The organism is Rhizobium sp. Root1204 (assembly GCF_001424965.1).
Taxonomy (GTDB): Bacteria; Pseudomonadota; Alphaproteobacteria; order Rhizobiales; family Rhizobiaceae; genus Pararhizobium.
Genome location: NZ_LMCZ01000008.1, coordinates 113,212 through 216,141, shown reverse-complemented (window position 1 = coordinate 216,141; position 102,930 = coordinate 113,212). Strand labels below are relative to the sequence as shown.

Annotated in this window: 88 protein-coding genes (1 of these 88 only partly in view); 45 read left to right on the top strand and 43 right to left on the bottom strand. The window is 59.7% G+C overall.

Annotated elements, in window-relative coordinates:
- Positions 1 to 148: 148 nt before the first annotated feature.
- Complete coding sequence (locus tag ASC96_RS11425) at positions 149 to 787, bottom strand: TetR/AcrR family transcriptional regulator (protein ID WP_060503155.1); 639 nt, start codon at positions 785 to 787, stop codon at positions 149 to 151.
- A gap of 286 nt (positions 788 to 1,073) precedes the next feature.
- Here ASC96_RS11425 and ASC96_RS11420 point away from each other — a divergent pair, with 286 nt between their 5' ends.
- From ASC96_RS11420 to ASC96_RS11400, 5 genes are all read left to right on the top strand, one after another.
- Positions 1,074 to 1,634 (top strand): TRAP transporter small permease, encoded by a 561-nt coding sequence (locus tag ASC96_RS11420; RefSeq protein ID WP_060503177.1) that lies wholly within the window; start codon positions 1,074 to 1,076, stop codon positions 1,632 to 1,634.
- A gap of 10 nt (positions 1,635 to 1,644) precedes the next feature.
- Positions 1,645 to 2,925 (top strand): TRAP transporter large permease subunit, encoded by a 1,281-nt coding sequence (locus ASC96_RS11415; RefSeq protein ID WP_060503154.1) that lies wholly within the window; start codon positions 1,645 to 1,647, stop codon positions 2,923 to 2,925.
- 67 nt (positions 2,926 to 2,992) lie between these two features.
- Positions 2,993 to 4,006 (top strand): TRAP transporter substrate-binding protein, encoded by a 1,014-nt coding sequence (locus tag ASC96_RS11410; protein ID WP_060503153.1) that lies wholly within the window; start codon positions 2,993 to 2,995, stop codon positions 4,004 to 4,006.
- A gap of 66 nt (positions 4,007 to 4,072) precedes the next feature.
- Positions 4,073 to 4,960 carry a shikimate dehydrogenase gene (locus ASC96_RS11405; protein WP_060503152.1) on the top strand — a complete coding sequence of 296 codons (888 nt, stop codon included), beginning with the start codon at positions 4,073 to 4,075 and terminating at the stop codon, positions 4,958 to 4,960.
- A complete protein-coding gene (locus ASC96_RS11400) occupies positions 4,957 to 6,867 on the top strand; it encodes a sugar phosphate isomerase/epimerase and 4-hydroxyphenylpyruvate domain-containing protein (protein WP_060503151.1) in 1,911 nt (636 codons plus the stop codon). The genes ASC96_RS11405 and ASC96_RS11400 overlap by 4 nt, the downstream gene beginning before the upstream one ends.
- Positions 6,868 to 7,057: 190 nt before the next feature.
- Here the strand turns inward: ASC96_RS11400 and ASC96_RS11395 are convergent, their stop codons facing one another.
- Positions 7,058 to 7,459, bottom strand: coding sequence for a hypothetical protein (locus tag ASC96_RS11395; protein ID WP_060503150.1), 402 nt, complete (start codon positions 7,457 to 7,459; stop codon positions 7,058 to 7,060).
- Between the two features lie 428 nt (positions 7,460 to 7,887).
- On the opposite strand from ASC96_RS11395, the gene ASC96_RS11390 reads away from it, so the two are divergent.
- The 10 genes from ASC96_RS11390 to ASC96_RS11345 all read left to right on the top strand — a co-directional run bounded on the left by ASC96_RS11390 (position 7,888) and on the right by ASC96_RS11345 (position 18,122).
- On the top strand, positions 7,888 to 9,237 hold the full coding sequence (locus ASC96_RS11390; RefSeq protein WP_060503149.1) for an MATE family efflux transporter: 1,350 nt from the start codon (positions 7,888 to 7,890) through the stop codon (positions 9,235 to 9,237).
- A 393-nt stretch (positions 9,238 to 9,630) separates the two neighbouring features.
- The gene (locus tag ASC96_RS11385; protein WP_060503148.1) at positions 9,631 to 10,251 is read left to right on the top strand and encodes a cupin domain-containing protein; all 621 of its coding nucleotides are present in this window, start codon (positions 9,631 to 9,633) and stop codon (positions 10,249 to 10,251) included.
- Positions 10,252 to 10,378: 127 nt separating this feature from the next.
- Complete coding sequence (locus tag ASC96_RS11380; RefSeq protein ID WP_060503147.1) at positions 10,379 to 11,320, top strand: substrate-binding domain-containing protein; 942 nt, start codon at positions 10,379 to 10,381, stop codon at positions 11,318 to 11,320.
- 79 nt (positions 11,321 to 11,399) lie between these two features.
- A complete protein-coding gene (locus tag ASC96_RS11375) occupies positions 11,400 to 12,197 on the top strand; it encodes an ATP-binding cassette domain-containing protein (protein WP_060503146.1) in 798 nt (265 codons plus the stop codon).
- The gene (locus ASC96_RS11370) at positions 12,194 to 13,219 is read left to right on the top strand and encodes an ABC transporter permease (RefSeq protein WP_060503145.1); all 1,026 of its coding nucleotides are present in this window, start codon (positions 12,194 to 12,196) and stop codon (positions 13,217 to 13,219) included. Before ASC96_RS11375 ends, ASC96_RS11370 begins: the two co-directional genes overlap by 4 nt.
- 1 nt (position 13,220) lies before the next feature.
- The gene (locus tag ASC96_RS11365; protein WP_060503144.1) at positions 13,221 to 14,309 is read left to right on the top strand and encodes a phosphotriesterase; all 1,089 of its coding nucleotides are present in this window, start codon (positions 13,221 to 13,223) and stop codon (positions 14,307 to 14,309) included.
- A gap of 29 nt (positions 14,310 to 14,338) precedes the next feature.
- Complete coding sequence (locus ASC96_RS11360; protein WP_060503143.1) at positions 14,339 to 15,109, top strand: glutamine amidotransferase; 771 nt, start codon at positions 14,339 to 14,341, stop codon at positions 15,107 to 15,109.
- A 3-nt stretch (positions 15,110 to 15,112) separates the two neighbouring features.
- The gene (locus tag ASC96_RS11355; RefSeq protein WP_060503142.1) at positions 15,113 to 16,027 is read left to right on the top strand and encodes a ribokinase; all 915 of its coding nucleotides are present in this window, start codon (positions 15,113 to 15,115) and stop codon (positions 16,025 to 16,027) included.
- Positions 16,024 to 16,866: a BtpA/SgcQ family protein gene (locus ASC96_RS11350; RefSeq protein WP_060503141.1), complete on the top strand. Its 843-nt coding sequence runs from the start codon at positions 16,024 to 16,026 to the stop codon at positions 16,864 to 16,866. Before ASC96_RS11355 ends, ASC96_RS11350 begins: the two co-directional genes overlap by 4 nt.
- Positions 16,863 to 18,122: a Zn-dependent hydrolase gene (locus ASC96_RS11345; RefSeq protein ID WP_060503140.1), complete on the top strand. Its 1,260-nt coding sequence runs from the start codon at positions 16,863 to 16,865 to the stop codon at positions 18,120 to 18,122. The genes ASC96_RS11350 and ASC96_RS11345 overlap by 4 nt, the downstream gene beginning before the upstream one ends.
- Positions 18,123 to 18,266: 144 nt before the next feature.
- Here the strand turns inward: ASC96_RS11345 and ASC96_RS11340 are convergent, their stop codons facing one another.
- The 4 genes from ASC96_RS11340 to ASC96_RS11325 form a co-directional block, all read right to left on the bottom strand.
- Entirely contained in the window at positions 18,267 to 19,802 is a 1,536-nt protein-coding gene (locus ASC96_RS11340; RefSeq protein ID WP_060503139.1) for a SpoVR family protein, read from the bottom strand.
- 12 nt (positions 19,803 to 19,814) lie between these two features.
- The gene (locus ASC96_RS11335; RefSeq protein ID WP_060503138.1) at positions 19,815 to 21,128 is read right to left on the bottom strand and encodes a YeaH/YhbH family protein; all 1,314 of its coding nucleotides are present in this window, start codon (positions 21,126 to 21,128) and stop codon (positions 19,815 to 19,817) included.
- Between the two features lie 26 nt (positions 21,129 to 21,154).
- Positions 21,155 to 23,104: a PrkA family serine protein kinase gene (locus ASC96_RS11330; RefSeq protein ID WP_060503137.1), complete on the bottom strand. Its 1,950-nt coding sequence runs from the start codon at positions 23,102 to 23,104 to the stop codon at positions 21,155 to 21,157.
- Positions 23,105 to 23,487: 383 nt separating this feature from the next.
- Positions 23,488 to 24,165 (bottom strand): phosphoribosyltransferase, encoded by a 678-nt coding sequence (locus ASC96_RS11325; RefSeq protein ID WP_060503136.1) that lies wholly within the window; start codon positions 24,163 to 24,165, stop codon positions 23,488 to 23,490.
- Positions 24,166 to 24,303: 138 nt separating this feature from the next.
- On the opposite strand from ASC96_RS11325, the gene ASC96_RS11320 reads away from it, so the two are divergent.
- The 6 genes from ASC96_RS11320 to ASC96_RS11295 all read left to right on the top strand — a co-directional run bounded on the left by ASC96_RS11320 (position 24,304) and on the right by ASC96_RS11295 (position 32,967).
- Positions 24,304 to 25,476 (top strand): M20 aminoacylase family protein, encoded by a 1,173-nt coding sequence (locus ASC96_RS11320; RefSeq protein ID WP_060503135.1) that lies wholly within the window; start codon positions 24,304 to 24,306, stop codon positions 25,474 to 25,476.
- 508 nt (positions 25,477 to 25,984) lie between these two features.
- Positions 25,985 to 27,811: an ABC transporter ATP-binding protein gene (locus tag ASC96_RS11315; RefSeq protein WP_162246343.1), complete on the top strand. Its 1,827-nt coding sequence runs from the start codon at positions 25,985 to 25,987 to the stop codon at positions 27,809 to 27,811.
- 42 nt (positions 27,812 to 27,853) lie between these two features.
- Positions 27,854 to 29,389: an ABC transporter substrate-binding protein gene (locus ASC96_RS11310; RefSeq protein ID WP_060503134.1), complete on the top strand. Its 1,536-nt coding sequence runs from the start codon at positions 27,854 to 27,856 to the stop codon at positions 29,387 to 29,389.
- A gap of 67 nt (positions 29,390 to 29,456) precedes the next feature.
- Positions 29,457 to 30,380: an ABC transporter permease gene (locus tag ASC96_RS11305; protein ID WP_060503133.1), complete on the top strand. Its 924-nt coding sequence runs from the start codon at positions 29,457 to 29,459 to the stop codon at positions 30,378 to 30,380.
- A 6-nt stretch (positions 30,381 to 30,386) separates the two neighbouring features.
- The gene (locus tag ASC96_RS11300; protein WP_060503132.1) at positions 30,387 to 31,235 is read left to right on the top strand and encodes an ABC transporter permease; all 849 of its coding nucleotides are present in this window, start codon (positions 30,387 to 30,389) and stop codon (positions 31,233 to 31,235) included.
- Positions 31,236 to 31,239: 4 nt separating this feature from the next.
- Complete coding sequence (locus ASC96_RS11295; RefSeq protein ID WP_060503131.1) at positions 31,240 to 32,967, top strand: M14 family metallopeptidase; 1,728 nt, start codon at positions 31,240 to 31,242, stop codon at positions 32,965 to 32,967.
- 93 nt (positions 32,968 to 33,060) lie between these two features.
- Here the strand turns inward: ASC96_RS11295 and ASC96_RS11290 are convergent, their stop codons facing one another.
- The 8 genes from ASC96_RS11290 to rsgA form a co-directional block, all read right to left on the bottom strand.
- On the bottom strand, positions 33,061 to 34,848 hold the full coding sequence (locus ASC96_RS11290; RefSeq protein ID WP_060503130.1) for an adenine deaminase C-terminal domain-containing protein: 1,788 nt from the start codon (positions 34,846 to 34,848) through the stop codon (positions 33,061 to 33,063).
- Positions 34,845 to 35,768, bottom strand: coding sequence for a nucleoside hydrolase (locus ASC96_RS11285; RefSeq protein WP_060503129.1), 924 nt, complete (start codon positions 35,766 to 35,768; stop codon positions 34,845 to 34,847). The genes ASC96_RS11290 and ASC96_RS11285 overlap by 4 nt, the downstream gene beginning before the upstream one ends.
- A gap of 6 nt (positions 35,769 to 35,774) precedes the next feature.
- Positions 35,775 to 36,800, bottom strand: coding sequence for an ABC transporter ATP-binding protein (locus ASC96_RS11280; RefSeq protein ID WP_060503128.1), 1,026 nt, complete (start codon positions 36,798 to 36,800; stop codon positions 35,775 to 35,777).
- The gene (locus ASC96_RS11275; RefSeq protein WP_060503127.1) at positions 36,793 to 37,572 is read right to left on the bottom strand and encodes an ABC transporter permease; all 780 of its coding nucleotides are present in this window, start codon (positions 37,570 to 37,572) and stop codon (positions 36,793 to 36,795) included. The genes ASC96_RS11280 and ASC96_RS11275 overlap by 8 nt, the downstream gene beginning before the upstream one ends.
- Entirely contained in the window at positions 37,569 to 38,396 is an 828-nt protein-coding gene (locus ASC96_RS11270; RefSeq protein ID WP_060503126.1) for an ABC transporter permease, read from the bottom strand. Before ASC96_RS11270 ends, ASC96_RS11275 begins: the two co-directional genes overlap by 4 nt.
- Before the next feature lie 294 nt (positions 38,397 to 38,690).
- Positions 38,691 to 39,713, bottom strand: a complete 1,023-nt coding sequence (locus ASC96_RS11265) for an ABC transporter substrate-binding protein (protein ID WP_060503125.1) — start codon at positions 39,711 to 39,713, stop codon at positions 38,691 to 38,693.
- A gap of 59 nt (positions 39,714 to 39,772) precedes the next feature.
- Positions 39,773 to 40,819 carry a LacI family DNA-binding transcriptional regulator gene (locus ASC96_RS11260; protein ID WP_060503124.1) on the bottom strand — a complete coding sequence of 349 codons (1,047 nt, stop codon included), beginning with the start codon at positions 40,817 to 40,819 and terminating at the stop codon, positions 39,773 to 39,775.
- A gap of 152 nt (positions 40,820 to 40,971) precedes the next feature.
- Positions 40,972 to 41,994: a ribosome small subunit-dependent GTPase A gene (gene rsgA, locus ASC96_RS11255; protein ID WP_060503175.1), complete on the bottom strand. Its 1,023-nt coding sequence runs from the start codon at positions 41,992 to 41,994 to the stop codon at positions 40,972 to 40,974.
- A 276-nt stretch (positions 41,995 to 42,270) separates the two neighbouring features.
- Between rsgA and ASC96_RS11250 the strand changes: the two genes are divergently transcribed.
- Positions 42,271 to 42,564, top strand: coding sequence for a hypothetical protein (locus ASC96_RS11250; protein ID WP_060503123.1), 294 nt, complete (start codon positions 42,271 to 42,273; stop codon positions 42,562 to 42,564).
- A 168-nt stretch (positions 42,565 to 42,732) separates the two neighbouring features.
- Here ASC96_RS11250 and ASC96_RS11245 read toward each other — a convergent pair whose 3' ends face one another.
- Both ASC96_RS11245 and pepT read right to left on the bottom strand, forming a co-directional pair.
- Positions 42,733 to 42,987 carry a hypothetical protein gene (locus ASC96_RS11245; protein ID WP_060503174.1) on the bottom strand — a complete coding sequence of 85 codons (255 nt, stop codon included), beginning with the start codon at positions 42,985 to 42,987 and terminating at the stop codon, positions 42,733 to 42,735.
- 78 nt (positions 42,988 to 43,065) lie between these two features.
- Positions 43,066 to 44,298, bottom strand: coding sequence for a peptidase T (gene pepT / locus ASC96_RS11240; RefSeq protein WP_060503122.1), 1,233 nt, complete (start codon positions 44,296 to 44,298; stop codon positions 43,066 to 43,068).
- A 180-nt stretch (positions 44,299 to 44,478) separates the two neighbouring features.
- Here pepT and ASC96_RS11235 point away from each other — a divergent pair, with 180 nt between their 5' ends.
- Positions 44,479 to 46,101 (top strand): ABC-F family ATP-binding cassette domain-containing protein, encoded by a 1,623-nt coding sequence (locus ASC96_RS11235; RefSeq protein WP_060503121.1) that lies wholly within the window; start codon positions 44,479 to 44,481, stop codon positions 46,099 to 46,101.
- Between the two features lie 36 nt (positions 46,102 to 46,137).
- Here ASC96_RS11235 and ASC96_RS11230 read toward each other — a convergent pair whose 3' ends face one another.
- From ASC96_RS11230 to ASC96_RS11190, 9 genes are all read right to left on the bottom strand, one after another.
- Complete coding sequence (locus tag ASC96_RS11230; RefSeq protein ID WP_060503120.1) at positions 46,138 to 48,300, bottom strand: hypothetical protein; 2,163 nt, start codon at positions 48,298 to 48,300, stop codon at positions 46,138 to 46,140.
- Positions 48,297 to 49,295 (bottom strand): glycosyltransferase, encoded by a 999-nt coding sequence (locus ASC96_RS11225; protein ID WP_060503173.1) that lies wholly within the window; start codon positions 49,293 to 49,295, stop codon positions 48,297 to 48,299. Before ASC96_RS11225 ends, ASC96_RS11230 begins: the two co-directional genes overlap by 4 nt.
- Before the next feature lie 117 nt (positions 49,296 to 49,412).
- Positions 49,413 to 50,519: a glycosyltransferase family 4 protein gene (locus ASC96_RS11220; protein WP_244481992.1), complete on the bottom strand. Its 1,107-nt coding sequence runs from the start codon at positions 50,517 to 50,519 to the stop codon at positions 49,413 to 49,415.
- A gap of 373 nt (positions 50,520 to 50,892) precedes the next feature.
- Positions 50,893 to 52,179, bottom strand: a complete 1,287-nt coding sequence (locus tag ASC96_RS11215; RefSeq protein ID WP_244481987.1) for a glycosyltransferase family 4 protein — start codon at positions 52,177 to 52,179, stop codon at positions 50,893 to 50,895.
- A complete protein-coding gene (locus ASC96_RS11210; protein WP_060503119.1) occupies positions 52,176 to 52,952 on the bottom strand; it encodes a polysaccharide deacetylase family protein in 777 nt (258 codons plus the stop codon). Before ASC96_RS11210 ends, ASC96_RS11215 begins: the two co-directional genes overlap by 4 nt.
- Entirely contained in the window at positions 52,945 to 54,204 is a 1,260-nt protein-coding gene (locus ASC96_RS11205; RefSeq protein ID WP_244481991.1) for an O-antigen ligase, read from the bottom strand. Before ASC96_RS11205 ends, ASC96_RS11210 begins: the two co-directional genes overlap by 8 nt.
- An 88-nt stretch (positions 54,205 to 54,292) precedes the next feature.
- Positions 54,293 to 55,921, bottom strand: coding sequence for a GumC family protein (locus ASC96_RS11200; RefSeq protein ID WP_082512014.1), 1,629 nt, complete (start codon positions 55,919 to 55,921; stop codon positions 54,293 to 54,295).
- A gap of 135 nt (positions 55,922 to 56,056) precedes the next feature.
- Positions 56,057 to 57,229 carry a hypothetical protein gene (locus ASC96_RS11195; RefSeq protein ID WP_060503118.1) on the bottom strand — a complete coding sequence of 391 codons (1,173 nt, stop codon included), beginning with the start codon at positions 57,227 to 57,229 and terminating at the stop codon, positions 56,057 to 56,059.
- Positions 57,230 to 57,311: 82 nt separating this feature from the next.
- The gene (locus ASC96_RS11190; RefSeq protein ID WP_060503168.1) at positions 57,312 to 58,577 is read right to left on the bottom strand and encodes a lipopolysaccharide biosynthesis protein; all 1,266 of its coding nucleotides are present in this window, start codon (positions 58,575 to 58,577) and stop codon (positions 57,312 to 57,314) included.
- A 340-nt stretch (positions 58,578 to 58,917) separates the two neighbouring features.
- Here ASC96_RS11190 and ASC96_RS11185 point away from each other — a divergent pair, with 340 nt between their 5' ends.
- Together ASC96_RS11185 and ASC96_RS11180 are read left to right on the top strand one after the other, a co-directional pair.
- Entirely contained in the window at positions 58,918 to 59,604 is a 687-nt protein-coding gene (locus tag ASC96_RS11185; protein WP_060503167.1) for a HemK/PrmC family methyltransferase, read from the top strand.
- A gap of 53 nt (positions 59,605 to 59,657) precedes the next feature.
- Positions 59,658 to 60,773 (top strand): hypothetical protein, encoded by a 1,116-nt coding sequence (locus tag ASC96_RS11180; RefSeq protein ID WP_060503117.1) that lies wholly within the window; start codon positions 59,658 to 59,660, stop codon positions 60,771 to 60,773.
- A 30-nt stretch (positions 60,774 to 60,803) separates the two neighbouring features.
- Here the strand turns inward: ASC96_RS11180 and nadE are convergent, their stop codons facing one another.
- From nadE to ASC96_RS11155, 5 genes are all read right to left on the bottom strand, one after another.
- The gene (gene nadE, locus ASC96_RS11175; RefSeq protein ID WP_060503116.1) at positions 60,804 to 61,817 is read right to left on the bottom strand and encodes an NAD(+) synthase; all 1,014 of its coding nucleotides are present in this window, start codon (positions 61,815 to 61,817) and stop codon (positions 60,804 to 60,806) included.
- Positions 61,814 to 63,358: an AMP-binding protein gene (locus ASC96_RS11170; protein WP_060503115.1), complete on the bottom strand. Its 1,545-nt coding sequence runs from the start codon at positions 63,356 to 63,358 to the stop codon at positions 61,814 to 61,816. Before ASC96_RS11170 ends, nadE begins: the two co-directional genes overlap by 4 nt.
- Positions 63,359 to 63,384: 26 nt before the next feature.
- Complete coding sequence (locus ASC96_RS11165; protein ID WP_060503114.1) at positions 63,385 to 63,663, bottom strand: acyl carrier protein; 279 nt, start codon at positions 63,661 to 63,663, stop codon at positions 63,385 to 63,387.
- A 21-nt stretch (positions 63,664 to 63,684) separates the two neighbouring features.
- A complete protein-coding gene (asnB, locus tag ASC96_RS11160) occupies positions 63,685 to 65,631 on the bottom strand; it encodes an asparagine synthase (glutamine-hydrolyzing) (RefSeq protein ID WP_060503113.1) in 1,947 nt (648 codons plus the stop codon).
- A gap of 372 nt (positions 65,632 to 66,003) precedes the next feature.
- Positions 66,004 to 66,264, bottom strand: a complete 261-nt coding sequence (locus tag ASC96_RS11155) for a hypothetical protein (RefSeq protein ID WP_060503112.1) — start codon at positions 66,262 to 66,264, stop codon at positions 66,004 to 66,006.
- A gap of 504 nt (positions 66,265 to 66,768) precedes the next feature.
- Between ASC96_RS11155 and ASC96_RS11150 the strand changes: the two genes are divergently transcribed.
- The 3 genes from ASC96_RS11150 to ASC96_RS11140 all read left to right on the top strand — a co-directional run bounded on the left by ASC96_RS11150 (position 66,769) and on the right by ASC96_RS11140 (position 71,663).
- Positions 66,769 to 67,245 (top strand): hypothetical protein, encoded by a 477-nt coding sequence (locus tag ASC96_RS11150; RefSeq protein WP_060503111.1) that lies wholly within the window; start codon positions 66,769 to 66,771, stop codon positions 67,243 to 67,245.
- 19 nt (positions 67,246 to 67,264) lie between these two features.
- Positions 67,265 to 69,289, top strand: coding sequence for a beta-N-acetylhexosaminidase (locus ASC96_RS11145; protein WP_060503110.1), 2,025 nt, complete (start codon positions 67,265 to 67,267; stop codon positions 69,287 to 69,289).
- Between the two features lie 586 nt (positions 69,290 to 69,875).
- Positions 69,876 to 71,663 carry a PAS domain-containing methyl-accepting chemotaxis protein gene (locus tag ASC96_RS11140; protein WP_060503109.1) on the top strand — a complete coding sequence of 596 codons (1,788 nt, stop codon included), beginning with the start codon at positions 69,876 to 69,878 and terminating at the stop codon, positions 71,661 to 71,663.
- A gap of 74 nt (positions 71,664 to 71,737) precedes the next feature.
- Here the strand turns inward: ASC96_RS11140 and ASC96_RS11135 are convergent, their stop codons facing one another.
- Positions 71,738 to 74,965, bottom strand: a complete 3,228-nt coding sequence (locus tag ASC96_RS11135; protein ID WP_060503108.1) for an efflux RND transporter permease subunit — start codon at positions 74,963 to 74,965, stop codon at positions 71,738 to 71,740.
- A gap of 38 nt (positions 74,966 to 75,003) precedes the next feature.
- Positions 75,004 to 76,224 carry an efflux RND transporter periplasmic adaptor subunit gene (locus ASC96_RS11130; RefSeq protein ID WP_060503107.1) on the bottom strand — a complete coding sequence of 407 codons (1,221 nt, stop codon included), beginning with the start codon at positions 76,222 to 76,224 and terminating at the stop codon, positions 75,004 to 75,006.
- 186 nt (positions 76,225 to 76,410) lie between these two features.
- On the opposite strand from ASC96_RS11130, the gene ASC96_RS11125 reads away from it, so the two are divergent.
- Complete coding sequence (locus tag ASC96_RS11125) at positions 76,411 to 77,010, top strand: TetR/AcrR family transcriptional regulator (RefSeq protein ID WP_060503106.1); 600 nt, start codon at positions 76,411 to 76,413, stop codon at positions 77,008 to 77,010.
- 55 nt (positions 77,011 to 77,065) lie between these two features.
- Here the strand turns inward: ASC96_RS11125 and hutC (ASC96_RS11120) are convergent, their stop codons facing one another.
- Positions 77,066 to 77,833: a histidine utilization repressor gene (gene hutC / locus ASC96_RS11120; RefSeq protein ID WP_060503105.1), complete on the bottom strand. Its 768-nt coding sequence runs from the start codon at positions 77,831 to 77,833 to the stop codon at positions 77,066 to 77,068.
- 195 nt (positions 77,834 to 78,028) lie between these two features.
- Between hutC (ASC96_RS11120) and ASC96_RS11115 the strand changes: the two genes are divergently transcribed.
- The 7 genes from ASC96_RS11115 (at position 78,029) to ASC96_RS11085 (ending at position 84,875) form a co-directional block, all read left to right on the top strand.
- The gene (locus ASC96_RS11115; protein WP_060503104.1) at positions 78,029 to 78,868 is read left to right on the top strand and encodes a transporter substrate-binding domain-containing protein; all 840 of its coding nucleotides are present in this window, start codon (positions 78,029 to 78,031) and stop codon (positions 78,866 to 78,868) included.
- A 145-nt stretch (positions 78,869 to 79,013) separates the two neighbouring features.
- Entirely contained in the window at positions 79,014 to 79,736 is a 723-nt protein-coding gene (locus ASC96_RS11110; RefSeq protein WP_060503103.1) for an ABC transporter permease subunit, read from the top strand.
- A gap of 15 nt (positions 79,737 to 79,751) precedes the next feature.
- The gene (locus tag ASC96_RS11105; protein WP_060503102.1) at positions 79,752 to 80,462 is read left to right on the top strand and encodes an ABC transporter permease subunit; all 711 of its coding nucleotides are present in this window, start codon (positions 79,752 to 79,754) and stop codon (positions 80,460 to 80,462) included.
- A 32-nt stretch (positions 80,463 to 80,494) separates the two neighbouring features.
- Entirely contained in the window at positions 80,495 to 81,265 is a 771-nt protein-coding gene (locus ASC96_RS11100; protein WP_060503101.1) for an ATP-binding cassette domain-containing protein, read from the top strand.
- Positions 81,266 to 81,267: 2 nt separating this feature from the next.
- Positions 81,268 to 82,761 carry a histidine ammonia-lyase gene (gene hutH, locus ASC96_RS11095; protein WP_060503100.1) on the top strand — a complete coding sequence of 498 codons (1,494 nt, stop codon included), beginning with the start codon at positions 81,268 to 81,270 and terminating at the stop codon, positions 82,759 to 82,761.
- Positions 82,762 to 82,782: 21 nt separating this feature from the next.
- Entirely contained in the window at positions 82,783 to 83,940 is a 1,158-nt protein-coding gene (solA, locus tag ASC96_RS11090; protein WP_060503099.1) for an N-methyl-L-tryptophan oxidase, read from the top strand.
- A gap of 2 nt (positions 83,941 to 83,942) precedes the next feature.
- Positions 83,943 to 84,875, top strand: a complete 933-nt coding sequence (locus ASC96_RS11085) for an arginase family protein (protein ID WP_162246342.1) — start codon at positions 83,943 to 83,945, stop codon at positions 84,873 to 84,875.
- Here ASC96_RS11085 and ASC96_RS11080 read toward each other — a convergent pair.
- Positions 84,872 to 85,471 (bottom strand): HutD family protein, encoded by a 600-nt coding sequence (locus ASC96_RS11080; RefSeq protein ID WP_244481985.1) that lies wholly within the window; start codon positions 85,469 to 85,471, stop codon positions 84,872 to 84,874. The genes ASC96_RS11085 and ASC96_RS11080 overlap by 4 nt on opposite strands.
- Before the next feature lie 57 nt (positions 85,472 to 85,528).
- Between ASC96_RS11080 and ASC96_RS11075 the strand changes: the two genes are divergently transcribed.
- On the top strand, positions 85,529 to 85,792 hold the full coding sequence (locus tag ASC96_RS11075) for a type II toxin-antitoxin system prevent-host-death family antitoxin (RefSeq protein WP_060503097.1): 264 nt from the start codon (positions 85,529 to 85,531) through the stop codon (positions 85,790 to 85,792).
- Positions 85,789 to 86,181, top strand: coding sequence for a type II toxin-antitoxin system VapC family toxin (locus ASC96_RS11070; protein WP_060503096.1), 393 nt, complete (start codon positions 85,789 to 85,791; stop codon positions 86,179 to 86,181). The genes ASC96_RS11075 and ASC96_RS11070 overlap by 4 nt, the downstream gene beginning before the upstream one ends.
- A 4-nt stretch (positions 86,182 to 86,185) precedes the next feature.
- Here ASC96_RS11070 and hutU read toward each other — a convergent pair whose 3' ends face one another.
- Genes hutU through hutI form a run of 4 tightly spaced genes read right to left on the bottom strand, consistent with a single transcriptional unit; the run spans position 86,186 to position 91,509 of the window.
- A complete protein-coding gene (hutU, locus tag ASC96_RS11065; protein ID WP_060503095.1) occupies positions 86,186 to 87,859 on the bottom strand; it encodes a urocanate hydratase in 1,674 nt (557 codons plus the stop codon).
- Entirely contained in the window at positions 87,856 to 88,674 is an 819-nt protein-coding gene (gene hutG / locus ASC96_RS11060; RefSeq protein ID WP_060503094.1) for an N-formylglutamate deformylase, read from the bottom strand. The genes hutU and hutG overlap by 4 nt, the downstream gene beginning before the upstream one ends.
- Before the next feature lies 1 nt (position 88,675).
- Positions 88,676 to 90,211, bottom strand: a complete 1,536-nt coding sequence (gene hutH / locus ASC96_RS11055) for a histidine ammonia-lyase (RefSeq protein ID WP_060503093.1) — start codon at positions 90,209 to 90,211, stop codon at positions 88,676 to 88,678.
- 47 nt (positions 90,212 to 90,258) lie between these two features.
- A complete protein-coding gene (gene hutI, locus ASC96_RS11050; RefSeq protein ID WP_060503092.1) occupies positions 90,259 to 91,509 on the bottom strand; it encodes an imidazolonepropionase in 1,251 nt (416 codons plus the stop codon).
- Positions 91,510 to 91,609: 100 nt separating this feature from the next.
- On the opposite strand from hutI, the gene ASC96_RS11045 reads away from it, so the two are divergent.
- Positions 91,610 to 92,950 (top strand): formimidoylglutamate deiminase, encoded by a 1,341-nt coding sequence (locus ASC96_RS11045; RefSeq protein ID WP_060503091.1) that lies wholly within the window; start codon positions 91,610 to 91,612, stop codon positions 92,948 to 92,950.
- Between the two features lie 97 nt (positions 92,951 to 93,047).
- The gene (gene hutC, locus ASC96_RS11040) at positions 93,048 to 93,809 is read left to right on the top strand and encodes a histidine utilization repressor (protein WP_244481989.1); all 762 of its coding nucleotides are present in this window, start codon (positions 93,048 to 93,050) and stop codon (positions 93,807 to 93,809) included.
- Positions 93,810 to 93,854: 45 nt separating this feature from the next.
- On the opposite strand, the gene ASC96_RS33310 is transcribed toward hutC (ASC96_RS11040), so the two are convergent.
- The 5 genes from ASC96_RS33310 to ASC96_RS11020 all read right to left on the bottom strand — a co-directional run bounded on the left by ASC96_RS33310 (position 93,855) and on the right by ASC96_RS11020 (position 99,197).
- Positions 93,855 to 93,995 carry a hypothetical protein gene (locus ASC96_RS33310; protein WP_164491962.1) on the bottom strand — a complete coding sequence of 47 codons (141 nt, stop codon included), beginning with the start codon at positions 93,993 to 93,995 and terminating at the stop codon, positions 93,855 to 93,857.
- 153 nt (positions 93,996 to 94,148) lie between these two features.
- A complete protein-coding gene (locus tag ASC96_RS11035) occupies positions 94,149 to 94,721 on the bottom strand; it encodes a sarcosine oxidase subunit gamma family protein (RefSeq protein WP_060503090.1) in 573 nt (190 codons plus the stop codon).
- The gene (locus tag ASC96_RS11030) at positions 94,714 to 97,668 is read right to left on the bottom strand and encodes a sarcosine oxidase subunit alpha family protein (RefSeq protein ID WP_060503089.1); all 2,955 of its coding nucleotides are present in this window, start codon (positions 97,666 to 97,668) and stop codon (positions 94,714 to 94,716) included. The genes ASC96_RS11035 and ASC96_RS11030 overlap by 8 nt, the downstream gene beginning before the upstream one ends.
- Positions 97,665 to 97,937: a sarcosine oxidase subunit delta gene (locus ASC96_RS11025; protein WP_060503088.1), complete on the bottom strand. Its 273-nt coding sequence runs from the start codon at positions 97,935 to 97,937 to the stop codon at positions 97,665 to 97,667. The genes ASC96_RS11030 and ASC96_RS11025 overlap by 4 nt, the downstream gene beginning before the upstream one ends.
- A gap of 9 nt (positions 97,938 to 97,946) precedes the next feature.
- Positions 97,947 to 99,197, bottom strand: coding sequence for a sarcosine oxidase subunit beta family protein (locus ASC96_RS11020; RefSeq protein WP_060503164.1), 1,251 nt, complete (start codon positions 99,195 to 99,197; stop codon positions 97,947 to 97,949).
- 90 nt (positions 99,198 to 99,287) lie between these two features.
- On the opposite strand from ASC96_RS11020, the gene ASC96_RS11015 reads away from it, so the two are divergent.
- From ASC96_RS11015 to ASC96_RS10995, 5 genes are all read left to right on the top strand, one after another.
- On the top strand, positions 99,288 to 100,265 hold the full coding sequence (locus tag ASC96_RS11015) for a GlxA family transcriptional regulator (protein ID WP_060503087.1): 978 nt from the start codon (positions 99,288 to 99,290) through the stop codon (positions 100,263 to 100,265).
- Between the two features lie 75 nt (positions 100,266 to 100,340).
- Positions 100,341 to 101,036 (top strand): XRE family transcriptional regulator, encoded by a 696-nt coding sequence (locus tag ASC96_RS11010; protein WP_060503086.1) that lies wholly within the window; start codon positions 100,341 to 100,343, stop codon positions 101,034 to 101,036.
- 112 nt (positions 101,037 to 101,148) lie between these two features.
- Positions 101,149 to 102,054 carry a glutamine amidotransferase family protein gene (locus tag ASC96_RS11005; protein ID WP_060503085.1) on the top strand — a complete coding sequence of 302 codons (906 nt, stop codon included), beginning with the start codon at positions 101,149 to 101,151 and terminating at the stop codon, positions 102,052 to 102,054.
- Between the two features lie 38 nt (positions 102,055 to 102,092).
- On the top strand, positions 102,093 to 102,779 hold the full coding sequence (locus ASC96_RS11000; RefSeq protein WP_060503163.1) for a GXGXG domain-containing protein: 687 nt from the start codon (positions 102,093 to 102,095) through the stop codon (positions 102,777 to 102,779).
- A 15-nt stretch (positions 102,780 to 102,794) separates the two neighbouring features.
- Positions 102,795 to 102,930: the 5' portion of an FMN-binding glutamate synthase family protein gene (locus ASC96_RS10995; RefSeq protein WP_060503084.1), read on the top strand. 1,193 nt of this gene lie beyond the right edge of the window; the window shows 136 of its 1,329 coding nt (coding positions 1–136); the start codon lies at positions 102,795 to 102,797; the stop codon falls past the right edge of the window.

Below are 102,930 nucleotides of genomic sequence, written 5' to 3'. Positions count from 1 at the left end.
ACCAAACAAAAAACAAAAGCCCGTGATCAGAAATGACACGGGCTTTTGTGCGTTAATGGCCACAAAACACAAGCGGCAATGATAACGCCACAAGCCAAAGCCCGGCAAGCGGCAGCCATGAGACACGCAGATATCAGCAAGGCTGGGTTCAACCTTTCAGGTAACCGATGACGGCATCGGCGATCATCGCCCGGTGACGGTCGATCGTGCCGGGTTCGGAGAGGTCGCGCCGGAAGATCGAGCCGAACGTATAGCGGTTGGAAACGCGGAAAAAGCAGAACGCGCTGATCATCATGTGGATGTCGATCGGATCGGCCTGGCGGGTGAAAACGCGCTGGTTGACGCCGCGCTCCAGAACGCCGGCGATCGTCTCGATGACAGAGACATTCAGGTCGCGGATTGCCTCCGAGCGCCGCATATGGGCGGCGTGGTGGATGTTTTCGATGCTGACCAGCCGGACGAAATCCGGATGCGCTTCATCATGGTCGAAGGTGGTCGAGATCAGCACCCGCAGGGCTTCCTCCGGCTCCAGATTGGAGAGCTGGAGGTCCGCTTCCAGCGTGCGGATCTTGCGGTAGGAACGCTCCAGAACGGCAAGGTAGAGTCCCTCCTTGCTGCCAAAATAATAATAAATCATGCGCTTGGACGTGCGGGTCCGCTCGGCGATGGCGTCGACGCGGCCGCCGGCGAGACCATGTGTGGAAAATTCCTCCGTCGCCACCTCGAGGATATTTTCCTGGGTGCGTTGCGGATCGTTTTTCCTGCCGTTTTCAGCCTTGCTTGCCATGCTTCGCCGCTCCCTCCCGGCGCCTCGTTCGCCCAGTCCGCGTGTCTCCAACACGGGAATCTGCATCCGGCTACCCGGTATGCCCATCAACTCATAGTCAGCTTGCAGGCCGCTTTCAATAGATGCCTATTGACATACGTACCAGTTCGTACATTTTGTAATTACGCCGAATGTCCCTGAGGAGGAGGCACCGGCACGGATATCCCGTTACGATAATGTGCAGCCGTTGCTGATGCAGCGCACGCCAAACATCGCCATCGGCGGAATCCATCTCGGGAGGACAGGCATGACACGCATTATCGAATTCTACTTTTTTGTGCTGAAGGTGATCATCGCCCTTCTGCTCGCCGCCATGGTCATTCTGGTGTTCGGTAATGTCGTGCTGCGCTATGCCTTCAACCAGGGTATCACCTCGTCCGAAGAGCTTTCCCGGGTCTTCTTCATCTGGCTGACATTCCTCGGCGCCGTCGTCGCCATGCGCGAACACGGCCATCTCGGCGTCGATTCGCTGATCAAACGCCTGCCGCTCACCGGCGCAAAGCTGGCCGTTCTGGCAGGGCAAGGGCTGATGCTTTTGGCAACCGCGCTGATGATCAGCGGCAGCTGGACCCAAATGCTGATCAACCTGCCGGCGACGATGCCGGCAACCGGCCTGTCCATGGGGTTTTTTTACGGCGCGGGCCTCGCCTTCGGAATCCCCACCTTCCTGATCATCCTCTGGGACATGTTTTGTGTCGCGACCGGCCGCATCGATGTGACCACCGCCGAACTCGTCCGTGACAGCGAAGAGCAGATGCCTCTTGAGGATCACCCAGCACCACAAGCCGTCACCGGCGCGAAGATCTGAGGAGAGCGCCATGACCCTGACAATTTTCCTCGGCGCTCTTCTCGGCCCCATGGCGCTCGGTGTGCCGATCGCATTCGCCTTGATCATCAGCGGCGTGGCGCTGATGATGTACATGGGCATTTTCGATGCCCAGATCGTCGCGCAGAACGTCATGAATGGTGCAGACAGCTTTCCGTTGATGGCCGTGCCCTTTTTTCTCCTGGCGGGCGAGGTGATGAATACTGGCGGCCTGTCGCGCCGCATCGTCAACCTTGCCATGGCGTTGGTCGGCCATGTGCGCGGCGGGCTGGGTTTCGTGGCAATTTTTGCTGCCTGCATCCTGTCCAGCCTTTCAGGTTCCGCGGTGGCGGATGCTGCAGCCCTCGGCGCACTGCTCTACCCGATGATGTTGAAATCCGGCCATGATCCGGCCCGCACTGGCGGTCTCCTGGCGTCCGCTTCAGTCATCGGTCCGATCATCCCGCCCTCGATCGGTTTCATTCTCTACGGGGTTATCGGCGGCGTATCGATCACCAAGCTCTTCCTGGCCGGGATCGTTCCGGGGTTGCTGATTGCGCTGGCGCTCTGCGTCACCTGGCTGCTGGTGGCGCGCAAGGAGCAGTTCGCGCTGCCGCCCCGGCAGAGTGGCGCAGTCCGCATGAAAGCCTTCGTCGATGCCATCTGGGCGCTGATGCTGCCGGTGATTATCGTCTTCGGCCTGAAATTCGGCGTCTTTACACCGACGGAAGCTGGCGTTGTTGCCGCCGTCTATTCGCTGTTCGTCGCCATGGTCGTCTACCGCGAACTGCCACCGTCGCGTGTGTTTCACGTCTTCGTGGCGGCAGCAAAGATCACCTCCATCGTTATGTTCCTGGTTGCCTGTGCTGCCGTCTCCGCCTGGCTGATCACGGTTGCGGATGTGCCCGGCGATCTGGTCGCGCTGCTGGAGCCGCTGATGGACAACCAGACGCTGCTTCTGATCGCCATCATGGTGCTGATCGTGCTGGTCGGCACTGCCATGGACATGACCCCGACGATCCTAATCATGACGCCCGTGCTGATGCCAGTGATCAAGCAGGCGGGCATCGACCCGGTCTATTTCGGTGTCCTGTTCATCATCAACAATTCCATCGGCTTGATCACGCCGCCTGTCGGCACGGTGCTCAATGTCATCTGCGGCGTGTCCAAGCTGTCGATGGAGGATTTGATGAAGGGTGTCATGCCCTTCCTGATCGCCGAGCTGATCGTACTTTTCCTCCTCGTTCTGTTCCCGCAGCTGGTGACCGCGCCGGTCGCATGGTTCGGGCATTGAGGCGGAGGAGCGCTTTGAAAACCATTCAACCGGCCGGGAACCACCGGCCAAAATCTGGGAGGAAAGCATGTTGAACAAGATGATGAAACTGGCATTGGGGCTCGCTCTGCCCGCCATGCTGCTGGCGGGGACTGCATCGGCTGAAATCCGCGAAACCACGCTGAAATTTGCGAGCGCCAACAACAAAGGCCATCCGCAGGTTACCGGCATGGAAAAATTTGCCGAGATCGTCAAGGAAAAGAGCGGCGGCAAGATCGACGTCAAACTGTTCCCGGGCGGTGTGCTCGGTGGCGACGTGCAGACGGTCTCGTCGCTTCAGGGCGGCGTCGTCGAGATGCTGGTGCTCAACGCCGGTATTCTCGCCAGCAACGTCAAGGCATTTGGCGCTGTCGACCTGCCATTCCTGTTCAACAGCGGCGAAGAGGCCGACAAGATCATGGACGGGCCATTCGGCAAGAGCCTGTCAGACAAGCTGCCCGACACCGGCCTCGTTGGCCTTGCCTATTGGGAATTGGGGTTCCGCAATCTCACCAACAACCGTCATCCGGTCACCAAGCTGGAAGACATCAAGGGCCTGAAGATCCGCACATTGCAATCGCCAATCCCGATCGAGCTGTTCAATGGCCTCGGCGCCAATGCCGTGCCGCTGCCTTACACTGAACTCTACACGGCGCTGGAAACCGGCACTGTGGACGGCCAGGAAAACCCGGCGGCCAACATTCTCAACGCCAAGTTTTTCGAAGTGCAGAAGTACATGACGGTGACGCGTCACCAGTATAATCCGCAGATCGTGCTGATCAGCAAGGTCTTCTGGGACAAGCTGAACGACGAGGAAAAGGCTGTCATCCAGTCGGCGGCGATCGAAGCCCGCGACTATCAGCGCACGGTCTCGCGCGAAGTGGACGCCAAAGCCATGGCCGAAATCAAGGCCACCGGCATGGAAGTTTCCGAACTCAGCCCGGAAGAGACGCAGAAGCTGCGCGATGCCGTCAAGCCGCTGGTTGACAAGTTCAGCGGCGAAATCGGCCCCGACACTGTGTCGCTGCTCTTCAAGGAGCTTGCGGCTGCCCGCGGCCAGTAATGCCTTCGCCGGCCCGCCTTGAGGTGGGCCGGCCCATCTTTTCTGACAATTACGGAACCTGCTGCAATGGTCGAAACACGTCTGAAACCCTTAAAGGCCGGCTTGATCGGTTCGGGCATCCAGGCTTCGCTGACACCGGCGATGCATATGCAGGAAGGCGCGGCGCAGGGGTTTGCCTACGATTACGCACTGATCGATCTCACCCAGCGCGGCCTGACACCGGACAGTCTGCCCGCACTTTTAAGTCAGGCCGAACAGCAAGGTTTGAGCGGTCTCAATATCACCCATCCCTGCAAGCAGCTGGTCATTCCTCATCTCGATGAACTCTCAGACGAAGCACGCGCGTTGGGCGCCGTGAACACCGTCGTCCTGAAGGGAGGCCGGCGATACGGCCACAACACCGACTGGTGGGGTTTCGCCGAAAGTTTTCGGCGCGGCTTGCCCGATGCCGATCTCAAGTCGGCAGTTCAGATCGGAGCAGGCGGCGCTGGCGTTGCCACCGCCTATGCTATTCTGTCGCTAGGCTTGAAGAACCTGACCGTGTTTGATCTGGATCCGGAAAGGGCAACTCATCTGGCGCAGTCCCTGTCGGTGCTGTTTCCCAAAGCTACGATTGAGGCATCCGGTGACCTCGCGGTGGCGATGCAATCGGCATCCGGTCTGATCCATGCGACCCCGACCGGCATGGCGAAATATCCGGGTATGCCGCTTGCGCCGGAATTGCTTTCAGCTCGCCATTGGGTGGCCGAGATCGTCTATTTTCCTTTGGAAACCGAGCTGCTGAAGACGGCAAAGCTTCGGGGATCCCGGGTGCTGAACGGCGGCGGCATGGCCGTCTTCCAGGCCGTCGGCGCGTTCAGCCTCTTCACGGGCCGCGAGCCGGATGCCTACCGGATGATGCGGCATTTCGACAATCTGACATCCGGCAGCCGGCCGAGCAAGGATCTGCAATGAAGACCTCCATCGCGACTGTATCGATCAGCGGCGAGTTGCCGGAGAAGCTGGCTGCGATTGCAAAGGCAGGCTTTGACGGTGTTGAAATCTTCGAGAATGATTTCTTGGCCTTTGATGGCAGCCCGGCGGATGTCGGGCGGATGGTACGTGATCATGGGTTGGAGATCACGCTTTTTCAGCCCTTCCGCGATTTCGAGGGCATGCCGGAACCGCATCGTACGCGCACCTTCGATCGTGCCGAGCGCAAGTTTGATATCATGCAGCAGCTCGGTACCGACCTTGTACTGGTCTGCTCTAACGTGTCGCCGGTGTCGCTCGGCGGCATCGACCGGGCCGCGGCGGACTTTCATGAACTCGGCGAGCGGGCTGCCAAGCGCGGTTTGAAGGTTGGTTACGAAGCACTTGCCTGGGGAAAACATATCTTCGACCATCGGGATGCCTGGGAAATCGTCCGGCGCGCCGACCACCCGAACATCGGCCTGATCCTCGACAGCTTCCATACCTTGTCGCGCAAGATCGATATCAATTCGATCCGCTCCATCCCCAAGGAGAAAATCTTCATCGTCCAGCTGGCAGACGCGCCGCTGATTGACATGGACCTGCTCTACTGGAGCCGCCACTTTCGCAACATGCCGGGCGAAGGCGATCTGGCGGTCACGGCCTTTACCAGCGCGATCGCTGAGACGGGCTATGATGGTTACTTCTCGCTGGAAATCTTCAATGACCAGTTCCGTGGTGGGTCTGCAAAGGCGATTGCGGCCGATGGTTACCGCTCGCTGATTACGCTTGGTGACCGCGTCCGGCGCAATCCAAATGCTTCGGGGCTTACTGTTGCCGACATGCCGGGGCGTGCGCCGGTGAAGGCCATCGGCTTCGTGGAATTCTCTGTCGATGAAACCGCTGCGACGGACCTTATCGCGCTTCTTCGCACGCTTGGCTTCCGCAACACTGCGCGGCACAGGACCAAGCAGGTGACGGTCTATAGCCAGGGCGATATCCGGTTGCTGGTCAATACCGAGCGTGCAGGCTTTGCCAATGCGTCCTATGCGGTACACGGGCCATCGGCCTATGCAGTGGCACTCATTGTGGATGATGCGCAAGAGGCTATGGCCCGGGCGGTGGCGCTTGGGGCTGAATCCTTCAGCCAGCCGGTTGGCGCTGGAGAATTGGAAGTCCCGGCCATTCGTGGGGTCGGCGGCGGGTTGATCTATCTGCTCGATGAAAAGACTGATCTTGGCCGCATTTGGGACATCGATTTCGTAGCTGTCGCGAATGAGGATGACAGCCAGCCGGCGCATCTGCGTGCCATCGATCATATCGCCCAGACTGTCGCCTATGAAGAAATGCTGACCTGGCTGTTGTTCTACACCTCGATTTTCGAGACGCAAAAGACACCGATGGTGGATATCATCGATCCGGCAGGCGTCGTGCGCAGCCAGGTCATCGAGAATGCGGCAGGTAGCTTGCGCATCACGCTCAATGGGGCGGAAAACCGGCGCACGCTTGCCGGCCACTTCATCGCCGAAACGTTCGGTTCGGGCATCCAGCATCTGGCTTTCAACACGGATGATATCTTTGCAACGGCTGCAGCGCTGAAACGGAATGGTTTCCGGCCGCTGCACATTTCGCCCAACTATTACGACGATGTCGAAGCCCGCTTCGGCCTCGAACCCGAGTTGAGCGAGCGGCTAAAGGCGGAAAACATTCTCTACGATCGCGACGAGCACGGCGAGTTCTTCCAGCTCTACAGTGGCACCTACGGCGAGGGCTTTTTCTTCGAGATCGTCGAACGGCGCGGCTATCGCGGCTATGGTGCTGCCAACGCGATCTTCCGCATCGCTGCGCTGAAGAAGCAGATCCGGCCCGATGGCATGCCGGTCATTGCAAGGGAGTGGCAAAAACACTGACCCGGATCAGGAAGCCGTCTAAGGGGCAGGAAGGACGACGTAGCCCGCGGGGTACGAGAGACCGGTCTGAAACTCGATTGAGCCGTCAGGATGTTCGCCCGATGTGGGAAAGGGCTTCGAAAAGAAGAGTGTCCGGCCGAATGCCGCACCGGTTCAAAAAACGGTCGCGGGATACTCTGTGTCAACGGCCTTACTCGGCCGCGGCCAGATACAATTTGTTCTGCGATGACGAGGCCAATGCGTGAACCCTGGCATCGGCCTTGGCGATCAGCTGGTAGAATTCATCCTGTGCTTCCACATCCAGCTGGATTACGGCATTCACCTCATCCGCTGTGTCGCAAACGCAAGCAACCGCTGAAATCGGGCAGACCCCGCCGGGATATCTCTTTCCGTTACCGCTATAGGCGCGGCGCGCCCAGCGCTCGGAATAAACCGTCTCTTCGCGCTCTAGATGCAGGATTGTCCCTTTGCAGGCGGTCACGATAGCGGCCTTGCCGTAGGCGAACCAGTGGTAGTTCAGCCTGCGCAGAATATATTTTCCAGTAATGTCTTCGCCGGAAAGTTCAGCCGGGTCTTGTATCATTCTAATCATGATCGCTTCCTTGACGTGGGAGCAATATCCTTCATGCGCATGCGCGCGGCAAGTCAAAAACAGCTGATTTCGGAAGCACTTAGTCACAAAGTGTTTCCGTTTCTTACATTGGTGCCGGAGTATATTGCTGCTCGCCAAGGCGCAAAAGCGCGCGAAAATCGGTCTTGTCTCAGCTTTTGCCTGATCGGATATGTCCTGTGAGGACGTAGTTGCCATGGACATTCGCAGACGCGAACGGTGAGAAACGCTGGCGCTTACGCTGGTCGTTGCTCACGGGAACATGCGGCCGGTTGGGTTCTTTATGAGGCAGTGAAAACAGCTGAAATCTGATAGTGAAGTGGCCGCGCGCGATGCGTTGCAGATTCGCTCGGATATCGTTCGCCGAAGAGGATCGCGGAAGCACTACTAACCGAGGATAGAAGAGGCTCATGGCCCCGTCTGACAAGAAACTGCATTTTGGCCGTATCATCTCCGAGTTGCCTTCGCTGATAAAGCTGTCTGTCCCGCTGGTCCTCGGACTATCGGCAAGCTCGCTGATTGGCATCACTGACACGATCATGCTGTCGCCGCTTGGAACCGAGGTTCTGGCCATCGTCTCGCTCGTCATGGCGGTTCATATGCTGCTGACGGCGATGCTTTACGGGGTGATTTCGGTTGTCGGCATATCGATGGCCAGCGGCTTTGGGGCGAAAGATGCCCGGATGGTCAGCTCGGCTGTCCGTCATGGCATGATGACGGCGCTGATATGCGGCGCTCTGGCGGCCACGATCATGTTGGCGCTGATGCCGATTGTGCGGGTAATGGGCCTGCCGGAGACGCAGGCGTGGCTTTATTGGGTGCCGATGGCGCTGTTCATGCTGCCCTTTTCGGTCTTTCTGGTGCTGAAGTCCCTGCTTGACGCCACGGACCGGCCTTGGCTGGCGGTCGGGTTTGCATTCTTCGGCGTCGCGATCAATGTGCCGCTGAACTATCTGCTGATTTACGGTCTCGGCCCCATACCGGCTCTTGGCATTCTCGGCTCGGGTATCGCCAGTGTTCTGGCTGAGACGATCGCCCTTGCCGCTGCCTATCTCTATTGGCGCCGGGCATTGGCGATGCGCCGTTTCCGCTTGCGGGCGGTGGTCACGGGCAAAGGTGTCTGGCAGCAATTCTTACAGGGGTTGCCGCTGGGGATCAGTTATCTCGCCGAGGCCGGGGCCGTCGCAATGGCAACCTTCATGCTCGGCTGGTTTGGCGCAGGCGCGCTCGCCGCCAACCAGATCGTCAACTCGATTGGCGCGACCCTTTACATGCTGCCGCTCGGAATGGCGACTGCCGTTGCTATCCGCATCGCACAGGCCGATGGCTCGGGGCAGCCGGAACGGCTCCGGCCTATCGGCATGGCAACCTTTGGCTTTGTGGCGCTGTGGATGCTGGCCACCACGGTTGCGCTGATCTTTGCGGGCCGCTCCATTGCCGAATTGCTGAGCAAGGACCCGCCTGTTGTCGCACTGGCGTCCAGCATGTTTATCGTGGTCGCGCTAATGCAGGTGGTGGATGGATTGCAGTCCACCGGGCTGGGGGCTCTGCGTGGGCTGAACGACACCAAGTGGCCGTCTGCTGTGTCCATCGTTTCCTATTGGCTGCTGGCCCTGCCCCTGGGTTATTTCCTGGCCTTTCACACGTCCGTAGGCCCCCTGGGCGTGTGGATTGGATTTGCCGCTGGTCTTTCCATGAGTGCCATCATTCTGCCAGCACGGTTTTTCCGGCTTGTGCGGATACGAGAAGACAACGCGTAGGCGACAGGCGGCATCCTCACCCATTCAAAGGCTTCCTGCCCGTCGCATCGCCGTGACTTCCAGGCCGGCAAGGCCGATGTTTGAAGGGATGGACGGATCCCATGAAGCGATTGTGCAAGCGGCTCAGTCCCCGGCGCTGACCACTATCTGTAGCTCAATTCGCATTTGCACCTTGAGCGCCGCGACATGTTTGCCGGTACGGCGCTCTGCTCCAGAGAAGAACCACCTTGAAGCCGAGCCGAAGATTCATCCATATTGAATATTCAAGTGACTTGATTGCGATGAAAGGGAAGTGGTATTCGTGAGCTTGGTCACGACGGGCAAGCCGGTAGATGGTTCCCTCGTGAAAATATCCGAGTGTTCCCGCTCCTAGCAATAGAAGACAAAAATCGCATGAAAAAAGGGCTTGATTTGACGGCGGCAAATCACATCGATGACGATGCTCAAACCGCCAATCCAGTCCGTCTGGGCATCCGCCTACGGCTTGCACGGCAAACCAGGGGTATGACGCTGAAGGCACTTTCCGACGCAGCCAATTGCTCGGAAAGCCTGTTGTCAAAGATTGAAAACGGCAAGGCATCGCCGTCTCTGCCGATGCTGCACCGTCTGGTTGGCGCACTGGATACCAATATTGGCTGGATGTTCGAGGAGTCCGATGGAGAGGAAGGAATCATCTTCCGCGCCGGTACGCGGCCGCTGATCGCGCTTGACCCTTTGCGTCGCGGCGAGGGGATTTCGCTGGAGCGGATCATTCCCTATTCGGCCGGGCATCTGCTTCAGTGCAATATCCATCACATCGAGGAGAAGGGTGAAAGCGCCGGTCCCATCCAGCATGCCGGAGAAGAGGTCGGGTATCTGCTTGCCGGTGAAATAGAACTGATTGTCGACGGCAAGAGCTTCATGCTTGCGACCGGCGATGCCTTCGTCTTCAATTCCGAACTGCCGCACCACTATCGCAATACCGGCCGTGAGCGCGCCAGCATCTTCTGGGTCAATACACCAGCCACATTCTGAGTAAGTTCCCCTCGAAAAGTTAAATTCAAGAGACTTGACAAAAATTCAAGTCTCTTGAATTATATCCTGGCGCTCAAGCGCTTGATGAGCCCGGCTACGGGCCTTTCCGAAAACAAGGGGAACCCGAATGCGCCTATCCAAACTTTTGATCCGCAGCACTGCCGCCGTCGTCATGACGTTGGCTGTCGGTGTCGCTTCCGCCAGCGCAGATACATTTGCGCTCGTCACCATCAATCAGCAGGCCCTGTTCTTCAACCAGATCAATGACGGTGCGCAGAAAGCTGCGGATGCTGCCGGTGCCAAGCTGGTGATCTTCAACGCCAACAACGTGCCTGCCGCACAGAACGACGCGATCGAAAACTACATCACCCAGAAGGTCGATGGCATCATTCTCGTCGCCATCGACGTCAATGGCGTGAAACCTGCCATTACAGCGGCCAAGACTGCCAGCATTCCGGTCATCGCCATCGATGCACAAATCCCGGAAGGCGATAACATTTCCTTTATCGGCGTCGACAATGCCAAAGCTGGCGAAGACATTGGCAAGTACTTTTCCGAATACGTAAAGACGGAGATGTCCGGCACGGCCAAGACCGGTATTATCGGTGCGCTCAATTCCTTCATTCAGAACCAGCGGCTTGACGGCTTCAAGAAGGCTGTGACCGATAGCGGTCAGGCTGTTACCTTCCTCGACACCGTTGACGGCCAGAACCAGCAGGACATTGCGCTGGGTGCTGCCGAGAACCTGATGACCGCCAACCCCGACATGACAACGATCTACGCAACCGGCGAGCCGCAGTTGATCGGTGCCGTTTCGGCTGTCGAAAGCCAGGGCCGCCAGAAGGACGTCAAGATCTTCGGCTGGGACCTGACCGCGCAAGCCGTCAAGGGCATCGAAGAAGGCTGGGTTACCGCCGTCGTTCAGCAGGACCCTGCCGGCGAAGGCAAGGCTGCCGTCGAAGCGCTGGTCAAGCTGAAGAAAGGCGAAACCATCGAGCCGATCATCAATGTTCCGGTGACGATCGTGACCAAGGAGAACGTTGCCCAGTTCAAGGACATGTTCAAGTAAGGGTTTTTCCCGCATCATCCCGCATGGCCGGTTTGAGGAAGCTGGCCATGCCCGTTCAGGCAATCGGGGAGAACCCATCATGACCGACGGCACACCTTACCGCGTCCGGATGACCGGTATTTCGAAACGTTATAATCCTATTCAGACGCTGGACAATGTCTCGCTGACGCTGAAGCCCGGCGAGGTCCTTGGACTGGTCGGAGACAATGGCGCCGGCAAGTCGACGCTGAGCAAGGTGCTCTCAGGCGCCGTCATTCCAGACAGCGGCACCATCGAGATCGACGGCAAGGCCGTTTCCTTTTCATCGCCAGCCGATGCACGCGCCGCTCATGTCGAGATGGTCTATCAGGACCTGTCTCTCTGCGACACGGTGGATGTGGCCGGCAATCTGTTCCTTGGCCGCGAACCGCGCCGCCGCATTCTCGGCGTACCGTTTCTCGATAACAAGAAGATGCACGGGCTTACCCGCGAGATGCTCGATCGTCTCGGCATCGTCATTGCCGATACCCGGTTGAAGGTCGAAAACCTGTCGGGCGGCCAACGTCAATCAATCGCCATCGGCCGCGCGGCTTCGTTCGAACCCAAGGTTCTCATCATGGACGAGCCGACGGCAGCGCTTGCCGTGGCGGAAGTCGAAGCCGTGCTGGAGTTGATCCGAACGGTTAGCGCCCGCGGTGTCAGCGTCATTCTGATTACCCACCGCCTGCAGGACCTGTTCCTGGTCTGCGATCGCATCCAGGTCATGTACGAAGGCCGCAATGTCGCCGAACGGCTGATCAGTGAGACCAGCATCGAGGAAGTCGTCAACCTGATCGTCGGGCGCAAATTTTCAGCCCGTTCCGCCCGGCACGGCAACGAAACCGGAGTTTCCGCATGAGCATGCCTTCAACCCAAACCGGGCATGCCGGTTCTCACGTCTCACCGTCCCGCCTGCGCAAGGCAACACTTTGGGACAAGCTGCTGGCCAACGGCAGCGTCGTGTCGATCGCCCTGTTCTTTCTCGTCGTCTGCGTTGTCTTTTCGGTCATCACCGATGCCTTCCTGACCGCGCCGAACTTGCTGAACATCATCCGCCAGTCGGCGCCGCTCTTGATCGTCGCTGCCGCCATGACCTTCGTCATCACCACCGGCGGCATCGACTTGTCGGTCGGCTCGGTGCTGGCGCTGGTTGCCACGCTGTCGGCAACGGCATTGCAGGCGGGGCTCGCATGGCCACTGGTCATTCTCCTGATGCTGTTGCTTGGGGTCATCATTGGCGCCATCCACGGCTTCTTCATTGCTTATGAGCGTATTCCGGCCTTCATCGTCACGCTGGCGGGGCTTTCGGTCATCCGTGGTCTGGCGCTGCTGATTACCGGCGGCTATTCTATCCCGGTCGATCCGGCGAGCTTTTTCACCGTCATCGGCAGGTCCTGGTTCCTCGGCGTTCCCGTGCCGGCGCTGATCGCCCTTGTGGTCCTGCTGATCGCCTATATCGTCTTCAACGAAACTCCATTTGGCCGCTATGTCACCGGCATTGGTGCCAATGCCGAAGCGGTGCGCCGTGCAGGCATCGACACACGATTTACCACGATGTTCGTCTATATCCTCTCCAGCACAGCCGCGGCACTGGCCGGGATCATCGTCACCGCCCGCCTCGGTTCGGGATCGTCCAACGCAGGGCAGGGTTTCGAGCTTGAAGTCATCGCGGCCGTGGTGCTTGGCGGCACCAGCCTCTTCGGCGGGCGGGGGACTGTTGTCGGTACGGTTCTTGGCGCTCTGACCGTTGCGGTCATCGCCAATGGTTTGATCCTTGCCCATATGTCGCCGTTCCTGACGCCGATCGTTACGGGCACGATCATCCTGATTGCGGTCTGGCTCAACTTCCGTCTCTTCCGCGGCGCTGTCCGGGGCAAGTAAGATGGATCATCTGTTTGAGACAACGCCCAGAGAGCGGGCGGAGATTGGTGTCAGAACGGGAACGGTGATGACGGTTCTCGGGCCGGTGCCGGTTACCGGGATGGGCATTACCCTGATGCACGAGCACATCCTGCTCGATGGCGCCAAGTCCTGGCGCTGCCCCTGCCATCCGGAGGCTCAAGCCGTCGGCGAGCAGAAGGTTAGCATGGAGATCATCGGCGAATTGCGGATGAACCCCTACATGAACCGAGACAACGTTTCGCTTGATGACAGCGATCTGGCATTGTCGGAGTTGAAGCGGTTTCAGGCATTGGGCGGCCACACGGTCGTCGATACCACCAATATCGGTATTGGCCGCGAGCCTGCCAAGCTTGCCCGCATCGCGAAAATGTCCGGTCTCAAGATCGTCATGGGTACCGGCTTCTACCTCGAATTCAGCCATCCGGACTGGTTCAAAGCCATGGATGTCGACGAGGTCACCGAGTTCATCGTCAATGATGTCGGTGGCGGTGTAAGCCAGCCGGAGGTTATGGCGGGTGTCATCGGCGAAATCGGCGTCAGCAAGGATTTTACCTCCGAAGAGCGCAAATCCTTGCGCGCAGCGGCCCGCGCTTCCAGACTGACCGGCGTGCCGCTCTCCATCCATCTGCCCGGCTGGGAGCGGCTGGCGCATGAGGTTCTTGATATCGTCGAGGAGGAGGGGGCTGACCTGCGCCATACAGTTCTCTGCCACATGAACCCCAGCCATGACGATCTGCCCTATCAGAAGGCGCTGGCCGAGCGCGGGGCCTTTCTGGAATACGATATGATCGGCATGGACTTCTATTATGCCGATCAGGACGCCCAGTCGCCGTCCGACGAGCAGAACGCCCGCGCGATCCGTTCGCTGATCGATATGGGTTACGGCGACCGCGTTCTGCTCTCGCAGGACGTGTTCTTGAAAATCATGCTCACCCGTTACGGCGGCTTCGGCTACGGCTTCATCCTGAAGCATTTCCTGCCGCGCCTGAAGCGTCACGGGGTTGATCAGGCTGCCATCGACCGAATGCTGATCGACAATCCGAAATCCGTTTTCTCCAGTGTTCTCTGAGCGCTGACAATAAAGTCCAAGGAGTTTTCATGTCCAAGTCCAAAGTCCTTCTCGCCGGCGAGTCCTGGGTTTCCACCGCCACCCACATCAAGGGGTTCGACCAGTTCCCGACGGTCACCTATCACACGGGCGCCGACGAGCTGCTCGCCGCGCTGAAGGACAGCCCGTTTGATGTTCAGTTCATGCCCGCCCACGAGGCCCAGCGTGATTTCCCGCAATCGCTGGAAGCGCTGTCCGCCTATGATGCAATCATCCTGTCGGATATCGGGGCCAACACGCTGCTGTTGCATCCCGACACCTGGATCCACTCGAAGACCACACCGAACCGTCTTCGCCTGCTGCGCGAATATGTGCGCAACGGTGGCGCCCTTCTGATGTTCGGCGGCTACTACAGCTTCCAAGGCATCAACGGTGGCGCTCGCTACCACCGGACGCCGGTCGAAGAAGTACTTCCCGTTTCCTGCCTTTCCGTCGATGACCGTATCGAGGTTCCGGAAGGCTTTGCGCCTGTTGTCACCGGCAAGGAAAGCCATCCGATCCTCAAGGGGCTTGGCACGGACTGGCCGGTCCTGCTCGGTTATAATGAAGTGACGGTCAAGGACGGCGCCGAGGTTCTGGCAACAGTCTCGACGGAGTACGGTTCGCAGCCGCTGCTGGTAACCGGCACCTACGGCAAGGGCCGCACCGTGGCCTGGACCTCCGACGTCGGCCCGCATTGGCTGCCGTCGAGCTTCATCGCCTGGCCGGGTTACAAGACGTTGTTCGAACAGATGCTTGCCTGGGCAACGGCGAAAGCCTGAGCCATGCGCGTCCATGTCGTCGGCAATACCTGCATCGACACGACTTTCCGTCTCGACCGCCTTCCGCAAGCGGGCGAGACGTTAAATGCGGTGAGCCATGCCGACGGCCTCGGCGGCAAGGGCGCCAATCAGGCTGTAGCCGCAGCACGCACCGGCGCACCTGTCACGCTCTGGGCCGCAATCGGCACGGATGCCAATGGCGCCTGGATCCGCGAGACGCTGGCAGGCGAGATTGCTATCGCCTGCCTGACGGAATTCGATCTGCCGACCGACCGCTCGACCGTTGCCGTCGATGCTGTCGGTGAAAATATCATCCTGAGCGGTGTCTCCTGTGCTCTGGCATTTGATCCTCTCGCGCAGACCAAACTGCTCGATACGATCGCGCCGGGCGACGTGCTGGTCGTGCAGGGCAATCTTGCGGGTGCAGTGACCGGCGCCTGCCTGCAGGCTGTACGGGCCAAAGGTCTCACGACAATCTTGAATGCCAGCCCGCTGGCGGCGGGTGAGCAGCCCGAGTTCACAAACGTGGATTTCGTCATTGTCAACGAAGGGGAAGCTCAAGCCATCTCCGGCTCTCGCGAACCGGCTCGTGCTGCCGCTAAAATCATCGAATCCGGTGCGCGCCGGGTGATCGTCACCCTGGGCTCCAGAGGCTGCCTTCTTCTGACCGGCATCAACGCGGCTGCGGTCTATATCGAAGCTCCGAAGGTTTCGGCGGTCGATACCAGCGGCGCCGGCGATGTGCTGTGCGGCATCTTTGCAGGATGCTTGGCAAAGGGAATTGATCCACTGCGTGCCATCCGCATCGCAGTTGAATCATCCGCGCTGGCGGTAACACGGGCTGGAACGCTTTCCTCCTGTCCAACGGCCAAAGAACTATCAGCTCTCATCAAAACATTAGAAACGGAACACCCATGACACAGTCCTCAAAGCCAGTCGGTCCTGCCACCGGCAATGCGATTACGTCCCTCTTCGGCCGTAGCAAAGCTGTCATCGGCGTCGTGCACCTCGCACCTCTACCGGGTGCCCCGCGTTACAATGGTGAAGCCATCGAGGACATCTACAGCCAAGGCCTGGAGGATGCCCGCGCCTACCTCGAAGGTGGCTGCGATGGTGTCATCGTCGAAAACCACGGCGACATTCCCTTTTCCAAACCGGATGATATCGGCCCCGAAACCGCCGCCTATATGTCGGTAATATCAGATCGTATCCGCCGCGAACTCGGCCGCCCGATCGGCATCAACGTCCTGGCCAACGCAGCCATTCCGGCGCTTGCCATCGCCGGTGCCAGCGGTGCCGGCTTCGTGCGTGTCAACCAGTGGGCTAATGCCTATGTCGCCAATGAAGGATTTATCGAAGGCGAAGCGGCCCGCGCCATGCGCTACCGTGCAAAGCTTCGCGCCAACGGCATAAGGATCTTTGCCGATGCCCATGTGAAGCATGGAGCACACGCGATCGTCGCCGACCGGCCGGTGGAAGAACAGGTCAAGGATCTCGTATTCTTCGATGCCGATGCGGTGATTGCCACTGGCCAGCGGACCGGCCATGCGGCCGATCTCAATTATATCCGGCTGATCAAGGAAGCGGCTGGCCTGCCGACGCTGGTCGGCAGTGGTGTCACGCCGGACAATGCCCGCGATATCCTCGATATTGTCGATGGCGTGATTGTCGCAAGCTCGCTGAAATATGACGGCGTCTGGTGGAACAAGGTTGAGAAAGCGCGGGTTACTGCCTTCATTGCCGGGCTGAAGAAATGAAACCTTCGGTGGAGATCAACGGTGCGCGTCTGCTGAAGAGGCTTGATGACTTCGCAGCAATCGGCGCCACGCCCGCAGGCGGCGTCAACCGGCAGGCGCTTGGTCCGCAAGACCAAGCCGCTCGTGCGCTTTTGGCGGACCTTGCCCTGGCACGGGGGTTTCGTGTCTTTCAGGACCCGTTGGCTAATCTGTTTGTTCGCCGGGCCGGCAAGAATGACCAGCTGCCGCCCTTTCTGATCGGCAGCCATCTCGACAGCCAGCCGACCGGCGGCCGTTATGACGGCGCACTCGGAACGCTTGCTGCCTTTGAAGTTTTGGAGGCGCTGGACGATGCTGGCATAGAAACGCACGTGCCGATCGAAGTCGTTGCTTGGACCAATGAAGAAGGCAGCCGTTTTGCACCGGGCGCCATGGGCTCGATGGCATTTTCATTGGGCCACATTCCAGGAGATTGGGATGACATCAAGGGGACCGATGGGGTGCTGTGGCGTGACGCACTGGCCGCGACCCTGGCGAACCTGCCTGCAGCGGAAACGCGGCCGCTTGGATTTCCTATTGCCGGCTACCTCGAACTTCATATCGAACAGGGTCCGTCCCTGGAAAAGGAAGATATCCCGATCGGGATCGTCACAGGTGTTCAGGGAACGCGTTGGTTCGAGATTACGATTTCGGGGCAGGCAGCGCACGCTGGCACAACACAATTGTCGTTCCGCCGCGATCCCATGGTGGCCGCCAACGCGGCCCTGCACAGCCTCTATGCGACCATCATGCCCGAGGATGAAAACGCCCGCTTCACTGTGGGCAGGATCGCTGCCTATCCTGGCTCCGTCAATGCCATTGCAGGTTCTGTCAGCCTCAGCGTCGATCTGCGCCATCCTAGTTCCGGTAACCTCGACGCGATCGAGGCGCGCATTGTGAGGGCCTTTCAGGCTTCAGCTTTGGCGAACGGCTGCACGGTCGATATTCGCAAGACATTCGATATGAGCCCAGCTCAGTTCTCCGAGCTTTTGATCAACAGCGTAGAACACGCTGCCCGCCATCTCGGACTAGCGGCCAAGCACATGGTTTCGGGCGCCTTTCATGACGCGCTTTATATCGCGCGCATTGCCCCGGCCACCATGATTTTCGTGCCTTGCAGAGATGGTTTGAGCCACAATGAGGCGGAGTATGTCGAGCCGGAACATTGCATTGCGGGCGCTCAGATGCTGCTTCAATCCACGCTGGAAGTGACAGGTACGGTCGTCATCGATCGATAATGCTGGCTATCTTCCTCGATTTGAAAACAGCGGGCGACCTTGCCTGCGGTTATGTCTCTGCGGTCAGTTCGCAAATGCCCTTTGGACTTTTGGGGTTGAGGAGAAGAGATCGCAGGGACAGGGCAGGGGCGGCGGTAAGGCAAGCTAGGCGGTCGAGCATTCATAACGCACAGCCCCCGTTTGTCCGTCCACGCCCGCAAGGCTGACACCGTAGCCCCACAAATGCCGTACATGCCGAAGCGTGGCGTCGCGGCTGGTTTCTTCCAGCAGGACGCCATTCTTTATCCCGTGCTGCAGCCGCAACTGCCGGTCGCCGAGCAGGTCGACATCAACCACCTGAATGTCCTGCTGGTTGGCGGCGACGTCGTAGTTGCTGGCCAGTGCTTTGCGAATTTCGGCGTAGCCACGTTCGTTGTGGATGGACGCGACCTCGCAATATTTGTTGTCCGCTTCATCGGTTAGCTGGAACAGCCTGAATTTGCGGATCAGCGCCGGGCTCAGATATTGCAGGATGAAGGATTCGTCGCGGTGGTTTGCCCAGGCATCAAGCAGGGTCTCCCGCCACTGGCCGCTGCCGGCAATGCTCGGGAACCAGTCACGATCCTCGGATGTCGGCTGATTGCAGATGCGCTCGATGTCCTGCATCATTGCAAATCCAAGTGCATAAGGGTTCATTCCGGAATAGCGCGGATCGTCGAAATGCGGCTGGAAGACCACGCTGGAATGGCTGTGAAGCATTTCCAGCAGCGAGCCTTCGCTGAGCTTGCCCTGGTCGAACAGCCTGTTCATGATGGTGTAATGTACGAAGGTGGCGCATCCCTCATTCATCACCTTGGTCTGGCGCTGCGGATAGAAATACTGGGCGATGACTCGGACGATACGCAGCAATTCCCGTTGCCATGGCTCCAGGATCAGGCTGTTCTTCTCCAGGAAATAGAGAAGATTTTCCTCCGGCAGATTGAGAACCTTCTTCCGCTCAAGAGCGTCGAGTTCGGCTTCTTCCTGATCCGGGCGTTCCGTGGCGCGCGGCAACGTGCGCCACAGATCGCTGTAGGTCTGTTCCTCGTATTCCAGCCGTTCGCGCGCCCGCTCCTGCTCCTTCTTCGAGGATAGGCGCGGTGGGCGGCGATAGCGGAACACGCCTTGATCCATCAGCGCATGGGCGGAATCGAGAATGGCCTCGACGGCGGATGTCCCGTGCCTTTCCTCGCATTTGGCGATGTATTTCTTCGAAAACTCCATATAACCGAGGATGGCGCCGGCATCGGTCCATTGTTTGAACAGGTAATTGTTTTTGAAAAAGTGATTGTGGCCGAAGGCCGCATGAGCGGTCACCAGGGTCTGCATGGCCATGGTGTTTTCCTCCATCAGATAGGTGATGCAGGGATTGGAATTGATCACCAGTTCGTAGGCAAGGCCGTGGTGCCCCTTGCGATAGCCGTTTTCCTCATAGACGAAGCGCTTGCCGAACGACCAGTGTTGGTACATCAGCGGCATGCCGACGGATGAATAGGCATCAAGCATCTGCTCTGACGAGATGATCTCAAGCTGGTTGGGGTAGACGTCGAGCCCGAGCTCATCGATCGCGATCGTCTCGATCGCGTCATAGGCGCGCGACAACGTCTTGAAATTCCAGTCGGAGCTGTGAAACAGTAGTTTTGCGCCTGCATTCTTTGCCATGCGGGGCTCCGTTCAGCTACGAAATTGCAAGGTTGGCTGCCTGGCGAAAAGTTTTCGGAAGACAGGGTAGATATCGGACGGCCGGGCGATCCGCGTCATCTGGAAATTCGGCCACTCGCCATCGACGGTGCGATAGGCGCGCCAGAGCGAGGTGCCGTTGTCGGTCGAGCCGAAGATTTCGCTCTCGCGCTCATCGATGATTTCGACATAGGCGTAATATTGGCAAAGCCGCATCAGCTCGGACGTGAGGATCGAGGCGCAACGTTCCGAATCGCGGGAAACATTGTCGCCATCGGATGCCTGGGCGGCATAAATGTTCCATTCCTTTGCCGGATAACGCTGCTGAATGATGTGCTGCATCTCCTCAAGTGCGGTGGAGACCACAGTGCCGCCGCTCTGGGTGCTGTAGAAGAATGTCTCCTCATCGACTTCTCCCGCTTCGTCGGTATGGCGGATGAAGACGATGTCGATCCGGTCATAGCGGCGTTTCAGGAACAGATGCAGGAGCACGAAGAAGCGCTTGGCGAGATCCTTTTCCCGCTCGCCCATCGAACTGGAGACATCCATCAGGCAGAACATCACCGCATTGGCGTTGGGCAGTGGCTGCCGTTCGAACCGGTTGAAACGGATATCGACGGGATCGACATAGGGGATGCGCCGCCGCCGCCGTTCGAGCATGTCGAGCTGCGCCCGCAAGGCGGCCAGATGCTGACGCTGGACGATATCGGGATCCGTTTGCGCCGCGAGCTCTTCGATTTCCAGCGCCAATGCTTCCAGCGTGTTTCGCTTGGGGCGATGCAGGGCGATGCGGCGTCCGTAGCTGTTGCGCATGGTGCGGCTGACATTGATATTGGTCGGCGAGCCGCTTGTCGCAAAGCCCGCGCGGCGGGGTTTGAAGGCGACGGCCTCCTTCAGGCTGAGCTTGACCATATCGGGAAGTTCAAGGTCCTCGAAAAACAGTTCGAGCACCTCCTCGCGTGACAGCAGGAACTGGAAATCGTCCTCGTCCTGCCCCCTTCCGGCGGCCGAGCCCGAGCCGCCGCCGCCTTGTGGTTTGTCGATACGATCCCCCGGCATGTAATCGCGGTTGCCGGGCAGGACATATTGCCGGTCGCCACTACCCCGGGCGGGTTGGAAGGTCGGCTCGCTGGCGCCGCGTGCCGGCATGGGGACGGCGTGGCCTGAATCCACGTCGGCGATCCGGTCGGTCTTGACGCGATCCTTGATGAAGCGTTTCAGCTCCTCGCGGGCGCGTTTCAGGAAACGCTGGCGATTCCCGAGGCTCTTGTCCTTCGGGTTGAGACGGCGGTCGATGAAATTCGGCATTGGCTACCCCCAGACATCGGTATGTCTCACCCCGCCTTGTTGACGCGCATGTACCATTCCACCAGCCTGCGCACCTGCCGCTCGGTATATCCGCGCTCGATCATGCGATGGACGAATTCGGCATGCTGCTTTTCGCTGGCGCTGTCCTTCTTGGAGCCGAAGCTGATCACCGGCAGCAAGTCCTCCACCTGACCGAACATCCGCTTTTCGATCACTTCACGCAGCTTTTCGTAGCTCATCCAGGACGGATTGCGGCCATTGTTCTTGGCCCGCGCCCGCAGGGTGAACTTGACAACTTCGTTGCGGAAATCCTTCGGATTGGCGATGCCGGCCGGTTTTTCGATCTGCGACAATTCATTGTCGAGGATTGTCCGGTTGAGAATCTGCCCCGTGTCAGGATCCTTGAAATCCTGATCTTCAAGCCAGGCGTCGGCATAGGCGATATAGCGGTCGAACAGGTTCTGGCCGTATTCGCTGTAGGATTCGAGATATGCCTTCTGGATTTCATGGCCAATGAACTCGGCATAACGCGTGGCGAGTTCCGACTTGATGAAATCGAGATAGGCAGCCTCGGTTTCCTTGGGGAACTGCTCGCGCTTGATCGCCTGTTCGATGACATACATCAGATGCACCGGATCGGCGGCGATCTCCTTGCTGTCGTAGTTGAAAGTCTCCGACAGCACCTTGAAGGCGAAGCGGGTGCTGACGCCGTTCATGCCTTCATCGACACCGGCAGCGTCGCGATACTCCTGAACAGATTTCGCCTTGGGATCGACGTCTTTCAGGTTCTCGCCATCATAGACCCGCATCTTGGTGTAGAGCGGCGAGTTTTCATGCGGGGCGAGCCGCGTCGAAACGGTGAAACGGCTGAGGCTTTCCAGAACCTCGGGCGCGCAGGGATTTTTGGCCAGTTCGCTTTCGCGCAGCAGCTTGTCGTAGATTTGCCGCTCTTCGGTAACGCGCAGGCAATAGGGCACCTTGACCACCAAAATGCGGTCGAGGAAGGCTTCGTTGTTGCGGTTGTTTTTGAACTGCAGCCATTCGGACTCGTTCGAATGGGCAACGACGATGCCCTGATAGGGAAAGGCGCCGAAATTCTCGGTGCCGTTATAGTTGCCTTCCTGGGTTGCGGTCAGCAGCGGATGCAGAACCTTGATCGGCGCCTTGAACATTTCCACGAATTCGAGCAGGCCCTGTGTCGTTCGGTTCAGGCCACCGCTGTAGGAATAAGCGTCGGGATCGGCCTGGCTGAAATTTTCGAGCTGGCGGATATCGACCTTGCCAACCAGCGAGGAAACGTCCTGGTTGTTTTCATCGCCGGGTTCTGTCTTGGCGATGCCGATCTGGCGCAGGCGCGACGGCATCAGCTTGACGACGCTGAATTTCGAAATGTCACCGCCGACTTCGTCAAGGCGCTTGGTGGCCCAAGGCGAGATCATGCCGGTCAGTCGGCGTCTGGCAATGCCGTATTTGTCTTCAAGAAGATCGGCCATTTTTTCGGGATGGAAGAGGCCGAGAGGCGATTCGAATACCGGGCTGATCTGGCCGCCGACCATCAATGTGTAGATCGGCCGCATTTCCATCAGTTTCTTCAGGCGTTCGGCCAGCGAGGACTTGCCACCGCCGACGGGACCGAGCAGATAAAGGATCTGCTTGCGCTCTTCCAGGCCCTGTGCCGCATAGCGGAAATAACCGACGATCCGCTCGATCGTGTCTTCCATTCCGTAGAAATCGGCAAATGCCGGGTAGACCTTGATGGTTCGATTGGAGAAAATGCGGCCAAGGCGCTCGTCGGCGCTGGTTTCGACGAAGTTGGGCTCCCCAATAGCGGCGACCATGCGCTCCTGTGCAGTGGCGTACATGCTTTTGTCGTCGCGGCACGCGAACAGATACTCCTGGAGACTGATCTCCTCCTGCGCGGTGCTGGTATAAATCTCCGAAAAGAGATCAAAGACATCGGACTGGGTGTTCTGCATCATGCTCTCCCGCGGCCGGTTCGTTGAGACGGGATCGCTGCCTATCGGCTCGCTCAACGAGATTAACGTTTCCTTGCTTCGATAGTTCCTTCAAATAATTGTTACTGCTGAGAATCTGACAACGAAGATGGCCGCACCCTTTGGGCGGGACCGACGGATCCTGGATCCTTGCCGAAGGGCGCACGGGTGATCACGCACCTCGCTCAGATCCGAATCACCGCCTTTGATGATCGTTCCGAATTCTTCCCGCCCAGCGTAACACAATAGTGCCGACAACCATCATACGTTCCGTGATGTTCACAACTTTCGGGGAAGTAAATTTTGTTTCACACCCTGGTAGGTGTTGCGAAATCCGATCACGCCCTGCTGGCCACAGGGGTATCTTAAGCGCTCCAGCTTCCCTCGCTCGCTTTCGACAGCAACGGTGTTTCGAAAACGCCGGTGGTCTTCTCCGGCCAACGGCTGTCCAAGGCCGCCAATCGGTCGACCCAGCGGCGTGATTGGAGCATGGCGGCACCGATGGCCACCGGTTCGATGCCGGCAATGGCAAGAAGGGAAAGACCGGCAACGATGGATGTGCCGCTGGAAATGACGTCGTCGATAAGAACAACGCGGCCGTTTTCCAGAAGTGGGAGCATGCGGGGATCGATATAGAGCCGTTTTGTCTGGTCTGGCGTGGTGATCGAAGACATCGGCACCGACAGACCGGCCTGGTACCAGAATTTCGGAGAGGTTCCGAGCGGAACATAGCGGCTGTGGCCCAGCGCCCGCGCGACGGCGCTGGCAAGCGTCAGGCCGAGCGTCGGTAGCCCGGCGATGACGTCAGGCCGGAACGGTTTCAACTTTTCGGCAAGCTGGGCCGCCAGCACATCCTGCACCGGAAAGCTCGCCTGATTGACGATCAGCGACGCCAGAGCATGGGTTCCATCGGACAACGGGCGGATTGGCAGACGGAGTTGACGCCCATCCATCAGGGTGGCCGGATAAAAATCCTTGTGGGTCTTGTCTGGATCGAACGTGTTTGCGGGATGGATTTCCTGCCAGAAGTCATGCGGCTGCACGGCGTCTTCCTTTGAGCCAAACTGTGAGGGAGGTGTTCGGTTTCTTGTGGTTTTGCTCTATACCGGAAGAACGTCCAGGGGAAGTCTGTGGAGCCCCGGTAAACAACGGACCCTCACGCCTCAAGGAATTGCCTGCCAATGCGCCTGCCCGAAATGCTGACTGCCGACCTGCCTTTTCTCACTGCGTTGCGCCGCGATCTGCATGCGCATCCCGAGCTTGGCTTCGAGGAAGAGCGAACCTGCGCCATCGTTGCGGATCTTCTGGAAAAGGCCGGGATCACCGTGACGCGCGGACTGGGCGGCACCGGCGTGGTTGGAACGCTGCAGATCGGCAATGGCACCCGCAGCATCGGGCTTCGCGCCGACATGGATGCGCTGGCAATGCCGGAAACGGCGGAGCGTCCGTATAAGTCCACGGTCGATGGCAAGATGCACGCCTGCGGCCATGATGGTCACACGGCCTTGCTGCTGGGGGCTGCGCGCTATCTGGCGGAAACCCGCAATTTCTCCGGTACGGTGCATTTCATTTTCCAGCCGGCGGAAGAGGGCCGGGGCGGTGCCCGGCGCATGGTCGAGGATGGTCTTTTCGAGCGATTTCCCTGCGATGCCGTTTACGGCCTGCACAATATGCCGGGCCTCGATACTGATGAAATGGCCGTGGTTGCCGGGCCGCAGCTTGCCTCCTCCGACAGCTGGCGCGTGACATTCCGCGGTACCGGGACGCATGGTGCCAAGCCGCATCTGGGCAAGGACCCGATCACGGCTGCCGCAACCTTTCTTGCCTCTCTGCAGACGATCATCGGCCGGGTTATCGATCCGCTACAGCCGGCGGTGGTCAGCGCCTGCTCGCTGCAGGCGGGCAATCCGCAGGCGCTCAATGTCATTCCCGATATTGTCGCGATCGGCGGGACTGCGCGGGCCTATTCGCCTGAGGTGCGCGATCAGCTGGAAACCGAAATCGGCCGTCTGGCGAGCGGAACCGCAGCGATGTACGGCATTGCCGCTGATTGTGGCTTCGAGCGCCGTATCCCGCCCGTTGTCAACGATGCGGACGCGACAGCGCGTGCCTTAAAGGCGGCCGGCACAGTCTTTGGCGACAAACTCAGAACCGCCTTTCCGCCATCTACGGCGGGTGATGATTTCGCCTATTTCGCCGGCGAAGCTCCGGGCTGTTATGTCTGGCTCGGCAATGGTCCGGCGGTCGATGGCGCCCTGCATCACAACACTGCCTATGATTTCAATGATGAGGCGATCGGACCCGGCGTTGCTTTCTGGGCGACGCTGGTCGAGCAGGAACTGACGCCCGCCTGAGCTTTTGTTTCCGGCTGATCCTTCAGGATCGATAACGCGGCGACGCGCAGTCTTCCGGCGTGAGGCCTGCTGTGTGCCTTCGCCGGCCTGGCCCCGTTCAATCGGGGCATCCAGCTTGCCGGAGGCGAGCGGGCAGTCTCCATCTCTCCTGTAGGGCTGTCGGCGATTTACGATTTCATGGACATTTGCTGGCGTCACTCATGACAGCCGCCTCGCTGTCGCCCGCGCAGCCCTTCGTGCTGGCCATTCTTCCGGCCAGAACCGGGCGCACCAAACGAAAATTTTGATTAATCAACATTCTCGTCATGAATGTAGGGCGATATGTATTTATTGCTCAACACTCTGGACATGATTGTTCACATTCAGTAGCGTCCACCGACGTTTTGGGGGAGGGTATTTTGGAGTGTTGGTTCTTTCCAGCCTGCCGGTGCCGTCATCATGCGCGTTTCACCACGGCAGCCTGCCGCTTCATTCACCCCATGGCGCAAGAGCAGCCGGAGGCCCTGACATGACGATGCCGATGACTGATCGCAAAGTGTTGATTTCGGTCGAAGACCTGACGGTCAATTTTGGCGTGAACCGCGTGGTCGAAAACCTGTCCTTCTCCGTCGCGCCCGGCAAGACCGTGGCCGTCGTCGGTGAATCCGGTTCAGGTAAATCTGTTACGTCGCTGGCAGTCATGCGTCTTGCTGACATGATGGGTGCAACATTCTCGACAGGCCGAATCCTGTTTGGAGAAAAAGATCTGCTTCAAACTTCCCAGAAGGCGATGCGGCGCATTCGCGGCAAGGAGATTGCCATGATCTTCCAGGAGCCGATGACGTCACTGAACCCGGTCTTCACGATCGGCGAGCAGATCTGCGAAGTTCTTCTGCTGCACGAAGCCATGAACAAGCCTACGGCGATGGCCGAGGCAAAGCGGCTTCTCGATATGGTTCGCCTGCCGGATTCCGAGCAGCTTCTGAAGCGCTACCCGCACCAGCTTTCCGGAGGCATGCGCCAGCGCGTGATGATTGCCATGGCGCTGGCCTGCCGGCCGAAGCTGTTGATTGCGGACGAGCCGACAACTGCGCTCGACGTGACGATCCAGGCGCAGATCCTCCATATCATGCGGGACCTGCAGCAAGAACTCGGCATGGGCATGATCTTCATCACGCACGACATGGGTGTCGTCGCCGAGATGGCAGATGATGTCGTCGTCATGTGGAAGGGTCAGAAGGTCGAGGAAGGCCCGGTTCGCGAGATATTCGCCAATCCGCAGCATCCCTATACCCGCACGCTTCTGGCGGCGGTACCGCGCCTTGGCAGCATGGCTGGGGAAGCGTTCCCCAAACGCATGCCGGTGACGGTGCTGCGCGATGGAGCGCCGGTGATTGTCGGTGAGGAGCGCGTGCAGGACACCGCGCGCTATGACGAAAAGCCACTGCTTTCGGTCAGGGACCTGTCTGTCAGCTTCGATATCCGCAAGTCCCTGTTCGGCAAGGTAACCCACCGTCTCAGCGCGGTATCCAAAGTCGGCTTTGATATCTATCCGGGCGAGACGCTGGCGCTTGTGGGCGAATCCGGTTCCGGAAAGTCGACCATTGGCCGGACGATCCAGCAGCTGCAGGCTGCTAAGGCAGGCGATATCGCGTTTAACGGCAAGCCGTTTTCATCGATGTCGCAGGCCGAACGTTTTCGTCTGCGCCAGGATGTCCAGTATATCTTCCAGGACCCCTTTGCCTCGCTCGATCCGCGCAAGACGGTTGGTTTCTCGATCGCCGAGCCGATCAACACACATGGCCTGATCCTGGGTACAAAGGCCGTGCGCCGGCGTGTTGACGAACTGCTTGAGCGCGTCGGCCTGACGTCGGCCCATGCGGATCGTTATCCGCACGAGTTTTCCGGCGGGCAGCGTCAGCGCGTCTGCATCGCGCGTGCGCTCGCCTCCGAGCCCAAGCTGATCATCGCCGACGAGGCGCTGTCGGCGCTCGACGTGTCGATCCAGGCGCAGATCATCAATCTGTTCATGGATCTGCAGGCCGAGCGCGGTCTCGCCTATCTCTTCATCAGTCACGACATGGCGGTGGTCGAGGAAATCAGCCATCGCGTTGCGGTGCTGTATCTCGGCCAGATCATGGAAATGGGCAGCCGCCAGCAAGTATTCGAGACACCGCGGCACGATTATACCCGCCGTCTTCTTTCGGCCGTTCCTGTCGCCGATCCCAACAGGGAGCGCAAAAGCACCCTGATCACCGGCGACATACCCAATCCGGTTCACCGCGTCGGCGATGAGCCAGCTATTCTCGTTCACGAGGAAATCGATCCGGGCCACTTCGTCGCAAAGGTGGCCTGATACCTGCGAAAAAACTGCAAGCAACTGAAGAGGAACAGCGATATGCAAACAATCAAACGGGGACTGACAACGACCTTTATGGCATTGGCCCTGTCGGCTACAGCCATTTATGCCGGCCCGGCTCTGGCTGCCGGTAAGATGACGATTTCGAGCCCGCAGGACCCCGGCAGCTGGGATCCGATCGACACCTTCCTGGTACAGTGGGCTGCCGTCTCGACCAATATCTTCGACGGCCTGACCTATCGTGGTCCCGATCTCAAGCTCGTGCCCGGTCTTGCTGAATCCTGGGAAGAGCTGGACGAAGGCAAGCGCATCCGCTTCAAGCTGCGCCAGAACGTCAAGTTCCATGATGGCGAAGCTTTCAATGCCCAGGCAGTGAAGTTCACCTTCGAACGCCTGCTCGGCGAAGAGGGTGCCAAGGGACCGCAGCGCTCAAACTATACCAGCATCGAAAGCGTTGACGTGATCGATGATTACACCGTCGACATGAAGCTGAAGACGCCCGATCCGGTGCTGCTGACCAAGCTTGCCGGTTATGGTGCGATGATTGTTCCGCCGAAATACATTCAGGAAAAGGGCGAGGACAATTTCAACCTTAATCCTGTCGGCACAGGCGCGTTCAAGTTCGTCTCCTATACACCCAAGGTCGATATCAAGCTTGCAGCCAACCCGGATTACTGGGGTGGCGCGCCGAAGCTTTCCGAACTGGAATACCGCTTCATCACCGAACCCGCGACGGCCGTTGCAGAGCTTCAGGCAGGCCGCGTCGATCTGGTGATCCCGCCGACCATTCCGATCGGCATGATTCCGGTGATCGAAGGCGATGCGAACCTTGCTGTCGTCAGCGTTCCGGGGCCGACGGTCGATGCGCTGCGCTTCAACACGCGCGATGGCATTACCGCCGACCCGAAGGTGCGTAAAGCGATCATCATGGCCATCGACCGCACAACCATCGTCCAGTCCATCCTGGCCGGTCAGGCTTCCGAGATCGTCAGCTTCCAGAGCGCCCTTTCTTTCGGCTACGACGCGGACCTGAAGGCTGTTGCCTATGATCCGGAAGGCGCCAAGGCGCTTCTCGCAGAAGCCGGAGTCAAGCCGGGTGCCGCCCTGCAGATCGATATCCGCGGCAATGACTCGACGATGAACGAGGTTGCCCAGGTTATCGCCAGCTATCTGCAGATGGTCGGCATCACCGCGACGATCAAGCCTTACGAAACCAACGTTCTGCTCAACGATATCATTCCGCAGGGCAAGACGGGCGCCATGTTCCAGCAGAAATGGGGCGGCTGGACGTTCGACTACGACAACACCGCCTATGCGATGTATCACTCCGGCGAAAAGTGGAATCCTTACGACAAGGACGAGACGATGGACAAGCTGCTGGAATCGCAGCGTCCGCTGACGGATCGCGCGGAGCGGGAAAAGATCCTCAAGGAAGTTGGCCGCTATGCCGCCGATCGCGCTCTGGAGCTGCCGCTCTATAACAGCAACGCCATCTACGGCATCAGCAAGCGGGTGAAGGGCTTTGTTGCTCCTTCGGACAACCGCTTGAAGCTGACCGACGTCACCGTCGAATAATCTGAAGACCTCTGTGCCGCCCGGTTAGCGGGCGGCACGTTTTCCCCTACCTTCAAGGATCACGAACGTGGCCGGTTTCCTTATCAAACGATTGCTGCAGGCGATCTTCGTCGTCTTCGCCATCACGCTGGTGGTCTCTTTTGCCATCCGCCTGACCGGCGATCCTGCTCTGATGATGTTTCAGGGCGGTGGCAGCATGACGGAAGAGGACCTGATGCGCATCCGTGCGTCGCTGGGCACCGATCAGCCGTTCATCATGCAATATCTGAATTTCCTCAAGGGAATGGTGACGCTCGATTTCGGGCGCAGCTTTACCGGAGGAACCCCTGTCTCGCTCCTGATCGGCAATGCGCTTCCGGCCACGCTGCTGCTTGCGTTCATCTCGATGTTCGTTTCGATCGCGCTGTCCATACCGCTCGGCATCAAGGCTGCGACGGCCAAGGGCAAGGCCGCTGATCAGGCGATCCGCATCCTCTCACTGGTTGGCCTTTCCTTCCCGAACTTCTGGCTTGCCACAATGCTGGTGCTGCTCTTTGCGGTGACACTTGGCTGGTTGCCGGCAAGCGGCATGTCGGGGTGGGCGAGTTACGTCATGCCGGCATTGACCATGGGCATCATCTTGACGGCAACCAATGTCCGGCTGGTGCGCACCTCGATGCTGGAAACCCTAAAATCGCAATATGTCATGGTGGCGCGCGCCAAGGGGCTCAGCGAAACGACGGTGCTCTACAAGCATGCACTGCGCAACTGTGCCATTCCGCTCATCACCTATTTCGGCCTGCAGTTTGGCGGCCTTCTCGGCGGCATCGTCGTCGTTGAGCGTGTCTTCAACTGGCCGGGCATGGGCACGCTTGCCTTCGACGCGGTTTCGGGCCGCGACTATCCTGTCCTGCAGGCCGTCATCACCGTTCTGTCGCTGATGATCGTCGGCGTCAATCTCCTGGTCGACATTGCCTACGGGCTCGTTGATCCGCGCATTCGTACGGAGTAATCGCCGATGGCCACCAAATCCTCCCGCCTGTCGCAGTTCTACAGTCTCGAATTCATCCTCGGTGCGTCGCTGACGCTGATCATCTGCCTCGCGGTGCTGCTATCCGACGTGCTGTTTCCCGGCGGCGCTGAAAAGATCAACCTGATCGCGCGCCTCACCAAGCCCTTCACCACGGCCGCCTATCCGCTGGGCACTGATCCGCTCGGCCGGGATGTGCTGGCGCGCGTGGTCGCTGGCGGCAAGATTTCGTTGCTGGTCGGCTTCACCTCGGTAATCGGCGCGGTGATCTTCGGCGTGCTGATGGGCCTGATTGCCGGCTATTATCGCGGCTTCTGGGATATGCTGGTGATGCGCTTTGCCGACCTGCAGCTCGCCATGCCGTTCATCCTGCTGGCGATCACCTTCATCGCCATCGTTGGCGGCAGCCTGACCAACACGATCATCCTGCTGATCGTTTCGCAATGGGTACAATATGCGCGCGTGGTCCGCGGTTCGGTGCTGACGCTGCGCGAGCGGGAATTTATTCTCTCTGCGCGGGCGATCGGCGTCAAAGACTGGCGCATCATCTTTCAGCACCTGCTGCCGAACCTGATCGGGCCGGTCATCGTGCTCATGACCCTCAACGTCGCCAACAACATTCTTCTGGAAAGCAGCCTGACCTTCCTCGGGCTTGGCGTCGACCCAACCATCCCGAGCTGGGGCGGCATGCTGGCCGATGGCCGCACGTATCTCCAGACCGCCTGGTGGGTCAGCGTCTTCCCGGGCCTTGCGATCCTCCTGACCGTGCTTGGCCTGAACATTCTCGGCGACTGGCTGCGCGACAGCCTTGACCCGACCGGCAGAACTTCGAGGTAATCCGATGACCGTGATCTTGCAGAAATCCTTTGAGCGCACACTCGATCAGTTGGCGGCGCGCGCCGTCCCGGGCGACAGTTTTGAGGCCTGGACCTTCGACGACCGTGAAAGCCGCGCCGCGGCTGAACGCGCGTTATCGGAAAGAGGCATCACGGCCCGCATCCGCAGCGCCTACAAGCCGTTGCTGTCCTTCTTTCTCGAAGAGGTTGATCTCAAAGGCGTCGAGGCCATTGAAATCCGCTATCCGGTCCACCCAGCGGCATCTGACAACCGCTTCCGGCTGGAGACCTATCCGCTGGGCGCGCTGGTCGGCGAGGCAAAGATTGCATTTGTTCCACGCGCAGACGGCGGGTTCTTCTATGAGGTGGTGCTGACGGGTGCCGACATCGAGCAATCCGTTACTGTTCTTGCGCCGAACCGGGTGCATCAGGATCGCACCGGGCAGACCAATCTCTCGCCAACCGGCTGGTTGCGCCGCGCTGGTGAAACGATCGGCGAACGGCTGGAAACGGACTATGAGGTGGTATTCGAAACTGCAATATCCGCGATCGCTGATTATGACTGGGGCCAGGACGAACCCTATTTCGAAGAGCTGAACATCCGCATTGGTCATCCGTCCAGCGACGAGCCGCTGGCGATTGGCGATGAGGTGGTCAGCCTGCGCGAAGCGCTTCATGAGGACCTGTATTTTTCGCTTCTCGAATTTTTCCAGATGAAGTCCGGCCGGCCGTTGGGCGATCGGGGGTTGAGGCCCGGCATGATCGTGCCGGAAGTCGTGCAGGTCGAAGGTGCCATCACGCTCAGCATAACCACCCGCGCCTTGTCGACCGGTTTCCTCGACGGTGCCGCGCAGGCGATCGATACCGCCAGCGAGCCGCTGGCCGCTGGCCAAGTGGCGGTCCAGCTGGAGGCGATCGGCGGGGAGGGGTTTGATGCCCGCACCCGGTCCGGCCGCACGGTTTTCGCGCGCTATGTCGCCGGCAGCGATGCCGCGGTGATGATCAGCGGCGGTCAGCACCCAAATGAGACCACCGGCATCGTCGGCGCTTTGCGTGCCGCGGCCAAGCTTGCAGAGCGCAAGGGCGCGCATTTCACCATTTCGCCACTTGAGAATCCGGATGGTTATGCGGTGCACCAGCGCTTGCGCCGCGACAACCCGCGCCACATGCATCACGCCGCCCGGTACACCGCGCTCGGTGACGACCTCGAGTACCGCACATATGAAAATGCGGCCGGGCATGTGAACGAAAAGGAAATCCGCTTCAAGGCACAGGATTTGAGCGGCGCGCAGTTGCATGTGAATCTGCACGGCTATCCCTCGCATGAGTGGACCCGGCCGCTATCGGGTTATGTGCCGCGTGGTTTTGCCGCCTGGACCCTGCCGAAAGGCTTTTTTCTGATCGTTCGCCATCATCCTGACTGGGAAAGCCAGTCGGAGGCGTTGCTCGACCGGGTGACGCGGCATCTCGGAGAGGTGCCCGGGCTACTGGCGTATAACGACAGGCAGATCGCACTCTATGAGATTCATGCCGGTGAGACGGGCTTCCGGATTATCAACGGTTTCCCCTGCCTCATTTCAGTCGATCATCGCCACACTGTGCCGATGACCCTGATCACCGAATATCCGGACGAGACCATCTACGGCGAAGAGTTCATTGCAGGTCATACGGCTCAGATGGAACTGGTCCTGTCTGCGTATATGGCCTGGCAGGATATCGTCTCGGTCAGCTGATCCCGTCTGACGGCGAAGCATGGTCGGACATGAGGCTGCTCATGCCCGGCCGAAATGCCGCCAAGAGTTGGTGGAAGCGGTCGCGGCGGGCGACTATGCCTTGGTCAGGATCGGGCTTTCCATAAGCATACCGGTTTCGACATCGGCAATGCCCCTGTCTGTCTGGTGCGGTCCGGCATTGCAGGCAAGTGTCGCCCCAAAACAGGCCTTGAAGACGAGATAGGGCGGCTGCCAGTCGACGATATCGTCCATCGCAGCGCGAACATCCGCGAAATCCCGGGCCACATCATTGAGCGGCGCATCCGAGACCAGGCCCGAAAGCGGCAGCGGCAGGATGGCCTTGACCACTCCGCTGGATGCGACGGCCATGCCGCCACCCGCGGCGATCACCGCATTGGCGGCAAGCGCCATGTCGTCCGGATCGCTGCCGAACACGGTGAGGTTGTGGCTGTCATGGGAAACGGTATTGGCAAATGCGCCGCGCCATTCGCCCCAGCCGCGCAGGAAGCCGACGCGCGGCCGGCCGTCGCTGCGGCCGTGGCGATGCGCCACAGCAATCAGGGTCGTGCCCTCAGGCGGTACGACAAAACCATCCCGTACCTCTGCTTCCGCTTCGCCCCAACGGGTAAAGCGCGGTTGGTCGATTGTGGCGATCCGGACTTTGGTCTCGCTGGAAGCAACACGAAAATCATCGGCTGTCAGCGGCGATATCTTCATGGAATGCTCAAGCACCGATGGGTCGGACGCTGCGATATCTGCAAGCATCTCACCATCCCTGGCAACAACAATGCCATTGGCGATGACGATGCGAGCGTTGAAGTCGCTGAGATTGTCGAACACGGCGATATCGGCGCGGCGTCCTGCCGCGATCAGCCCAAGATCGGAACGCCCCAGCCGTTGTGCGGCATTAAGCGTGGCAGCCCGCAGCGCCCATTCCGGTTTCAGGCCGTAGCGAACGAGGCGCCGCACAACGTCGTCAAGGCCTCCGCCGTCTGCCAGGTCGTCGGGAAAGACGTCGTCGGTGCAGAGGGTGAGTGTCTGCGGCAAATGGCCAAGCCGGTTCAGGGCTTCAACGAACTCCGGCAGCAGATGATCGTGGGAACCGCGCAACTCGATCGCCATGCCGGCGCGCAGCTTTTCCATCAGGTCGGCTGAAGATGTCAGCTCGTGGTCCGAGCTGACGCCTGCCGCCATGAAGGCGGCAAGATCACCACCGTTCAGTCCGCGCGCGTGGCCGCAGATCAGTTTTTCCGAGGCAAGGCCTGCCTGGACGATGGCGCTCATCCGCGGATCGCGGTTGATTACGCCGCGCATGTTCATGACCTCGGCGATGCCGCCGATTTCCGGCCAGGACAGCAGATCGGCAATCACGCCGGCATCAAAATCGGCGCCATTCAGCTCCAATCCCGGCGCTGAGGGCACGCAGGAGGGCGCAAGCAGGATCATGCGCAGCGGCGATGCGTTGGCGGCATCGGCGGCGAAACGCACTCCGGCAATGCCGTGGACATTGCCGAACTCGTGCGGATCCCAGACAATCGTTGTCACGCCGTGGGCCAGAACAGCAGCGGCATACGTCGCGGGCGTCACCATCGAGCTTTCGATATGCATATGCGTGTCGATCAGGCCGGGCGAAATAAAACCGCCGGAGATATCGATGATCTCCGCCGCGTCGGTCCTCGCTCCTGTCGGGTGGACACTGGCGATCAGCGGTCCGACGAGGCCGATATTCGCCGCCCGCAACTCGCCGGTCACCATATCGACCAGAGTGCCATTGATGATCAGGGTGTCGAACGGGGCATTGCCGCGCGCAGCTGCGACCGCACGGGCGCGCAGGCCGGCCTCGTTGAGGTCGGCGGGTTGAGGTGCTGCAGGTTTTGTCATTTACCGGCCTCCCAGCGCAGCGCGTCCAGCACGATCGCCTTGATTGCCTCCGCATCGCAATCGACGGCGAATTCGGCATTGAAGACACCATGGCTGGCGCGGGTTTCCACCACGGTGCGGCCGCGGGTGAGTGAGCCGGCAAGCTCCATGTCGATCCGGGCGGATTGAAAGGTCACGAGGTCGGGGCGGACAAAGGCAGCAGCAGCGGAGGGATCGTAGATTGCCATCGCCGGCCGGCCGCGGCTGACGCCGATATCGATGTAACCGGCGAGCATATCGGCCAGCAGCGCGGCGTTGGCGCCGCCCGTCTGCCGTACCGGCTCAATATCGGCGGGTGCGGCCAGAACCTTGCGGCAAAAGTCGAGATCGACCATGCGCAAAGGCAGGCCATGCGACAGCACGATGGCGACGGCTTCCGGGTCGGCCAGCGCGTTGAACTCTGCCGATGCCGTGTGGTTGCCGCGTGAAAGCCCGCCGCCCATCCAGGTGAGTTCATCGATGCGGGTGGCGAGATCGGGCCGTGCCAGGGCAAGGGCGGCGATGTTGGTCAGCGGCCCAAGTGCCAGGATGCGGCGTGGCGAGGGCTTGTTTTCCAGCCAGCGGCAAAGTGCAGAGAAAGCATCGTTGTCCGCTACATCACCGGCATCCGGAAGCGTTCGTCCGGCAGTGGGAATACCAGTTTCGCCGAGAATCGCCTGCGCGGTTTCGAGCACGCCCAGAACGGGCTGGCTGCGTCCGGCATGAATCGGGACCGTCCAGCCGAAAGCCTTGGCAGCACCCGCCGTATTGCGGCGGACTTGATCCATTGGCGTATTGCCGAACACCAGCGATATGCCGTCGATGGCAATGCCCGCACGCATCACCACCAGAATGGCGGCGATGTCGTCAAAGCCCATATCCGTATCGATCCAGACACCCATGATGACTTATCCGAAACGCTTGAGGAGGGCAGCACCTTCAACCGGCAGGTCGAACGCAACGGTGGCGCCAAGCGCATGGGCGGGCAAGGTCGCATCCACTTCCGTCTTGATGATGCCGAGAGGTGTTTCCAGCACATATTCGCGCGTTCCACCGGCGAAGGAAACGCCGCGGACCCTACCTGTCAATGGGCCGGAACCGAGAGAGACTGCGCGTGGCCGCCAGGCGAGACCCGCCACATCCGGCAGTTCCCTGGCGAGGGAGACAGCGCCATTTTCGGTGGTCAGCTTGCCACCTTCGACGGCGAAGATGTTTTCGAAGCCGACGAAATCGGCGACGAAGCTGGAGACCGGGTGATTGTAGATTTCTTCCGGCGTGCCGATCTGTTCGATCGCGCCATTCTTCATCACGACGATCCGGTCGGCGAGCGCCAGGGCCTCGACCTGATCGTGGGTGACGAAGATCATCGTCACGCCGCTTTCCTTCTGGACGCGCTGCAGTTCGGTGCGCATTTCCAGCCGCAGGCGCGCATCAAGATTGGAGAGCGGTTCGTCGAGCAGGAGCACTTTCGGTTCCATGACCATGGAGCGGGCAAGTGCCACGCGCTGTTGCTGGCCACCGGAAAGCTCCGGGGTCTTGCGGCTGGCGAAGGCCGAGAGGCCAACGGATTTGAGGCCGGCTGCCACTTTCGCCTCGAGTTCTTTCCCAGTCATGCCTTTCAGCTTCAAGCCGAACGCGACATTTTCGAACACCGTCAGATGTGGGAACAGCGCATAGGACTGGAACACCAGCCCGACGGCGCGCTTGTTGGCGGCAACCCGGGTGATGTCGGTGCCATCGAGACTGATGCGGCCGCCAACCGGCGTCATCAGGCCGGCAATCGAGCGCATGGTCGTGGTCTTGCCGCAGCCGGATGGGCCGAGCAGCGCCAGCAATTCGCCCTTGCGGATCTCGAGATCGAGATCCTTCACGGCAATCGATTTGCCATAGGCGAGGGAAAGTTTGTCGAGGGTGAGGAAGGATGTGTCAGACATAGCGGGAGAACCCCAGAAAACGTTCGGCGAGGAAGACGATGCCGATGGAGAGGAAAGCGAGCAGCGAAGACAGGGCGGCGATCGATGGATCGAAGACGATCTCCATGTAGCCGAGCATGTCGATCGGCAGGGTGCGTACACCCGGCCCGGACAGGAACAGCGAAACCGGAACCTGATTGAAGCTGGTGACGAAGCCGAGAATGAAGGCCGACAGGATGCCGCCGCGAATGTTCGGCAGTACAACCCGGAAGAAAGCGCCAAGCCGGGACGAACCGAGCAGAACGGCGGCTTCCTCGATATCCGAGCGCAGATTGTTGAGGCTGGCCGAGACGACACGCACTGCATAGGGCAGGATCAGCGCCGTATGGGCAAGGAACAGCGCCAGCGTGATCGATACACCGATGGGTACGACGAAATAGCGCAGGAGCGCCAGGCCGACGATGATGCCCGGCACGATGATCGGTGCCGACACGACGGTGCGCACGGTCTCGGACATCGGCAGCTTGTAGCGCGACATCGCATAGGCGGCGGGAATGCCGAGCAGAAGCGCTGCAAACGTACCGCCGATCGCCAGGAACATCGACATCACGAAGCTGTCGCGAAAACTCTCGACGGTGAAGACCTTGAGGATCCACTTGAACGAGAAACCCTGCGGCGGGAAGGCCAGCGTATCACCGGCCGAGAACGAGGCGGCAACGATGATCAGGAACGGGCCGATCAGGAAGATCAGCACCAGAAGCAGCGTAATCGGGGCAAACAGTCTCGGGGTCATCGCTTGTTCCTCGCCGTTGCGATCCGCTTCAGGAGAATATTGGCGGCAAAACTCATGACAATCAGGATGAAGGCGATAACGCTTGCCGAGACGAAATTGTTGGCAACGGTGACCTGCTGGTAGAGCAGCGTCTCCAGCATCAGCACCTTCGAGCCGCCCAGAATGGCAGGCGTGATATAGGCGGTCATCGAACCGGTGAAGACCAGCGTTCCGCCGACAACCAGGCCTTCGCGGGTCAGCGGCAGGATGACTTTCCAGAACACCTGGAACCAGTTGGCGCCAAGAACGCGGGCGGCGGGCACGACATCTTTCGGCAGGTTTTCCAGTGCGCTGATCAGCGAGATCACCATCAAGGGCAGGAACAGCTGCAACAGGCCGATGAAGACGGCGGTTTCGCTGAAGAGGATACGGATCGGTTCGTCGCTGAGGCCGACAGCCATCAGCGCCTGGTTGACGATGCCGGTGCGGCCAAGGATGACGATCCAGGCATAGGTGCGGGCGACCGGCGAAATCATCAGCGGCAGAACGACAAGCCCGATCATCCGGCCCTTGGCGCCGGGCGGGAGGCTTACGATGGCAAAGGCAGTCGCATAACCGATGACGGCGGCTGCCACGGTGACGAGTGCGCCGAGCTTCAGCGTCCGTAGAAAGACCGTCCGGTTCAACGGCTGCGAGAAGAAATCCGCATAGGCCGACAGGCTCCAGCTATCCGCCGATCGAAAACCTTCCGACAGCAAGAGGATAACCGGCACGAGGAAGACCAGCCCCGCGAAAATCGCGGCCGGCAGGGCGAGCGCCAATGCTTCTGCCCGGTTCTGGAACATGGTTTGTCGTCTCCAGCAAGTTCAAATGGAATCCCCGGTGCGGGTGATTACCAAAAACGCATATTCGGTGGCTGCCCCTCATCCGGCCTGTTGGCCACCTTCTCCCCTTAGAACGGGGAGAAGGACAAGCGGCAAACTCCGTCATACCCTCTCCCCGCAAGCGGGGAGAGGGTTAGGGTGAGGGGCTGTGGCAGCAGCACCCCACCATGGGCAACAAGTTCAGTCGGGACGCAGCCCGCGAACCGGAGTCCGCCCGCTGCGCCCCTTGCCTTGGGAGGCATTCGTGTTGACCGGTTACTGGCCGACCTTGGCGTTCCACTCGGACAGCCACGCATCGCGGTTGTCGAGTGCCACGGCGGACGGGATCAGTTTCAGGCTGTTGGCCGTTTCTTCGCCATAGGTCAGGTTGCCCGCAACTTCGTCGGAAACCTTGGCTTCCTTGTTGGCCGGGCTATCGACCAGCTTTTCGGCAAGCTTCGTCTGGATGTCCGTGGAGAGCCAGAAATCCATGAATTCGAGTGCCAGATCCTGGTTCTTCGAGCCCTTGGTGAGAACCATGACGTTCATGCCGCCGGTCTGGCCTTCCTTCGGGGTCGCCCAGCCGAGTGGCAGGTCGAGCTTGGTGAAGGGAGCCCAGGAGAAGCGGCCGATCGGTGCCGCCCAGATTTCTTCCTGCTGCATCAACTGCACCAGCTGCGAGGATTTGACGTAGAAGGTGACGATATCGTCCTTCTTGGCGCCAACGGCCTCAATTGAACCCTTCAGATCCGGCGTGTCGGTGCCAAGCGCCTTGCCGAGCATGTAGAGGGACGGCGGGCCTTGATTGGTGGTGATGTTCGGGAAGGCGACATGACCGGCATATTCCGGCTTCAAGAGGTCAGCCCAGGACTCGATCTTCATCTTGTCGGTGCGGTAGACGATCGAGGTTGCATAGAACGTATAGCCGACACTCATGCCGTCGCCGTTCGGATCCTTGGCGATGTCGTAGAGCTTGCCGAAATTGCTGAGCTTAGTGTTGTCGATCTTCTCGATCAGGCCGTTGCGATCGGCAGATAGCGCGTCAGCCATGGAAACCACGGCCATGTCGATGACCGGATTGGCCTTGTTGGCTTCGATCTTGGCGAGGCGCTCGACGCTGTTGCCGGTTTCGACCACCAGCTTGCAGCCGCATTTGGCTTCGAAGGGATCGTAGACGATCTCCTTGAACTCGTCCTGCGCGAAGGCATAGACGGAAATTGTCAGGGTCTTTTCCTGGGCATGGGCAGCGCCCATGGTGAGCATCAGCGCGGCGGCTGATGAAAAGAGCATTTTGTTCATCGGCGTTCTCCTTCTGGTGTTTTCTTGGCTCATATTATCTGGGCTTGCGGTGGTACCGGTCATGCACTGTGGATATTCGGCGGTGGCGCCGATGTCTGCCGGACCACCAGCTGCATCGGTACGCTCGCCCGCTCGGCTGCGACCGTGCCCGTCACGGTGCGTGCGATGCCGGAGCCTGATACCGGATCGGCCTCGATGACACGGACGAGTGCTGCAATGGCGATGTCGGCGATCCCGGCCATATCCATACGTACTGTTGTCAGGCCGGGCGTGACCACCGAGGACCAGACGAGATCATCAAACCCGGTAACGCTGACATGTTCGGGCACGCCGATTCCGGCGCGCTGCAATTCCGTCAGGGCCCGGAGCGCCGGCAGATCGGAAACGGCGGCAAAGGCGGTGAAACCTTTCTCCACCTGTTCTGTTAGACCAAGAAGGCTTCCCTTGCCGTGCACCTGCTCGTGTTTTTCGATCCAGAAGACCTCGGCATGAGCGTCTGCAGGAAGGCGGGATTTCATGCCGCCGATACGATCGTTCTGCACATTCGAGGCCGGATTGTTGCCGATCAGCAGAAACTTGCGATGTCCCAGCGAAGCGAGGTGTTCGATGACCGTCTGACCACCCTGCCAGTGATCGGCCGAAACCGTGTTGCCGGGGGTGGAAGGGCTGTCGATGACCGCCACCGGACAGCCGATGTCGGCGATGCGGGTGCCGAGCCGGGGGACGATAACGATGCCGTCGACGTCGCGCTCGATCAGCCGGTTGATGGCGTCGGTCTGCAAGGCGACGTCGCTGCGGGAGTCGGCGATCAAGACGCCGTAGCCAGCCGTGCTTGCCGCATGCTCGATCGCCTGGGCAATCTGCGGAAACAGCGGATTGGCGATATTCGGCAGAACCAGGCCGAGAACGCCGGTGCGGCCGGTGCGCAGCGCCCGGCCGGTCAGGCTCGGGATGTAGCCCAGTTGGGTAGCGGTGGCGCGGATCTTTTCAGCAAGTTCGGCCGAGACACGTCCCTTGCCCGACAGCGCATTCGACACCGTTGCGGCGGACACGCCGAGTGTCGCGGCAATCTGGCTTAGGTTCGATCCTGTGCGCGGGTTGGCCATATGATCCAACGGGTGATTAATCGATTAATCAATTCTGTTACAGCAATGTTCCCGTGTTGTCGATACGGTTTTGTGGCTTGATACAGGCTGAAAAGCATCTCTTACGGGAAACGCGCTAACCAACCGGTTTTGAAGACGGAGGCTTTCGTCTTTCAGTATTTCTTCTTCTGGATGACTTTGTTGCCGCGCGGCCCTGTCTGCACCGGGGTGTTGCTGACATTTTCCTCCAGCAGCTTGCGCCACCGGGCCAGCCGCTCCGCAGGCAGCGTGCCTGCCTTGATCGCTGCCTGGACGGCACAGCCCGGCTCGTGATCATGTGTGCAGTCGCGAAACTTGCAGGATGGGGCAAGGTCGGTGATTTCGGAGAACAGCGTGTCGATACCATCGGACACGTCGCTGAGATGCAGGGTGCGCATTCCGGGCGTGTCGATCACCCAGCCGCCGCCGGCAATGGCGTGCAACGACCGGGCCGTCGTGGTGTGGCGTCCCTTGGCATCGCTTTCGCGGATATCGCCGGTCTCCTGCGCTGCTTCGTGCCTGAGGCCCGCCAAGGTGTTGACCAGGGTCGATTTGCCGACGCCGGACGACCCGACCAGTGCGACAGTCTGACCGGCGCCGCACCACGGAGCGAGCACAGCTGCGGCATCGGCGGAGCGGCCGTTGACAACGATGACGTCCAGATCGCGCTGCAGGCCTCTCGCCTCCTCTTCGAAGGTGCTTGCATCATCGACCGTATCGGCCTTGGTCAGCACGATGACCGGGTTGGTTCCCGCCTGATTGGCCAGAGCCAGATAGCGCTCCAGCCGTGCCGGACTGAAATCGGCATTGCAGGAGGTGACGATGAACAGGGTATCGACATTGGCGGCGCCAAGCTGGTGACCGTGCCTGCCTTCGGTCCGGCGCTGCAGCAATGTCCGGCGTTCCAGCCTGCGGACAAGCAGATGGGTGCGGGGATCAGCCAGTATCCAGTCGCCGACGGCAAAGTCACCGGTATTGGTCTTGTGCGCCAGAGTGAGCCTGACCGGTCCCGCTGCAGACAGCGCGCTCAGTCGGGCACGGTGGACCTCGGCGATGCGCATCGGAATGAGGCTGGCCTCGGACCGTTCGATCTGGGAGGCAAAAAAATCGGACCAGCCATGGGACGCCAGAAAGGCCGCGTCTGTCCGCTCCGTCACGCAGCCGCTCCCGGGCACAGTGTCATGTTCATGGATGACGTCTCTCAAAACAAGTTCAGACGCTGATACCAGAAGCATCCGGATGGTGCCAATCGTTTCGCAGCCGCATTCTTTTCAATTTTGTCTGGGAAATGCCGCAAAGTTCCGCTAGGGACAGCGCATCCGGGCCGGTCTGGCCCTTTTCATTACGCATCGGCGACTATCGCAAGCGGGCGTTCCCATCCAATCCGAGGGCGCATATCGCTGACGTTTCGCCATTTCTACCAAGGACAGAACATGATTTCGCACGAATTGACACCGGTCCAGATCCGGGGGCTGAAACTCGCGAAGGAAGGAAACCTCTTCCCGCAGCCGGCCAAAAAATGGACGCATGAGAACGCAGCGGTCACCTACGCAAAGACCGACCGGTTCAAGGAGCGTCCGCAGAAGATCCGCTTCATGACGACGACGACCCTCAACGAACTCGAGGAACTTGGTTTTCTCGAGCGCAGCCATCTCGACCATGACGTCGCCGTCGATCCGCGCGGCATCACGATGGCCGGCAAGATGTGGCTGATGGCCAACAAGTAAACGTCGCCTGCTCCTGCCGCGACTATTTCAAGCCCCGTTCTGCAAACCTGCAGAATGGGGCTTTTCCGTTTCATGCCCGGCCACGCTCAACAGTTCATTTTGGCGCGCGCAACATCACACTGACGGAGGCAATACGGTTGGGCGGCAGGGACCAGTTCTTGACGAAGCTTAATGCCGTGGCTCTCCGCCGGGCGCATAAGCGGTGGTCTGCTCAAACTTGAATTTGTAGCCGCAGCGGCAGCGGATCATGTGGCGGCGCGGATTGCTCGAGGCAAATTCGGTTTCGAAGCCTACGGGCAGGGCGTCAATTTCAAATCCGCGCGTCCTGCGGTTCGGCATATCGTCTTCCGAAACCTCCGCAAAACCCGCGTTCCCGCATTGGGAACATTCCAATTTCCGTGAGTAGCGATCTCGCGCAGCCATCTTCATTCCTTTGACAAGAGGCGGGTCATACCAAAACAGCGGCCGGATGGAAGCGCTGATTGTGGCCTTCAGACGCAATCAGCTGCGCTCTTCCCAGACCTTTGCAAGCTCGACGATTGTCTTGACCGCCTTTTCCATGTCCTGCCTGCTCACCCATTCGAGCGGAGAATGGAAAGCGTGGCCACCCGCAAAGATGTTGGGGCAGGGCAGGCCCATGAACGACAGGCGCGACCCATCCGTGCCGCCACGGATGCTGCCGCGCACCGGCTGCATGCCCGCCCGCCGGATCGCCTCGACGGCGTTGTCGACGATTTCCGGGTGGCGATCGAGGATCGCCTTCATGTTGCGGTACTGGTGCTTGACCTCGAATGTGTAGGACGAACCGGGATAGTCCGGCATGACATCCTTGACGATCGCCTCGATCATGGCTTCCTTTTCAGCGAGGCCTTCGTCGGTAAAGTCGCGAACGATCAGGCTGATCCTGGCTTTTTCCATCGCACCCGTAACGCTCACGGGATGAACGAAACCATCCCGGCCCTCGGTTGTTTCAGGCGCCAGATGCTTCGGCAGGCGGTCGATGATGGCGCCGGCGATCTTGATGGCATTTTCCATTCTCCCCTTGGCAAAGCCCGGATGAATGGCAACACCCTGGATGGTGATTTCGGCGCCATCGGCGGAGAAGGTTTCATCCTCGATATGGCCAGCCGTTTCGCCGTCCATCGTATAGGCGAATTGTGCGCCAAGCTTCTTCAGGTCGACCTTGTCGACTCCGCGGCCGATTTCCTCGTCTACCGTGAAGAGGATTTTGATGGCGCCGTGCTTGATATCCGGATTATCGACAAGGAACTGCGCCGCCGTCATAATTTCGGCAATGCCGGCCTTGTCGTCGGCGCCAAGCAATGTTGTGCCATCGGTGGTGATGATGTCATTGCCGATCTGGTTGCGCAGGGCCGGATGATCGGCAACGCGGATGATCTGCTGCGGGTCGCCCGGAAGCTGGATATCGCCACCGGCATAGCCGCGGATCAACTGCGGCTTGACATCGGTACCGGTAAAATCCGGGGCAGTATCCATGTGCGAGCAGAAGCAGATGACCGGCACCGGCTTGTCGGTGTTCGATGGGATGGTCGCGTAGATATAGCCGTGCTCGTCGAGATGCGCGTCAGAAATCCCGATCGCGAGCAGTTCCTCGACCAGCAGGCGGCCGAGGTTCTTCTGCTTTTCGGTGGAGGGCTGCGCTGCCGAATTGGCATCCGACTGTGTGTCGATCACGACATAACGAAGGAAACGATCGGTAACGGTGTCGGTCATGGTTCACTCCACTTCATCTGCGTCAGGTGCTCTTCTGTAGCCTTCGCCATTTGCGCCGTGAAGGTATTTCTAGGAAAAACACCATTCAAAAAGCCGTGTTTCAGGGAATGTCGAAAACCTGCGACATTCCCTGAAACACGTGGCATAAGGGCGCCGCAACATTTCTTGGGCACCGCACAAATGATCCGTATCGAAAATATCAGCAAGCAGCTGAGCCACCGCATTCTCTTCATCGAGGCTTCCGCCGCGCTTAACAAGGGCGAGAAGATCGGCCTCGTTGGTCCAAATGGCGCCGGCAAGACGACCGTCTTCCGGATGATCACCGGCGAAGAGCAGCCCGACGAGGGGCAGGTGGCCGTCGAGAAGGGCGTCACCATCGGTTATTTCAACCAGGATGTCGGCGAGATGGAAGGCCGTAGCGCCGTTGCCGAAGTGATGGACGGTGCCGGTCCGGTCAGCATTGTTGCCGCCGAACTGCGCGAGCTCGAAGCTGCGATGGTCGATCCTGACCGGCTTGACGAGATGGACGCGATCATCGAGCGCTACGGCGAGGTGCAGGCGCGCTATGAGGAACTGGACGGCTACGCGCTGGACGGCCGGGCGCGCGAAGTCCTCTCGGGCCTGAGTTTCACGCAGGAAATGATGGATGGTGATGTCGGCAAGCTATCCGGCGGCTGGAAGATGCGCGTGGCGCTTGCCCGCATTTTGCTCATGCGCCCCGATGTCATGCTGCTCGACGAACCGAGCAACCATCTGGATCTGGAAAGCCTGATCTGGCTGGAGGAATTCCTGAAGAATTATGATGGCGCGCTGTTGATGACCTCGCATGACCGGGAGTTCATGAACCGGATCGTCACCAAGCTGATCGAGATCGACGGCGGCGGGTTGACGACCTACTCCGGCGATTACGAATTCTACGAGCAGCAGCGGGCGCTGAATGAAAAACACCAGCTCGCCCAGTTCGAGCGGCAGCAGGCGATGCTTGCCAAGGAAATCAAGTTCATCGAGCGCTTCAAGGCGCGTGCCTCGCATGCGGCCCAGGTGCAGAGCCGGGTGAAGAAGCTCGACAAGATCGAACGGGTGGAGCCGCCGAAGCGCCGCCAGGTTGTCGCCTTCGAATTCCAACCGGCGCCGCGCTCCGGCGAAGATGTCATCAACCTGAAAAACGTCCACAAGAGCTATGGCAGCCGCAGCATTTATGACGGGCTGGACTTCATGGTTCGCCGCAAGGAGCGCTGGTGCATCATGGGCATCAACGGTGCCGGAAAGTCGACACTCCTCAAGCTGGTGACGGGATCGACGGAGCCGGACAAGGGAACTGTGGCGCTGGGTGCCAGCGTCAAGATGGGTTATTTCGCCCAGCATGCCATGGATCTGCTTGATGGCGAACGCACCGTGTTCGAAACACTGGAGCACGAATTTCCGCGCGCCGGGCAAGGCCCGCTCAGGGCGCTGGCTGGCTGTTTCGGGTTTTCCGGCGACGATGTCGAAAAGCGTTGCCGCGTTCTGTCGGGTGGCGAAAAGGCGCGGCTGGTCATGGCGATCATGCTGTTCGACCCGCCCAATCTTCTGGTGCTCGACGAACCGACCAACCATCTGGACCTCGACACCAAGGAAATGCTGATTCAGGCACTGTCCGAATATGAGGGCACCATGCTGTTCGTTTCCCACGACCGGCATTTCCTCGGTGCATTGTCTAACCGGGTTCTGGAACTGACCCCGGACGGCATCCACGAATATGGCGGCGGCTACACGGAATATGTGGCGCGCACCGGCCACGAGGCGCCGGGTCTGCGAGGCTGATCCACGAGACATCCGCTGGCCGGCTTGGGGGCCGCCTCAGCTTCTTTCGAGCAGAAAGAACGTTGTCGGACCTGACGCCGCGTCATTGGAAAGCCGGAATCCGGTCGGGGATACCTCCTGGCCGGCGGCAGTTGAGGCGACGCCGTTCAGCGTGATCGGTGTCAACCGCCATTGCCCCTCGGCCAGCTTGAGCGACAGGTCGACATAACCCCTGCGGATCAGCACGGGAAGGCGGCCGAAATCGGCGATGACTTTTTCCTCGTCGTCGCGGAACTGCATATCCGTATTGTGCGCATCCGTGGCGTAGATGACGAGAAGTTTGCGGCTCTGCGCAATGCTCTCGACATCATCCAGCACCGAGACTGCCAGCAGGCCATCACCGTCTGAAGCCTCGACGCGGACGCTGCCCAGATTGACAGGTTCCCGAAGGGTCGAAAATGCTACCGCTTCGGTTTTTGGTGTCATCACCCGCAATTGGCCCCGCAGGCGATCCAGCAGCAGTTCGCCGGTATCGCTTTCATAGACGCCGGTCTTCAGGTCGGTCTGGTTGTCCTTGGATAACAGCCCGGCAGTCTTGGCGGCGTCGAGGATCGCTTGTGGATCGACGGTAGATCGTGGCTGGCCGACACCCAAGTTTCCTTTCGCTGCTTTTGCCATGCCGATCGCCCCGACAAGGCCAAGCTCGGTGAGCCGCTCCGGTTCGCGCGCCTGCATATCGTCGGTGAGATCCTCGGTACCGCGCACAAGAAAGGGAAAGGTCAGTTCCGAGGTGGCCACATCTCCGCGCCGGAACAAAAGTGCTGCCAGCGTTTCACCTGCGCGTGCGACCGGGTCAAGCGCGATGGCATAGGGCAGCATCGCCTTCTTATGGGGAAAGGGCTCGTTATATTTCAGGATGATCGGTCCATGCGCATGGCGGCAGAGCACGTCCCAGCCCTGCTGCGAGGCGTAGGCCGGCATGACCAGTCCGGCCTCGTAGCGATACCGGTTCCAGAAGAGATGGTCGTATTCACTGACGACGAACGGTTTGCCGAGCCAGCGGGCGGCGGCGATCAGGCGCATGTAATTGAAACTATCGTCAATCGAGCTTTTCTGCGTCATGGTCGCGCCGGGCGAATAGCTGCCGACCCAATCCTGATAGGTGTTCATCGTGACAACCGGCAGATCCTCTCGGCTCAGCGTCGTCTGGATCGTCGGCCAGTTGTTATAGTTGCTGATCTCGCCCCTGTAGCCAAGCCCACGCAGCGCTTCGCTCATGCGGGCGGTGACAGTCTTTTCGACAGAAACGAAAAAGGCCTGCAGGTCCTTCAGGCGAGGGGAGTCTTCGTAACGCGACCCTGGAAGTTCGATTGAGGCGTCTTCCAGCCGTTCGCCGGACTTTAGGTCGGGCCACGCTTGCGAAAGGGCTTCGGTCGAACCGTAGCGCTGCTTCAGCCAAGCATTGAAGGGCAGCTTCAATCGCTCGTCGTAGTGCGGTTTGCCGTCGCGCTCCCGCACGATGCTGTCGAATTCGATATTGTTCTCGTTGACAAGGATGATCAACGCCAGCGCATTGTCATGGACCGGCGCACTGCCGGTATAGGGGTTGACGGATGTCAGGAAGCGGCGCTGGAATTCCAGCCAGTGGTCAAAGGCTTTGTCATCGAAGTAGAGCGCAAGCTTCAGATCGCTTGACGGATCCCAGCGATCGTCATAGCCGCCATAGGCGCCGCGCCAGGAGGAAAGGCCGTCCATGATCCAGTAGATGCCGTTACGCTTGAGTGCCGCCAGCAGGTAATGGACGCGGTCGAGAGTTTCAGGATCGAAATCGAAATCACGGGTACGGCCGAACATCAGGCTGGCATCGACAAAATGGAGCCTTGCGATGTTGTAGCCGTGTTTGGCCAGCTGTGCCGCGTAGAGATCGGCATCGGCGTGGCTTGGAAAGCCGCCGGAAGCCGGGCTCCAGGCCAGCGATGCGCAAAGCAGTCTTACGGGTTTATCCGGCTCGTTGGCGCGGACAAACCGGCCCTGATTTCCTGTCAGAAGCTGGCTGCCCTCTTCGATGGGCGGATTGGACAGGATGGAGGAGAAGTCGAGAGGGCTTTGATTGCTGAGCACCATCGAGGTTTCGCGGACGGGCAGCCATTCATCGGCCGCCATGACCGGCGATGAAACGGCCAGAATTAATGCGGCAACCCAATAGGCCCAAAGCCTCATCGGGCAGCTCCGATTGTCCGGCTTTCGATCCATGATTGTGGCGGCAGGCGGCGCCGGAAGAAGCCGGCCGGTATGGCGGCGGCGTGAAAGCACCAGGCGACGACCGTGTAAAGGCCCATGGCAAAGCCGCCCTTCTTGACGCTGAGCAGGAGAACGATGGCGGCGGCCAGCGCGATCACAATTGCCAGGCCTGATACCAATCCCGGCGCCATGAACAGGATGGCGAGCGATACAGCCCACCAGCAATAAACGGCGGCCCAGAGCTTCAACTCCGGCAATTCAGCGATCAGCCGGCCGAAATAGGGTTTGCCGACCGATGCGCGCAACAGTTCGCCGGTGCCGTAGAGATACTTGCTGTTCCAGCGCCGGACCAGCAGCCGGTAGGAGTTCGATGTGTGTCCGAAATGGCTGACGAAACGCCGGTCAAGACGATGAAGCCGCCAGCCTTGACTGCGCAGCCGGACGCCGAGATCGAACTCTTCATATCCGTGCAGGTTGCGATCGGAAATGTAACCGGCCTTCTCGATGGCGCTGCGCCGGTAAAGCCCGCCGCCATTCATCCTGTCGATATCGCCAACGCGGTTTTCCGGCGCATTGCGCTGTACGCGGCGAGCATATTCGAGGTTGGCCGTTTGCATTTCCTCCACGTGCCCTGTGACGCCGGCGACATCGGGATTATCGGCGAGAAAGCGCAGCGCGTCGGTCAGGAAGTCCGGATCGAGGATCATATCCCCGTCGAGCAGGCAGACGTGGCCGAAGGTCGAATACTGGAAGCCGAGTTGCGGGCCTATTCCGCAGCTGGCTTGCGCTGGCGGCGCGATCTGCACAACGGTGACCGGGTAGCGCGATGCTATTTCAACGGTGCGATCCCTGGATCCGCTGTCTGCAACGATGACTTCGCCGATGCCGCCAGGCAGTCCTGCAAGCGCGCTTTCGATGGTCGCGGCGATGCGTTTTTCTTCATTCAAGGTCTTGATAATGATGGATACACCCAAAATGACCTCCCCGTTTGCATGAAGCACCGCCGGCGCGTTGTTGGACAGGACTGTGACGTCGCTCATAATATTGCCGATGATTTGAAATTTGGTTGATGGCCGGATGGATCGGTCAGGTCAGCGTGGCCGCCTGCGAATGACGGATCGATACACCGCAGCCGTTCGTTCGCTGATCTTCTTCCAGCTGTAATCCGTCTGGATCTGGACAGTCAGCTCATCCGTCCCGTCCTCATCGAATGGGCTGGACAATTTGCGCCCGAGAGCTGCCGCCAAAGCATCGACATCGCCCATCGGAAAGTAATCGGCCGGGGCGAGCTTGAGTTCGCGATTGGCAGGGATATCGCTGGCGAGGACCGGCAGGCCGTAGCTGAGCGCTTCCAGCAAGGCGATCGGCATTCCTTCGTGACTTGACGGCAGCACGAACAAGGCCGCGTTGCTGTAGAGCTCTGCAAGTGCGGCGCCTGTCTGAAATCCCGTCATGACGACTGAAGGCGTCTTTGCAGCCAGGGCCTTCACGTGGGCCGAATACTCGGTTTCATGGTCGGCGCCGCCGACGATCACCAGTTTCTCGGGCCTGTTTGCCTTGGCGAAGGCAAGGATCAGGTCGTGCTGGCGCTTTTCGGGAACCAGGCGGGCCATCATGACGATGTATCGGCGCGGCGTCAGCCCGAAAGTTTTCAGGATTTCGGTGGTGCTGATCTTCGGTTGCACAGAGACGCCGTTCGGGACAAAATCGACGGCAACACCGTATTCTTTCCGCATGGCACGAACGATTTCCTGCGAAATCGCAATGCGCCCGTTAGAGGCATACATTCCGAATGCCTCGCCCGTCTTCAGCATGCGCTTGGCAAACCGACCCCATTTCTGGCGTTCGTAGTCATAGCCATGGTGAGTAATGATGACCTTCAGCCCGAAGAGGCGGGCAAGCGGCGCTACCAGCGCAGGGCCCACAGCATGGATATGCAGGACATCGGGTCTTTGGCGCGCGGCATAGAACACCCCGGCGATGCTATGCCCGATGGCCTCAAGGACCATTCTCTTGGGCGCCCACAGCGGAATGACCCGAATACCCTTCCAGACGCTTTCCGATGGGCTGGCCAGGTATTGCCGCCGACCGATAACGTCAACGTCCCAGCCCATCTGGACAAGCTCGGTACCGATCATCTCGATGTGCTTTTCAACGCCGCCCTGGACATTGGGGATGCCTCGGCTGCCGAGCATCATGACGCGGGGACGCGCCACCGCCTTTCCGAACGTCTCAGCGGGCTCAAAAAGAGAGGTCTCACTCAACGGAGGAACGGGCGCAATCGTGATGCGTTCCGCTGGCGGCGCGCTCGCGGTTTCCGCTGGCATTTCGACCGGTGTATCCGCAGCGGCGTCTTGTACGCCTTCCCTGATCGTGTTCAGGATGCTCCCGATGCCTGACTGTTCAGACTGCCGGTCTGCTGTCCCGAAAACTCGCGGTTCGTTGCTCATAGTCCCACATCCCCGGTTCCTTGGGATATGGTTTAGCTGCGAACGGCTGAAATCACGGAAATATAACCGTTAAAATTGTAGATATCGGCTGAAATTATGAGTTGTATTGCCGAGAAGTGTATCAATTTGATTGCGTGATGTGGCGCGTGGGCACCGGCAGGGATGCGCCAAGGCTATTATAGAGTTCCGTCGTCCGCCTCAGATAGGCGGCCGAGGAGAACTCGACGGCGATCCATTGCCGTGCTTTCCGGCCCATCTCGCGCCGTTCTTCGGGTGAGCGCGAATCCATTGCTGTCAGTGCCGCCGCCAGATCCTGCGCATCTCCAGGCATGGCCATCAAACCGGTTTCGCCTTCCAGGATCATCTCGGGAATACCGCCAATCCTGGCACCGATGACCGGCGTTTCGAGTGCATAGGCTTCGAGCACGCTGATGGGGGCGTTCTCGTACCACTCGGACGGCAGTACCAAAGCCTTGGCTTCGCCGATCAACCGATGCAGCGCGTCTCCGGACAGATAGCCGGCGAATACGACATCAGCCTCGAGCGTCTCGGCCAGCGCTTTCAATGCGGCTTCCTCCGGCCCGGTTCCCGCGATCACCAGCTTCTGCTTCGACAGCGCGGCGGCGCGGATCAGCGTGTCGATCCCTTTTTCCGGTGCGAGGCGCCCGGCGAAGGCGAAATAGTCGCTCTCCACCCATTCCGTTTCGAAGGCATCGACATCGACGAAATTGGGAATGTAGACCATTTTTTCCCGCGGCCAGCCCCACTCGACCAGCTTTTCAATGTAAAACCGGCTGGGGACGACGAGGCGGTCGAGATTACTGCGGTACAGTCCAAGGCTTCGATGCAGCGCGGTCTCGGCCAGCACGACGGTGCTCAGCACCGTCGATCCCTTGATGCAGCGATGCACAAGGACATTATGGATGCGGCCGCCCTTGCAGTCTTCGCAGACCTTGGCATCCCGCAGCATCTTGTAGGAGGGACAGGCGAGCTTGAGGTCGTGAACCGTCATGACCGTCGGGATGCCAGCCGATTTCAATGTCGAGAAGATCGCCGGCGAAAGGTGATGGTAGACGTTGTGCGCGTGGGCGATCGCCGGATTGACCCGCTCGATCAGCCGCTTGACATTGCGCTGCGCCTCGAAGGAATAGATGATATTCGCGACCTGCTTGATCTTGTTCAGCGTGCCGGTTTCATGGCCGTATTCAATCTCTGAAACGAAATAGTCGGACCACGGGCTTGGCGGGTTCAATTCATGTTGCATGGCGAAGGGAATGACGTTCCAGCCGGCCTTTTCAAACATGGCGATATGATCGAGGAACACGGCTTCAGCGCCGCCTCTCCGGTAGAAGTAGTTGTTGATCTTCAGCAATGTCGTCTTGCCGATTGTCTGGTTGACGATAGTCAAGGGTGGGCCTCCTTCCAGCCGAAGCGGCCTAATGCCTCGCAGATGGGGAGAATGTCGCACTGGCGTTCGCGGGCGTGCGAGACCAGCCGCTCCAGCGTTTCCGGCCGGCAGCCATAGGGTGTCGGGGTGGCGGCAATATCGTGGGTAAAAAAGATCAGCCAGCCCGGATTGGCCGCAACATCGTCGATCCACCGTGTCAGGCCCAGAGCGTGGTCCTCCGGCTGGCGGATTTCGACGGCTTTCAGCATGAAAGGATCGACCGCTCCCCGGTTGATCGCCTCGCCTGCTGCCCGGCAGGTGGTGTAGCGTTTTTTCAGAACATGCCGAAGGCGGGGTGACGCCGCATTATAGGGGAAGGCGAAGTTGCTGGGCTTACGGGAGATCCCGGCATCGGTCAGGAAGGCTTCGTTGCGGGTGAGGTCATCCGCAAATGTCCGGCTGGTCAAGGTGCTGACCTTGCGGTGAGAAAACGTGTGGCAGCCGATCTCGTGTCCGCGCGCGAACAGTTCACGGCAGCCGTCAGCCGAAATCAACTGGCGATCCGGCTCGATGCGTCCTTCAAGGCCACCGGCGATATAGAAGGTTCCGCGCGCGCCATATTGTTCCAGAATGGTTGCGCCTCTGCTCAGGGCAGTATCGGGAACGTCGTCGAAAGTGAAGGAAATGATCGGTCGCTTTGTCGCGATCGGCCGCCGTGTCCTGGCAAACTGCCCGATCAGCCGGTTGTTCAGCCGGTCGGCGATATTGGTGATCGTGTTGAAAATGTCAGGCATGGGCCGCCGGCCTTTCCGCGGGAGCGAAGCGTTTCTCGGTCAGCGTCGCGGATGATTGGAAACGCAGTCCGTACAGGCAATAGAGGAAGGTGAACCAGAGCAGATTGCCGCCTTCGAAAAACAGGCTTTCGAGGCCGGCGTTGAAAATGACATAGAGCCAGACCCGGATGAAAAGCCGTGTCAGATCCGAATGTTCGATGGCCGGAGGCAGGCGGGAGATGTCGCGCAGCGGCAGGAAAATGACCCAGAGCAGGGTCAGGAAGAGGCCGGGGATGCCTGTCATCAACGCGATGTCGAGATAGGAATTATGGCCGTTGGCTGCAGCGACCGCCCAGGTTTCGACGGAGCCGCCGCTATAGACCAGTTCCTGCGTCTGCCAGAATGCCTTGATGCCGTAGCCGGTGATCGGGTTTTCGGCCAGCGCCGTGAAGGCGAAGCGCCATATGTCGGCCCGGTTGGTGAAGGTGGCATCGATCCCGAGCGAGGTGACAAACTCGCCAAGTGGACGAAAGACGGCCGATCCAACGGCGAACAGATTGAACAATGCGACGCCGCCGACGGCGATAGGAATGCGCAGAAACCGCAGACGCTCGAATACCCAGGCAAGGATCAGGATGCCGGGCAGCATGGCGCTGGAGGTTTTTCCGCCGGTGTGGACGAGAAAGATGATGGCGAGGGCGACGATGGTTATCCCGGCCAGCCGTGACCAAGCATTCATGACGAAAAGGCCGAAGAAGGCTGCAATCACCATGGCGGCAGCGGCACTGTTCTTGTGCGGGAAATGGCCGCGCCACATACCGGCGTTCATCGGTTCGCGCAGTTCCGAAAGCTGATGGATCGACAGTTCCGGTTTGAAGACGATGCCGTAATAAGCGGTCGCCAGCATGATCAGCGTGCCGATCGCCAGCATCTTGGCGAATTGCTTCTCCGATGACGGCATCAGCAGGTAGATGCTGGCGTTGATGGTCGCCATGACGGTCAGGATGACGGCCTTGATGCCGAGCATGGGATGGTTGGAAATCAGCGAAACGAACAGGAACCAGCCGAACAGTGGCAACAGCAGCGCACGGGGCTGCAGGATTGTCGCGCGCAACGGATGGAGCAGACCGTAGCAAAGCGTACCGGCAAACAGGCTGAGCGAGACGATCTGGTTCAGACGGTTCGAATTGCCTGCGGACGGGTCGAGAATACCTTCGCCGGTAAGATCGACAAACGGTGTCATGGAAATCCAGAAGAACAGGAAGATCGCCATGAAGAGCACTGGACCGGCGCCGATACCACCGGTCCCGATACCGGCAGCATCCGGCAGTGTATGATTGTCCGGCGAAGCGGTCCTCATGTCAGCCCGTGCGTGGTTGATGTTGGCGCAAAGCCCGAAGAATGCCGAACAGCAGTGCAAGTCCGATGCCGATTGCGATACCGGCAAACGCTCCGGCGGCAAGCAGAATCAGAGTTCGCGGCGGCCAGCTGCGCGATTGCGGCGGCATTGCACGGGAAATCACCCGGATATTGGAGGTGTTGATCTGCTGCTGTTCGGTAATCTGCTGGGCACGGGTCAGATGCGTTTCATAAAGGGCTGCCTTGGCGCGCGCGTCGCGCTCCAGATCCCGCAGCTCGACCTGCGAATCATTATCCATGTAGACGGTTGTCTGCTGTTCGTTCGCCTTGCCCTGCAGGGCGGCGAGCGCAGACTTGGCCTGGTTCACGTCTGCAAATGCCGTATCGGCGATCCGCCGGGCTTCGTTGTTAATCGATGCCTTCAAGGTCGACAGGTCGGAATTGGCCGCTGTGATCCGCGGGTGCCGGGTACCGTAGGTCAGTTTCAGCGAGTTGAGCTGCAACAGAGCCTGGTCGTAATCCTGCCGCAGCGACGTCATTGCCGGTGAAGCAAAAACCGATGCGGTGCCGGTCCGGCCCGTGGAAATTGCTTCCTGCATCTGCTTGTATCGGGTTTCCAGCTCGATATAGCGCTGCTGGGCCGTCAGGACCTGCGTGTTCAACTCGGCAACAAGCTGTGTGCTGACCAGCTCGCCGTTGGAGGATTGCAGTCCCTTCTGGCGCTTGAACTCCTCCACCTTTGCTTCCGCATTGGTGACGTTGTGCCGAAGCTCTTCCAGGCGATCGTTAAGCGTCGTTGCGACCCTGCCGGCACTTTGCGCGGCGGATTCGAAGATTTCTTTTTCGAACGCATCGACGATTGCGTCGGACAGCGCCACCGATTTCTCCGCATTGTCGGAATAGACGCCGAGCGAAACAACGAATGAACGCTCTTCGCGCCGAGCTTCGACGCGCTCGGCGAGCGCGCGGGTCGCGCCGAGCATCTTTGCCTGTTGAGTTTCGGCCTTGCTGGTACTGGAAAACAGTTCCTTGATGCCTCCAAGGATACCGGGTTTGACGAATTCCGGGTCCTGCGTCAGGTTCATGCCGTCGATGACGCGGGTGAGCACATTGCGCGATGTGAGAATCCGCAACTTGCTTTCGACCTCAAGCAATTGTGAGTCGCGCAACGGATTGGAGCCGAATACGTCGTCACTGACCACCTGCAGATTGGACGGATCGATGACGAGGTCGGTGTAGACGGTGTAGCGCGGCTGGGCAGCCATCGCATAGACAAAAGCTGCGGCCACGCACAGGACCGTTGCGCCGATGATCCAGAGCAGGCCATCCTTGAGCCAATGGAAAACGTCATCGGGACCGATGGCGCGAAGAGCCGCGACATATCCCATGATCTGCCCTTTGACGGGCGTGGGGCGTGCGTTGATCTGTTCGGCGATGACGGCCTGTTGCCGGTTTGGCGAAAATGTCGCGCGTGCTGTCTCAGCGGCTGCGGAGGCGTGATACGCTGGGCGGAAATCCTCGTCGTCGCCGGAGACCAGGTCAAGCAGGGAGCCGGGACGCGGGCGTGAGCGCGCAACCGTTTCCGGGCGCTTCATCGCTTGCCGCAGATCCGGCTCCTTCGGCGTATACATCCGTTCTGTCTCCGCGGCGTGCTTAAAGCCCGTACAGACTATCGCCGTGCTCTAGGTGAGCATCATGAATAGCCCCTTATGGTAAACCGGACGTTAAAATGCCGGGTGCGAGCACCCGCATACGGAGTGTGCGGACTAGAAATCGTGCAGCAGCCGGCTCCAGCTTTCCGAAGCGAGACCACCGGCATAGAACCCATCGCCGATGGCCGCTTCCTTCAGGTCGGCGTGGCGTGTCACCAGGCAGAAATATCCGGTGTGCTTGTGGACCAGATGGCGTTGCCGCAGCACCGCCTGTGTCAGGAAGGGCTGCGCCATTCCTTGCGCGCTTGCATATCCCAGGTTGTCGAGATCCGCGAAAATTTGAGCGACCACGAGCGCTTCCTGACGCTCGTGGCAAAAGACGTTCATGACCACGGCGTTGCGGCCATCCGCGCCAAAATACAGATAGCAGCCGATGATCTTGCCCTGCGCATCCGTGATGCTGCGGCATTGAAGTTCGCCAAGCGAGGTATTCAGTTTCGCGGCAGCGACCAGCCAATCGAATTCCGGTTTGGAAAAGACCGGATGGACCGAGAAGCGCTCCATCATCACCTGCGCCTGTTCCATGAGCTGCGGCAGCGAAATCGGCGTGCTCGTGACGCCATCCTGGGGTGCCGCCGCGAACGAGGTTCTCGAGCGGCGCACGAAGCGGTCCGCAATTCGGGCAAGCCCCTGGAGGGGCAGCTTGGCGAGCAGTTTCACCCTGCGGCGAGCCATGTCGAGCGCGGCTGCGGCCGGGCGGAATGTGCGGTGCCATTCGAGACTTTGAACAGGCAGGACCAGCCCGCCGCCGGCAACCCAGTGGTCGGCGCTGACGGGTGATGCGTTGTCGGTAAAGCAGAAATCCTGGCGTGCTGCGCGCAGCATGCGGGCAAGACGGGCAGCCCCGGCCGCGCCGGACTTTCCCTCGGCCATGAACGCACAAAGTACTCTGGCGGTTACCGGCCGGCCATGAACGATGAATTCCACCGGCATTGCCAGGATAGCGCTGTCGATCGTCGATGTCTCGTTCAGGTGGACGAGGCTACCCACATCCGGCGTGTAGAGAGGGCTGCTGAAGAAAACCGTTTCGAGATAGCCAGCCAGCTGGCTGTCCGTCGCCTGGTTGTTCTTGCGGAAGGTCCGGGTGAACAGATCGGCGATCGCCGGAAGATCCGAGCGTTCCATTGCGCGAACCGCGCCAGTATTGGGCCTCTGCCGTCCCTCTCCGGAAGGCGCGGCGGAGAGTTCGGTGGGTTGTCTCAAAGCATTTTCCGCAGCGGGTGTCATGTCACACTCTTCATATCCGGCTCTATTACGCCAGTTTATTTACGGGATATCGGTCAATATTCTCTAAGTACCTAAAGCGTATTTATATAAGGGCTGCCCCGGTATTATCTTTTAGCTCATCCTTCTTCGCGTAGCGGAAGAAGACCGTCCAGGCGACGGCTACCATTGAAATCTCGATCACATAGAATGAAACGACAGTTCCCATCGGGGGGGCGTACCAGGTTGCCCAGGCGGCAAGGGCTGCGCCCAGAATGCTGCCAAGACCCATGACACTGGCGCGCGCCGCATGATATCCGGCGGCCCCGAGGGCTTCGACGGCAATCGACCACATGCCGAGCGGTATGACGACCCAGCAGAGATTGCGGACGAAGGACACGAGCGTCAGATATTCGTGGCCGAACAGATATGGCAGCAACGGCGCCAGGAGGAATACGGTTGCCGCCGCTGCCAGGCTGATGCCGGTTGCAGCAAAAAGCACCTTGCGAATGCGATCCATCGCCTTATGAAGACCATTGGCGGCTGCCCGTGCAGAGCCGGGATACATCAACCGGTTCAAGGCCTCGACGGAGAGATAGCTGCTTTCGAGAATCCGGCGGGCGACGCTGTAACTGGCAACGATTTCGGCCGTCGTGACAAGGCTCAGCGTCAAAAGGTCGGCATTCTGGCGGATCGCACGCAAAATGAAGGGAATGCTGAAATACATGCCGAGCGGCAATTCTTCCCGAACGATCTCGTACTTTGGCCGGCCTAGTTTTGCCAGTGCCCGGATACAGAAGGCTGCAACCAGAACGTGGCAGGCAAATTGCCAGACTGCCCATTCGGCGACTGTCGAGACACCAAATGCAAGGCAGGCAAGCGCTGCAGTGATGGTGCGTGCAATTGCAAAGCTGACGACGGTCATGTTGGCTGAGACGAAATTGGAGTGACCGATGAAGATTTGCTCGGTCAGGACAATGATGCGTACGAAAATGATGTTGGTGATCAACATCAGCGTCATGTCGAGGAGGTTGAGCGACGGATCGGGCGAAAGCGCGAAGAAGAACGGCAAGATAGCGACGCCGAGCAGGACGAGTGCTACGCCGCTGATCGCCGTCAGGATGATATTGTGGCCAAGCATGACCGGATACATTGCGGGATCACGCGCGACACGCCGGACCAGGCATTCCATGCCGCCGAGCCCGCAGAGATGGACGGCAATGTTGCAAACCGCGGTAACGGCGACGAAGACACTGAACTCGTTGACGCCGAGTGAGCGAGCGAGAATGGCGAAGGTGAGCAGCTGGGCAGCCGAACTCAAGATGAGGCTGCCGCCGGAGGCCATGTAAGACATGACCATCGACATCAGCATCCGCTGCTTGGGCGCGTGAAAAGCGTCCGCTGTCACCGTTGGTGTTCTCCTCTTGCAGTCAATGAGGTTCCGTTTGGGTGCAGCGGTAACAACCACGGCAAATTGAGCGAAAACGTCAAAGTTGCAGGTGCGTCAGTTTCATTAGATTTCCGGTTGTCCGACAATACGTTCATTCACTGCAAAGGTCGTTAATTTCACCGTGAATTTGCGCCTGAGCCGTCCAAGAATTCATATTGAGGTTAACGCTTGCCATTGCTGAATTGATTTCAGTTTATGTTTACTTCGCTACGGTATTGATTGCAGAAGGTTTTGGGGATTGCAGGTTGGAGTTGCGCTGGTGATGGACAAAGCACGCGTTGAGGACCGGAACGGAGCGCCGCTGCATCGTTTCATGGGAGTTGATCTCGAACTGGCTCCCGGTGTGCTCGTTCCGAGGGAAGAAACGGAGCTTCTGGGACGCACGTCGCTTGGATTGATCGAGGGACGGGCTGAAAGTCCGTTGGTGATCGACATGTGCTGCGGTTCCGGCAACCTCGCCCTGGCAATTGCCACGCACAGCCCTTCAGCCCAGCTCTGGGCATGCGATCTGACCGACGAGACTGTAAGTCTTGCGAAGCGAAATACCGAACGCTGCGGAGTTACCGATCGCCTCAGGGTTGTCCAGGGTGATCTCTTCGGCGGCCTTGCCGGCAAGGACCTCGAAGGCAAGATCGATCTCATCGTCTGCAACCCTCCTTATATCTCTACCCAACGCCTCGAAGGCGATAGCGCGCATCTTCTCAACAACGAGCCGCGCGAGGCCTTCGACGGTGGACCCTATGGTATCTCCATTCATCAGCGTCTTGTCCGTGATGCGCTTGCTTTTCTGAAGCCCGGCGGCTGGCTGGCTTTCGAATTCGGCGAAGGGCAGCACCGGCAGGCGGCCGCATTGCTTGCCCGCGCGCGGGGATATGAACCGGCGGCCTTCGCCGAGGATGCAGGTGGTCTTCCGCGTGTCGCTTTCGTCCAGAAACGGTCCGATGCGTAACGCGTCTGCACCGAGCCTGCCTGCAAAACCTTCTGCCGGAACCCGAAAAGCCGATGAGTGAAATCCGCGCGTTGCAAAGCTCCGATATCCCGGCTCTGGCAGGGATGTTTCAACGTGTCTTCCGCGATCCAAAGGTTCCGCCCGGCAAGGGTCTGGCAGATTATCTCCGGCATTTTTATCTCGATGCGCCAGGCCAGGATATCGGTATCGCCTCACTCGTTCATTTGAGTGACGGCGGCGAGATGACCGGCTTCGTCGGCGCCACGGGTTTGCCGATGACGTTTCAGGGCCGGCAATTGCGGGCGGCGATTTGCGGCTCGCTGATGGTCGAGGGGCGGGACGCCGATCCGCTGGCGGGTGCGCGGCTGCTCAAGGCATTTCTCGCCGGCCCGCAGGACCTGTCGTTCAGCGAAACGGCGAGCGAGGTGTCGGCCGCAATGTGGATGAAGCTGCGTGGGTTGGCCCTGCCGCAATACAGTCTCGACTGGCTGCGCATCATCCGGCCGGCCGGGTTCTTTACGGAGCTTGGCATGAGCCGCATCAGCGCCGCTCGTTTTCTGCGGCCGCTGGCGCGCAAGACTGATGATATTCTGCTCCGGCGCATGCGTTCCGACGATCTGCGGTGGTCCGGGATTCCGGCAACCTGGAACGGGCACGGCAGTTTCAAGACAAGCGATGTGTCTGCTGACGACTTTGCCGAACTGTTTGTCCGCTTGACCGCGCGGTACCTGTTGCGGCCTGATTTTTCCAGCGAGCAACTCGCCTATATTTTGCAGGATACAAAGCACGCGAGAGCCGAAGGTGCGGTCAATTTCTGCAAGGTCGAAGCTCGGACCGGCGCTGTCATCGGAGCTTTCGTCTATCACGGAGATGCAGGGCGCATCGGCAGGGTTCTGCAGATCCTGTCGATCCCCGGTCAGGAGCGCCAGGTTATCGATTGCCTGATTGCACATGCCGCAGGGCGGGGTCTGGTTGCGCTGCGCGGCCGTACCCAGCCGGCGCTTCTTGAAGCCATGCTCGGGCGCCGTATCTCGTTCACCCATATCGCCTCAAGTGTCATCCATGCCAAGGATCCCGAAATCCTTCAGGCCTTCCAGAATGGCGAAGGGTTTTTCAACGGGCTTGCCGGTGAACACTGGAGCCGGCTGGCAGCGGGCGATATCGACTGACACGCTCGCCGCCGCTTATCCTGTCGCGGATTATTTTGGCGCGATTTCGCTCACCGGTTCGACCAGTTGCGGCGCAAGGTGCAGGTAGCGCGTCGCCTTGCGCTTGGCAGTGATATCGGCCCAGACGCGCGACATCTGATCGGCGGTCAGGCCGGCGGCGGCTGCAACGGTTTCTGCTGGCAGATTATTGTTGAGGCCGTAAAGGCAGAGATCCATCCGATCATAGGGCAGGGAGAAGTAGAACTCCTCCTGTGTCTGTTGCAGCGAATAGGTATCTGTCGTCGGCGGACGTCTGCAGATTTCCTCCGGCACACCGAGATAGGCGGCCAGCTGATAGACCTGGGTCTTGTAGAGATGGGCGATCGGCTTGACGTCGGCGGCGCCGTCTCCGTTCTTGACGAAAAAGCCCTGGTCATATTCCAGCCGGTTCGGCGTGCCGATGACGGCATAGTTCAGCCGGTCGGCATGGAAATATTCGAGCTGCTTGCGGGTGCGCTGCTTCATGTTGGTGGCAGCGACGATCCCGAGGTAGACGGATGGCGTCATCCGCAGCTTCGTCTGTTTGCCGTCCGGGTCCTGCACGACGAGGTAGGAAATGTTGTAGCCATCGCCTTCGAGTGCGCTGGAAATGACGATCTTCGAGGCCCAGGCGCTGGTATACTCCGGAACCAGCTCACGGATGAAGGCGTCGCGACGATCGTAGCAGCCCATGGCCTGTAGTGACGGGCCGATATCTTCGACGACACTGTCAATGCCGAAGGTTTCGGCGATCTTCCGGCCGAGGCGCAGGCTATCCGGATCGGAATCGTTTTCCGGCATGAACAGCGCATAGACGTTCTTGGCGCCGACTGCGCGGGCGGCCAGAGCTGCGCAGACGCTGCTGTCGATGCCGCCGGAAAGACCAAGAACGAGGCCACGCTTGCGCAAGGGGCCACGCAATTGCTCACGTAGCGCTGCGACGATCTTGTCGGTTTCCTTGGCCGGGTCGATTGCCAGCGTCGCTGCTGAGAATACGGCGGTGGTTTCGGCGCTATGCATGTTCATTCGGCAGCCTCCAGTGTTTCTGCGGCGAGCCTGCGGCTGACCTTGCCGGTATCTGTTTTAGGGAGTTCGTCGCGAAATTCGATGAGACGCGGAACCATGAAATCTTCCAGATGGGCCGCGCAATGCTTGATGATCTCGCGGTCCGTCAACGCCGGATCGGAGAGAACGACGATGGCTGCGATCGCCTGGCCAAGGACCGGATCAGGCAGACCGATGACGACCGCCTCGGCGATACCCGGATGGGCGTGCAGCACCGTCTCGACTTCCTTCGGCGCAACCTTCTCCCCACGGGTCTTGATGATATCGTCCTTGCGGCCGACGAAATAGAGGAAGCCTTCCTCGTCGGTGCGGAAGAGATCGCCGGTGTAGAGCACCTTTTCCCAAGGGTTGGGTCCGGCGCGCAGCATCTTGCTGGTCGCCTCGTCATTGCGCCAGTAGCCCTGCATCACGTGCGGGCCACGGATCACCAGCTCACCGGGGACGCCAGGCGCCACGCGCTGGCCATTGTCATCGACCACGAAAGCTTCGGTATTGGGGATGGCAATGCCGACCGAGCCGGGGCGGCGATCGAGTTCTGCCGGCGGCAGGTAGGTGCAGCGCTTGCATTCGGTTAGGCCGTACATCGAATAGACCGTTGCGCGCGGAAACAGTTCGCGCAGGCGGGCGATATGGGCCGGAGGCAGCGCGGCTGCGGTATTGGTGATGTAACGCAGGCTCGGCAGGAAATCCGGTTCTAGATCGCGCATCTGCAGGATCATCGCGGCCATGGTCGGCACCAGCGGGAAGCCGGTGACGTTTTCTTCGCGGATACGGTCGAAGATGGCCTGCGGGAAGGCGAACGAGGCCTCGAGCACGATGGTTGCGCCGAGTTTGACGGCCATCAGCAGCTGGTAGAGGCCGTAATCGAAGGCGAGCGGAAGGACATTCAGGATGATGTCGTCGGCCCTATTTTCCAGATAGGTGGTGATCGAGGTTGCCGCTGCTTCGACATTCCGATGCGTCATCATCACGCCCTTCGGGCGTCCGGTCGAACCCGAGGTGTAGATCAAAAGCGCCAGATCGACGTCGATACCGTGATGTTTGACATCGGTTTCAGTGACTGCAAGACAGGCCTCGAAATCAGCAATGCCGTCGCCGGGGCCAGCGCCTCTGAATTTCGTCGATGCGACAAACAGCGGCCGTGGTTCGATCGCCCGCGCTTCAGAGACGATGGGCAGCAGTTTACCTTGGGTCAGAATACCTGCCGCTTCGCAGTTTCCAATCATGTAGGCGAGCTTGTCGGCCTTGGTCGATGGATTGACCGGCACGGCAGTGGCGCCAGCTTTCAGGATGGCAAAAAGCGAGACCGCTGCTTCCCAGCAATTGTTCATGAAGACGAGGATGCGGTCGCCGCGCACGATTCCGTCCGCGGCAAGCGACGAAGCCAGCCGTCCGGCTGCCGCGTCGAATTCCGCATAGGTAAAGCGCTTGTCGCCGGCCACCAACGCTGTCTTCGCGCCGTTCATGCGGGCGCTGTTCTGCAGAAATTCTTCGACGCGCATCGTCTGTCTCCCGTCGCCTGATCGTGTCAGGCCGACATCTTGTTGAGTGCGGGCTGCTGGGCGTGCTTGGCAACAAAGGCTGTGATGCGTGCCACGGAATCGAGATTGGCGGGGACGATATCCGCGTCGGCCATGACGAAACCGAACTGATCCTCGATGAAGGCGACGAGTTCGAGAACACCGGTGGAATCGATGACTTCGTTTTCGATCAACGATGCCTCGTCCTGAAGGTCGTAGGACGCGTCGCCAAACAGGAAGTTCTCGATGATGAAGGCCTTGATGCTGTCCTTGATAGGTTGGGTCATATGTTTTTCCTCAGATAAAGATCAGGCCGCCTTGGTGCTAAGCGCCTTGGTGGCTGAAAATGTGTTTTGCCAGAGTTGGGTTGATAGGATGCCGACGAAGGCGACATTGTCACGATAGCCGGAAGCCGGCTTCTCGCTGCATTTCTCGTAAAGCTTCGAAACGGCCTTCGGGTTGAAAAGGCCGGATGCCGTGATGCTGCGCTCGCTGAAGGCGTCGCGGACATAGTCCCGTTCGTTGCCGCCGACGAAGGACTGGCTGTCCGGTGCCCGATAGGGCTGCTTGGTCCGGCGCCCGATGGTCTCCGGGAGAAGGTCTTTTGTCGCTTCCCGCAGGATGTGTTTTTCGACCAGTCCCTTGAGCTTCATTTCGGGCGGCAGCCGGGTGGCGAATTCGACCAGGCGATGGTCGAGGAACGGGAAACGGCCTTCGATGCCATGCGCCATCGCCATGCGATCACCCTGGCTTGACAGAATATAGCCCGGCAGAAGGAAACGGCTTTCGAGATATTGCGCCTGATGCAATGGGTGCCAGCGGCCAAAGTCTTGCGGCAGCCGCGAAACCATTTCTGCGGCGGCGTCATAGCCGTCAAGCGTCTGGCGTAGATCGCCTGAGAAGAACAGCTTGGCGGCGGCGGTCCCGCGCAAACGCGGCCGGTGCGAAAACAGCGGATCGTCCATACTGTCGGCGCCGGCCCCGAAGAAGGCGGCCAGATATTCGGCCGATTGCTGCTTCAACCCCGGCAGATAGGCGTAGAGCTTGCGGAACAGATGCGGCCTGATCCGCGAACCCGGCTGGCGGGCGCAGAAGCGGCGGACGCGAGCCTCCTTGAAAATATCATAGCCGGCAAATACCTCGTCGGCACCTTCGCCGGTCAGGACGACCTTCAGGCCCTTTTCGCGGACAAGACCGGACAGCTGATAGAGCGGTGCAGGGGCGGTGCGCAGGATCGGGCGCTCGGTAAAGCGGATTACTTCGGGAAACACTCGGGCGATATCGCCTTCGCCGCTGGCAACTGCGTGATGATGCGTGCCAAGAGCCTGCGCCATCTGGTGCTGGAAAGCACTCTCGTCATGTTCGGCACTTCCGAAGGTGACCGAAAACGTCGAGAGTCCGCCTGACGCCATGGGGGCTGCCAGCGCCGAGACGATCGATGAATCAAGGCCGCCGGAGAGGTAAGAGCCGACCGGAACATCAGCCCGCATCCGGATACGTGTCGCATCGGTCAGCAGGTCGCGGAGTTCTTCGGCGGCGGCGCGCTCGTCCGTGTAGGCGGCTGGCTCGCCCATATCCGGATATTGCAGCTGCCAGTAAGGCTTAATCGACATCTCGCCCTTCTCCGCAATCAGCAGATGCGCGGGTTCTAGTTCAAAGATGTCGCGAAAGGCGGTGCGGGGTGCAATCGGCGCCCAGAGCGTGAAGATCTGATCCAGCGCGAAGGGGTCCATCTCAGCGCGAACGCCCGGCACCTGCAGCAGGGCCTTCACTTCCGAGGCGAAATAGAGGTTTTTCCCGACCATTGTATAGAAGAGCGGGCGGACGCCCATGCGGTCGCGGGCAATGATCATGCGTTGTGTGGATGCGTCCCAGATCGCAAAGGCAAAATCGCCGTTGAGCAAGGACATGCAATCCAGCCCCATGCGCTCATAAAGGTGCAGGATGACTTCGGTATCGCTGCCGGTGCGGAACACATGGCCCTGCGCGTTCAGCGTCTCGCGCAGTTCGACATAGTTGAAAATCTCGCCGTTGAATACGATGGTGAAATCGCCGCTGGAATGCGTCATCGGCTGCTGGCCGTCGCCCAGGCCGACAATCGACAGGCGTACATGGCCGAGCCCGACGGAGGGTGCGGTAAAGATGCCCTGCTCATCCGGCCCGCGATGTGCAATCGCGGCAACCATGCGCTGCAGCAACGGCTGCGCATCATGAGGCGCGACGCCATCTCCGAAGTATCCGCCAAATCCGCACATGCAGCAAAATCCCCGACTTGCCCTGGAAGCCGCATATTGCCTGAAAAGCGTCCGTGATGTGTTAATCTGGACCAGAATTCAGAAGCGATTTCCGGTATTTGGTCTCACGGTAAAAATTGATTTAAGAGTAGTTCCGGCTTTTTATTAAAGTTCTAAGCAATGAAAGGTTGGCCCCTGTTGACTTGGGAAATGCAATTTATCACGCGCCGTCGCGTCTTTTCAGGGCGATTTCGACGCTTGATCGGGTCGATTTCTGCTAAGTCTATGCAATCTTGGGTGGATTTTGTGAGCGCCAGAAGATTTTTAACCTGGTGACGTTGTCCGGCACTATGGTCAATGAATCCGCAACGACGGTGGCTGATGCGTCTCTTCTTAATCAGGCGAGCGGTTGGCTGTGCTGTTTTGCCCCGGAATGGCAGGATCGCTAAAGACGAATTTTGGTCTGGAAGTGCCGGCTACGGCCTTGCAGATGAAAAGGACCGTCAGCAAAGGCCAGAAAAAGCAGAGAACCAGGCCCGCTACGCGGTAGATCGACCATTGGCCGCCGGCTCGCTCGCCTTCGATATAAGTTGGCACGAGATAAATAAAGGTGGTCAAGGCGTAAGCCAGCGCCGCAATCTGGAGGGTCGACATGGTGGTGCGCTCCTCTTCTGTTTACGTTCGCACTTTTCTCCGTCCTGCAATTTGCGCGAAAGCTGGAGACAAGTCACTGCTATAAAGGGCGAAATTAACGCTTTCTTAACTTAAGGTAAATTTCCGGCTCGCTCAGCCGGTCTTGGCAAATTTGCGCGATTCATGACAAGGCATGTCTTAGTTCCCCAATCGATCTTGCCAAACCGGTCTGTTGACAGGTCTCGAATTCGCAAACTAGGTTAAGTCCAATAAGTTGACTTAATGATCGGGGAGCGAAACCTGGGAGGGCTCGTCATGCTGTGATCCAGGGAATCGGCGTCCGGGCCTCCATGAGGCGTGGCGTTTTCCCATGGCTGCGAAATCAAAGGGGTGGGCGTCTTGCTTCGCTCCAAATCACGCAGGATATTCTGATGTTCGTAGTCTCAAGCTTGCAAGGTAGGCAGGCGAGAATCCTATCTTTCATATCCCCTTCTATCGCAAACGTCATAGCACAGGGTTCAACACATGGATTATCTGGTCAATCTTTCACTGGTTAAGCCGATTCCGGAACTGAACGCGCGCATGAAAAACGCAGGGGTCACCATCCGGCGTGCGCTTGCCCCGGAATTCGAACTGGCTACCGGCTGGGTGCGGGAGAAGTTCGGCTCCGGTTGGGCGAGCGAGACGGCAGTGGCTTTCGCCCGCCAGCCACCGACCTGTTTCTTGGCGACCCGGGCGCAAAAGCTGATTGGTTTTGCCTGTCATGAATCGATTGCCCGCGGTTTTTTTGGACCGACCGGGGTCGATGAGGCGGCGCGCGGCGAGAGTATCGGCCATGCCCTACTTCTCGCCAGTCTGTTGGATTTGAAAGTCATGGGCTACGGTTACGCCATCATCGGCGATGTCGGGCCATCGGCTTTTTACGAGCGGACGGTGGGTGCTGCGCCGATCCCGAATTCCGCCCCCGGTGTCTATGCCGGGCTGCTCAACAGCGCCGAATGACCGTTTTCTGGAGGATATGATGACGATAGCAAGCAAGACAAAGTACCAGCTGGAGACATTCTGGGTGCCCGCGGGGCAGGATGAAAATCCTGTCTATACGCTGACCTTGACCAACAATACCGACCAGTCGCTTGAAGGTTTCAAGCTTTGTGTTTCAGGTCCGGCCCGCATCGATCCGGAAGCCACCATTGAAGGCGGACGTTTGTTGAAGCGGCTGTCGAACCACTCGGAATTTGCGCCGCTGGATGGCTTTGTGCTCAAGCCCGGAGAGACCTGGACCATCAAGGCGCATGGCATGAGCTATCACCCCAAGCATTGGACCGATGGTGCCAATGCCGGTTATGTTGTGCTTGCTGACAACAATACGGTGCCGGTCAGTGTTGCCCCGACCCGGGCGAAGGGGGACAACGCCGCGCTGACACGTGGTGCCGTGGTCTATCCGGTTCCGAAGGTTGCGCCGGTGACGGTATCCGTTGTGCCCTGGCCGAATGCCGTTTCGGTTTCCGGTAGGCTGGCGCCTCCCACCGGGCTTGCTCTGCAGGCTGAAGGTGGCGAGGCTGGGGCTGCTGCAGAGGCATTCGCGGTGCTTTCGGACGGTCTCTTTCCGGTCGAAGGGATTGTCCGTCCTGCTGCCGAAGGTGGTTTTCCTGTCTCCTTTGCTTCAGCCGACGGCCTTGCGCCGGACGCATATCGCATCACGTTCTCCACATCCGGGGTAACGATATCAGCGCGCGCTCGCGCCGGTTTCCTTTACGGGTTGATCACGCTTGGGCAGATTCTGCGCGGCGCGCGGCTTCATCCCGAGACCTTCCTGTTTCCTGCATCCGGCGAGATCGCCGATGAACCGGCGCTGTCGTGGCGCGGTGTACATCTCGATGTCGCCCGGCAATTTTACAGCACAGCGGAGATCGAGCAGTTCCTGCGCATCATGGCCTGGAACAAGCTGAACCGCTTTCATTGGCATCTGTCCGACGACGAGGCGTGGCGCGTCGAGATCGATGCCTATCCGGCCCTGACGGAGGTCGGCGCATGGCGCGGCCATGGTCTGAAAATTCCGCCGCTGCTCGGCTCCGGTCCGCAGGTGACCGGTGGTTATTACACCAAGGCTGCCATCCGGCAGATCGTCGCCTTGGCGGGTGCGTTGGGCATCGAGGTGATTCCGGAAATCGATGTGCCCGGACATTGCTACGCCATGCAGCAGGCCATCCCGGAACTGCGTGACCCGCAGGAGAAGGGCAGCTACTATTCCGTTCAGGGCTTCCCGGATAATTGTATCAATCCGGCCCGGGAAGAAACCTACCGGGTTCTCGAAACGATCTTTGACGAACTGATCGAGCTGTTTCCGTCCAAGATTATCCATATCGGCGCCGACGAAGTACCGCTCGGTGCGTGGTCGGGGTCGCCTGAAGCGCTCGCCCGTCTGCGTGATGTCAGCGGAGAGGGTATGGCAACGGCGCATGCCGCGCGGCTGAACGTCATTACCAATACACACGGCGCCGACGAGATCGACGGATCAGGCGCCGCTGTGCTGCAGGCGGAGTTCCTTGCACGCGTGCAGGGCTTCCTGGCCTCGCGCGGCTGCATCACCGGGGGCTGGCAGGAGGCAGCGCATGGTAATGTCATCGACAAGGGGCAGTCGCTGCTGTTCGGCTGGCGGACGGTCGAAGCATCTGCTGCCTTGGCGGGGGAAGGCTATGATATGGTCGTCTGCCCCGGCCAGGTCTATTACCTAGACATGGCCAACAGTCAGGCATGGTCGGAACCAGGCGCTAGCTGGGCGGGCTGGTCAGATCCGGAGAAACTCTACACGTTTGATCCGATCGAAGGCTGGAGCGAAGAGCAGAAGAAGCGGCTGTCCGGCGTGCAATGCTGCATCTGGTCGGAGCCGATGACCGATCGTGGCGTATTCGACCGGCTTGTCTTCCCGCGTCTGTCGGCGCTGGCGGAAACTGGCTGGACAGTCCCCGAGCGAAAATCCTTCGCCCGCTTTGAGGCGCTGGTCGGTTTGATGCCGATCCTTTACGGGATTTACGCGGAGCGTTGATCGAGCGGGAGCGCGAGCAGATGCTGCACGCGCTCCCGTCCCGCCGATTGCAAAAAAGTGGACTTGGGTTTAGCCAGATATGATGAGTCACAAAATCAATTAAAGATTGTATTTTCCGGCGATATTGACGCGGCCTTGTGATGTCGCGGAATTAAATACTTGGAACTTTCTCCCATTGCGGGATTGGTTCTGCCAAATTCTGTGAAAATATATATAAAAACAATATTTTGCGTAATTTGAAAAGTGAAGGGCAGCTCTGCATTCGAAGGCAGAGAAGATGTTATATGCTTAGAAATTGCCCGACTTATTAATTCTTATTTTAATAATTATACCAATAGTTGTATCGTGCATTCGAATATTAGAATGTTCGAGCATGACGCTGATGCACAAGCCGGGAAGATCGGCATGTCTTTCACAGAAACCTGACCGGCACGCTGCTGTCTTTCGGACATACGGCGATCACCAGAGTCAGGGTCATACGAGATATCGGATAAACGGACATTCGCGGCGCTGATCAGCCGATGCGTGCCCATTGTTGCGCCCAAATGGCGCATGAAAATTGAGCGGATGCCGAAGGAGGCGTTGAATGGGCAAGCTTTTCCCACGTTTTGGCGGTGATGCCGCGGCTGTTCTAGCCGCGATGCATACGTCGCAGGCGATTATCGAATTCGATCTCAACGGTAATATCCTCAATGCCAATCCGAATTTCTGTTCGGCGTTGGGCTATGAGCTTGGGGAGATCAGAGGCAAGCATCACCGGATTTTTGTCGATCCGGCGGAAGCAAGCAGTGTGGAATACCGCGAATTCTGGGCCCGGCTCGGCCGTGGCGAATTTGACCGGCAGCAGTACAAACGTGTCACCAAGAGCGGCCGCGAGATCTGGATCGAGGCTTCCTATAACCCGGTCTTCCGCGGCAGCAAGCCCTACAAGGTAGTAAAGTTCGCAACCGACATCACCGCCGTCCGCCAGAAAGCGATGGAGGATGCCAGCAAGCTGAATGCCGTTTCCCGCTCGCAGGCGGTGATCGAGTTTACCCCGACCGGCGAAATCATTACCGCCAATGAAAACTTCTGCGGTGCGTTGGGATATCAGTTGCAGGAAATTCAAGGCCGGCATCATCGGATGTTCTGTGATCCCGCCTATGTGCAGACGGAGGAATACCGGCAGTTCTGGGAGGGGCTTGGGCGCGGCGAATTTACTGCCAATGAATTCCGGCGTTTCGGCAAGGGCGGCAAGGAAATCTGGATCCAGGCAGCCTACAACCCGATCGTTGACGGCAAGGGCAAGGTCTATAAGGTCGTGAAGCTTGCGACGGATGTGACCGAGCGCATGGGCGCAGTCGGGATGCTCGCCAAAGCATTGAAAAACCTGGCCGATGGCGACCTGACTCAGAAACTCGACAATCCCTTCGTTCCAACCATGGAAAAGGTGCGCCACGACTTCAACGACGCCGTGGGCAAGTTGCGGTCAGCGATGCATTCCGTTGGTTCCAATGCGCAGGCGATTGCCGCAGGCTCGACGGAAATCCGCTCCGCGGCCGACGATCTGTCGAAACGAACAGAACAGCAGGCCGCCTCTGTCGAGGAGACAGCCGCAGCACTTGAGGAAATCACTACCACCGTCGCGGATTCCAGCCGCAGGGCGGAGGAGGCCGGTCATCTGGTTGCCGCGACACGCGCCAATGCGGAGCGGTCCGGAGCCGTGGTGCGCAATGCCATTACGGCGATGGGGGAAATCGAGACCTCGTCACGGGAAATCTCCAACATTATCGGCGTCATCGATGATATCGCCTTCCAGACCAACCTCTTGGCGCTGAATGCGGGAGTGGAGGCAGCGCGCGCCGGTGATGCCGGCAAGGGCTTTGCTGTCGTTGCCCAGGAAGTGCGCGAACTGGCCCAGCGATCGGCCAAAGCCGCTAAGGAAATCAAGGCATTGATCAACACCTCGGGCGAACAGGTGAAAAGCGGTGTTTCGCTGGTCGGCGAAACCGGCAAGGCTCTTGAGGAAATCGTCAAGCAGGTCCAGGAGATCAACACCAACGTCGTCGCCATTGTCGAAGGCGCGCGGGAGCAGGCGACCGGGTTGAAGGAGATCAACCAGTCCGTGAATGCCATGGACCAGGGCACACAGCAGAATGCGGCGATGGTGGAACAATCGACGGCGGCAAGCCACAGTCTGGCCCGCGAAGCGGAGGCTCTGTTCTCGCTGCTTGGCCAGTTTCGGGTCGGCCAGCAGACGAACGCCCCGCGCGCGGTGGAGGCTGGACATTATTCCCGGCCGGTGGCTTCGCCGGCCCGCAAGATGGCAGGGCAGGTGATGCGCGCTTTTTCCGGGAATGCGGTGCCTACTCAGGAGAACTGGGAAGAGTTTTAACCCGTCTGGCATCGGTTGAAATAGGAACGGCGCCGCTGGTTGCGGCGCCGTTTTTCGTTGAGTTGCTCGACCGTCTATTCGGCGGCTTCAAGTCCGGGCAAGAGCGGCTGGGTATGCAGTTGCGTTACCGAGGCCGTTTCGTGAGGGACGGTTTGTCCGCTCTTCTTCAGCGGCCTGTTTCCGGTCATCGCACGCACTAGCGTGTAAAAGACCGGCGTCAGGAACAGACCGAACAGCGTCACGCCAATCATGCCGGAGAACACAGCGACCCCCATGGCATGGCGCATTTCAGCACCGGCACCAGTCGAGATGACGAGCGGTACGACACCCATGATGAAGGCCATCGAGGTCATCAGGATCGGGCGCAGGCGCAGGCGGCTGGCCTTGATGACGGCGTCGAACGGCGTCGCCCCCTCGAACTCCAGTTCCCGGGCGAACTCGACGATCAGAATGGCATTCTTGGCTGACAACCCGACCAGCACGATCAGACCGATCTGGGTGAAGACGTTGTTGTCGCCTGCCGTCAGCCAGACCCCGCCCAGTGCCGCCAGAAGCGCCATCGGAATGATCATGATGATCGACAACGGCAGCGTCAGGCTTTCGTACTGGGCTGCCAGCACCAGGAAGACCAGCAGGATCGACAGCGGGAAGATCAGGATACCGGTATTGCCGGCAATGATCTCCTGATAGGTCAATTCCGTCCATTCGAAGGTCACGCCTGCAGGCAGTGTTTCTGCCGCAATGCGCTCAACAGCGGCGCGGGCCTGGCCGGATGAATAGCCGGGTGCCGTATTGCCGTTGATGTCGGCCGAGAGGAAGCCATTGTAGCGCATGGCGCGTTCCGGGCCGGCGCTTGAGGTGACGTTCAGGACTGCCGACAGCGGGATCATTTCACCGGAGCTGGAGCGGACTTCCAGCTTGCCGATGTCTTCAGCCTGAGCGCGGTAGTCGGCATCGGCCTGAACACGCACGGAATAGGTTCGTCCGAACTTGTTGAAGTCGTTGACATAGACCGAGCCGAGATAGATCTGCAGCGTGTTGAAGATTTCCGTCAGCGGAACGTTCAGCTGGCGGGCCTTGGCCCGATCGACGTCAGCATAAAGCTGCGGAACATTGACCTGGTAGCTGGAGAACATGCCGACCAGTTCGGGCGTCACGTAAGCCTTGGCCATGAAACCCTTCACGGCAGCATCGAGTGCCTCGTAGCCAAGCCCGGCCTTGTCTTCCAGCTGAAGCTTGAAACCACCGATGGCACCAAGACCCTGGACAGGTGGCGGCGGGAAGATGGCGCTGAAGGATTCCTGGATGACGCTGAGTTCCTGGTTCAGCCGCCCGGCAATCGCGCCGGCCGAGAGGTCAGGCGTGGTGCGTTCCTCGAAAGGCTTCAGCGAGAGGAAGACGATGCCGGCATTGGAGGAGTTGGTGAAGCCGTTGATCGACAGGCCTGGGAAGGCGATGGCGCTTTCGACGCCGGGAACCTTCAAGGAGATGTCGCTGATGCGGCGGATGACCTCTTCCGTGCGGTCGAGTGAAGCACCGTCCGGCAGCTGGGTGAAGCCGACCAGATACTGCTTGTCCTGCGGCGGGACGAAACCGGGAGGCACGGCCTTGAAGAAGAACACGGTGGCGCCGACGAGCAGGAGATAAACGCCCATCATCAGGGTCTTGCGTGAGATCACGCCCCGGACGCCGGAGCTATAGGCCCGCGAGCCGCGCGAAAACACGGCATTGAAGCCCCGGAAGAACCAGCCGAACAGGAAGTCCATTACCCGGGTCAACCGGTCCTTCGGCGCATCATGGCCACGCAGAAGCAGGGCAGCAAGCGCCGGGGACAGCGTCAGCGAGTTGAAGGCCGAGATGACGGTCGAAATGGCGATCGTCAGGGCGAACTGCTTGTAGAACTGGCCGGTCAGGCCGGAGATGAAGGCGAGCGGCACGAAGACGGCGACCAGCACCAGAGCGATCGCGATGATCGGGCCGGAGACTTCGGTCATTGCCTTGTAGGTCGCTTCGCGCGGCGAAAGGCCGTCCTCGATGTTGCGCTCGACGTTCTCGACGACGACGATCGCGTCATCGACGACGATGCCGATGGCCAAAACGAGGCCGAACAGGCTGAGCGCGTTGATCGAGAAGCCGAGCATCTGCATCACGGCGAAGGTGCCGATGATCGAGACGGGAACCGCGATCAGCGGAATGATCGAGGCGCGCCACGTCTGCAGGAAGATGATGACGACGATGACGACCAGCGCAATGGCTTCAAGCAGCGTGTGGATGACGGCCTCGATCGAGGCGCGCACGAACTGCGTCGTGTCATAGACGATCTCGTAATCGACATCCTGCGGCATCGATGCCTTGATTTCCTCCATGGTCGTGCGGACCTGGTCGGCAATCTCGATTGCATTCGAACCAGGTGCCTGGAAGACGGGGATGGCGACTGCCTGCTTGTTGTTCAGCAACGAGCGCAGCGAATACTCGGCTGAGCCCAATTCGATGCGCGAGACATCGCGCAGGCGGGTGATCGCGCCGGTCGGGCTCGTCTTGATGATAATCTCGCCGAACTCTTCTTCGCTCTGCAGGCGTCCCTGTGCATTCACGGACAGTTGCAGATCTACGCCTTGGGAATTTGGCGACGAGCCGATCACGCCGGCTGCGGCCTGGACGTTCTGGGCACGGATTTCATTGACGATATCGGAGGCGGAGAGGCCCAGTTGGGCCATCTTCTGCGGATCCAGCCAGATGCGCATCGAATAGTCACCGGAGCCGAACAGCTGGACCTGGCCGACACCGTCGATACGGGCCAGCCTGTCCTTGACGTTGATCAGCGCATAATTGCGCAGATAGGTCATGTCGTAGCGGCCCTCGGGCGACGTCAGATGCACCACCATCATCAGGTCCGGAGAGCTTTTGATGGTGGTGATGCCAAGACGGCGGACTTCTTCCGGTAGCCGTGGCTCGGCCTGGCCGACGCGGTTCTGGACAAGCTGTTGCGCCTGATCGGGGTCTGTGCCGAGCTTGAAGGTGACAGTCAGTGTCATCAAGCCGTCAGTGGTCGCCTGGCTGCTCATGTAAAGCATGTCCTCGACGCCATTGATCGATTCCTCCAGCGGCGTCGCCACCGTTTCGGCAATGACTTTCGGGTTTGCGCCCGGATAGTTGGCGCGAACGACGATCTGTGGCGGCACGACATCGGGATATTCCGAGATCGGCAGGATCGTCATGGCGATCAGGCCGCCCAGGAAGATGATGAAAGACAGAACGCCCGCGAAAACCGGGCGATCGATAAAGAACCTGGAGATATTCATGGCGTGATCCGCCCTTGTGCTGAAATGCCGGAAAAGGCTTAGTTGGTTATCGAGGCTTGCTGCTGGGGATCGGCAGCCGGTTTCATGGAGACCATTTCAGGCGCGACGAGCGCGCCGGGACGGATGCGTTGCAAGCCGTTGACGACGATGCGCTCGTCAGCCTTCAATCCGGCCGTCACCACCCGCAGGCCATCGGATTTCATGCCGACGGTGATCTCGCGGTATTCCGTGGTGTTGTCCGGTTTGATGACCATGACGTATTTCTTGTTCTGGTCGGTGCCGATGGCGCGTTCATGGATGAGCACGGCGTCTTCGGACTTCGCCTGGCCCATGCTCAACCGTGCGAACTGTCCCGGCATCAGGGCGCCATTGGCATTGTCGAACACGGCGCGAACACGGATCGTGCCGCTCTGGGGATCAACGCTGTTATCGACCAACTGGAGCTTGCCGCTCACGCCCGGCAGGCCGGCGACATCCATGCGGACCGGCACACGGTCGATGAAGTTGCGGGCGTTCACGCCTTCCGGAAGCTCGGCAAGGATGCCTGAGACGATCCGCTCGTCGGCTTCGAAGCTGGCATAGATCGGGCTCAAGGAGACCAGACGGGTGAGGATCGGCGAGGAAGGGCCAGCAGCGATCAGGTTACCGGCGGTGATCTCGATCTTGCCGACGCGGCCGGTGATCGGGGCGCGGATTTCGGTGTAGCTGAGGTTGAGTGCCGCAGATTGCAGCACTGCGCGCGCCGCCTCAAGGTCGGCTTCGGCGCTGGCGAGGCCGTTCTGGCGCTGATCGACCTCGCTTTGCGAGACTGCGTTGGATGCCAGCAGCTGGGTGCCGCGCTTCAGTTCGACGCGGGCCAGCGAAGCGCGTGCTTCGGCTGCCGTCACGCTTGCCTGAGCTCTGGCGACCTCCGCCTGGAAGGGGGCGGGATCGATGGTGACGAGCAGGTCGCCCTTTTCTACGATCGCACCTTCCTGGAAGTGGACAGACTGGATGGCGCCAGCGACGCGGGAGCGCAGCTCGACGTGATCGACGGCTTCGAGGCGGCCTGAGAACTCGCTCCACTGTGTCACCGACTTGGCTTCCACGACCGCGACGGAGACAGGAATGGCGACGGGAGCTGTGGTCGAAGCATCGGCCGCGTTGCCGCTGCCTGCGGTGCTTCCCAGCAGGTCGAAATAGATCGTCGGCGTGATGGTGGCGACTGCAAGCACGAGGCCGGTGGTGAAAAGCTTGGTTCTGAAAGTTCCGAATGACATGGCGGTTATCCTGAATTTCTGCCCCGGGTGGTGGGCGGCCGGTCGTCCTTCGTGGGAGGCGGAGGATTTAGGCTAGGGTTGCATTGACGTTCAATACCGTTCGGTATAGAAATAAGTTCTGAAACCGATCACTGTCAATCGAATTATATACCGATCGGTATAAAAAAATTCGGGAGGGCCCACCCCATGGGACGGCCAAGAGAGTTTGATGTCGATGAAGCCTTGGAAACGGCGATGGAGCTGTTCTGGCGAAAGGGCTACGAAGGCACGTCTCTGACCGACTTGACCGAGGGCATGGGCATTACCAAGCCGAGCCTCTATGGGGTCTTCGGTAATAAGGAAGGCCTCTTCCTCAAGGCCCTGGAGCGTTACGAGCGCACCAAGATGAATTTCTTCCATGAGGCTCTGAGGGAGCCGAAGGCGCGTGTTGTCGCCGAGAAAATCCTGAGAGGCTTTGCCGATTCACAGACCGCGGAAACGGGTCCAAGTGGGTGTCTTGGCATCAATGGTGCGCTTGCCTGCAGTGAGGCGGCTGCCGAAATCCAGAAATGCCTCATCGAAAACCGCCAGCGCGGCGAGCGTGATCTGGGTAGCCGGTTTGAGCGCGCGGCGAAGGAGGGCGACCTGCCTGCCGGGCATGAGCCTTATGATCTTGCTCGCTATATCATGACCATTTCACAGGGGACCGCCATTCAAGCGGCATCCGGTGCGGATCGATCGGCGTTGTACCGCGTCATCGATATGGCGCTTCAGTTCTGGCCCGAAACCGTCGTCGCGCAGGGCTGAATCAATCGACCACCCAAGTTCCCTATACAACATAGGGAGTGTTTCGCGGGTTCAACTACTCGTCGCTCATCTTTCCGTTGCGTGATTCCAAGCGATACCGGTTGCCGGGATAAACCAGCCGCGCAAAGGACACGGCCCGCTTCGATGACCATGTGCGGCGGCGAATGAGCAGGCAGGGTTCGGTGCGCAGGATGACCAGCAGCTTGCATTCCCATGGCTGTGGCATGGCGGCTTCGACAATATGCTCGGACCCGCTCAAGGGGGCTTCTGCTGTCAAATAGGCATTGGGCGTTTGCGCCGTAAAGTCCTGTTCCAGGTAGCCTGGCGCCGCTTCGGGGTTGACGAAACGGTCTTCGATCTGGACCGGAACGCCGTTTTCGCTGTGGACGATCAGTGAATGAAACACCGGTGCGCCGATCGGTAGCCCGAGGGCATCGGCAACATCCGGCGCGGCAGTTTCCTGCGCCAAAACCACCACGGATGCCTGATGCGTATGGCCTCTCTCGTCGATCTCCTCGGCGATATTGCGGACTTCGAACAGTTCGGAGTAACCTTTGCGCTCAGCAACGAAAGAGCCGACCCCCTGGATGCGCACGAGTTCGCCCTCGCTCGCCAGTTCCCTCAAGGCACGGTTGGCCGTCATCTTGCTGACGCCGAGTTCCGCAACCAGTTCGTTCTCCGATGGCACCCGGTGTTTTGGCGGCCATTCGCCGCTCTGGATGCGGTCAAGGATCATCTGCTTGACGCCGGCATAAAGCGGCGAGCCGTCGTTGTCGCTGGCGTCCCATTTTAACGGAGCTTTCGGGGCATTGCTTCGTTTCATATGTTCATTCCCTGGGCGGAATTAATTTTGCATTCAAATGCGGCCGCGTACTTGCATACCATAAAAATTAGCATATGGTACCATATACAACATGGATGTTCAGAGGCATTTTTGCCGCGTTATCCATCAAGATATTTGTGAAGCCGGCGCAGATCGGCGGACGTTGTTGAAGATAAACCTCAGAGGAACGTGAACATGAACCTGTCAAAATTTCTGATGGCTGGTGCCGTCGCTTTTGCAACCCTTTCCGCTCCGTTGGCTCAAGCCAAGGACTGGAAGACTGTTACCATCACGCTTGAAGGCGCCTATGCGCCGTGGAACCTCACCAATCCGGACGGCACGCTCGGCGGCTTTGAACCGGAGCTAGCAAAATATCTGTGCGACCACATGAAGGTCGAGTGCACGCTGGTCGCTTCCGATTGGGACGGCATGATCCCGGCGCTCAATGCCGGTAAGTTCGACGTCATCATGGATGCTCTGTCGATCACCGAAGAGCGCAAGAAGATCATCGACTTCACCATCCCTTACGCCCACACGCACGCTGCTTTTGCGACCCTGAAGGACAGCCCGCTGGCCAATGCTGCCGGTACCGGAACGGTTATCAAGCTCGATCCGGGTGCAACCGGCGTCAAGGAAGTCGAGGCGATGAAGGCGGCGTTTGCCGGCAAGACCATCGGCATCCAGGCCGCGACCGTCTATTCCAAGTTCGTCTATGACAATTTCGGCGATATCGCCACGGTTCGCGAATACAAGACCGGCGCTGAGCGCGACCTCGATCTCGAGAGCGGCCGTATCGATCTGGTGTTCGACGACGCCGTCTATCTGATCTCGGCATTCGAGAAGGCCAATGGTTCGCTCGGCTTCACTGGTCCGGAAATCGGCGGAACGATCTTCGGCAGCGGCGAGGGGCTCGGTATCCGTCAGGCCGATACCGACCTGCGCGACATGTTCAACAAGGCGATCGAGGCGGCACTTGCCGACGGCACGATCAAGACCTTGTCGATGAAGTGGTTCAAGACCGACGTTACGCCCTGATTTCAGGTTTTCCCGCCGCTTGCTATTTTAGCGGCGGCGGGCACACTTGCTGCGGCAGGCCGTTTTCTCGGATGAGGTGCGGCCTTCCACATCCACTTGAAGATCGGGAAGCCGGCCTGGCCGGGAACGACGGGACGCCTGCGGCATGTCTTTACTTCAAATGATCGGATTTGGCCCCACCGGCTGGGGCGGACTGCTGCTTGTGGCAGCCCTGATGACGCTTGCCGTCACCGCCGTCGCGCTGTTGATCGGGGCAGTTTTGGGTACCCTGATTGCCTGGGCAAAACTATCCGGCAGCCGGTTCTTCCGGACCCTTGGCGGTATTTATACCACCGTTTTTCGCGGGGTTCCCGAGCTGTTGATCATCTATCTCGTCTATTTCGGCGGATCGAGCGCGATCACCGCCATCGGCACGGCCATGGGGTATGAGGGCTTTCTGGGGCTGCCATCGTTTGCGGCTGGCGCTCTTGCCGTCGGTATCATTTCCGGGGCCTATCAGGCCGAGGTGTATCGCGGCGCCTATCTGGCTATCCCCAAGGGGGAACTTGAGGCAGCGCAGGCCATCGGGATGAATCGCGGTTTGCGTTTCCGCCGTATCATTGGCCCGCAGGTATTTCGCTTCGCCATTCCGGGCATCGGTAATGTCTGGCAGCTCAGCCTCAAGGATTCCGCATTGGTCTCGGTCACCGGTCTTGCTGATCTGATGCGGACCAGCCAGGTTGCGGCCGGCTCCACCCGCCAGCACTTCCTATTCTTCATCGTCGGTGGCTGCCTCTACCTGATCCTGACGAGCCTCTCCGACCGCCTTTTCACCGGCGCCGAAAAGCGCGCCAGCCGCAGCATGCCCTCTGGCATCGGCCAGGCCTGACCGAGGAGACGCGCGATGGATTTCCCCTTCATGTTCGACACAATGAAAACGTTGCTGGCAGCATTGCCGACAACCTTGGCATTGTTTGCGCTCTCGGTCTTCTTTGGCGGCCTTCTGGCGCTTCTCATCGTCTGGATGCGCGTCAGCGGCAATGCGGTCGCCCGCAATTTCGCCAAGGGCTACATTTTCATCTTTCGCGGCTCGCCGCTGCTGATCCAGATGTTCCTGATCTTCTACGGCCTCGGCCAGTTCGGCTTCATCCGCTACAGTTTTCTGTGGCCGGCTTTGCGTGAACCTTTCGTTTGTGCGGTGCTGTCCCTGGCGCTCTGCACGGCGGGCTACTCGGCGGAAATCTTCCGCTTCGGGCTGCGCGCCATTCCATCCAAGGAGATCGAGGCGGCGCGCTCGATCGGCATGTCCGGCTTTCTTTTGACCCGCCGTATCCTCGCCCCAATCGCTTTCCGCCATGCGCTTCCCGCCTATTCGACGGAAGTGGTGATGATGGTGAAATCAACGGCGCTCGCCAGTCTCGTCACCGTCTGGGAGGTGACCGGCGTTGCACAGCGGCTGATCTCGCAAACCTACCGCACGATGGAAGTCTTCCTTTGTGCCGCCGCCATCTACCTCATTCTCAACTTCATCATCCTGCAGGCGATGGCTTTGCTTGAGTATAAGCTGACGCCGCATCGGCGCGCTGCACCGCTATTTCCGGTGCCGCAACGATGAGCCCCGAGACCCCCAAACAGACTGGAACGACCATGGCAGGCACGACAAGGCTTTCCGTCCGCGACATCCGCAAGAGCTTCGGTACGCATGAGGTTTTGCGCGGGATTTCGCTCGATGCCCGCGATGGCGATGTCATTTCTCTTCTCGGTGCCAGCGGCTCGGGTAAATCAACCTTCCTGCGCTGCATCAACCTTCTGGAGATCGCCGATCATGGCGAGATTTCGGTCGATGGCGAATTGATCCAGATGGCTCAGCGCGGTGGCAAGAATTACCCTTCCGACCGCCGGCAGGTGGATCGCATCCGCTCCGAACTCGGCATGGTGTTCCAGTCGTTCAATCTCTGGTCCCATATGACCATCCTTGAGAATGTGATCGAAGGGCCGGTTCACGTTCTGAAACGTCCGCGTGCCGAGTGCATCGCCGAGGCCGAGGCCCTCCTGGAGAAAGTGGGGATTGCCGAAAAGCGCCACGCCTATCCGGCGCACCTGTCCGGTGGTCAGCAGCAGCGTGCGGCGATCGCCCGCTCGCTGGCGATGAAGCCGAAAGTCATGCTGTTCGATGAACCGACCTCGGCACTGGATCCGGAACTGGTCGGCGAAGTGCTGCGTGTCATGCGCTCGCTGGCGGAAGAGGGCATGACCATGCTGGTCGTCACCCACGAAATGAGCTTTGCCTGCAACGTTTCCAACCGGGTTATCTTCATGAAATCCGGCGAGATCGACAGCGATGGTGCGCCGGACGAATTGTTCGGTTCGGGTGGTTCGCCAAGCTTCCGCCAGTTCATCGGCAATTTTGGGGGCTGATCGTGCAGGATATCGTGCTTGAGAGCGCGCTCGACTGGCGCGCCGTAGCGGCGGTTGCCAGTGGCGCAACGCTTACTCTTTCCGATGCGGCCAGACAGCGGGTTGAGACGGCAAGCCACATTGTCTCGGCGATCGTTGAAAGCGGCGTACGGGCCTATGGTGTCAATACCGGCGTTGGTGCTCTTGCTGATACGGTCGTTGACCGTCCTTCTCAAAGCCGCTTGTCGCGCAATATTATCCTCAGTCACGCCTGTGGCGTCGGCCCACGACTGGAAGCGCGGGAAGTCCGCGCGATCATCGCAGCCCAGATCGCCAATTTTTCACACGGCCATTCCGGTGTGCGCCCGGCGATCGTTGAACTGCTGCAAACCTTTCTGCGCGAAGACTGCATTCCCGAAGTGCCATCCAAAGGGTCGGCCGGATATCTCAGCCACAATGCGCATATCGCACTGGTGCTGATCGGCGAGGGCAAGGCCCGGTTGAAGGGTAACATGGTGACCGGTGCCGAGGCGTTGAAGACGCTTGGCGTTGCGCCACTTGTTTTGCAGGCGAAGGAAGGCCTGAGCCTCGTCAATGGCACGGCCTGCTCCGTGGGGCTTGGAGCGGTCGCCTTACAGCGGGCGGAGCAGCTGCTGGATTGGGCCGACTCCATTGCCGCACTGACGATCGAAGCGCTTGGCTGCCAGATGGCAGCCTTTGACGCGGATGTGCTCGCGCTTCGCAAGTCTGCGGGGATCGAGAAGGTCGGCAGGACCTTGCGCGAGCGGCTGGCCGGGAGCGGATTGATCGAGGCCGCGCAAGGCGTGCGCACACAGGACGCCCTCAGCCTGCGTTCCGTTCCGCATGCCCATGGTGCCGGGTGGGACGTGTTCGATTTTGCGAGTGCCGTCGTCAATCAGGAACTGGCCTCCGTCACCGACAATCCCGCTGTCTCCGGCACGCCGGAAGCACCGGTGGTCTCCTCCGAGGCCCATGCCGTCGCCCCGGCGCTTGGCCAGGCTCTGGATAGCCTCGCCATCGCTATTGCCCAGATTTCGATGATGAGCGAGCGCCGGATCGACCGTCTCGTCAATCCGCTGGTCAGCGGCCTGCCTGCGTTTCTGGCTGCGGACCCGGGTGCTGGTTCCGGCTTCATGATCGCGCAATATACGGCAGCTGCGCTTGCGGCGGAAAACCGGCGTCTTGGCGCGCCCGCCAGCCTTGATGGCGGCATTACGTCGGCACTGCAGGAGGATTTTCTCGGACATCCGACGGCCGCCGCCAACAAGCTTCTTGCTGTCATCGACAACGCTGAACAGATCTTCGGAATCGAGTTTGCCGCCGCCGCACAGGCGCAGGACTTCAAAACGGGCGTTGCGTCGAGAGCAGCGGGGACCGATCTACTCTATCGCCATATCCGTGCGGATGTGCCAACCTATGCCGACGACCGGCCGCTCGGCTGGGATTTGGAAAAGGCCCGCGATCTCCTGCGCAGACCGCTGCCTCCACACACCTGAAATTCCCGGAAGGATACTGCCATGACCGCCCATTTCGACGTTGCTGTTGTCGGCCTTGGCGCCATGGGGAGTGCCGCCATTGCGCATCTGGCCGCGCGCGGCGTCAAGGCAATCGGCATCGATGCCTACTATCCGGCCCATGCGCTGAGTTCGTCGCATGGCGATAGCCGTTTGATCCGGCTCGGCTATTTCGAGGATCCATCCTATGTGCCATTGCTGCAGCGCGCCTATGCCAATTGGCGGGCTCTGGAAGCACGGTTGCGCGAAGATATCCTGACGATCACCGGCGTGCTGCAGATTGGCAAGCCTGACAGCAAGATCGTCAGCGGCACCAGGAAGAGCTGCGCGCTACACAACCTGCCGCTGGAAACGCTGGATCCAAACGAGATGCGCAGCCGTTTTCCGGTGTTTTCGCTGGATGCTGACGAGATCGCATTGCTCGACCCGCAGGGCGGCTATCTGCGGCCTGAAGCGGCGGTCATGGGTCATCTCAAGCTGGCCGCCGCCGATGGGGCGGCTTTGCATTTCGGCGAGAAGGTGACCGCGATCGAGCCGGGCGAGAGTGGCGTAATCATCGTATCTGAGACCGGACGTTATCATGCCAGCAAGGTGATCATCGCGACCGGCTCGTGGATTGGCGAGCTGGTGCCGGCGTTGCGCGATCATGCGGTGCCGATCAAGCAGGTGGTCTCCTGGTACCAGCCAACGGACGGTTTCGTCACGATGCCGCAGCGCATGCCGGTGTTCATTCGCGACGAGGGAGAGAATGGCTCGTTCTTCGGCTTTCCGGCGATCGGCGTCGACGGTGTCAAAGTGGGCCGTCATGCGCATTTCCGCGAGCCGATCGATCCGAACCAGCCCAATCCGCCCGTCAATGACAGGGATACGGATCTGCTCGACAGCTTTATCAAGCGCCGTCTACCAACTGCGGCCGGCTTGCGCGTGCGCTCCACCACCTGCCGCTATACGATGCTGCCGAGTGAGGATTTCCTGCTCGACCTGATGCCGGGTGACAAACGCATCGTCGTGGCGTCACCCTGCTCCGGGCACGGGTTCAAGTTCACCAGCGTCGTCGGCGAAATCCTGGCTGATCTGGCTCTGGATGGCGGCACCGATCTGCCGATTGGAGCGTTTTCGTTCGCGGCAATGGACCGATTTCTGGCAGCGCGGGCTGCATGAGCATGACCTACACACTTCAGCCGGTACGAGAGACTTTCTTTAATCTGCCAGCCGCGAGCGACGCCCAAGCGGGATCGGTCGCGATTTTTGGTGCTGTTCATGGAACGGCTTATCCCCGCAGTATTCCCGATAAGCCTGGTATATCAGCGCCGGATGCTGTCCGCAGGGCGATCACTGAAGCGTCCGTGCATGTCGATCATTGGGATTTCGATTTCGATGGGCCTTTGCTGAACGATGGCGCGCTGGATGTCGTGGACCTGGGTGATGTCGTTACGCACTATGATGATAATGCGGGTAATCGCGCCGCGATTGAAGCGGCAACCCGGTACATCCGGGCAGCCGGTGCTATTCCGCTTCTCATCGGTGGCGATGATTCCGCCGCCATCCCCTTCATGCGCGGTTTCTCGGATGCCGAAACGCTGCATATCCTGCAGATCGACGCGCATATCGACTGGCGCGACCGGATCGGCGACGAGCCGCTTGGTTATTCCAGCACGATGCGGCGCGCCTCCGAGCTTCCGTTCGTGCGTTCCATGACCCAGGTCGGTCTTCGCGCTGTCGGCAGTGCGCGCCGCGAAGAAGTCGAGACGGCGAAACGCTGGGGTTCGCGGTTGGTTACGGTGCGTCAGGTTCGGGCAAACGGCGTTGTGGAGATCGCCGACGCCATTCCGCGTGATGGTGCATTGCTCATCCATATCGATGTCGATGCGCTGGACCCGTCGATCTGCCCAGGCGTCAACGCAATGTCACCCGGAGGTCTATGGCTTGAGGAAGTTACCGATCTCATCGCCTCGGCAATGACGGGCCGCACACTCGCTGGCTTTTCGATCGTCGAGTTTCAACCGAAGGCCGATGTCAACGGAATGACCGCGACTGTGGTCGGCCGGTTGATTTGCCATGTGCTAGGCAATCTGGCCCGCAAGAATGGCCGTTAAACGGAGCTGATGCGGACCAGATAAGCTTCAACGGGCATATCCGAACTGATGCGGCAAGGGCCTTCGATGATGGCACAGTCGAGCCGGGTCAGTTCCTCGGCGTGCTCACCGCTGTCGATCCGCAGATTGCCAAGCGACAGAAGCATCGTTACGCCGCCTTCGGCATCGAGAGGATGGTCGCCTTCAAACACGCGCCGCTCAACCTGGTGCGCCCAGCGGTCCCGCCGGGTCATCACGTTGAGATCGACGATCGTGCCAGATACCAGCCGTGCCGAGGTTGCTGTATCGGCCGGAAATGCGAGTGGTTCGGACGCTCGGGTCAATACGACTGGCTTTCGACCGGCAATATCCAGTTCCATACCTTCGCCCTCAAGGATCGACAGGGTGCGGTCTATACCGGCAAACACTGAAAACGGGCCATCGCTGGCAACTGTTGCCATGCTGACCCGCCAGCCGAACGCAGACAGATCGGCTCCCAGCGGGAAAATAGCGATCTCGACGGTCTCACCGCCACCGTTTTTCCACGGCATGCGGCGATGATTGGTGGCCTTCAGCACGTGAAGTTGGCTGGGAAAGGATGTCTGTTCGTCGCGCATTGTAAACCCCTACGGCGTGAACTAAGTTTAGTGGACTAAGTCCGAAGGAAGGCGATGATGGAAACGGTCAATATTCACGAGGCAAAGACGCATTTGTCACGCTTGATGGAGAAAGTGTCGAAGGGCGAGTCCTTCATCATTGCCAAGGCCGGCAAGCCGATTGGAAAGCTCGTGCCACTGGATGAAACCGAAATGCCGAAAAAACGCCGGATCGGTTTCATGAAGGGTGAAATCATCGTGCCTGATAATTTCGATAGGATGATGGCCGATGAAATCGAAGAGATGTTTTACGGCAATCCCGACAAGTTCAAAGATCGATGAGATTTCTCCTCGATACACATATCCTGATCTGGGCGGCGGGCGATATCGATCTGCTGCCAACTGACGTCAGGCTACTCATCGAAGATACGAGCAATGAGCTTCTGTTCAGCCCGGCCAGCATCTGGGAAACAGCGATCAAGCACGGCCTGGCACGTGATGACTTCCGCACCGATCCTTTCGTTCTGCGTTATCGTCTTCTCGAAAATGGATACATCGAATTGCCGATCAACAGCGAACACGCAATCGCAATTGCCGGGTTGCCGTTGCTTCACAAGGACCCCTTCGATCGCATCCTGATTGCTCAGGCGATTATCGAAGGGGTTCCTCTCATATCGGTTGACGATATGGTCCTGCGCTATCCCGGGCTTCCGAAATATCAGCTGACCTAAAACCTCAGTTGCCGAGAATACCCGGCAGTCGCAGGCCCTTTTCCTTGGCGCAGTCGATGGCGATGTCGTAGCCCGCGTCGGCGTGGCGCATGACGCCGGTTGCCGGGTCGTTCCAGAGTACGCGCTCGAGGCGGCGGGCGGCGTCGTCAGAGCCGTCGGCGCAGATGACCACGCCCGAGTGCTGCGAAAAGCCCATGCCGACGCCGCCGCCATGATGCAGCGACACCCAGGTGGCGCCGGATGCGGTGTTGAGCAGCGCGTTCAGGAGCGGCCAGTCGGAAACGGCGTCCGAACCGTCCTTCATCGCTTCCGTTTCGCGGTTCGGCGAGGCAACGGAGCCTGAATCGAGATGGTCGCGGCCGATTACGACCGGAGCCGAAAGCTCGCCATTCTTGACCATTTCATTGAACGCGAGGCCGAGGCGGTGGCGGTCACCGAGGCCGACCCAGCAAATGCGCGCCGGCAGGCCCTGGAAAGCGATGCGCTCGGCGGCCATGTCGAGCCAGTTGTGCAGGTGCTTGTTGCCCGGCGTCAGTTCCTTCACCTTGGCATCGGTCTTGCGGATATCCTCCGGATCACCCGACAGGGCTGCCCAGCGGAACGGGCCGATGCCGCGGCAAAACAGCGGACGGATATAGGCCGGCACAAAACCCGGGAAGGCGAAGGCGTTTTCCAGACCCTCGTCCTTGGCGACCTGGCGGATATTGTTGCCATAGTCGAAGGTCGGGATACCCATGTCCTGGAAGGCGATCATTGCTTCGACATGTTCGCGCATCGAGGCGCGGGCAGCCTTTTCGACGGCCTTCGGATCGCTTTCGCGCTTTTCCTTCCACTCTCCCATCGTCCAGCCCTTTGGCAGATAGCCGTTGACCGGATCGTGAGCCGAGGTCTGGTCGGTGACCATGTCGGGACGGATGCCGCGGCGGACCATTTCCGGTAGGATTTCGGCGGTGTTGCCAAGCAAGCCGACGGACTTCACTTCGCCGTTCTTGGTCCAGCGATTGATCATCTCCATCGCTTCATCGAGCGTTTCGGCTTTTTCGTCGACATAGCGGGTGCGCAGGCGGAAATCGATCGAATCCGGGTTGCATTCGATAGCAAGGCAGCAGGCACCAGCCATGACGGCGGCGAGCGGCTGGGCGCCACCCATGCCGCCGAGACCACCCGTCAGCACCCATTTTCCCTTGAGATTGTCGCCGTAATGCTGGCGGCCGGCCTCGACGAAGGTTTCGTAGGTACCCTGAACGATGCCCTGCGTGCCGATATAGATCCACGAGCCGGCTGTCATCTGGCCGTACATGGCGAGACCCTTCTTATCCAGCTCGTTGAAGTGATCCCAGGTTGCCCAATGCGGCACCAGGTTGGAGTTGGCGATCAGGACGCGCGGCGCATCCTTGTGGGTACGGAACACGCCGACCGGCTTGCCCGATTGTACCATCAGGGTTTCGTCTTCGTTGAGATCGCTCAGCGTTTCGACGATCTTGTCGAAATCCGCCCAGGTGCGTGCGGCGCGGCCGATGCCGCCATAGACAACCAGTTCATGCGGGTTCTCGGCGACTTCCGGGTCGAGATTGTTCATCAGCATGCGAAGCGGTGCTTCGGTCATCCAGGATTTTGCCGTCAGTTCGGTGCCACGGGCGGCGCGGACGTCGCGGATATTGTGACGAGGATTGGTCATTTTGTTCCCCTTTTGGTGTGTGCCAATGTCAGCGCCGTTGTTTCGATGCGCGTGAGAATCTCTTTGAGGTGAATGCGAAGCTTGGCTGCCTTGGTCTTGTCATAGGCAAAGGGCGGGGCTTCGGTGCTCAGATGCGTCGACTGTGCCAACTCCATCTGGATCGTGTGAACGCCGTTTTCCTGATCACTATAATGACGGGTCGTCCATCCGCCCTTGAAGCGGCCGTTGAGGATGCTGGTATAGCCGTCGGCGTTCAGAACGACATCGACAGTAGCATCCTGAATGGCCGGATCGCAGGTCTTGCTCATATCGGTGCCGACGTTGAAATCGGGCAATGTGCCTTCAAACAGGAACGGGATATCCGACCGGATCGAATGGCAGTCATAGAGCACGGCGATGCCGTGGATCGCCTTCACCCGCTCGATCTCGGCCAAGAGTGCCGCATGATAGGGCGCGTGGAAATCGGTGAGGCGGGCGGCGATATCGGCTTCGGCCGGCTCTTCGCCGTCCTTCCAAATCGGAACGCCATCGAAATCCGTTTCGGGAACGAGACCGGTGGTGTTCTGGCCGGGATAGAGGCTGACGCCTTCCGGATCGCGATTGGCGTCAATAACGTAGCGATGAAAGGTGGCCCGCACCGTCGTCACATCCGGCAGCAGACCATCATAGAGATGGTGAATATGCCAATCGGTATCGGTCAGCAACCTTCCGGTATCGTTCAGCCGCTCCCAGATGGCCGGCGGAACATCAGTGCCGGTGTGAGGGAAACCGAGAATGATCGGTGATGTGCCCTGTTTGACTTCGAAGACGCTCACGTCAGGCCCCCAGAACCGGAAGAATGCCGGTAGATACCGCGGCGTTCAGTGCGCCCGTGGCAATGAGGTCGCTGGCTGCCTTGAGGTCGGTTGCCATGTAGCGATCGACGTCCAGCGTCGGGACAACCTTGCGGATTGCCCCGATGGCGTCGGTCAGTTCCGGGCTGGTGACGAGGGGGGCACGGAAGTCGATGCCCTGTGCGGCGGTCAGTGCCTCGATGCCGATGATGGCGAAAAGGTTGTCGGTCATTTGTAGCAGGCGGCGGGCACCGTGGCAGGCCATGGAGACATGGTCTTCCTGGTTGGCCGAGGTCGGCGTCGAATCGACCGAGGCCGGATGCGACATCTGCTTGTTTTCAGACATCAGGGCTGCCGAGGTGACTTCGGCAATCATCAGGCCGGAATTGAGGCCTGGCTTCTTGGCGAGGAACGCCGGCAGGCCGTAGGAGAGGGCGGGATCGACCAGAAGGGCGATGCGGCGCTGCGAAATGGCGCCGATTTCGCAGATGGCAAGGGCGATCTGGTCGGCGGCGAAGGCGACCGGCTCGGCATGGAAGTTGCCGCCGGAAACGACGGAATTGTCCGAGAGTACCAGCGGATTGTCGGTGACGGCGTTGGCTTCGATTTCGAGCGTGCGGGCAACCGAGCGCAGGAGATCAAGGCAAGCGCCGTCGACCTGCGGCTGGCAGCGGATGCAATAGGGATCCTGTACGCGCTCATCGCCTTCGATATGGCTTTCGCGGATGACCGAGCCCTTGAGCAGGCCGCGCAGGGCCGCAGCGGCGTCGATCTGGCCTTTGTGGCCGCGCAGCGTATGGATATCCGGATGGAACGGTGCCGACGAGCCCATGGCGGCGTCGGTGGAAAGTGCACCGGTGATCAAAGCGGACTGGGCGGCGCGATGGGCGCGGAACAGGCCGGCGAGCGCCAGTGCTGTCGACGTCTGGGTGCCGTTGATCAGCGCCAGACCTTCCTTGGCGGCAAGGACGACCGGCGTCAGGCCGGCACGCTCAAGCGCGGTGCGGCCGTCCAGTTGTTCGCCGTTGAAGAAGGCTTCGCCTTCGCCCATCATCACCGCTGCCATATGGGCGAGTGGCGCCAGATCGCCGGAAGCGCCGACGGAGCCCTTTTCCGGGATGACCGGGATGACGCCCTTTTCGAGCATGCCTTCGATCAGCCGGACGAGTTCGAGCCGGACGCCAGACGCGCCGCGGCCGAGCGAAACGAGCTTCAGCGCCATAATCAGGCGGACGACGTTTTCAGCCAGCGGCTGACCGACACCGCAGCAATGCGACAGGATCAGATTGCGCTGCAGGGTGGCGACATCGGCGGCATCGATCTTGATCGATGCGAGTTTACCGAAGCCGGTATTGATACCGTAGACCGGCGCGTTGCCAGCGGCGATCTCGGCGATGCGGGCGGCGGCCTTCTCGATGCCCTTGTCGAAGGATGGATCGAGACGGGCGGGTTCGCCGGTCCAGTAGATGGTTTCGAGGGTCGAAAGCGGGACGGAGCCCGGTTGCAGAATAAGGGTCATGTGCAGTCCTCACCAATGCACGGGTCTCCCAACCGCGTGCTTTAAAATCAATGTCCGTTGCGGACGCGCGCATGCAGCGGGTTGAAGCCCATGCGATAGACGAGTTCGGCCGGTCGCTCGATATTCCAGATGGCAAAATCGGCCCATTTTCCGGGTTCCAGCGTCCCCACTTCGTCGACGAGGCCGAGCGCTCTTGCTGCTTCGCGGGTCACGCCGGCGATGCACTCGGTGACTGTCATGCCAAACAATGTTGCCGCCATGTTCATCGTCAAAAGCAGCGAGGTCAGCGGCGAGGTGCCGGGATTGTTATCGGTGGCGATTGCCATGGCGACGCCCGCTTTGCGGAAAAGATCAATTGGCGGCTTCTTGGTTTCGCGGATAAAGTAGTACGCGCCGGGCAGAATGACAGCGACGGTGCCGCTTTTTGCCATCGCCTCTGCGCCAGCTTCATCGGTGTATTCAAGATGATCGGCCGACAGCGCACCATACTCGGCCGCAAGTGCTGCGCCATGCAGGTTGGAGAGCTGATCGGCGTGCAGCTTGACCGGCAGGCCGTGGGCCTTGGCTGCATCGAAGACCAGCCGCATCTCATCGGTCGAGAAGGCGATGCCTTCGCAGAAGCCATCGACCGCATCGGCCAGACCCTCGGCTGCAATGGCCGGCAGCATTTCGCCAACGACCTTGGCCACGTAACCGGCCTTGTCGCCCTTGAATTCCGGCGGCAACGCATGTGCACCAAGAAAGGTGGTGCGAACAGCCACGTCGCGTTCTTCACCAAGACGGCGCGCGGCGCGTAGCGCCTTGGCTTCGTTTTCGAGATCGAGACCGTAGCCGGATTTGATTTCGACGGTGGTCACACCTTCAGCCATCAAGGCGTCGAGACGGGGAAGCGACTGGGCGACAAGCTCATCTTCGCTCGCTTTACGTAGCGACCGGACCGAGGACACGATGCCGCCACCGGCACGGGCGACTTCTTCATAGGTTGCGCCTGCAAGCCGCATCTCGAATTCGTTGGCGCGGTCACCGGCGTGAACCAGATGTGTGTGGCAGTCGATCAGGCCCGGTGTAATCCAGCGGCCGCCACAATCGATGATCTCGGCGGCGTTTTCGATCGGGAAAGGCAGTTCTGCCGCGTTGCCGGCAAAAAGGATGCGGCCGTCCTGAACCGCAATGACGCCGTCTTCGACAAGGCCAAGGCCCGGCAAGGAAGGGTTGAGCGTCGCAAGCCGTGCGTTTCGCCAGAGGCGATCACAGGTGGTTGGCCGGGGGCTGTCTGGCGGCGATTTTATGGAAGACATCGTTTTCTAGCCTTTCCTTTTCGTGTCATTATGTATAGACATAAAGAAAATGAGCGCAAGTGGTTTTTTTTGAACAACGCAGTCAGGAAGGGATGAGGCCTTGGCCAGCATTCATGCGAAATCGGCTTTGACGCCGTCGGGATGGCAGAAGGATGTACGGCTGACGATCGAGGGCGGCCAGATTGCTACGATCGAGGCGGACACCGCGGTGCGAACGGGTGATGAGCGGCACGATATCCTGGTACCCGGCATGCCGAACCTGCACAGCCACGCTTTCCAGCGCGGCATGGCGGGCCTCGCTGAAACTCGTGGCCCCGGCGCCGACAGCTTCTGGAGCTGGCGCAATGTCATGTACCGGTTTGCGCTGACGATGACGCCGGATCATGCTGAAGCGGTTGCCAGTCAGCTCTATATGGAAATGCTGGAAGCGGGCTTCTCGCGCGTCGGCGAGTTCCATTATCTGCATCATGATATCGATGGGCATGCCTATGCCGACATTTCCGAAATGGCGCAACGGATCGCTGCGGCGGCCTCATGGACAGGAATTGGCCTCACGCTGCTTCCGGTTTTCTATGCCCATTCGACCTTTGGCGGCGCAGCACCGAATGAAGGTCAGCGCCGGTTCATCAATACGGTCGAGAGCTTCGAGCGGTTGCTCGATGGCTGCCGTTCCGCCGTCAAGGGATTGCCGGATGGCCGGGTCGGTGTCGCGCCGCATTCGCTGCGGGCCGTGACGCCAGATGAGCTTTCGGCCGTTGTGGCGATGGCGAAAGATGGTCCGATCCATATTCACGTGGCTGAACAGGTCAAGGAAGTCGAGGACTGCATCGCATGGTCCGGTGCGCGGCCGGTCGAATGGTTGCTCGACAATGCCGGGCTCGATGGCCGCTGGTGCCTGATCCATGCCACTCACATGACCGACGACGAGACCCGCCGGATGGCTAAGAGCAAGGCGATTGCCGGCCTTTGCCCGATCACGGAGGCCAATCTCGGCGACGGCACCTTCAATGCGGTCGTGTTCGGTGAGGCGGGCGGCAAATTCGGCATCGGTTCGGATTCAAACGTGCTGATCGGCCTGCCGGACGAACTGCGCCAGCTGGAATATTCGCAGCGTCTGGCGCATCGCTCCCGCAATGTTCTGGCGGCCCCCGGCCAGTCGACCGGCCGTGCCTTGTTTGATGGTGGTGTCGACGGTGGTGGGATTGCGCTGGCCGGGAAGGCCGGGATCGCTACCGGCAATGCCGCGGATTTCGTCAGCCTGCGGGCGCCGGATGGCGATCTCACGGAGGATGCGGCTCTGGATTCCTGGCTGTTTGCCAACGGCACGAAACCTGAAACTGTCTGGGTGGCAGGCCGGAAGCAGGTCGAAGGCGGGCGTCACCACAAGCGGGATGAAATATCGGCGAAATTCCGTGCCGCCATGCGTGAACTGTTGGCCTGAGCGGCGGGGTTCGCTACCACGTCTTTCCAGGCAAGCGGCGATACACAGTTTCTGCTAGTACCGAACCGGATGTGCGGAAGGTGAGACCTTGGTGAAATTGCAGGATATCGATCAGGCTGTTGATGGGCCGCTTGCCGAAAGTGCAGGCGACCTGTCTCTGCATCAGCGTATCCTCGGCGATATCGAGGATCGCATTCTCTCGGGTGAATGGCAGCCGGGCTTCCGCATTCCGTTCGAAGTGGATCTGGCCGAGCAATACAAATGTTCGCGGATGACCGTGAACAAGGCGCTGACGCAGCTGGCAAAGACCGGCTTGATCGAGCGGCGGCGTAAGTCGGGGAGTTATGTCACCCAGCCACGGGCGCAATCGGCCGTATTGGAAATTCGCGACATCAAGCTGGAGGTCCAGTCGCTTGGGCTAGCCTATGACTACCGGTTGCTGAGCAAGACCCGGCGCCGCAGCACGGCTGACGATAAAAACAGGCTCGACCTCGATGCCACGGCTTCGATTCTGGAGATAAACTGTACGCATTTCGGAGGCGCGAGGCCATTTTGCTTCGAGCAGCGCCTGATCAATCTGACGGCGGTACCGGATGCGGCGGCGGAGAGCTTTGAGGTTGAAGCTCCGGGGCCGTGGCTCCTGAACCGTGTCCCCTGGAGTGCGGCCGAACATACGATCCGGGCCATCGCGGCCGATGAGACGATTGCGGCGGCCTTGGCAATCCCCAGTGGAACACCGTGTTTGACGGTCGAGCGGCGGACATGGAGCAACGGCTCCTATGTCACCCACGTACGCCTCATCTATCCGGGCGAACGCCACGCGCTGATTGCCAACTTTACGCCATCGCAGCCGAAATAGAAAAGGGCGGCGCCAGATCGCCAGCGCCGCCCTTATCAATCATCCTTACTTCTTCGGCTTTGCGCCAGAGAGCTTGGGTACTTCCTTGGATGTCGTTGCGGCGAAAGGGGTGGCTGCCTTGGCTGCAACCTTGTCCTTCTTCGGCTTCCTGACTTCCTTGTTGCTTTTTACTTGTCCTTTGGCCATGGCGCTATCCTCCTGCAAAAATCAAAATCCGCGAATGGAATGCACGGCAGGCCGCCTGCGTCTCACTTCACGAACACGACAAGCATGGACGATGCTTTGCGCTGAGACAATCGGAAAATTGGACGGAAAGTGCTGCTTTACGAGACAGTTGCTCTAACGTGCCGTTTTTGCATCCACGCCGAATTCAAGGCCCATCTCGATGAGTTCATCCCAGAGGCTTTCGGCGAAGCCGCGCAGCACAAGAAGCTCGAAGCTTTCCGGTCCCGTCCGGGAAATGAGTGCCGAAATATGACCGATCAGGGTCATTGCCGAATGGCCAACCGGGAAATTCGACACGGCGAGATCGACCGCTGTTCCCTTGGCAAGCACCGCCTCCACCGGCGTGCCACTGATGCCGATCCGGACGCGACCGTGGCCTTGATCGGAAATGGACGCCTTGCCATCCAGGACCGGTGTCTTGCCGAAAATCTCCGCCGCCGAAAGAGGCGCGTCACCGATGACGAACCATTGTCCAGGACCATACGGGCGCACGGCATACGTGCTGCCGTCGCCAATCCGGGGAATGAGCCCTGTCAGATCACCGCTGCCGCGCGTGGCCAGAACATGCAGAACATGTCCTTCCGGCAAGGCTGTCATCGTAATCCGCCCGTTGGAGGATGGTGCGCCAAACGAGCCGGACTTGGCGTTGGCGAGGGCAGGGCGATGGAGGAGCGCAAAATCAGCCATGGAGCTTTCCGTTTTCCGGATCAAAGAAAACCGGGCTGCACAGCACGGCCTTGGTGTATTCGTTTTTGAGGTCGTTCCAGACGGTGACATGTTCGCCGTGACGCGTGGGGCCATGTTTGACCAGAGCCAGGCCGATGGTCGAGCCAAGATTCGGCGAGTAGCAGCTGGAGGAAACATAACCCTGATCGTTGTCGAGCGACGGAACGGCGCCGTCCGACAGGATATGGGAGCCCGTCTTGAAGGTTGTCGCCGGATCGAGCGGCTTGACGCCGACGAGCGAGAGCCGGTCATCCGCGGTCATGCCTTCGCGTGACAGCATCGCCTTGCCGATGAAGTCCGGCTTGGTTGTGGAGACCATCTTGGCAAAGCCGAGATCGGAGGGAATGACGGTGCCGTTGATTTCGGAATGGGTGACATGGCCCTTCTCTATGCGCATGACGCCGAGTGCCTCGACCCCATAGGGGCAGATGCCGTGCGGCGCGCCTGCTTCCATGATGGCATCGGCGACCGCTTCGCCATAGCCGGCAGGAACCGCCAGTTCGTAGGCCAGTTCGCCGGAGAAGGAAATGCGGAACAGGCGGCCGGTCAGCTTGCCGCCGCAGAGTGACACCTCCTTGGCGCCTAGGAATGGGAAGGCTGCATCGGAAATATCCTCATCCACCAGTGTCTGCAGGATCAGGCGAGACTTTGGCCCGGCAACGGCAATCTGCGCCCATTGATCGGTCGAAGACGAGAACTGGACGTCGAGATCGGGCCATAGCGCCTGGGCGCAGAATTCCAGATGGTTCATGACTCCGGCCGCATAGGCCGTGGTCGTCGTCATGAAGAAATGGGTTTCGCTCAGCCGGCTGGTCGTGCCGTCGTCGTAGATCATGCCATCCTCGCGCAACATCAGGCCGTAACGCGCCTTGCTGACCGGCAGCTTAAGGAAAGCGTTGCAATAGACCCGATTGAGGAATTCTGCTGCGTCCTTGCCGAAGATTTCGATTTTGCCGAGGGTCGAGACATCGCAGATGCCCGCATTCTTACGAACATTCAGCACTTCGCGATCGACGCTCTCGCGCCAAGTCGTTTCGCCTGATTTCGGGAACCAGGAGGAGCGATACCAGAGGCCGGTTTCGACGAAGACCGCGCCGTTCTTTTTGGCCCAATCGTGCAGTGGCGATTTGCGCACCGGCTGGAAGTGCTTGCCCTTGGAAGCGCCGGTCAGCGCACCGAAGGAGAGCGGCGTATAGAAAGGGCGGAAGGTCGTCGTGCCGACATCGGCGGGCGATACCTTGCGCGCTTCGGCGAGAATGCCGATGGCGTTGATGTTCGACAGCTTGCCCTGATCGGTCGCCATGCCGTTGGTGGTGTAGCGCTTGGCAAGCTCGACATGGCCATAGCCTTCGTTGACGGCCAGGCCGAGATCCTTGAGGTGGACGTCGTTCTGGTAATCGACGAATGCCTTGCCCTTCGATCCGTGGATGCGCCAGAGCGGTTTCGAAATGGTTGCCGTGTCGGCTGCCGCGGCGAAAGCGGCCGTTGCATTCGAGAAGCCGAGTGTCTGCAGGACAGACACCGCTTTACCGGCGCCGTCTGCAAGGCAGGCTTCGACACTGCCGATGCCTGCGGCGGCCCCGGCGATGGTCAGGCCCTCCTGCTTCTCCGGTGCAAGAAATGCGGCTTTGGCATCCGACCAGACCGGCTTTGCACCGCGATGGCAGGCAAGATGGATGATGGGGCTCCAGCCGCCGGACATGCCGAGCGCGTCTGCCTCGATGGTTTCGGTCCGGCCGTTGTTGAGGACGGTCACGTCCTTGAGGTTCTTGCCGCCATTGGCATCGACCACAGTGCCTGCGAGAATACGTGCCTTGCCGGACCAGGTGCGTGCCGCATCCGGGCGGCTATCGACAATGGCCGCGACATCGAGGCCGGCCGCTTCCAGATCGGCAGCGGTCGCGTAACCGGAGGCATCGTTGGTAAAGAGGACCGTGCTTTTTCCGGGTGCGATGGCTTGGCGATTGAGATAGGAGCGCATAGCGCCCGCCATCATGACGCCGGGAATATCGTTGCCGCCGAATACTAGCGGCCGTTCTTCAGCGCCGGAGGCGAGGATTGCCTCTCTGGCGGCGATACGCCAGATGCGCTCGACTGGCCGGTTCGGGTCCACCGTGGCCGTGTTTTTCTGCACGCTTTCGACGGCGCCGAAGACATTGCCATCGTACCAGCCAAACACGGTCGTGCGGGAGAAAATACGGACATTGGGCAGGTCCGCCAGTTCGGCAAGCGTCTTTGTCAGCAGATCGGTCGCAGATTTTCCGCCGACCGGCGCCGTTTCGGAAAGCAGCGAACCGCCCGGCTCAAAACCTTCGTCGGCAAGGATGACGCGGGCACCGGCGCGGCCAGCCGTCAGCGCAGCGGCCAACCCCGCAGGGCCGGCGCCAATGACCAGTAGGTCGCAATGCGCCCAGCATTTTTCGTAGGTGTCGGGATCGGGCTGATAGGTGGCGCGGCCAAGGCCCGCGGCCTTGCGGATGATCGGCTCATAGACCTTTTCCCAGAACGCTGCCGGCCACATGAAGGTCTTGTAATAGAACCCGGCACCGAGGAAGGGCGAGAGCAGGCTGTTGACGGCGCCAAGATCGAAATCGACCGAAGGCCAGCGGTTCTGGCTTTTCGCCGTCAGGCCGCGATAGAGCTCGACGAGCGTGGCGCGGGTATTGGCTTCGGTGCGTCCGCCTTCGCCGATCGTCACCAGGGCATTCGGCTCGGCGGCACCCGCGGTCAGGATACCGCGTGGACGGTGATACTTGAAGCTGCGGCCAACGAGCTGGCGGCCATTGGCCAGCAACGCCGAGGCCAGCGTGTCACCAGCAAAACCCTGCATCGGTTTGCCGTCGAAGGTGAAATCGAGTGGCTTGGCGCGGTCGATGCGGCCGCCTTTGGGGAGACGATAGGAACTCATGCGGTCTCTCCCGGAGCACTGGCATCGGTAATGGCATAGACAATGTGGGTCATCGTATCGCGCTCGACCACAAGCCAGCGGCGGCAGCCGGAGGTGTGATGCCAATATTCCTTGTGACGGCCGCGCGGATTGTCGCGCAGGTAGACATAGGCATACCAGGCATCCTCGCCGGCATCGGGTGCCGGGCGGACGATTGCGGCGTCACCCTTGACGGTGAATTCTTCCTTGGGGCGCGGCCCGCAATGGGGGCAGGCGATCAGGCTGGCCATGTGAAGTCCTCAATGCAGATTGGGTTGCGAGCCGACGCCCTTTTCATCGATCATCCGGCCGCGTGCGAACCGGTCGAGCCGGAAGGCGCGTCCTGTTTCATGCGGCTCGTTCCTGGCGATCAGATGGGCGTAGCAGAAGCCGGAGGCGGGCGTGGCCTTAAAGCCGCCGTAACACCAGCCGGCGTTCAGATAGAGATTGTCGATATGCGTGCGGTCGATGATCGGCGAGCCGTCCATGCTCATGTCCATCACGCCACCCCAGGAGCGCAGAACCCGGACACGCGACAGGGCCGGGATCATCGCAACACCGGCTTCGGCGACATGTTCCACTGTCGCGAGATTGCCGCGCTGGGCATAGGAATTGTAGCCATCGATATCGCCACCGAAGACCAGGCCGCCTTTGTCAGACTGGGAGACGTAGAAATGCCCCGCACCGAAGGTGACGACATTGTCGATAAAGGGCTTCAGCCCTTCCGAGACGAAGGCCTGCAGCACGTGGCTTTCGATCGGTAGCTTCATGTCGACCATATCAGCGACGGTGGTGGAGTTGCCGGCGGCAGCCAACGCCAGCTTGCCGCAACCGATAAAGCCCTGACTGGTCTCGACGCCCACGACGCGGCCGTTTTCGCGGCGGATGCCGGTGACTTCGCAATTCTGGATAATATCGACGCCGCGCATATCAGCGCCACGGGCATAGCCCCAGGCAACGGCGTCATGGCGCACGGTGCCGCCGCGCTTCTGCATCAAGGCACCCTGGATCGGGAAGCGGGCATTGTCGAAATCGAGGAAGGGCAGCATCTGGCGCACGGCGTTTCGATCGAGCAGGTCGGCATCGACGCCGTGCAGCCGCATCGCATTACCGCGCCGCGTATAGGCATCGCGCTGGGCGTCGGAATGATAAAGGTTCAGCACGCCGCGCTGCGAGACCATGGCGTTGAAATTGAAATCCTGCTCCAGCCCCTCCCAGAGCTTCATCGACAGTTCGTAAAACGGGTTGTTGCCCTGCAGCAGATAGTTGGAGCGGATGATCGTGGTGTTGCGGCCGACATTGCCGGAGCCGATATAGCCTTTTTCCAGCACGGCCACATTGGTGACGCCGAACTCCTTGGCGAGGTAATAGGCCGTCGCAAGGCCATGTCCGCCACCGCCGATGATAACAACGTCATAATGGTTCTTCGGAACCGGACTGCGCCATGCTGGCCTCCAGCCTTTGTTGCCGCGCAGGGCATTCAGAAAAACGGAAAAGGCAGAGTAGCGCATGGCAAATGAATCCCGGTGAACCGCGCCGATCATGACAGGATTGCATTTGGGTACTTGCAGTAAAGAGACGTTTTCAGTCATAATTCGGACATGGCACCAGATGACCTGAAAAACGTTCAAAAGGTCGGCTTTATCCTCGTTCCGGGATTTGCCCTGATGTCCTATGCCTCGGCGGTCGAGCCGCTGCGTGCCGCAAACCTTTTGGCCGGCCGGGATATTTATGCGCTTTCGGCGCATGTTGCTGAAGGCAGCGCCGGCATGACCTCATCGGGCATTCCGGTTCCTGCAACGCTCCTGCCGTCACGGGGTTCGGGTTTCCATACTGTCTTTGTCTGCGCGGGCGGTACACCGGTTGACTGGGATGTGCCACCGGTGCTGGCCTGCCTGCGCCAGCTTGCCCGCGACGGCGTGCGCATCGGCGGGATTTCCGGCGGTCCATACCTGATGGCAGAAGCCGGCTTGCTGGAGGATCGGGATTTTACGATCCACTGGGAGCATGCCCCCGCATTGATGGAGGCCTTTCCGGCGCTTGCGCCACGTCAGGCGCGGTATGTGCTTGACGGCAACCGTATCACCTGCGGCGGCGGCGTAGCGCCGCTCGACATGATGCATGCACTCATCGCGGAGCGCATGGGATCGGATTTCGCCCGCCGGGTCAGCGACTGGTATCTGCACACCCACGTGGAAAGCTCCGGCGCGCCGCAGCGGGCATCGCTGGCAGAGCGCTACCGTGTCAATCACCCGGGTTTGCTCGCAGTGCTTGAAAAGATGGAAGCGACAATCGAGGCCCCGCTCGATCGCCAGACCATGGCGGCTTTGGCGGGCCTGTCGCCGCGTCATCTTGACCGGTTGTTCTCGAGCCAGATGGGATCGTCCTTTCTTCTGGAATACCGCAAGCTACGGCTCGATCATGCCCGCCGCCTGCTGCAACAGAGCCCGCTTTCGATCTCGGAAATCGCTTTTGCGACCGGATTTTCCAGCGCCGGTCATTTTTCCCGCAGCTACCGCGCCGCGTTCGGCGAGCCACCGCGATCCCAGAGGCAAATTAGTGGTACCGCAGTCCGTTGAGCGATATTCTTCCGGGTTGAGAAAATTTCACTCTCAGGATAGATTGATTGACTTGCAAGCAGGGGGCGAAACCGCATGGCGAAAAAGCAGCCAGTCACCGATATTGGCCGGATCACAGACGACGAGCATCCGGCTCTGAAGGCTGCTTTTCTGCAGGATCCGCACGCGCTGCGTGAGCCGAAGGAAAACAACCTCGAAATCGCGATCGGCCACGAGGTTCGCGCTTTCCGCAAGAAACTCGGCATCACCGTGACCGACCTTGCGACCGCCACCGGCATTTCGCTTGGCATGCTGTCGAAGATCGAGAATGGCAATATCTCGCCGTCGCTGACTACGCTGCAATCTCTTTCGCGGGCGCTTGGCGTCCCGGTCACCGCTTTCTTCCGCCGTTATGAGGAACCGCGCAACGCGGTGTTCGTCAAGGCCGGCGAAGGTGTCGAACTGGAGCGCCGGGGTACGCGGGCGGGGCATCAGTACAATCTGCTCGGTCATATCGACAACAACACAGCCGGCGTAGTGGTCGAGCCCTATCTGATCACGCTGACGGCAGATTCCGATACGTTCCCGGCTTTCCAGCATGAAGGCATGGAGTTTCTCTACATGCTGGTCGGTGAAGTGGTCTATCGCCATGGCGACCGGCTTTTTACCATGCAGCCCGGCGATAGCTTGTTTTTCGACGCCGACGCCCGCCACGGGCCGGAGGAGCTGGTGAAGTTGCCGATCCGCTATCTGTCGATCATTTCCTATCCGCAGACGCGCAGCAATATCTAAGCCTTTCATACTCAAAAATATTGCCTGATAAGAAAATAACTTTCTTCTCAGTTGAAATTCAAAACGGCAGCTGATATCCATCTTTTCATCAACGAAACGAAGGATTGTCCCCATGTGCGGAATTGTCGGATTGTTTTTGAAGGACAAGAGTCTGGAGCCGCAATTGGGTGCCATGCTGTCCGATATGCTGGTCACCATGACCGACCGCGGACCGGATAGCGCGGGCATCGCCATTTACGGATCGCCCTCCAAGGGCCGGGCCAAAATCACTGTTCAATCATCGGACCCGAAGCAGGATTTCGCCGGTCTCGAGGCGCTGCTGAAGCCTGTCGATTCAAGTGTATCGGTAGAGCTGAAAAGCACCCATGCGGTCATCGAAACCGACGCAGACAAGGCTTCGGCCGTGCGCGATCTGCTTTCCCAGGAACGGACCGGTATCCGTGTCATGGGCTCGGGCGACAGCGTCGAGATCTACAAGGAAGTTGGCCTGCCGAAGGACGTCGTTTCCCGCTTCGGCATTCGCCAGATGGGCGGCACGCACGGGATCGGCCACACCCGCATGGCAACGGAATCGGCTGTGACCACGCTCGGCGCGCATCCGTTTTCGACCGGCGCCGATCAGTGCCTGGTGCATAACGGTTCGCTTTCCAATCACAACAACCTGCGCCGCGAGCTGGTGCGCGAAGGCATGACCTTCGAGACCCAGAACGACACGGAAGTCGCTGCGGCCTACCTGACGGCGGAAATGGCCAAGGGCAAGGATCTGGGGCAGGCGCTGACCAGTGCGCTTGATGACCTCGACGGGTTCTTCACCTTCGTTGTCGGCACCAAGTCCGGCTTCGGCGTGGTGCGCGACCCGATCGCCTGCAAACCGGCCGTGATGGCGGAAACCGACCAGTACATTGCTTTCGGTTCCGAATATCGGGCGCTCGTCAACCTGCCGGGTATTGAAGACGCCCGTGTCTGGGAGCCGGAACCCGCCACCGTTTACTTCTGGGATCATGAGAAGGCGGCGTAAACATGGACCTCAGCGTTAAACGAGAAAGTCTGGAAACGATGCGCGTATTCGACCTTGCCAAAATGCCGTTGCGCGACCTGAACAGCGCCCTGCATGCGATTGCCCCCGGCACTAATGATACGAACTTCGAAGTCGTCAACCCGCGCGGCAGCCATGCCGTCGCAGTCGGCATCGATCAGCCGGTGACGGTCGAGGTTCGAGGTAGCGTTGGTTACTATTGTGCCGGCATGAACGACGGCGGTTCTGTCACTGTTCACGGTTCAGCAGGCCCGGGTGTTGCTGAGAACATGATGTCGGGCACGGTTGTCATCGAAGGCGATGCCAGCCAGTATGCCGGGGCGACAGGCCGCGGCGGTCTGCTGGTCATCAAGGGCAATGCAGCATCGCGCTGCGGTATCTCGATGAAGGGCATCGATATCGTCGTCCAGGGCAATATCGGCCATATGTCGGCGTTCATGGGCCAGTCCGGTCATCTGGTGGTGCTCGGCAATGCGGGTGATGCGCTGGGAGATTCGCTCTATGAGGCCAAGCTGTTCGTGCGCGGTGAGGTCAAGAGCCTTGGCGCCGACTGCATTCAGAAGGAGCTGCGCCCCGAGCATATCGAGAAGCTTGCTGAGCTGCTGGACAAGGCAGGCATTACCGACGTCAAGCCGCAGGAGTTCAAGCGCTATGGCTCCGCCCGTACGCTCTACAATTTCAACATCGATAACGCTGACGCGTACTAAGGCAGGGAACCCTACATGAGCTATCACAACCCCTATACCCCGCCGCGCAAGTCAGCGACTTTCGACGATTACACACTCGCGGAAATCCGCCGCGCGGCAGCCACGGGCATTTATGATATTCGTGGCGCCGGGACCAAGCGCAAGGTTCCGC

Coding starts and splice junctions, on each gene's coding strand:
- ASC96_RS11425 (WP_060503155.1), bottom strand. CDS start 787: ATGGCAAGCAAGGCTGAAAACGGCAGGAAAAACGATCCGCAACGCACC.
- ASC96_RS11420 (WP_060503177.1), top strand. CDS start 1,074: ATGACACGCATTATCGAATTCTACTTTTTTGTGCTGAAGGTGATCATC.
- ASC96_RS11415 (WP_060503154.1), top strand. CDS start 1,645: ATGACCCTGACAATTTTCCTCGGCGCTCTTCTCGGCCCCATGGCGCTC.
- ASC96_RS11410 (WP_060503153.1), top strand. CDS start 2,993: ATGTTGAACAAGATGATGAAACTGGCATTGGGGCTCGCTCTGCCCGCC.
- ASC96_RS11405 (WP_060503152.1), top strand. CDS start 4,073: ATGGTCGAAACACGTCTGAAACCCTTAAAGGCCGGCTTGATCGGTTCG.
- ASC96_RS11400 (WP_060503151.1), top strand. CDS start 4,957: ATGAAGACCTCCATCGCGACTGTATCGATCAGCGGCGAGTTGCCGGAG.
- ASC96_RS11395 (WP_060503150.1), bottom strand. CDS start 7,459: ATGATTAGAATGATACAAGACCCGGCTGAACTTTCCGGCGAAGACATT.
- ASC96_RS11390 (WP_060503149.1), top strand. CDS start 7,888: ATGGCCCCGTCTGACAAGAAACTGCATTTTGGCCGTATCATCTCCGAG.
- ASC96_RS11385 (WP_060503148.1), top strand. CDS start 9,631: ATGAAAAAAGGGCTTGATTTGACGGCGGCAAATCACATCGATGACGAT.
- ASC96_RS11380 (WP_060503147.1), top strand. CDS start 10,379: ATGCGCCTATCCAAACTTTTGATCCGCAGCACTGCCGCCGTCGTCATG.
- ASC96_RS11375 (WP_060503146.1), top strand. CDS start 11,400: ATGACCGACGGCACACCTTACCGCGTCCGGATGACCGGTATTTCGAAA.
- ASC96_RS11370 (WP_060503145.1), top strand. CDS start 12,194: ATGAGCATGCCTTCAACCCAAACCGGGCATGCCGGTTCTCACGTCTCA.
- ASC96_RS11365 (WP_060503144.1), top strand. CDS start 13,221: ATGGATCATCTGTTTGAGACAACGCCCAGAGAGCGGGCGGAGATTGGT.
- ASC96_RS11360 (WP_060503143.1), top strand. CDS start 14,339: ATGTCCAAGTCCAAAGTCCTTCTCGCCGGCGAGTCCTGGGTTTCCACC.
- ASC96_RS11355 (WP_060503142.1), top strand. CDS start 15,113: ATGCGCGTCCATGTCGTCGGCAATACCTGCATCGACACGACTTTCCGT.
- ASC96_RS11350 (WP_060503141.1), top strand. CDS start 16,024: ATGACACAGTCCTCAAAGCCAGTCGGTCCTGCCACCGGCAATGCGATT.
- ASC96_RS11345 (WP_060503140.1), top strand. CDS start 16,863: ATGAAACCTTCGGTGGAGATCAACGGTGCGCGTCTGCTGAAGAGGCTT.
- ASC96_RS11340 (WP_060503139.1), bottom strand. CDS start 19,802: ATGGCAAAGAATGCAGGCGCAAAACTACTGTTTCACAGCTCCGACTGG.
- ASC96_RS11335 (WP_060503138.1), bottom strand. CDS start 21,128: ATGCCGAATTTCATCGACCGCCGTCTCAACCCGAAGGACAAGAGCCTC.
- ASC96_RS11330 (WP_060503137.1), bottom strand. CDS start 23,104: ATGCAGAACACCCAGTCCGATGTCTTTGATCTCTTTTCGGAGATTTAT.
- ASC96_RS11320 (WP_060503135.1), top strand. CDS start 24,304: ATGCGCCTGCCCGAAATGCTGACTGCCGACCTGCCTTTTCTCACTGCG.
- ASC96_RS11315 (WP_162246343.1), top strand. CDS start 25,985: ATGACGATGCCGATGACTGATCGCAAAGTGTTGATTTCGGTCGAAGAC.
- ASC96_RS11310 (WP_060503134.1), top strand. CDS start 27,854: ATGCAAACAATCAAACGGGGACTGACAACGACCTTTATGGCATTGGCC.
- ASC96_RS11300 (WP_060503132.1), top strand. CDS start 30,387: ATGGCCACCAAATCCTCCCGCCTGTCGCAGTTCTACAGTCTCGAATTC.
- ASC96_RS11295 (WP_060503131.1), top strand. CDS start 31,240: ATGACCGTGATCTTGCAGAAATCCTTTGAGCGCACACTCGATCAGTTG.
- ASC96_RS11290 (WP_060503130.1), bottom strand. CDS start 34,848: ATGACAAAACCTGCAGCACCTCAACCCGCCGACCTCAACGAGGCCGGC.
- ASC96_RS11285 (WP_060503129.1), bottom strand. CDS start 35,768: ATGGGTGTCTGGATCGATACGGATATGGGCTTTGACGACATCGCCGCC.
- ASC96_RS11280 (WP_060503128.1), bottom strand. CDS start 36,800: ATGTCTGACACATCCTTCCTCACCCTCGACAAACTTTCCCTCGCCTAT.
- ASC96_RS11275 (WP_060503127.1), bottom strand. CDS start 37,572: ATGACCCCGAGACTGTTTGCCCCGATTACGCTGCTTCTGGTGCTGATC.
- ASC96_RS11270 (WP_060503126.1), bottom strand. CDS start 38,396: ATGTTCCAGAACCGGGCAGAAGCATTGGCGCTCGCCCTGCCGGCCGCG.
- ASC96_RS11265 (WP_060503125.1), bottom strand. CDS start 39,713: ATGAACAAAATGCTCTTTTCATCAGCCGCCGCGCTGATGCTCACCATG.
- ASC96_RS11260 (WP_060503124.1), bottom strand. CDS start 40,819: ATGGCCAACCCGCGCACAGGATCGAACCTAAGCCAGATTGCCGCGACA.
- ASC96_RS11250 (WP_060503123.1), top strand. CDS start 42,271: ATGATTTCGCACGAATTGACACCGGTCCAGATCCGGGGGCTGAAACTC.
- ASC96_RS11245 (WP_060503174.1), bottom strand. CDS start 42,987: ATGGCTGCGCGAGATCGCTACTCACGGAAATTGGAATGTTCCCAATGC.
- pepT (WP_060503122.1), bottom strand. CDS start 44,298: ATGACCGACACCGTTACCGATCGTTTCCTTCGTTATGTCGTGATCGAC.
- ASC96_RS11235 (WP_060503121.1), top strand. CDS start 44,479: ATGATCCGTATCGAAAATATCAGCAAGCAGCTGAGCCACCGCATTCTC.
- ASC96_RS11230 (WP_060503120.1), bottom strand. CDS start 48,300: ATGAGGCTTTGGGCCTATTGGGTTGCCGCATTAATTCTGGCCGTTTCA.
- ASC96_RS11220 (WP_244481992.1), bottom strand. CDS start 50,519: ATGATGCTCGGCAGCCGAGGCATCCCCAATGTCCAGGGCGGCGTTGAA.
- ASC96_RS11210 (WP_060503119.1), bottom strand. CDS start 52,952: ATGCCTGACATTTTCAACACGATCACCAATATCGCCGACCGGCTGAAC.
- ASC96_RS11205 (WP_244481991.1), bottom strand. CDS start 54,204: ATGGCGATCTTCCTGTTCTTCTGGATTTCCATGACACCGTTTGTCGAT.
- ASC96_RS11200 (WP_082512014.1), bottom strand. CDS start 55,921: ATGTATACGCCGAAGGAGCCGGATCTGCGGCAAGCGATGAAGCGCCCG.
- ASC96_RS11195 (WP_060503118.1), bottom strand. CDS start 57,229: ATGACACCCGCTGCGGAAAATGCTTTGAGACAACCCACCGAACTCTCC.
- ASC96_RS11190 (WP_060503168.1), bottom strand. CDS start 58,577: ATGCTGATGTCGATGGTCATGTCTTACATGGCCTCCGGCGGCAGCCTC.
- ASC96_RS11185 (WP_060503167.1), top strand. CDS start 58,918: ATGGACAAAGCACGCGTTGAGGACCGGAACGGAGCGCCGCTGCATCGT.
- ASC96_RS11180 (WP_060503117.1), top strand. CDS start 59,658: ATGAGTGAAATCCGCGCGTTGCAAAGCTCCGATATCCCGGCTCTGGCA.
- nadE (WP_060503116.1), bottom strand. CDS start 61,817: ATGAACATGCATAGCGCCGAAACCACCGCCGTATTCTCAGCAGCGACG.
- ASC96_RS11170 (WP_060503115.1), bottom strand. CDS start 63,358: ATGCGCGTCGAAGAATTTCTGCAGAACAGCGCCCGCATGAACGGCGCG.
- ASC96_RS11165 (WP_060503114.1), bottom strand. CDS start 63,663: ATGACCCAACCTATCAAGGACAGCATCAAGGCCTTCATCATCGAGAAC.
- asnB (WP_060503113.1), bottom strand. CDS start 65,631: ATGTGCGGATTTGGCGGATACTTCGGAGATGGCGTCGCGCCTCATGAT.
- ASC96_RS11155 (WP_060503112.1), bottom strand. CDS start 66,264: ATGTCGACCCTCCAGATTGCGGCGCTGGCTTACGCCTTGACCACCTTT.
- ASC96_RS11150 (WP_060503111.1), top strand. CDS start 66,769: ATGGATTATCTGGTCAATCTTTCACTGGTTAAGCCGATTCCGGAACTG.
- ASC96_RS11145 (WP_060503110.1), top strand. CDS start 67,265: ATGACGATAGCAAGCAAGACAAAGTACCAGCTGGAGACATTCTGGGTG.
- ASC96_RS11140 (WP_060503109.1), top strand. CDS start 69,876: ATGGGCAAGCTTTTCCCACGTTTTGGCGGTGATGCCGCGGCTGTTCTA.
- ASC96_RS11135 (WP_060503108.1), bottom strand. CDS start 74,965: ATGAATATCTCCAGGTTCTTTATCGATCGCCCGGTTTTCGCGGGCGTT.
- ASC96_RS11130 (WP_060503107.1), bottom strand. CDS start 76,224: ATGTCATTCGGAACTTTCAGAACCAAGCTTTTCACCACCGGCCTCGTG.
- ASC96_RS11125 (WP_060503106.1), top strand. CDS start 76,411: ATGGGACGGCCAAGAGAGTTTGATGTCGATGAAGCCTTGGAAACGGCG.
- hutC (WP_060503105.1), bottom strand. CDS start 77,833: ATGAAACGAAGCAATGCCCCGAAAGCTCCGTTAAAATGGGACGCCAGC.
- ASC96_RS11115 (WP_060503104.1), top strand. CDS start 78,029: ATGAACCTGTCAAAATTTCTGATGGCTGGTGCCGTCGCTTTTGCAACC.
- ASC96_RS11110 (WP_060503103.1), top strand. CDS start 79,014: ATGTCTTTACTTCAAATGATCGGATTTGGCCCCACCGGCTGGGGCGGA.
- ASC96_RS11105 (WP_060503102.1), top strand. CDS start 79,752: ATGGATTTCCCCTTCATGTTCGACACAATGAAAACGTTGCTGGCAGCA.
- ASC96_RS11100 (WP_060503101.1), top strand. CDS start 80,495: ATGGCAGGCACGACAAGGCTTTCCGTCCGCGACATCCGCAAGAGCTTC.
- solA (WP_060503099.1), top strand. CDS start 82,783: ATGACCGCCCATTTCGACGTTGCTGTTGTCGGCCTTGGCGCCATGGGG.
- ASC96_RS11085 (WP_162246342.1), top strand. CDS start 83,943: ATGACCTACACACTTCAGCCGGTACGAGAGACTTTCTTTAATCTGCCA.
- ASC96_RS11080 (WP_244481985.1), bottom strand. CDS start 85,471: ATGCGCGACGAACAGACATCCTTTCCCAGCCAACTTCACGTGCTGAAG.
- ASC96_RS11075 (WP_060503097.1), top strand. CDS start 85,529: ATGGAAACGGTCAATATTCACGAGGCAAAGACGCATTTGTCACGCTTG.
- ASC96_RS11070 (WP_060503096.1), top strand. CDS start 85,789: ATGAGATTTCTCCTCGATACACATATCCTGATCTGGGCGGCGGGCGAT.
- hutU (WP_060503095.1), bottom strand. CDS start 87,859: ATGACCAATCCTCGTCACAATATCCGCGACGTCCGCGCCGCCCGTGGC.
- hutH (WP_060503093.1), bottom strand. CDS start 90,211: ATGACCCTTATTCTGCAACCGGGCTCCGTCCCGCTTTCGACCCTCGAA.
- hutI (WP_060503092.1), bottom strand. CDS start 91,509: ATGTCTTCCATAAAATCGCCGCCAGACAGCCCCCGGCCAACCACCTGT.
- ASC96_RS33310 (WP_164491962.1), bottom strand. CDS start 93,995: ATGGCCAAAGGACAAGTAAAAAGCAACAAGGAAGTCAGGAAGCCGAAG.
- ASC96_RS11035 (WP_060503090.1), bottom strand. CDS start 94,721: ATGGCTGATTTTGCGCTCCTCCATCGCCCTGCCCTCGCCAACGCCAAG.
- ASC96_RS11030 (WP_060503089.1), bottom strand. CDS start 97,668: ATGAGTTCCTATCGTCTCCCCAAAGGCGGCCGCATCGACCGCGCCAAG.
- ASC96_RS11025 (WP_060503088.1), bottom strand. CDS start 97,937: ATGGCCAGCCTGATCGCCTGCCCCCATTGCGGGCCGCGCCCCAAGGAA.
- ASC96_RS11020 (WP_060503164.1), bottom strand. CDS start 99,197: ATGCGCTACTCTGCCTTTTCCGTTTTTCTGAATGCCCTGCGCGGCAAC.
- ASC96_RS11015 (WP_060503087.1), top strand. CDS start 99,288: ATGGCACCAGATGACCTGAAAAACGTTCAAAAGGTCGGCTTTATCCTC.
- ASC96_RS11010 (WP_060503086.1), top strand. CDS start 100,341: ATGGCGAAAAAGCAGCCAGTCACCGATATTGGCCGGATCACAGACGAC.
- ASC96_RS11005 (WP_060503085.1), top strand. CDS start 101,149: ATGTGCGGAATTGTCGGATTGTTTTTGAAGGACAAGAGTCTGGAGCCG.
- ASC96_RS11000 (WP_060503163.1), top strand. CDS start 102,093: ATGCGCGTATTCGACCTTGCCAAAATGCCGTTGCGCGACCTGAACAGC.